The organism is Pseudomonas sp. PDM25, assembly GCF_019219045.1.
GTDB lineage: Bacteria > Pseudomonadota > Gammaproteobacteria > Pseudomonadales > Pseudomonadaceae > Aquipseudomonas.
In genome coordinates, this window is the sequence record NZ_JAHUWL010000013.1 from 56,989 (window position 1) to 172,331 (window position 115,343).

Sequence of the window (115,343 nt, forward strand, 5' to 3'; positions counted from 1 at the left end):
GGGCGATGGCCGCACCGATGTTGCCCATGCCGACGATGCCCAGGGTCTTGCCGTGTACATCGCAGCCGAACAACGGCGCACCCACGGTGGCTTGCCATTGGCCTGCCTTGGTCCAGGCGTCCAGTTCGGCGACGCGGCGGGCGCTGCTCATCAGCAGGGCGAAGGCCAGGTCGGCGGTGCTTTCGGTGAGGACGTCGGGGGTGTTGGTGAGCATGATCCCGCGTTCGTTGAAGTAGGCGACATCGTAGTTGTCGTAGCCGACCGAGACGCTGGAGACGACTTCCAGTTTGGCGGCGTTTTCCAACTGTGCACGACCGAGTTTGCGACCGACGCCGATCAGGCCGTGGGCGTGGGGCAGGGCTTCGTTGAATTGGGCGTTGATGTCGCCGTTTTTCGGGTTTGGCACGATAACGTCGAAGTCTTGCTTCAGGCGTTCGACCATTTCCGGGGTGATGCGGCTGAAGGCGAGGACGGTCTTTTTCATGGGAGGAGGGCTCTCGGGCGCAGGTGAATGCCAAGCACGCTAACATTCTTCTTTGGATTTGGGCGAGGCTGTTGGGCTCTTTTGTCCTTGGCGGCCTTTGGGCCGACCATGTTGCTGTTGGTGGTGTACATATCCGTTTCTGCGGTAACGGCGGCTTAGGGTTTCGCCCTTACGGCGAGTCCCTTTTGTCAAACGCCACAAAAGGAACCAAAAAGTCTCGCCCCAGCGTCCGGCCCCTCGCTTGGGCTCGGCGTTCCTTCGCTCCGGCGTCCATCTGGGGGCATCGCCTCCGGTCGGCTTCGCTTCGACCTCCTCTCGATGTGTTCGACTGCGTCGAACGGCGCTGCGCGCCTGCCCCCCAGATGAACACCTCCACTCAGCCTGCCGAAGGGGCGGGTGGATCAAGATCAAGAGCTGCAGACGAGCTAACGCTCGGCCTGATGAGTGGTGAGGGGCGAAAGGCGAAAGGCGTACGCCGATCTCCTGTGGGAGCGAGCCTGCTCGCGATGGCGGCCTGACAGCCGGCCGATCAATTCGCCACCCGAACCCCACCCATGCTCCCACTCAACTCATAAGCCACCAATTCCGCCTGATGCGCCGCCAATATCTCCGGCAAGGACCCGCGCAAATACTCGACCCACGTTTTAATCTTCGCGTCCAGATACTGCCGCGACGGGTAGATCGCATACAGATTCAATTCCTGCGACCGGTAGTTCGGCATCACCCGCACCAGCGTGCCGTTGCGCAACCCTTCAATCGCTGCATACACCGGCAAAACCCCAACCCCCATGCCACTGGTGATCGCCGTCTTCATCGCATCGGCGGAGTTCACCAGAAACGGTGAGCTATTAATCGTCACCATTTCCTGGCCTTCGGGACCGTCGAAGGTCCATTTCTCCAGCGGAATCACCGGGCTTACCAGACGCAGGCACGCGTGGTTCAGCAGGTCGCTGGGCTTCTGCGCGCAGCCGTTGGCTTTCACATAGGCCGGCGAGGCGCAAACGATGCTGTAGGTGATGCCCAAACGCTGGGAGACGAAGCCCGAGTCCGGCAGTTCGCTGGCGAGCACGATGGACACGTCGTAGCCCTCGTCCAGCAAGTCCGGGACGCGGTTGGCCATGGTCAGGTCGAAGGTGACGTCGGGGTGGGTTTTGCGATAGCGGGCGATGGCGTCGATCACGAAATGCTGACCGATGCCGGTCATGGTGTGCACCTTGAGCTGCCCGGCCGGGCGGGCGTGGGCGTCGCTGGCTTCGGCTTCGGCTTCTTCGACGTAAGCCAGGATCTGCTCGCAGCGCAATAGATAGCGCTTGCCGGCCTCGGTCAGGGCGATGCGTCGGGTGGTGCGGTTGAGCAGGCGGGTTTGCAGGTGGGCTTCCAGGTTGGAGACCGCGCGCGAAACGTTAGCCGTCGTGGTGTCGAGTTGCACGGCGGCGGCGGTGAAGCTGCCAGCCTCGGCCACGTAACTGAAGGCGCGCATGTTTTGCAAAGTGTCCATGGGGTGCTCTCGGAGGCGATGGCAAATTGTGACACGAAGTTTCAGGGTCTGAGACCCCGACTAACGGATTATCGCGTTAACGGTAACAAAGATTCACAGGATTCCCAGCTTATCGCCAACAAAGCCGACCCCTAGAATTGCGCCACCGCTGGAACATCGAACCCTCTGGGAGCGAGCTTTTGTGGCGAGGGGGTTCATCGGAAGGCCGCATCGCCCCGTTCGGCTGCGAAGCAGTCGTAAAACCTGAGCATGCGGTCCGCCAGACACACCACGGTGGCAGGTTTTGGGGCCGCTTCGCGACCCAACGGGGGTAAACCCCCTCGCCACAAAAGCTCGTTCCCACAAAATTTTTTACCTCCCCTACTTCAGGAAATCGCAGCAGTGCCGCGTCGCATCAACAGAGCGCTTCAGACGCTCAGTGTTTTGGCTTTAACCCTGGCAATCAGCGGCTGCATCGGTACCGGAGGTATTGCCCCGCAGGGCAAGGCGCTGGAGGCCGATTCATTGGCCACCGACGAAGCCATCCAGAACGCTGCACAGGACGCTCACTGGCCCACCGCGCAATGGTGGCAGGCCTATGGCGACCCGCAACTGAACCGCTGGATCGACCTCGCCCTGCAAGGCAGCCCGACCATGGCCATGGCGGCGGCGCGAGTGCGTCAGGCCAAATCCATGGCCGGGATCGCCGAGTCCGCCGAGTCGCTGCAGATCAATGGCCAATCCACCCTCAAACGCCATAACTGGCCCACCGATCAGTTCTACGGGCCGGGCGAATTGGCCAACACGACGACCTGGGACAACAACGCCGCATTGGGCTTCAGCTACGCCCTCGACCTTTGGGGGCGCGAAAGCAACGCCACCGAGCGCGCCGTCGACATGGCTCACATGAGCGCCGCCGAAGCGCGTCTGGCCCAGCTCGAATTGCAGAACAACATCGTGCGCGCCTACATCGAGCTGTCGTTGCATTACGCGCAACGGGACATCGTCGAGGCGACCTTAAAACAGCAGCAGCAAATTCTCGACCTCGCGCAGAAGCGTCTGAACGGTGGCATCGGCACCCATTTCGAAGTCAGTCAGGCTGAAACGCCGCTGCCGGAAACTCACCGTCAGATCGATGCACTGGACGAAGAAATCGCCCTTAGCCGCAACCAGCTCGCGGCCCTTGCCGGCAAAGGGCCGGGGGAGGGTGCGCAATTGCAGCGGCCAACGTTGTCGTTAGGCGCCGCGCTGAAACTGCCGTCGTCGTTGCCCGCGCAGTTGCTCGGTCAACGCCCGGACGTGGTCGCCAGTCGCTGGCAAGTGGCGGCCCAGGCACGGGGTATCGATGTCGCTCACGCTGGTTTCTACCCCAACGTCGACCTGGTCGGCAGCCTCGGCTACATGGCCACCGGCGGTGGAGCGCTGGAGTTTTTGACCGGCAAGAAGCTCAACTACAGCGTCGGCCCGGCGATCTCGTTGCCGATCTTCGACGGCGGCCGGTTGCGCTCGGAGCTGGGCGAAGCCTCGGCGGGTTACGACATCGCCGTGGCCAAGTACAACCAGACGCTGGTCAACGCGCTGAAAAATATCTCCGACCAGTTGATCCGCCGCGAATCCATGGACAAGCAGCAAACCTTCGCCGCCGAGTCGGTGGCTACGGCCCAGAAGACTTACGACATCGCGATGATCGCCTACCAGCGCGGGCTCACCGACTACCTCAACGTGCTCAACGCCCAGACGCTGTTGTTCAAACAGCAGCAGGTTCAGCAGCAGGTGCAGGCGGCGCGACTGAGTGCTCATGCGGAATTGGTGACGGCACTCGGCGGCGGATTGGGCGCGGGTGACGACGTGCCGAAAGACAGCCAGACCCAGGCGCCGAAAACCCCGGCCATCCTTAAGGGCATCTCAAATTGAACACGGACCCTGTGGGAGCGGGCTTGCTCGCGAATGCGGTGTATCAGACGACATTAATGCTGAATGCCAGTTCGCATTCGCGAGCAAGCCCGCTCCCACAGGGACCAAGTTCTCGCCGCACAACTTCCGATCAATGAGCAGGATTTCATGACTCCCTTGCCCGCACCTTTGCGCTGGCTGTATTCCCTTGAATGGCGCCGGGGTTTCTTCGACTGGGCGCGCAGCGATGGCGTGACCTGGGTCTACATTTTCAAGGTGCTGTTCGCCGCGTTTCTGACGCTGTGGCTGGCCATGCGCCTGGAGTTGCCGCAGCCGCGCACGGCGATGATCACCGTATTCATCGTCATGCAGCCGCAAAGCGGTCACGTGTTGGCCAAGAGTTTCTATCGCTTCCTTGGGACATTGGCCGGCTCGGCGGTGATGGTCGCGTTGATTGCCTTGTTTGCGCAGAACACCGAGCTGTTCCTCGGCTCGCTGGCGATCTGGGTCGGCATCTGTTCGGCGGGCGCGGCGCGCTATCGCAACTTCCGCGCCTATGGTTTCGTGCTCGCCGGGTACACCGCCGCGATGGTTGGTTTGCCCGCACTGGCGCACCCGGATGGCGCGTTCATGGCCGCCGTGTGGCGGGTGCTGGAAATCTCCCTGGGGATTATTTGCTCCACGCTGGTCAGCGCCGCAATCCTGCCGCAATCCGCCAGTGCCGCGATGCGCAACGCCTTGTATCAGCGCTTCGGCGTGTTCGCGCTATTCGTCACGGATGGCTTGCGCGGTCGCAGCAAACGGGAGGCTTTCGAGGCAAGCAACGTGCGCTTCATCGCCGAGGCTGTCGGATTGGAAGGACTGCGCAGCGTCACTGTGTTTGAAGACCCGCACATGCGTCGGCGCAGCGGTCGGCTCAGCCGCTTGAACAGCGAATTCATGGGCATCACCACCCGTTTCAACGCCTTGCACCAGTTGCTCGAACGCTTGCGCAGCAGCGGCACCGATCAGGTGGTCGCGGCGATCAAACCGGGTTTGCAGGACCTGGCCGAACTGCTCGACGGCTTCAGCGGCCGTGCCCTGACCAACGCCGATGCGGGCCGTCTGGTCATCGCGCTGACCGCCTATAAAGAAGGTCTGCCGGCGCGGGTTCGCAGCTTGCGAGCGGTTTTTCAGGAGAGCAATCCGAGCGACGCCGAGCAGCTGGATTTTCATACCGCGTACGAGCTGCTTTATCGCTTCGTCGACGATTTGCACAGTTATGCACAGACCCACGCGTCTCTGGCCGATCACAGCCATGCGCGCGAGCAATGGGATGAGCCATTCACCCCGCAAACCAACTGGATGGCGTCGGCCGCCTCGGGGATTCGCGCGGCGTTCATTCTGGTGGTTCTGGGCAGCTATTGGGTCGCCACCGCGTGGCCGAGCGGGGCGACGATGACGCTGATTGCCGCTGCTACCGTGGGCCTCTCGGCGGCGACACCGAATCCCAAACGCATGGCCTTTCAGATGGCTTGCGGGACGTTCCTCGGGGCGCTGATCGGCTTCGTCGAGATGTTTTTCATCTTCCCCTGGATCGACGGCTTTCCGTTGCTCTGCGTGATGCTCGCGCCGGTGATCGTGCTCGGTTCGTTCCTCACATCAAGGCCGCAATACGCCGGTGTCGGTCTCGGTTTGCTGATCTTCTTCAGCACGGGTTCGGTGCCGGACAACCTCACCGTTTACAACCCTTACGCCTTTATCAACGACTACATCGCCATGGTGCTCGGCATGCTGGTGTGCGCGGCGGCCGGGGCGATCATTCTGCCGCCCAACAGCCGCTGGTTGTGGCGTCGGCTGGAACAGGATTTGCGCGGGCAAGTGGTATACGCCATCAGCGGCAAACTCAAGGGTTTGGCGTCGAGTTTCGAAAGCCGCACGCGGGACTTGCTGCATCAGGCCTACGGTCTCGCGGCAGGGCAGCCGCAGGTGCAACGGGACTTGCTGCGCTGGATGTTCGTGGTGCTGGAAGTCGGCCACGCGATCATCGAGTTGCGCAAGGAACAGGCGATCCTGCCGGTGCATCCGGCCTATGCCGAATCGCAGCCGTGGCGTCAGGCGATCCGGGTGATGGGGCGCTCGCTGGTGCGGCTGTTTCTGCAACCGAGCCAGAGCAATCTGGAGCGTGGATTGATCGCCGTCGATCACGCGATCAGCCGCGTGCAAGCCACCGACGAACCTTTCGCGCCGCACTTCGACACCTCGGCCCTGCGTCGGGTGAAGAGCTATTTGCACTTCATCCGCACCTCATTACTGGACCCGCAATCACCGCTCGCCGCTTATGCCAAAGGACTCGAACATGCCTCGTGAAATCGCCTTCCACGGCGTGTACATGCCGACCATGACCCTGATGTTTTTCATCGCGGCGGCGCTGGCCTGGGCACTTGACCGGTGCCTGTCCGGATTCGATCTGTACCGCTTCTTCTGGCACCCGGCGCTGCTGCGCCTGAGTCTGTTTACCTGTCTGTTCGGCGCCCTGGCGCTGACTGTTTACCGTTGAGGCCCTGATGAAAAAGCTTTTCAGCCTGCTCGCCACGCTATTGGTGCTGGCCCTTGCGATGTGGATCGGCCGGACCCTGTGGGTGCATTACATGGACACGCCGTGGACCCGCGACGGGCGGGTGCGCGCCGACATCATCAACGTCGCCGCTGACGTCACCGGGGAAGTGGTGGACGTGCCGGTGCGCGACAATCAACAGGTGAAGAAGGGTGATTTGCTGATGCGGATCGACCCCGAGCACTACCGCATTGCGGTCAAACAGGCACAGTCGCTGGTGGCCTCACGCAAGGCCACATGGGAGATGCGCAAGGTCAACGCCCACCGCCGCGCCGATATGGACAACCTGGTGATCTCCAGGGAAAACCGCGACGACGCCAGCAACATCGCCGACTCGGCCCTGGCCGATTACCAGCATGCTCAGGCACAGCTCGAAGCCGCCGAGCTGAACCTGAAACGCACCGAGGTCCGCGCAGCGGTGGACGGTTATGTGACCAACCTCAATGTGCATCGCGGCGATTACGCGCGTATTGGCGAAGCGAAAATGGCCGTGGTCGACATGAACTCGTTCTGGGTCTACGGCTTCTTTGAAGAAACCAAATTGCCCCACGTGCGGGTCGGCGATAAAGCCGACATGCAACTCATGAGCGGGGAAGTGTTGAAGGGGCATGTGGAAAGCATTTCTCGCGGTATCTACGACCGTGATAATCCGGAAAGTCGCGAGCTGATTGCCGATGTGAACCCGACCTTTAACTGGGTGCGTCTGGCGCAACGGGTGCCGGTGCGGATTCACATTGATGAAGTGCCGGAGGGTGTGCTGTTGGCGGCGGGGATTACGTGCACCGTTGTGGTTAATTAGCCATTAGACCGAGTCGCGGCCTTCGCGAGCAAGCCCGCTCCCACATAGGGCCGAGTTCGAATGCAGATTTTGTGAACGACGCAGATCAAGTGTGGGAGCGGGCTTGCTCGCGAAGGCCGCGACTCGGTCTGTCAGACATAAGACAAAGGTTCAGCCCTTGCAAAACGTCTCATGCAAATGCCGCCAAATGAGCTTGCCATCGGCCCGCTTCTCAAACACCACGGTCGAACGACGATCAGAGTGCAGCCCTGTCGCATCGGTCTGCTGCTCGCGATAACTCACCGTTGCTCCACCATCGTACAGAGCAATGCCACGCAACTCGCTGAGCTCAATTCTGAATCCGAGCTTCTTCCCGCCCGCCATCAAAAACAATTCGCTCAACGCGACAAAATCCAGCACCCGGCCCAACGGCGAGACCATGGAAAACTGCGGCGAAAAACGCGTCAGCAACTGTTCAAGCGCCGGCTCGTCCTGTTCCTCGGCCAACCATTGCTCGATGGCGACGTGGGCCTGGATCACTTCGTCAAAGTATTCGGTGTAGTCGGTCATGGAAGTGTTTCCTGAAATTTTCTGCGTTAGTTCTGACGCCATCGCGAGCAGGCTCGCTCCCACAGGGTTCTGCTGCGTGGCATAAATTGCATTCACACCAAAGATCCCTGTGGGAGCGAGCCTGCTCGCGATGGCGTCGACTCGGTCTCAGAGTTGCCCGCGCAGCCCGAACCGCTTCATCAACCCCGCCTCCAGCAGCCCTTTAGGCAATATCCCCGCCAGCAACGGTAACGCCCGACTGCCATTGCCCAAACGAATCAGGCGCGGTGGCTTGCTCTGCTGCACGGCCTTGAGCAAACCGGCGGCAAATTCACTGGCCGGGGTCGGGTTGTCCTGGGAGGCCTTGGCCCGTGTGCGAATGCCTTCACGCAGCGGAAACCACGGCGATTGTTCGGTAATCAGCTGTTCCGCCTCATGGCCGGCATTCTTGGCAAAACTCGAGGCGATGGCGCCTGGCTGGACTTCCATGACCCGCACGCCAAACGGCGCCAGTTCCATGCGCAAGGCATCGGTCAAAGCATGCACTGCCGCTTTCGAGGCGCAATAGGCGCCAGCGAATGGCGTGACCAAAACCCCGGAAACGCTGCCGATGTTCACCACCAGACCCTTGGCACGACGCAGCACCGGGAACAGGGCGCGGGTGACGCCGACGATGGCGAACACATTGGTTTCGAATTGCCGCTGCATGGCCGGCACCCCGCCATCGAGCAACGGCCCCATGGCGCCGTAACCTGCGTTATTGATCAGCACGTCGAGGCCGCCGTGTTGCTGGTTGATGCGCTCGCTCAAGTGTTCGAGTGCCGCGCCGTCGTTGACGTCCAGTTGCACGGCGGTGAAACCGGCAGCGGCCAGCGCCGCCACGTCTTCAGCCTTGCGAGCGCTGGCCCAGACGTCGTATCCGGCATTTTTGAAAACATCTGCGAGGGCGCGGCCAATGCCGCTGGAACAACCGGTAATCAACGCAACGGGCATGGCGCGGTCCTTGTGCAAAAAGAGGAAGGGGATTAATCGGAGAAACTACCCTGCAAATGCTCGGCGCGAAACTCCAGTGTTTGCGGGCGATAACCGGGGCGCAACGGCGGCAGCGGCAAACAGTCTTCCCAGTTCGCGCCGGCCTGCAATTCGCCGGGGCCGCGATAGCGCGGGGCGGCGTATTGATTGTCGGCCAGGTTGACCGTATCGCCCGGCGCATACGCGGCGACGCGCCAGCGTAGCTCGGTCAGCGGAACGTCGTTGCCGTTGTTCATTGTCAGATGCAACGGCCGGTCCACCGGGCACTGTTCGGGTGCGTAAGTGATGCGCAACTCAAGGCGCGCCAGTTGCTTGACCTCGCGGCTGTCCATCCAGATCACCCACGTTGCCACCACACCCAATCCGATGGCCGCCGCCACAGAGACCGGCAACGCCTTGGTCGGGTAGCGTAGCAACAAAATCAGCCAGGTGATGACCAGCAGGACGCCGATGAACATGTTTGAACGCTCCTTGAACTCATGACCACCATCCTACCGAAGGGCTGAAGGAATGGACATTCGTCGATCAAGGTCTGTTGCCGTTGGTCGGCACTGTAATTTCTGACAGTAGCCTGGCCTGCCCACGAGCGGTTAGATGACTGCTGGCAAACAGGGACGCGACCGGCATGCAGGCCTCGACGATGGGAATGCACCACAAAACACCCGGATTGTCCGTTGTCGACCCGCGTGGCCTGCCGATCCGTTCGGTTGATTATTGGCGTGAGGTCGAAGGTTTTCCCACTCAGGCACGCATCAATCGCACCTTTCACGATGCCGCAGGCCGTGCCGTTGAACAGTGGGATCCTCGGCTTTGGGCGCTGCCAGAAGAAGATCCATTGCGGCGCGCCAACCTCACGACGGTGTTTTCGCTGGCGGGTAACGCGCTGTTCACTGACGGCGTCGATGCCGGTTGGCAGCTCGACCTGCCAGGTCTGGGCAATGAAGTGTTGCAGGGGTGGGACAGCCGAGGTGCCGGACGTGAGGTCGAATACGATGACTTGCTTCGTCCGTTGGTGGTGTTCGAACAGGGCACGACCGAGCCGCGAAAGGCGGTTGAACGCATGGCCTATGGTGGTCCCGATCGTGGCGTCCGGAATCAATGCGGGCAGTTGATCCGTCATGACGACCCCGCAGGGACGGTGCTGTTCGAGGCGTTTTCAATCACCGGTCACCGCGTGAAGCAAGTCCGTCACTTCACCCTGGACCCTGTTGCACCTGATTGGCCGGAGCTGGAAGGCGATCGCCAGCGGCTGCTTGAGCCGGGGGAGGGTGCCACTTCGACGTGGAGCTTCGGCCCGCTGAATGATGTGCTGGAACAGGTTGATGCCAAGGGCAACCGCCAGGTCTTCCGCCTGACCCTTGACGGTCGCTTGCGCGAGACGCGTCTGCAACTTCAGGGGATGAGCATCTGGCAAACGCTGGTCAGCGATATCCAGTACAGCGCCGAGGGGCAGGTGACGCACGAAACCGCCGGCAACCATGTACAAACAACCCTTCTTTATAGCGCGGAAGATGGCCTGTTGAGGGCGCGTCGGGCACAGGACGCGAGTGCCCGGTGGTTGCAGCACTTGATCTACGACTATGACCGGACAGGCAATGTCCTGAGCATCGAGGACAAGGCACTGCCGGTGCGTTACTTCGCCAACCAGCGTATCGAGCCCATCAGTCGCTTTCGCTACGACAGCCTTTACCAATTGATCGAGGCTTCTGGCTGGGAGGCGGGCGGCCCCAACCAGGGACCGGAATCCGAGGGGCGGGCTGATCCGGCGGCGGTCAGCAACTACCGCCAGACCTACAGTTATGACGAAAGCGGCAACCTGCTGAAGCTGACGCACGTCGGAGCGCAAAGTATGGGGCGAGAACTGAAGGCGGCGCGCTACAGCAACCGCTGCCTGCCCTGGCGCAACGGCGAACCGCCCACCGAAGAAACAATCGCTGCTGCGTTCGATGCCAAGGGCAATTTGCTGGAGCTGGATCAGGGAAGGTTCCTGAGGTGGGATCTGCGGAACCAGTTGCAATCGATCAGCCCGGTGGAACGAGAGTCGGGGCGCAATGATCAAGAGTCCTATGTCTACGATGGCGGTGGCCAGCGCGTGCGCAAAATCCGCTCGCTGAACACCAATGCCCGAACCGTGGTGGCTGAAGTGCGGTATCTGCCGGGACTTGAATTGCGCACCGACAGCGGCACTGGGAAGGCGCTACAGGTCATCACCGCGCAGGCCGGGCTCAACAGTGTTCGGGTATTGCATTGGGAAACCGATCTGCCGCCTGGCGTGACCAACGATCAGTACCGTTACAGCCTGGTGGATCATCTGAACTCCTGCACGCTAGAACTCGCCGATGATGCGCGCATCATCAGCCGGGAAACTTATCATCCGTTTGGTACAACCGCCTGGTCTGCTGCCCCGAACGACACCGATGGGGATTACAAAACCGTTCGCTATTCGGGCAAGGAACGGGATGCGACGGGGCTTTATTACTACGGGTTTCGGTACTACCTACCGTGGTTGCAGCGTTGGTTGAATCCCGATCCTGCGGGGGATATTGATGGATTGAATCTGTTCTCGATGGTGCTGAACAACCCGATGACGTTCATTGATCCATCCGGCTTGCAACATGATGAAGTAGGGGACTACGAAATCAATATCGGGACGCTTCAGCGGATGGGATTGAAGGCCAAGTCAATGGTCGCAAAAGTCGCGGTGTTTGACGATAAAACCAAGGCGTTTAAAACCAGCTCCGAATTCAAAGCGGTGGAAGTGGGCGTGGACATTAAGTACTCCGTTGGCAAAGATGAGCTGAAACGTAGCTTGCAGGAGTACAAACGCGTGTTCAAACATGTATCGAGGATGTTTCCGGGCAAATCGGGAGAGGCCCAGATGAATCTTGAGCTTGGAGAGTCGATCTCATCTACGATGCTGAACTTGGCGCAGTCGGATTTTCAGAAGCCTCGGATTATCGAGCCGGACTCAAGAAGTGACGGGCCAAAAAAAATACTCGAGTACAGGTTCTTTGCGATTCTGAAAAAAGAGGACAAGCTGAAATCTGCCGGAGCCAGGCAAACCTACGCAATCGCCGCGATTTCCACCACGATGAATAAGGGGGCGGCCAGTAATGATACTGAGGCAAAGGTGGAGTTTTTGGTGGCAAACCCCGCCTCTCAGCTGAAGCCAGACGAACTGAAAATGGCTGTGGACGCCGGGGTGATATCGAAAAACATCTCAAATGTGCGAGGCGTGGGCAACTTTCTGACACTCAAGTCTTTGAACAGGATAAACAAGACCAGCAAGGTGGTAAAAATATCTACTCTAGCGATCAACCCACGATCAGCGGCCATTGCCTCGAGATCGGGCGCCAAATGGACGGGATAAAAAAGCCCCCACCCAACCCGCTGCGGATAGGGAAAACGCAGCGGGCTGGATGAGGGCTTCTTGTTTTGCTGAACGCTTACTGCGCGATGGTTTTCACCGACACGCCGCGTTCGATCGGGTTGGAGCGACCGTAGATATCTTCAAACCGCTCGATATCGTCTTCACCCAGGTAGCTGCCCGATTGCACTTCGATGATTTCCAGCGAGATCTTGCCCGGATTGCGCAAGCGGTGGACCGAGGCGATCGGGATGTAGGTCGACTGGTTTTCAGTGAGCAGGAACACGTTTTCGTCGCAGGTCACTTCAGCAGTGCCGCTAACCACGATCCAGTGTTCGGCGCGGTGGTGGTGCATTTGCAGCGACAGGCACGCGCCCGGTTTGACCGAGATGCGCTTGACCTGGAAGCGGCCGCCCATGTCCACCGAGTCGTAGGAACCCCACGGACGATAGACTTCGCAGTGCGTCTGGGTTTCACTGCGGCCCAGCTCGTTGAGGGTGTTGACCATCTGTTTCACGCCTTGGACCTTGTCCTTGTGGGCGATCATCATGGCGTCCTTGGTTTCGACGACCACGATGTTTTCCAGGCCGATCACCGACACCAGTTTACCGTTGCCGTGGATCATGCAGTTTTTGCTGTCCTGGATGACCACATCGCCTTTGGTGACGTTGCCGTTGGCGTCTTTTTCATTCACTTCCCACAACGACGCCCAGCAACCGACATCGCTCCAGCCCGCGGTCAGCGGCACTACGCAGGCGCGCTGGGTTTTTTCCATCACCGAGTAGTCGATGGAATTGTCCGGGCAGCAAGCGAAGGTGGCGGAGTCGATGTCGACGGTGTCGGCATCCTGCTCGCTACGTTCCAGGGTCAGCAGGCAGGTGTCGTAGATGTCCGGATCGTGCTTTTTCAGCTCTTCGAGGAAACGGCTGGCACGGAACAGGAACATGCCGCTGTTCCAGAAGTAACCGCCGGACTCGACGAACTCGGTGGCGCGCTTCACGTCCGGTTTTTCAACGAAGTGCGAAACGCGGCTGACGCCTTCCGGCAGCAGCGAATCATTGGCCGACTTGATGTAGCCGTAGCCGGTTTCCGGTTTGGTGGCCGGTACACCGAACAGCACCATTTCGCCGTTTTCTGCAGCGACCGTGGCCAGGGCCAGCGCACGTTGCAGGGCTTTCTGGTCTTCCAGCACGTGGTCGGCTGGCAGCACCAGCATCAACTCGTCGCGACCTTCGTTGACCAGCATCATCGCGGTCAAGGCCACGGCTGGCGCGGTGTTGCGGCCGAACGGTTCCATCAGGACGCGCTGCACGTCCAGTTTACGGGCGGCCAGTTGCTCGTTGACGATGAAACGGTGTTCCTTGTTGCAGACCACGATGGGGGTGTCCATGCCTTCGAACACCAGGCGTTCCAGGGTTTGCTGGAACAGTGTTTGTTCGCCGGTCAGGGCGAGGAATTGCTTAGGGAATTGCTTGCGCGAAAGCGGCCAAAGACGTGAGCCACTACCACCTGACAAGATCACCGGAATCATGTTGTTACTCCTTGAAAATCGTATGGGTCAGAGCTACTGCGTTCTGTCGTTTCACTCTTGTTCTTATTCCGTGTCCCAATTGACGCCTCGGTTCCTTGTGGGAGCGGGCTTGCTCGCGAAAGCGGTGGGTCAGCCAACTTTATCGTTGAATGTGAAACCGTCTTCGCGAGCAAGCCCGGCTCCCACAGGGATGTGGGTCAACCGGGCAAATGTGTTAGCGCGTCGAAACCGGGCGTTTTACCCAGACTGGCGCCAGGCTGCTGCCGCTGCCGGTCACATACAGCACGGCGGCTTCACCGCGTTCCAGGGCAACCGGTTTCACGTCGCCGACTTTCTTGTCGCCATCGTATAGCGCCAGGCTGACCTTGACCGGGTTGATTTCACGTTCGCCACGGCCCTTGGCGGCCACGGTTGGGATCACTTCGGTCTTGCCGTCAGCGGTTTTCAGGGTCAGGGCCTTGTCGCTGAGGTTCTGCACGCGAACCAGGGATTTCTGCTTGTTCTTGAACGGCGGTTCTTCGATCAGTTGCGGTGCGCCGCTGGCGTTGTTGACCAGGGTGTAATAGTGGTCCCCAGCCAGTTTCACCGGCAGGGACTGGCTACCGATCTTGGCGCTGTAGTCGCCGCCCGGCATGAAGCTGAAGTCAGTGCTGGACAGCGGCGCGACTTCGGCCAGGTTGGTGGTGCCAACGGTGGCGCTGACTTCAGCGTTACTGGCGTTGTAGACACGTACGAAGCTCGAACCTTTCGGTGCAGTCGGGCCGTAGAGTGCGGCGTCGCCAGCGAAGGCGGACATCGACAGAACGCTCATGCCTGCAACGAGTGCGAAGGTCTTGGCGAGACGGCGAGGAGTAGTAGTGAAAGTCATGGTGTACCTCTCTTTCAGTTTTGCGCCCGGTCGGGCGTCTCGGATTTAGTGTTTGCGGCTACGTTTTGTTGGCGAGCGCCGGCTTCTTTGAGCTCTGCGACCCACTGCGGGTCGGCGTCACCGATTTCGTTGTTCACAGGCAGATAACGTTCAGGAAACTCCCAGATCAGCACTTGTGGCGGGCTGTTCTTGAAAGCATCGCTTTTCAGGTAGCTGAGCATCGGCAGAATCGGGCCGTGGCCGTCTTCGGCGTAATTGACCACGTCGCTGTTCAGCGCTTGTTTCAGCGCACCGACGAAGTTCCAGTTGGGGTTGGCGCTGTAGCTGGTGCCGATCAGGGCCACCGGCACTTCAGTGTTGGCGAACAAGGCGTCATCACCGCCAGCCTGGTCTTGCGCCGCAACGGTGTTGCGCTTCTGCAACGGCTCAGTCTTGGGCATCAGGTTTTCGAACAGCGGGTCCAGCGGCAGGAACAACCGCAGGTCGCCCTTGTGAGTCACCTTCTCCGCAGGTTCAGTGACGAAGTGTTGCGGCTCGCCGCTCAGCGGGGCTTTTTCGGCGATGGTTTTGGCCAGGGCCTCGGCAGCAATTTGCGCGCCTTCCGGGGTCCAGTGAGTGTCGGTGCGCAGGAACACTTGCTGACCGTCCAGCTTGGCCTTCAGCATCGGGCCGAACAGGTCGGGAGCGAGGATCTTGTTGGCCGCCACATGAGCGTGGAAGTCGTCATAGAGGTTGGCGTGGATGCTCGAAGGCTTCACTTCACCCAGGTGTTCCGGGTACAGGCGAGTCTTGGCCGGCACGATCGCCATGACCAGTTTCACGCCTTTGGCTTTCAGCTCCTGGCGCACGCCTTCAACCAGCGCGTAGTTGCCTTGCAGGTTCAGCTCTTCGTTGACGATCGGGTTGAATTCCTCATCGCTGTACAACCATTGATCGCGGCCGAGCACGACGCCCGGACGACCTTCGTTGAACAGTTTGAAATCCAGCGCAGCCCAAAGGTTGGTACCCAGGCGCTTGATCGGGAACTCGTCGTCGTAGTGCGTCTCCACGGCTTTGGTCCAGCGGCCGTTGAGCACCGTCGTTTCGGCCGAGGTGCTGAAACCGAAGAAACTGCGCGTGGACCACAGGCCCAGGACTAACAGCGTCACCATGAACAGGCCGATGTAGAGGATGCGTAATGAGCGGGTCATAGTCAGATCCCTCAGAACTGGAAGTAAAGGAACGGCGAGAAGCTTTGCGCCGAGAGTTTGAAAATCGAGGCGATGAACAGCACCAGTACCAGCGTGCGCATCACGTAACGAGGCCAGTCCGCCGTCCAGTAGGCCGGTTGCACAGTCGCTTCAACGCCGACGGTGTAGCCAGGCTGGTGGATGCTGCCCGGGTTGTCGCCCGGTACGGCTTTGATCATTCCAGGGGTCGCGGCAGCCGGGCCATCGGCCTCGACGTTCACAACAGGCTTGGTCTTCTCAGGCGGCAGGTTGGTGTAGAAGTCACGAATGCCGAAGAACGCCAGGGTCATGTAAGCCACCACCAGAGTCGCTACTTGCAGGCCGGTGAGGCTGGCCGCGTTGAGTTCCGACAGTGACCATTCGCCGAAGCTGAACATCGCGCCGTACATACGAGCGGCGACGTGCAGGTTTTCCGAGCGGAAGATCACCCAGCCCATGACCACGAGCAGGAAGGTCAGCGCCCAGCGGATCGGGTTGATGCTGCGCGGCGAGGTGTTCAGGCCCAGGGCTTTTTCGATCGCCAGCCACATGCCGTGCCAGGCGCCCCAGACGATGTAGGTGATGTTCGCGCCGTGCCACAGACCACCGAGCAGCATGGTCAGGAACAGGTTGCGATAGGTCATCAGCGTACCTTTACGGTTACCGCCCAGCGTGATGTACAGGTAGTCACGCAACCAGGTCGACAGGCTGATGTGCCAGCGACGCCAGAACTCGGTGATCGACTGGCTGATGTACGGCTGTTTGAAGTTTTCCATGAAGCGGAAACCCATCATCAAGCCCAGACCGATGGCCATGTCGCTGTAACCGGAGAAGTCGAAATACAGCTGCGCGGTGTAGGCCAGCGCGCCGAGCCAGGCATCGCCGGTGGTCGGGTTCTGCAAGGCGAAGCAATGGTCGGCCACGACCGCCAGGGTGTCGGCGATGAAGACCTTCTTGATGAAGCCCTGCATGAACCGCGTGCAGCCTTCGGAGAATTTGTCGAGGGTGTGGGTGCGGTTGTTGAACTGGTCGGCGAGATCGCGGAAGCGCAACACCGGACCGGCGATCAGGTGCGGGAAGATCGCCACGAAAGCGGCAAAGTCGATCAGGTTGCGGGTCGCCGGCGTGTCACCACGGTAGACGTCGATGATGTAGCTGATGGACTCGAAGATGTAGAACGAGATCCCGATCGGCAACAGTACGTGGGTCAGGATGAACGGCGACAGACCGACGGAGGTCATCATCGCGTTGATGCTGTCGACGCCGAAGTTGGCGTACTTGAAGTAGCCGAGAATGCACAGGTCGACGGCCACGCCCAGGAGCAACCAGCGTTGTGCCGGTTTGGTCCGAACGCCTGCGGCACCGACTTTGAGGCCGATCCAGTAGTTCCACAGCGTGACGGCTGCGAACAGCGCAAGGAAGTCCACACGCCACCAGGCATAGAACACGTAGCTGGCGATCAGCAGCAGCAGGTTGCGATAGCGTATTCCGCTTAAGTAGTACATGCCGAGAAAGATCGGCAAGAACAAAAACAGGAACACGTTGGATGAAAATACCATCCCGGTCTCTCCATGTTTAACCAACAGTCAAGGGCCGCAGCCCCCCCAAACCCCCCATCGAAAAACCGGGGGACACATCACATAAAAACTCATGTCTTGCACTGACCCTGTGGGAGCGGGCTTGCTCGCGAAAGCGGAGTGTCAGTCGACATCAATGGTGAATGTCAGACCGCATTCGCGAGCAAGCCCGCTCCCACAGGGGGGTTGCGTTTGGCTCTAGGAACCTTTTTTGCCCTTCTCATTCGCCGGGTCGTAGACCTTGGTCAGGTCACCCCCGAGGCGGAAAGTCTTGAATGGCTGCATTTCGTGCTTTTTCTCGAGCACATCCGGCGAGCAGGTGTAGAGCGAGCAGAACGGTTCGAGCCAGGCGAATTTCGAGTCGACCTTCAGGTCGGTCATGTCCTGTTCCTTACCGTTCTTCTGCTCGAATTCGTCCGGGTCTTTGACGCCCGCGAGCACTCGATCACCCAGGCGTTTCAATGCGCCGTTGTTTTCCTGACGCAAGTCCACACCGTTGACCTGAGCGAAACTGGCGATCATCGCGAGCGGCGGCAGGGCGTAGTTGTGGTAGGCGAGGGCGCGTTGCTGGCGCTTGAGTTCGTTGGGCAGATAACCCTGGGCGTCGATTTGATTGGCGCCGACCTTGAATTCCTTCACCGACCAGTCGAACAGGTCGCGACGGTTGGTGGCGATGGACGTTGCCATCACCGACCAGGCGGCCCAGTACGAATGGTTGTTGGTTTGTTCCAGCGGCAAGTTGTCCCAGTCGCTGACTACCTGATCGGCCAACTTGTTGAACCAGGCTTCAATCAACTGCGATTCTTGCGGATGATTCGCCAACGGATGGGAGTCGGAAAACTTCAGGCGAATGTACGACGACGCCATGCTGCCCAAGGCCCATTTGCGCATCGACTTGCCGGTGTGGTTGAAGTCCTTGGACATTAACGCATCGGCCTTGGCCCAGGCGGTCAACCAGTTCAGCGTGCATTCGAGTTGTTCCGGACGACCGTCACGCATGAACTGCATCACGCGCTTGCTGGTGCCGCGTTCCAGTTTGGTGATGTCGGCGGTGCTGTCGCGAAAGGCTTTTTCCGAGACCTCGTTCAGGGTCGAACGGGCCTTGTCGGAACCTTCGTATTTGCTGCGAAATTGCAGCGAGCCGGTGTACGGCGTCGGCATCGCATCACAGCCTTCGCTCTTGTCGCCGGTTTTGACTTTTTCAATCGGCGCGAAGTACCCCTGTGGCGGGCGCAGTGGCGCGGCGGCCTGAGTCGCACCGGCAAACATGGCTAGGCTCAACAGGGACGGTGCGATCAATCTTTTCAAAGTTCGGGTTTGCATGCATGTCATAAGAGATTGCCTCACTGCCCGGCCTGAGCGGTACGCTGCCCAGTGCCAGGGAACACGTTGCGTTTGCAGATTTTCGCTTCGACTTTCTGTCCCGCGGCACCTGCTTCAGGGCCCTGGACTTCGACGGCCAGCAGATTCTGCGAGGCCCAGTCTTCGTCCGTGCGCAACTCAAAGGCGAAACGCCCGTCAGTGTCGGAGGTTTCCGGTTTTTCGATCTTGATGTCCTCGTGGCGGCCGTTCATGTACCAGAGGGTGGCTTGCAGAGTTTTCACCGACGGATCGGCGAAGCGGATATCAACCTGGTGACCGCTGTTCTGCAGGTTCAGGTTCTTGCTGTTGACCATCAATTCGTTCTTGCCCGGTTTCAACGTGGTGCTGCCGGTCATCTGTGCATCCTTTCCTTCGCAACCGTTGTCCAGCAGCGCCATCATCTGGCGGTAGATGGTTTCCTGGTCGAGGCGATAGAGCGGCGAGAATTCCCAGATCAGAATCTTCGGTGGCTTCTTCTGGAACTCTTCGCTGCCCAGGTACTGCAGCATCGAACCTTCCAGGCCACCGCCGGGGAACGCTACGTTGAGGATGTCGGCGCCGATGGCCTCTTCGAGGAAACCGGCGAAGTTGTAGTTCTTGCCACTGTGGCTGGTGCCGACCAGGGTGATCTCCGGATTACCGGAATCACTGAACAGATCGCCATCGCCCGCTTCACCCTTGGGCTCGGTGGTGAACTGATCCATGTACTGGATCGCGTAGCTGGTGCCACAGAGTTGACCGGCCATCTTGTGCAACGTTCCGTTCTTGCCCATGCGACCCGACTTATGGCTCTCGAATTCGCGTTTTGGCACGTCGGCAAAGGCCGGCATTTTCTTGATTTGCTCACCGACGATTTTCGCCGTGCGCTGGGCGCCATACGGCGTCCAGTGTTGGTCGCCCTGGAAGTAGAAATCGTGGGCCGGCAGAGTTTCAGGCAGCGACTCGTTGGTCAGCGGCGACAGGTCCGGCACGGTGTAGCCCATGGCGGCGAAACGCCCGAGCATGGCCTTGTAGTTCCTCAAGGCCTTGTCGAAATCGTACTTGGCCTTCTCTTCCGGGTTGAGCTTGTTGCGGTTCACCAGACCACGGGTCGGCTGGTAAACGATGACCAGTTCAATGCCTTTGCTCTTGAACGCATCGTGCAGTTCTTTCATGCGCTTGTAGCCGGCGGGCGTGGTGTCGAATTCGGTGCGCAAGTCTTCTTGCGTACGGAACAGCCAATCGCCCTGAGCCTGCACCAGCGTGGTGAAGTTCTGCTGGTAACGCGTGGTGTAGTTCTTCGCGTCGTGGGCTTCCGGACACAGGTTGCAGCACGGTTCGGCGTTGAAGGTTGGTGCTTTGGCTTCATCGGCACGAGCGCCAGCGCTGGCCGCGAGAATGCCGGCGGTCAGGGCCGACAGGCTGAGTAATTTGATCAAGTGTGGGTGCATAAAATTATCCTCAGTCCCGTACTTTGGTCTGGCGTTCGACAGGGTCGATCAGCACGGCTTTCTGCTGGCGCACCAGTAGGTCGAGAATTTCATCCTGGCGTTCGCCGAGAATCCCCGAGAAGCTGATGCCGCTGGATTTGGTCGGCGCGAGCATGGACACGCGATACAACTCCACGCTCAACGGCGAGTCGATGGACAGCGGGCCGCTGCCGTTGCCGGCCAGTTCGCCGCCGACCACGATCAGGGACACCTCGGCATCGAACGGGTCGAGCTTGATGTCCCGGTCGGTGTCGCTCAGGTCCTTGATGTGCCCGTAGATGCCGGTCAGGCCGTTGGCCATGGACAGGTTTTCGTAGAGGCGGATGTTCACGCTGTTACGAATCCGGATGCCGTGGCGTTGGTTGCTGATCACCTTGTTGCCGTAGATCAGGTTGTCGGCACTCTCGTAGAGGGTGATGCCGTCAGTGTGGTTCTTGTAGATCTCGTTGTAGGCGATCAGGTTGTTGACGCTGTTACGGTCGATCACCAGGCCCGACAACTTGTTGTCGTAGCTGCGGTTGTTGAAGATGAAGCTGTCGTTCACTTCACGGGAAATAATGATCCCGTGCTTCTTCTTGGTACCGAACACCGTGTTGTCGGCAATGATCAGACCGTGGGAACGGTCATGCGGGTCAATGCCGTAGACGATGTTGTCTTTGTAGGTGTTGCCCTTGACCACGAAGTCGCGGGTTTCGTAGCAGTAGAAGCCGTACCACATGTCCGAGAACTCGGAACCGACGATCCAGCCGCTCGGTTCAGGGCGCTTGAGCACCTTGGCCATGTTCGGCGTGTACTGGGAAATACTCACGCCGTAGGACTTACTGTTGGCGTAGCCGAAACTGGCGATCTTGCTGTTGGCGATGTAGGTCTGGGTGCCGCCCCAGGACAGCAGGAACGGACGGAATTCCTTCGGCGACTTGAAGGCCGACGGGCCGTTTTCCTTCTCGCTCCAGCCAGTGATTTTGGTATCGCGCACGAACAGCTGGCCGTCGTTGATCAGGAACGAACCGCTCTCTTGGGACAGGCGCAGTTCCTGGGTCTGCTTGTCGATTTCCAGGATGCCTTTCTCACCCACCACGATCGGCAGCTTCGCCAGGAATACACCCGGCGAGGTTTCGCTGAAGTACTGCTTGGGTACTTTCTTGGCCAGATCCTTGAGGTTCATGTAGCCGTCGTCGATGAAAATCGCCTGCGGGATACCGTGCTGGCGCACGACCCATTCGGCCATCTTGTTATCGCCGCCAATGAAGTCCTTCAGGGCGTTTTCCTGCATCATCCGGCGCATGCTGATTTTGCCGGGCTTGGTGCGCACGACTTTCGCGGCGATGGCTTCGGCGGTATAGCCGGAGGTGTCCGGCAGTTTCGGCTTGGCCAGCTCCAGCGGCGCGGTCGGGGCGCTGCTGACGGTGTAGGTCTTGGCTTGTTGCAACCCTTTTGCAATGGTCGCCGGTTGCCCTTTTTGAACGGGCGAGGCCGGCTCCACTGTGGCGAAGGCTGCCGTGCTGGCCAGCAACATCGCGCCGGCCAGCAAGGTTATCGAGCCTCTCTTCGGACTGTTCATGTCAGGAACTCCCTTAGCGGTTTGCATCAGAAGCGCCAGATCACGTCGATAAACGCGCGGTGCATGTACGAGTCGACGCCTTTGCCATACGCATCGCCGGGCTTGAACACACCGCCACGCAACCGCACCAGGGCCGAAGGCTCATCGATCGACTGGCTCAAGGAGGCGGGCAGCAGGCCTTGCTTGAAGTACTTGGTGACGACCACGTCCATTTCCTGACCGAGGTCTTTGTTGCCATCTTCCAGCGGCAGGGACGTGCTGGACAGAATTGCACCGGTTGCGTCGTCGGTGTTGTTCTCGACGGCGTTGATGCCGTTGCTGCCGACAGGCTTGTTGCCGTCTACGCGCCAGAATTTGTGGTAGATCACGCTGGCGTCGTATTCGTCGTTGAGCATCCACGAACCGAACAGGGTGGCGGACTGCATGTTTTGCATTTCGCCACGGAAGGCTTCGCCGAAACGGTGAACCCGCGAGCGAGTACCGGTGTAGTTCGAGCGGTTGCTTTCCAGGCCGTTCTGTTCGTATTCGGCGCTGGCACGGGCATAGGCTGCACCGACTTGCCATTGCGGATCGAGGCGCAGACGCACGCCCAGGTCGGTGGCCCAGCCATCTACATTGCCACTGGTTTTGGCTTGTGCTGGAGCGGTGCCATCGGCGTTGAGCGGGTTGACCTTGTCGCGGTCGCCGCTCATACCGGTCACGCTTCCCCAGTAGTTGACGGTGTTGGTGTTGCGCCAGTTGTAGGCATCGCTGTCGGCGGTAAGGCCGAGCCAGCTGATGTCGCCATTCTGTTTCTTGTCCAGGGAATCGGCGGGAACACCCGGCTGCGCGTAGTCGAGCTTGCCATCATCGTGGGTGTGATGACCGCGAATGCCGACCCAGTTGCCCGGGGTCCACTGGTACGCCGCATCGGCGAAAGCGTGCAGGCGATCCTTGTCCTTGGGCGCGAGTTCTGTGAGGTCGGTGCGGTACTCGCTGAAGCGTTCGGCAACGCCGGCGTTGGCGCGCAACAGGGTGGTGTCGAAGGTCCAGTTCAGGGCTTCGATGTTGGTGTCGCGCCATTGGCCATCGTCATTGTGCAGGCGCTGGCGACCGAGCTTGAGCATCTCGCCGGGGTAGGGTGTAAGGCCTCTGTAGCCGACCCAGAACTCACGCATCGCCAGGTAGTTTTTCTTGCTTTTGCGATCACCGTTGTCGGTGGCCTGTGTGCCGTCGCTGTCGGACTGTTGCAAGGTGTCCGTCTCGATGATGTCGGTGGACGTCACCGCCTGACCCATGGCGTAGGCGCTCCACGCGCCGCTCTCGCCGTAGACCCATGGACGCAGGTCGAGGCCGACGCCGTTGACGTCGCCGCCGCTCGCCGTACCGAGGTCAGTGTCGTCTTCGGACTGGGCGGTGACTTTCACATCAAGGCCGTAGTTCTTGCTTTCAGTCAGGGCCGCCAGGGTCGGGCACGACCACAGCAGGGCAAATGACAGGCCAATACCGGCCTTAACGAATGGATTCAACTTCATAGGGATTCCTCGCCGTCTTCTTCTTCCAGGGCATGCAGTTCCAGCGTGTTCTGACTCAAGGCACCACGAACGGCCTGTTCTTGTTTCAACAGGCGTTGGGCCTCGGCGAGCTGGGCAGGCGGCAGTTGGGTTTCGAGTGTTTGCGCAAGCTCGGTGGCTTGCGGGGTGTTCTGGACCTTGGCCAATTGGCTGAAGACATAAGCGTTAAGGGGGTCGGGCCGGGTGCCTTTGCCTTGGGAGAACAGTTGGGCAATGGCGAAGTCGGCGCTGTTCTGGCCGTTACGCGCAGCCTTGAGCAGGTGATCCAGCGCTTTCTGCGGATAGACCTTGCCCAGGTAACCGCGACGGTAGATCTGGCCAAGGTAGTAATCGGCGGCCACTTCTCTGTCGACGGCTTTCTTGAAGTGTTCTTCGGCGACCTTCGCGTCGGCCGGCACCATTTTGCCTTCGTAGTAGAGCTTGCCCAGCAACAGTTCCGCGCGCGGCTGGTCGGCGGCGCGGCCGTTGTCCAGGTACTTCATCATCGTGTCGACGTCACCCAGTTCCGGGAAGTCGTAGAGCAGTTGCGCCAGGCTGACCCAGGAAGCGGGGTAGCCGGGTGCGATGCCTTCGAGCAGCGACTGGGCGGTTTTCTCGTCGGTCGTGCCCAGGGATGCATCGCCCAGTACGCGAGCCACGCTGTCCACCCGCTGGGCGGAAACCGCGCCGCGAGCCTGAGCGGCTTGCATTTGCTTGATCAGCTCGGCCTGTTTCTCTGGCTGGGCTTTTTTCTGATAGACCGTGGCCAGTTCGACGTAGCAGATGTCGGTGGTGTTCAACGCGGCTTTGCAGATCGATTCCACTTCGTCCAGGTGCTGGTCGTAAGTGCCCTGGGTGCGATAGAGCAGCACTTGGGCCAGGCCCGCTTCCGGCTTGCCTTCGGCGCGCCATTGGCTGATCTGCTGTTGTGCATTGACGTTCGGGAAACTGTGCGGGTATTGCAGGTACAGCATCGCCAGCGGGATCAGGGTGTTGCCTTCACCATTGGCCGAGGCTTTTTTCAACAGGCCTTCGGCTTCGTGCTGTTCGGCTTCGGTGGAGCCGGGTTTGGCCACCAGCAGACGACCCAGGCGAGCCTGAGCTCGCGGCGAGACGCTGGCCGCGGCGCGATAAGTCGCCTCGGCTTTCTTGATCTGCGCCGGGTCATGGCTGTCGACCTGGATATCGGCGAGGCCAACCTGTGCTTCGCTGTAGCCCAGGTCTGCCAGTTGCTGGTAATTCTGCGCCGCCAGCGTGGTATCACCGCGCTTGAGGGCTTCGTTGGCCAGACGCTGGTCGGGCAGGCCGGCGCATCCGGCCAGGGCAATTGCCATGGCCAGAGTCAGCGGAACTGGCAGGATTCTGAGTGGGCTAGTCACGGGCATGTCCTCTTGTTTTTAACGACCGGCGGCTATGGCTTTGTCGATCAGCCAGTTCAGGTTCGGACCACGGGTGGCGTTGACTTCAACCGGGCGACCGGCGAATTTGCTGTCCAGCGGCTCGTCAGGCTTGATCATCACGCGGATGTCGGACGACAGGTCGGCGCTTTTCAGGCTGGTGCTGCTGACGATCGTGCCGGAGCGGGTTTTGTCTTCGCCGGCGATCTGGAAGCTGACCGAGCTGCCTGGCAACACGTCGGCGAACTGGCGATAGGAGAAGCGCGCTTCAACGTTGGCTTCGCTGTTACGCGGCACCAGTTGGAAGATCACGTCACCTTTGCTGGCGTACTGACCGTTGGCGACCATTTGCTGCGCTACAGTGCAATCGCACGGCGACGTCAGGGTGCCGGTCATTTGCTTGCCGAACAGTTCTTCAACCTTGGCTGGTTGCAATTGATTGTCGTCAAGATGGCCCTTGAGCACATCGAGCATGCTGGTGCTGAAGGTCGCGAGCGGCGCGCCCTTGGCGGCAACGCCGTCGGGCTTGATCAGGCTCTGCACCGTGCCATCGCGCGGCATGGTGATGTTCATGCCCGCCACGCTGACCAGACCGGCCTGGGCGTGGCTGATGAAGTACATGCCGTACACCGACTTGAAGATGAAGCCGAATGCCGTCAGACCGACGAGGAAGATCGCCAAGCTGAAGGTCACTGCACGCAGACGACCGAACGGGGTCATGCCGTGGCCGCCATCCTTGGTCTTGCGCGCCTTGGTGAAGTTGTCGCGTTGCAGGGTGGCCAGCACTTCACCCATGGTGACGATGTCGCCGGCCAGGTGAGAAGTGATCAGGTGGCGCAGGGTGGAAATGTCCTGGGATTCGAGGTTCTGGAACTGGCAACCGGTACGGCCGGTTTCGCGGTCGTGGGAGCGCACCAGTAACTCGACGTCCATGGCCAGGCCGAGGTTATCGATGACGAACTGCAGGCGAGCCTTGTACACGTCGCCGATCTTCAGTGGCAGCTGACCGGCGTTGAAAGCCAGGCCGCCAGCGGAGAGGTCGATGACCCGAGCTTCGACCGGGGTCCGGTCAGGACCGAAGAAACGCAGCTTGGCCGGAATTTTTACTCGGGCGTGTTGGCGCTGGGCTTCTGATTCATGCACTACGTTGGCGTTGACGGCGGTATTCATATGGGCGATTTCCTAGTTAATTCAGGCGAGTTCGGTCAGACCATCATCAGCAGCACAGCAACAAAAATGCTGCCGGCTGAGAAGGTCATGGTCCGAGACGACCAAGTGTTGAACCAACCTTGAAAGCTGGCGAGATCACGGGTCAGGGAAGTGGGCTGGCGACTCCAGGACTGTCGGTCGAGGCGGAAGAACACGTAGATCTTCACCAGCGCGCCGATGATCTGGTTGTAATAGAGAATCACCGGGTAGGCCGGGCCGATCGTGTGACCGGACAAAGACAGCAGCACGGTCAGGATCAGGCGGGTAATGCCGATCCACAGCAGGTAAACCAGGATGAACGCGATGCCGTACTTGAAGCTGGCGATGAGCGCGACGGTCAGGCCCAGCAGCGACGTCCACATCGACACACGCTGGTCAAACAGCACCACCGAGGTGAACAGGCCGAGACGTTTCATCCCCAGGCCCAAGGCGCGGGAGTTCTGCCGCAGGTTGTTGCCGTACCAGCGGAACATCAGTTTGCGGCTGGCCTTGATGAAGCTTTTTTCCGGCGGGTGTTCCACGGTATGAATGGCGGCGTCCGGCACATAAAACGTGTCGTAGCCCATGCGCATCAAGCTGAACCAGCTCGACTTGTCATCACCGGTGAGGAACTTGAAGCGACCCAGGCGCCAGTGTTGCAGCGAGTCGCTTTCCACGTCGGCGATGAATTCCGGGTTGGTCACCACAGTGGCGCGGAATACCGACATCCGCCCGGTCATGGTCAGCACGCGCTTGGACAGGGCCATCGAGCACATGTTGATGTGGCGCTGGGCGAAGCGCAGTTTGTGCCATTCGCTCATGATGTAGCCGCCGCGCACTTCGCAGAACTCGTTGGTGGTCAGGCCGCCGACATTGCCGAACAGCTGGAACCACGGCACGGTCTTGAGCACGACGCCTTCGGCGAGCACGGTGTCGCCATCGATCACTGCAACCACTGCGCGGTCGTCCGGCAGGTGGCGGGAGATGGCGCGGAAACCGTAGGCCAGGCCGTCACGCTTGCCAGTGCCGGGAATGCGCACGAAGTCGAGCTTGACGCGAGCCGGTGGGTTCATTTTGACCCAAAGGCTTTTCACCAGCTTCTCATCGGACATTTCCACGATGGAGCAGACCATGGTGGTCGGCAGTCCGCAGTCGATCGCTTCGCGAATTACCGAGGCGTAGACCTGGGCGGTGGTCAGCGCGTCGATACGAAAACTGGTGACCATCAGAAACACATGGGACGGGTCTGCCGCTTTACCCAGCTTGCGCACTTTGCGCCGCAGGTGCGGGTAGACCACGTACAGAAACAGCATGCCGCGCAAAAAGTGCGTGGCACCCATCGAGTAGCGCCAGATACCGACGATACCGATCAGGAAGATGAAGTCCTTCGACTCGGAGTCGAACGTGGACGCAGGCAACGCCATGGCGATGCCCATCAAAATACTTAAGTAAAACAGCCAACCGGCGGCCTGAAGTAGGCCGTGCTTTAGCCTGTGCATAATCTGCATCCGTCTCTATCTCGGGCGAGCCTGTGGGGTGGCCCGATGGGGTTAAGGCAGGCTTACGAAAACTGGCGACATCCGGTCTGGATGACGCCAGAAATCCTGTAGGAGCTGGCGAAGCCTGCGATCTTTTGATCTTTCGCTTGAAACTCAAGTGGACCTGGAAAGATCGCAGCCTCGTTTCACTCGACAGCTCCTACGACCGCATTACCAGCAGATGCCTTCGGTCCGGCCACTTACGCTGGTGGCCTGGGACATGAAGCCGACCAGGTCGATCACTTGCTTGCCGTGTGGAGCGTTCTGCGCCAGGGCGCGGAATTTCTCGTCACGGTTGCCAAGGATGATCACGTCGGAGTTGTTGATCACGTCGTCGAAATCGGAGTTGAGCAAGGACGAGACGTGAGGGATCTTCGACTCGATGTAATCCTTGTTCGCACCGTGGACACGGGCGTATTCGACGTTGGTGTCGTAGATGCTCAGGTCGTAACCCTTGCCGATCAGCATTTCCGCCAGATCAACCAGCGGGCTTTCGCGCAGGTCGTCGGTACCGGCCTTGAAGCTCAGACCCAGCAGGGCGACTTTGCGTTTGCCGTGGCTGGAGACGATGTCGAAAGCGTTCTGCACCTGGGACTCGTTACTGCGCATCAGCGAGTTGAGCAGTGGTGCTTCCACGTCCAGGGAACCGGCGCGGTAGGTCAGGGCGCGAACGTCCTTCGGCAGGCAGGAACCGCCGAATGCGAAACCAGGGCGCATGTAGTACTGGGACAGGTTCAGCGTCTTGTCCTGGCAAACCACTTCCATCACTTCGCGACCATCGACGCCGACAGCCTTGGCGATGTTGCCGATCTCGTTGGCGAAGGTCACCTTGGTGGCGTGCCACACGTTGCAGGTGTACTTGATCATCTCGGCCACTGCGATGTCCTTGCGGATGATCGGAGCGTCGAGTTCTTCGTACAGCGATTGCAGAACGTCACCCGAAGCCTTGTCGAACTCGCCGATGACGGTCATTGGCGGCAGATCGTAGTCGGCGATCGCGGTGCTTTCACGCAGGAACTCAGGGTTCACTGCAACGCCGAAGTCGACGCCGGCTTTCTTGCCGGAGCAGTCTTCGAGGATCGGGATCACTACGTTTGCCACAGTGCCTGGCAGTACGGTGCTGCGAACCACGATGGTGTGACGGGTGGTCTTGTCACGCAGGACAAAACCGATCTCGCGGCACACAGCTTCGATGTAGTTCAGTTCCAGGTCGCCGTTCTTCTTGCTCGGCGTGCCGACGCAGATCATCGACAGGTCGGTGTCGCGAATCGCCTCGGCGAAGTTGGTCGTGCCGCGCAATTTGCCCGTCTCGATACCCTTCTGCAGAAGCTCGCCCAGACCCGGTTCAACGATCGGCGATTTACCGGCGTTGATCATATCGATTTTGTCTTTGGCAACATCGACGCCAACGACGTCATGGCCCCGTGCAGACAGGCAACCGGCACATACTGCGCCGACGTAACCCAAACCAAATATGCTGATGCGCATCGCAATTACCTCTGTGTTTATCAAGCCATTACATGGCCGGAGTTAATGGTGTTCAGCGGTCGAAGTGCACTCGGAAGTGCGCCTTAAAGGCGTCACAATGCCGCGTGCAGGCATATAAGTTCCGAGTGTCTAAATAAGTGCACTCAAGATGTGCGCAACTAGGCTTTTATTGTTATGGCATGCCCTGTTATGCAGCAGGTCTTCTAATCAGAAGACATTCGTGCAAAGGTCTTGCGCGCTCAATGCCAGGCCAGAAGCCCGTAAATCAAGCGGTTGGGTGCTCAGGTGAGCACGTTTATAGGGGCGCAGCCTTGGCCTTGTAGGGGATATTTCTGATGTTTATCTCCTGTCCTTCATGTGTTGCCCAAATCAGGGATCAGTAAGCAGAAGTTAATGTGACAACTTTGCTATGTGAATCTCTTCTCTGCGTAAGTCATCTCGTACAAGCTCAGAGAGAATGGTTACCGGTGGTATGAGCGACGCATTTGGACATAGTTCCGGTCCGCCCATCGCGAATTCTGAAATTTCTTGAAATATAGAAAAAGATGGCACTGCTTCCATATTGATAGCAGCACCCGTTTCGCCCTTGATATATAGGCTTATTGTCGGGTTAGATAGTTATGTGCCACTACCGATAAAAAATTTCAGTGCCACTACTGAAAAATTTCAACAAAGTCGAGTGAAACTAAAGTTAGAAAATCGGGTGATGGATTTTTGACGTCAGTAAGGTGACGAATGGGGCGGGGAATTGTTGGACGATGGACGTGGCGCACGACCCGTTGATGAGGCGTGCGCCAACCGGGTGCTTACTCGGGGGCGTGATCGCGCAGGAACACCAGATTGTCCGGTTTCGACTGCTCGGCGCTGTAGCGATAACCTTGGGCATCGAACTGCTTGAGGGCTTGCGGGTCGTTGATGCGCTCTTCAATGACGAAACGACTCATCATGCCGCGGGCTTTTTTCGCGTAGAAGCTGATGATCTTGTACTGGCCGTTCTTCAGGTCCTTGAATTCGGTATTGATGATGCGCGCGTTCAGAGCGTTGCGTTTGACCGCCGAGAAGTACTCGTTGGAGGCCAGGTTCAGCAGCACGTCATCGCCTTGATCGGCCAGGGCTTCGTTCAACCATTCGCTGATCCGTGTGCCCCAGAAGGCATACAAGTCCTTGCCACGGGCATTCGCCAGTTTGGTGCCCATCTCCAGTCGATACGGCTGCATCAGGTCCAGTGGGCGCAGCAGGCCGTACAGGCCGGACAACATGCGCAAGTGCTGCTGGGCGTAATCGAAATCGGCCTCGCTGAAGGTTTGAGCATTTAACCCGGTGTAGACGTCGCCCTTGAAGGCAAGCAGCGCCTGCTTGGCGTTTTGCGCAGTGAACGCGGGCGTCCAGCTGCCGAAACGCGCGGCGTTGAGCCCGCCGATCTTGTCGGAGACGTGCATCAACTCGCTGATCTGAGCAGGGGCCAGCTCGCGCAATTGCAGGATCAGCTCCTGGGAATGGTCGAGGTATTGTGGCTGGGTGAAGCGCTGGGTCGCCGGCGGTGTTTCGTAATCGAGGGTTTTGGCGGGGGAAATCACCATCAGCATGAAGTCGTCTCCTTTAATCGTGGGGGCGATTCTAGGGGGTTGTCCTTGTTGACTCCAGCTATCAAGTCCATAGGTGATGATCGGCGGTAATCGGCAATCCCTGTGGGAGCGGGCTTGCTCGCGAAGGCGGCGGCACATTCAACATCGATGGCGCCTGACCCACCGCTTTCGTCGGAACGCCGCCCGGACCAAGCCTGCTCCCACAGTGGGTCGCGGTGCTGCGGGAATGTGGCTGCGATCAGCTATAGTGCCGCGCGGGTTTTGTTATGGAGACATCCCATTGCGTATCGTTTTTCTATTCTCGGCCTGGCTGTTGAGCTTTGGTGCCATGGCGGCGTCGGGCGATGTGGCGACGCTTGATCGCAGCACCTGGCCTGAACAGCTCAACAGCCCGACCCTGTTTGATGTGGCGTCACGGGCCGAGATCCTCATGTTTTCTCGCGTCCTGTTGGCCAGCGAATCCCTGGATGAAGTGAGCCTGGCCCAGCGCCTGGGGTTGCGTACGGTCAATCTGGAATCGATCAACAATCTGCGCCAGCGCATGTGGCAGAGGCTGCTGACCAACTACAACTACGCCCAGCAGAGCTGCGATCAGGATGCTTCCTTCTGTTTCCTGGTCGAGGACATGGACACCCTGCGCCAGCAAGCCGCCAAGTTTCAGGTCAGCGATGAGAGCTACTACATAAAGTGGGCCGAGCCGAGCCGACTGTTCCACGCCCAGTACCTGGACGAGCAATTGCGCAAGGCAGCGCTGTTTCCGCAAACCAGCAGCGAAGTCGATCGTTTTGGCGACTATGAGCGCAACGGCGATCAAATGCATGACCGGCTATTTTTGCTGACCTTCGACAGCGCCGCCAATACCGCGCCGGATAACACAGCCTGGGCCACGGAATACCTGCGCAAGTCGAACATGAGTGGCACGTTCTTCGTTCTCGGCAAGGACATCCAGGCCCGTCTGGCCGATCGTTCGGTAGCCAGCCTGCAAGCGACGTACTCCAAGCAGTGCATTGGCGTGCAAGGTTGGGAATTTCGCTCACACAGCCACTGGCAGGATTGGCAGGATTCGGTGCGACGCAGCGCCGAACTGGTCAAAAACAAACTGCCCGAGAACTACGTGCCGTTGTTTCGGCCGCCCGACGGTCAGCGTCGGTCCGATGCTGAAGGATTCTTCAAATCCCAGGGTTTGCAGGTGGCGCTGTGGGATATCGATGCCCAGGACGGCGCGGGCAAGCTGAAAGCCAATCAGAGCGCGCAACGGGTGTTGAGCCTGATGTTGTTGTGGCGCCACGGGGTGATCAACTTCAACGTGAAGCAGGATGCGCTGAAAACGGCGATGCCCTGGCTCATCACGCAAACGGCGCAAAGCGGAATCGGCTGGGAAGACTGTCAGGACGCGTTTCGCTGAAAACGACGAAAGGCCGTAAACATTGGGGGAGGGGTGGTTTTGGACGAGAATTCGGTGCAGGCGGACTTCCGACTTTAACGGGGTGATGGCAATCCGCCTAGTGCTATTGGTCACTCTGAAAAATAAACTTCAAAAAAACGTCAAAGTACTTTTTTCTGTCACAGGTTTTGGAGTATTACGAAGACAGACCGCCGAAACCTGCAGACAGGTGGCGTCTTCCAAGACCCAATTTGTGTGCAGTTCACTTGACTCCTCGCAGGTGAATTCGGTGGTCACTTCGAGGCGCAGCACTGTAATGGTATTGCGTCGACTGGCTCCCACAAAGGTGACCGAGTATGGATGATCACGGACGTAATTCTTCCTCCAACCAGCCAATCCTTTATGTACTCGATACCAACGTATTGATTCACGATCCAAACGCCCTGCTTAACTTCGAAGAACACCACGTCGCCATCCCGATGACCGTGCTTGAAGAGCTCGACAAGCTCAAGAGCGGGCATCACAGCGTGGCTGCGGAATGCCGTCAGGCGATTCGTCTGATCGACAAGACCCTGGGCGATGCCAGTCCTGAAGACGTCGAGCTCGGCGTCCCGATCCAGCGTGGCAAAAGCGGACCGAAGGGTTTGCTGTCAATTCTGATGAGCAAGCGTGCAGAACCGAACCTCATTCTGCCCGAGCACCTGAACGACAACATCATCATCAACCAGTTGATCGACCTGCACGCACGCGAACCAAAGCTGCCCGTGGTGCTGGTCACCAAAGACATCAACATGCGCCTCAAGGCCCGGGCTTGCGGGATCGCGGCCGAGGACTACAGCACCGACCAACTGGTCGACGACGTGTCGCTGCTGCCCAATGGTTATCACAACATGACCGGCTCCTTCTGGGACCGCGTGAGGAATGTCGATACCCGTCAGGACCATGGCCGCACCTGGCACCAGGTGCAGCTGATCGACAACCTGCCAGCAGTACACGTCAACGAGTTCATCATCGATGAACAGGGCTTTGTCGGCTGGATCAAGGAGATCGAGGAAGACAAGCTGCTGATTCTCGACCTGCATCAGGAACCCCTGTTGCACCAGGAAGCCTGGGGCCTGAAACCACGTGACATCTATCAAAGCCTGGCGCTGTACGCCTTGCTCGACCCGGATATCCACCTGGTCAACCTGACCGGAGCAGCAGGTTCCGGTAAAACCATCCTCGCACTGGCGGCGGCGATCGAGCAGACCATGGTCAGCAAACGTTATCGCCGGATCATCGCGACCCGTAGCGTGCAGGGCCTGGACCAGGAGATCGGCTTCCTGCCCGGTACTGAAGCGGAAAAAATGGAGCCTTGGCTGGGCGCCATCACCGATAACCTCGAAGCCTTGCACATGGATGACGAAAACACCCATGGCAGTGTCGATTACATCCTCAGCAAAGTGCCGTTGCAGTTCAAATCCCTCAACTACATTCGAGGCCGCAGCTTCCAGCAGAGTCTGATCCTGATCGATGAATGCCAGAACCTTACGCCGCACCAGATGAAAACCATCATCACCCGTGCCGGCGCCGGTTCCAAAGTGGTGTGCCTGGGTAACCTGGCGCAGATCGACACCCCTTACCTGTCCGCGACCAGTTCCGGGCTGACGTACCTGACAGAGCGCTTCAAGGATTTCCCCAACGGTGTGCACATCACCCTGCAAGGGGTGCCGCGTTCGATTCTGGCCGAATACGCCGAATCGCATTTGTAAACCCTTCACCCAAGAACCGGGCGGCCTAAAAGCCGCCCGGTTTTTTATGCCCACACAAATCCCTTGTGGGAGCGGGCTTGCTCGCGAAGGCGTCGTTTCAGTCAATATTGATGTGGCTGACACTCCGCTTTCGCGAGCAAGCCCGCTCCCACAAGGGGTTGTGTTGATCCGATAATCAAACGTGCGGAATTTTGACCCACAGGTTTACAATCGGGGCTTCTGATCAGGAGTATCCCTGTGCTGACTCATCTCGATTCCCAAGGTCGCGCCCATATGGTCGACGTCACTGAAAAAGCCGTGACGTTCCGTGAAGCAACGGCCCAAGCGCTTGTGCGCATGCTGCCCGAAACCCTGCAGATGATCGTCAGCGGCGGTCACCCCAAGGGTGATGTGTTCGCCGTGGCGCGTATCGCCGGCATTCAGGCGGCGAAGAAAACCAGCGATCTGATCCCTCTGTGCCATCCGTTGCTGCTCACCGGCGTCAAGGTCGAGCTCAGTGCCGAAGGCGATGACACCGTGCGCATTGTCGCGCGCTGCAAGTTGTCCGGGCAGACCGGTGTAGAGATGGAAGCCCTGACCGCCGCCAGCGTCGCGGCGCTGACTATCTACGACATGTGCAAAGCCGTGGATCGCGGCATGACCATTGAAAGCGTGCGCCTGCTTGAGAAGCTCGGCGGCAAGAGCGGCCATTTCCAGGCGGATCAACCATGAACGTCACCGTGAAGTTTTTTGCCCGTTACCGTGAGGCGCTCGGCGTGGACTCGGTGAAGGTTGAAGGTGATTTCGCTACGGTCGACGATGTGCGTGCGCTGCTGGCCCAGCGTGACGGTGCCGAAGTGTTGAGCGAGCAAAACTTGATGTGCGCCCGCAACGAAGACCTGTGTCAGCTCGATGAGCCGGTGAGAGAGGGCGATGAAGTGGCATTTTTCCCGACCGTGACCGGAGGCTGAGCCATGGCGATTCGCGTGCAATCCACGGCGTTCGATCCGGGGGCTGAAGTCAATGCCATGCACGCCGCCAATGTGGGCGTTGGTGCGGTGGTGAGTTTTGTCGGCTATGTTCGCGACTTCAATGACGGACTCGACGTCGCCGGGATGTTCCTTGAGCACTACCCGGGCATGACCGAAAAAGCTCTCGCCAAGATATCCACAGAGGCCGAGCAGCGCTGGCCGCTGCTCAAGCTTGAAGTGCTGCATCGCATCGGCGCCCTGGAACCGGGTGAGCCGATTGTGTTTGTCGGCGCCGCCAGCGCCCACCGACAGGCCGCGTTCGACGCCTGCGCCTTTGTCATGGACTATCTGAAAACCCGTGCTCCGTTCTGGAAGAAAGAAAACACCCCTGACGGGTCGCGTTGGGTTGAAGGGCGGGACAGCGATCATGCGGCGGCGGATCGCTGGAAGCAGTAAACAGCCAGTTGGTTCTTCATTGACTGTCAGTCCGCCTTCGCGAGCAGGCTCGCTCCCACATTTGATCTCCATGTACACAAATGCTGTGTACGACATAGATTCCCTGTGGGAGCGAGCCTGCTCGCGAAGAGGTCATCAGCAACACCAAAATCCTCATGACCCACCGCCCGACCACCGGCCCACACATCCTCGATCGCCCTGATTGACGGCTTGTACATAAAAGTCCAGTATGGATTTATAAGTACAAAAAAGCGCTTCCCCCGTTTCTGCTCTTTCTTCTGTCTTGCCAAACCAACAACAACCCGCGAGAGAACGAATATGAAGAAATTCCCCCTCATCACCGGTCTGGCTCTGAGCCTGTTGGCGTGCAGTTCCCTGTTCGCCGCCGATAAAACCCTGCGCATCGGCATCGAAGCGGCTTATCCACCGTTCGCGTCCAAAACCGATAAAGGTGAGATTGTCGGGTTCGACTACGACATCGGCAATGCCCTGTGCGCGCAGATGAAGGCCAAGTGCGTCTGGGTCGAAGGTGAGTTCGACGGTCTGATTCCTTCCCTTAAAGTGAAGAAAATCGACATGGCGCTGTCGTCCATGACCATCAACGAAGACCGTAAGAAGTCGGTGGATTTCACCCACAAGTACTATTTCACCTCATCGCGACTGGTGATGAAGGACGGCGCGGTCGTGGATGATCAGTACGCCAGCCTCAAGGGCAAGACGGTCGGCGTGCAGCGCGCAACCACCACTGACCGTTACGCCACTGAGGTTTTTGAACCGAAAGGTATCAACGTCAAGCGCTACGGCAACAACGAAGAGATCTATATGGATCTGGCGGCCGGTCGCCTCGACGCCATTTTTGCCGACACCATCCCACTGAATGACTTCCTGACGATGCCGCGAGGCAAGGGGTATGCCTTTGTCGGGCCGGAGCTCAAGGATCCGAAATACGTGGGCGAGGGCGCCGGGATTGCGGTGCGCAAGGGCAACACCGAGTTGGTCTCCGAGCTGAACACGGCCATCGACGGTATTCGCGCCAGCGGCGAGTACCAGAAGATTTCAGAGAAGTACTTCAAGTCTGATATCTACGGCGACTGATCAATCGCATCGCCAGCAGGCTGGCTCCCACAGTTGAATGCATTCCAATGGGCCAGCCTGTGAATGCATTCCAAAGTGGGAGCCAGCCTGCTGGCGATACGGTCGCGGAATCATGCAAATCTCTGGAAATAAGCCGAAGTTAATCCCTTCTTAACCGGCTCGTCGTCTATTCCCCGATACCCCGCTGCGCGCGCCGGACTCTCAAAGGTCAGGGCCAGCGTGTAGACTTCTGGGCAATCGATATTTAGAAGGGAAACGCAATGAGCGAGGAAACGATGCGGTTGGGCCGTGAGCGGCGCTATCTGGTGTTGCTGGGCATCATCTGCCTGGCGCTGATCGGTGGCGCGCTGTACATGCAAATTGTTCTGGGTGAAGCGCCATGCCCGCTGTGCATCCTGCAACGTTATGCGTTGCTGCTGATCGCGCTCTTCGCGTTCATCGGTGCGGCCATGCGCACCCGCCGCAGCATCACGGTATTTGAAACCCTGGTGGTGATCTGCGCCCTGGCAGGCGTCGGGGTGGCCGGGCATCACGTCTATACCCAGTTCTATCCGGCGGTCAGCTGCGGCATCGATGTACTGCAACCGATTGTCGACGGTTTGCCACTGGCGAAGATCTTCCCGCTGGGCTTCCAGGTCGACGGCTTTTGCTCCACTCCGTACCCGCCGATTCTCGGTCTGTCGCTTGCACAGTGGGCGCTGCTAGCCTTTGTGCTGGTCGTGGTGCTGGTGCCGCTGCTCACGTTGCGTAACCGTAAAGCGCTGCGCTGAAGTCATCCGACGCATCGCTGCCACACAAAAAAACGCCCCGGCCCTCGTTGAGGGGGCCGGGGCGTTTTGCATTTCAGGGCGCGGGTGAAATGACCTTGATGCGCGACAAGTATGGGTGCGGTACGTGTGCGACATGTTGTCACAGCAGGAGTGTCGCAAGGCATTTCAGGGCGCCGAATTGGTACATGACTACGCAACAAAATCAGCCTGGTTCAGTGTCCGGAAACTTCAGTCTCAAAAATCCCGAACAGGCAGTTTTAACAGGCCCTGGCGAATTGGCGAAGCCCTTGTCACATGGGGGCTTTGGCAGGGTCGAAGGAGGGCGCAAAGCCTTCGATACTGTCTGAACTGCCTAAGGTAGACCTACAGTTTTTGGTGTTTTTGTTGAGAATGAATTTCGATACCATGGCGGACTTTTGCAAATACCGTTAATGATTGTTGCTGGAATGGATAAAAATTATTTCGGGATGAGACATGGTTTATAAAACGTTACATATCTACAATCGCCCGCACTGAATTCCCGGCACTGCTCATCCCTGAGCAGGAATAGGGCGTCGAGAGGCTCTTTGGCTTCATGCGACTCCCAGGTGTCGGTGCCTTCCAACTATCCGCACCAAATGGAATTGGTCTGTAACAAGGCCTTTGACCACGAATTCGAATAAGAACTCAACGCTGGCCCAGGATTTGTCGAACAGCGTCTGACGCGCGACGGGCAGCCACTTATTCAATCCAAGAAAAATGCCAACCCTTGGCAGGGTGAAGTGTTGGCGATCAAAACCCAACTGCATTGCGCAAGCTGCTTTAGAGGTCGTGAGATGAGTAAAAACAGGTACCCCAGACTACTAGGCTTATTGCCGCTGATCGGCACGTTGCTGCTGTCAGGCTGCAACATGACCTTGCTCGATCCCAAGGGCCAGGTCGGCCTGGACGAGCGAAACCTGATCATCACCGCAACGCTGCTGATGCTGTTGGTCGTGGTTCCGGTCATCATCATGACCTTCCTGTTCGCCTGGAAATACCGCGCGTCCAACACCGACGCCGTCTACACGCCGAAATGGTCGCACTCCACCAAGATCGAAATCGCGGTGTGGGCTGTTCCAGTGCTGATCATCATTGCCCTGGGTTATGTCACCTACAAGTCGACCCACGCGCTGGATCCTTACAAGCCGCTGGAATCCGACGTCAAGCCGATCACCATTGAAGTCGTCGCGCTGGACTGGAAGTGGATGTTCATCTATCCGGAGCAAGGCATCGCCACCGTCAACAAGATCGTGTTCCCGGCGCACACGCCGATCAACTTCAAGATCACTTCCGACTCCGTGATGAACTCGTTCTTCATCCCGGCCCTGGGCGGCCAGATCTACGCGATGGCCGGCATGCAGACCAAACTGCACCTGATCGCCAACCAGAACGCTGAAATGGACGGTATCTCCGCCAACTACAGCGGCGCTGGTTTCACCGGCATGAAATTCAAAGCTATCGCCACCTCTCAGGAAGATTTCGACGCCTGGGTCAGCGAAGTCAAAAAGGCACCTAAACAGCTTGAAAAAGCTGAATACGAAGCCCTTTCCAAGCCAAGCCAGAACAACCCAGTCGAGCTCTACTCCTCGGTCACGCCGAACCTGTTCCAGATCATCGTCGACAAGTACGAAGGTATGAATCCGGGCAAGCCGATGCACCACGAGAAGAAAGAGCACGAAATGGCCGCCATGGAAGGGATGGACATGAGTTCGCATTCAGCTGCCGGGGCAGAGGAGTAAACGATGTTTGGTAAATTAAGTTGGGAAGCGGTCCCGTTCCACGAACCGATCGTGATGATAACCATCGCCATGATCGCGATCGGTGGTCTGGCGCTGTTCGCTGCAATCACCTATTTCAAGAAGTGGACCTACCTGTGGTCCGAGTGGCTGACCTCGGTCGACCACAAGAAAATCGGCGTGATGTACATCGTCGTTGCCATGGTCATGCTGCTGCGTGGCTTTGCCGACGCCATCATGATGCGTACCCAGTTGGCCATGGCCACCGAGGGTTCGCCTGGCTACCTGCCGCCTGAACACTATGACCAGATCTTCACCGCTCACGGTGTGATCATGATCATCTTCATGGCGATGCCATTCTTCACCGGCCTGATGAACCTTGCAGTGCCGCTGCAGATCGGCGCACGTGACGTTGCCTTCCCGTTCCTGAACTCCCTGAGCTTCTGGCTGCTGGTGTCGGGCGTGGTGCTGATCAACCTGTCCCTGGGCGTCGGCGAATTCGCCAAGACCGGTTGGGTTGCCTATCCGCCGCTGTCGGGCCTGCAATACAGCCCGGGCGTGGGGATGGATTACTACATCTGGGCGCTACAGCTATCCGGTCTGGGTACGACGCTGACGGGGGTCAACTTCCTGGCCACCGTGCTGAAAATGCGTACCCCGGGCATGAAGCTGATGGACATGCCGATCTTCACCTGGACCTGCACCTGGGCCAACGTCCTGATCGTGGCTTCGTTCCCGATCCTGACCGCTACCCTGGCACTGCTGACGCTTGACCGTTACATGGATTTCCACATTTTCACCAATGAACTTGGTGGCAATCCGATGATGTACGTCAACCTGTTCTGGGCCTGGGGTCACCCCGAGGTTTACATCCTGATTCTGCCGGCGTTCGGGATCTTCTCCGAAGTCATCTCGACCTTCACCGGCAAGCGTCTGTTCGGCCACCACTCGATGGTCTACGCATCGGGCGCGATCTCGATCCTGGGCTTCATGGTCTGGCTGCACCACTTCTTCACCATGGGGTCGGGTGCCAGCGTCAACGCCTTCTTCGGTCTGGCGACGATGCTGATTTCGATCCCGACGGGGGTGAAGCTATTCAACTGGCTGTTCACCATTTACCAAGGGCGTCTGCGCTTCACCAGCCAGGTTCTGTGGACCCTGGGCTTCATGGTGACTTTCGCCATCGGCGGCATGACCGGCGTACTGCTGGCCATCCCGGGTGCGGACTTCGTCCTGCACAACAGCCTGTTCGTGATCGCTCACTTCCACAACGTGATCATCGGCGGCGCGGTATTCGGCTACATCGCAGGCTTTGGCTTCTACTTCCCTAAAGCGTTCGGCTTCAAGCTGCACGAAGGTTGGGGCAAGGCAGCGTTCTGGTTCTGGATCTCGGGCTTCTTCGTCGCGTTCATGCCGCTCTATGCACTGGGCTTCATGGGCATGACCCGTCGTCTGAACGCCACCACCAACCCTGAGTGGGTACCGTACCTGTACGTTGCCATGTTCGGTGCGGTGATGATCGCTGCGGGTATCGCCTGCCAGCTGATCCAGCTCTACGTGAGTATCCGTGACCGCAAGCTGCCGCAGAACATGTGCGAGCACGGCGACCCGTGGAATGCCCACACCCTGGAATGGTCGACCTCCTCGCCACCACCGTTCTACAACTTTGCCGTACTGCCAAAAGCAGAAGGCATCGACCCGTTCACCGAAGCCAAGGAAAACGGCACCGCGTACAAGGCTCCGGCCAAGTACGAGCCGATCCACATGCCAAACAACACCGCGACCGGTGTGGTCATGGGTGCTCTGTTGACCGTGTTCGGTTTCGCGATGATCTGGCACATCTGGTGGTTGGCCATCGTTGGCCTGGTTGGCACCGTGGGCTACTTCGTGATCCACGCTGCCCGCGATGATCAGGGCTATATGGTGCCGGTCGACGTGATCGAGCGCATCGAAGCCGAGCAGCACAAGCGTCTGGTAGCGGCCGGGAAAGTTCCAGCCACCGCCACCCGTGTTGAAACCTCGTTGGAACAGGCTTAAACCATGTCGAACTTAGTGACCACTGCTGGACACGCCCATGGCACGGACCATGGGCACGACGACCATCACCACGACTCGGGCGAGATGACCGTATTCGGTTTCTGGCTCTACCTGATGACCGACTGCATTCTGTTTGCGTCGATCTTCGCGGCGTACGCGGTACTGGTTAACAACGTAGCGGGTGGCCCGTCGGGCCACGACATCTTCGAACTGCCGTACGTACTGGGCGAAACCGCTCTGCTGCTGTTCAGTTCGATCACCTACGGCTTCGCCATGCTGGCGTTGTTCAAGGGCAAGAAGAACCAGGTACTGGGCTGGCTGGGCATGACCTTCCTGTTCGGCGCGGGCTTCATCGGCATGGAGATCAACGAGTTCCACATGCTGATCTCCGAGGGCTTCGGTCCTAACCGCAGCGGCTTCCTATCCGGGTTCTTCACCCTGGTCGGCACCCACGGTCTGCACGTGACCAGCGGTCTGATCTGGATGGCGATCATGATGTACCAGGTGCAGAAAAACGGCCTGACGGCGACCAACAAGACCCGTCTGAGCTGCCTGAGCCTGTTCTGGCACTTCCTGGACGTGGTGTGGATCTGCGTATTCACCGTTGTTTATCTGATGGGGACTATGTAAATGGCTAACGCTCATTCCCACGATAGCCACGACGCCAGCCACGGCAGCGTCAAGTCTTACGCTATCGGTTTCATCCTGTCGGTGATCCTGACCGTCATTCCTTTCGGCCTGGTGATGTACCCATCGCTGCCAAAAGCCTTGACCCTGTGGATCGTACTGGCCTTCGCAGTGATCCAGGTGCTGGTGCACCTGGTGTACTTCCTCCACTTGGACCGCTCCGCTGCCCAGCGTAACAACGTGATCGCGTTTGTCTTCGCTGCACTGGTCATTGTCCTGTTGGTAGGCCTGTCGCTGTGGATCATGTTCAGCATCCACAACAACATGATGGCGCACTGAGGAAAGTCCGGATGTCCTTTAAGCACTTTATCCAAATCACCAAACCGGGGATCATTTTCGGTAACGTGCTTTCTGTGGCAGGCGGATTTTTCCTGGCCTCGAAAGGGCATGTCGATCTGGCCATTTTCCTGGCCGCCATGATCGGCACGTCGCTGGTGGTGGCTTCCGGTTGCGTGTTCAACAACTGCATCGACCGCGACATCGACCTTAAGATGGAACGCACCAAAAACCGGGCGCTGGTCCAGGGCCTGATCTCCCTGAAACTGGCCCTGGTGTTTGCGACCGTCCTGGGTGTTTTTGGCGTTGCACTGTTGTACAAAGTGGCCAACCCGTTGGCCGCGTTGTTCGCGGTGATCGGCTTTGTCATCTACGTCGGCTTCTACAGCCTGTACCTCAAGCGCAAGTCGGTTCACGGCACGCTGGTGGGCAGTCTGTCGGGCGCCATGCCGCCGGTGATTGGCTACGTCGCTGTGACGAACAGCTTCGACATGGCCGCACTGACGTTGCTGGTGATGTTCAGCCTGTGGCAGATGCCGCATTCCTACGCCATCGCAATCTTCCGCTTCAACGATTACCTGGCTGCATCGATTCCGGTGTTGCCGGTGAAGCGCGGGATTGAAGTGGCGAAGAAGCACATCCTGCTCTACATCCTGGCGTTCCTCGTGGCGACCTTGATGCTGACCTTCAGCGGCTACGCCGGCATGAGCTACCTCGCCGTCGCCGCGGCCATGGGCATGTACTGGTTGTACATGGCCTGGACCGGTTACAAGGCAGTGGACGACACGGTCTGGGCACGCAAGCTGTTCGTGTTCTCGATCTTCACCATTACCGCGTTGAGCGTGATGATGTCGCTGGACTTTAAAGTGCCGAGTGAGCTGTTGCTGACGTACGCGCCTTAAGGTTTAGAGCTGCAAAGAAAAGCCCCGCCTTCGAGAGAAGCGCGGGGCTTTTTATTGGGTGTGCTCTGGTGGACCGAGTTGCCCCATTCGCGAGCAAGCCCGCTCCCACAAGGGGGCAGTGTCGTGCTCGAAATTGGCGGCATCACTTATCCAGTGTGGGAGCGGGCTTGCTCGCGAATAGGGCAACTCGGTCTATCAGGAAAACTCAGCTATCAAGCAACCGGAAAAACCGCTCACGCACCTGGCTGTTATCGCTGTGCGCCACGTTGAAACGCAGGAAGTGGCTAGCGTCCGGCGCTTTGCTGAATCCAAGGGACATCAATTTGATCCAAACTGATTTTCATAGGCCAGCCCCGGAATCGCGATCTTTGGGCTAATCTGTCAAAAAAAATGGATCCAATTTTTGATCGAGGGGGGAGAGATGACTGAACACATGACCTGTGATGAACGATTCATCGCGCTGGCAAAAGAGGTCGGTTACGACATCTACGGTGAGAATACGGCCGGCGGGCATTACGCGCTGTTGGTGCGGCATCACGATCAGCTTTACATCAGCGGTCTGGTGCCGCGGATGAATGGTGAAATTCAGTATCCGGGCAGGGTAGGCCTGGATCTGACGCTGACAGATGCACAGAACGCTGCCCGCATCAGTGCGTTGCGCGGTCTGGCATTGATTGTTGATTCCATCGGTTCGCTGGACAAAATCAAGTCGCTATTGCGCGTCACGGTATACATAAAGTCCACCGCGGATTTTGTCGATTTGAGCGAAGTGGCCAACGGTGCGTCGGACGTTTTCAGTCATGTACTGGGCGATGCCGGTAAACATACACGAACTACGATCGGCGTTTATCAACTGCCCAAAGATGCAGCCATTGAAGTTGACATGATCGTGGCGATACGGCCATCAGCGCTCTAGCGATGAACCAGCAGGTAATAGAAAGGCCCGCGCTGAATCTCAGTGCGGACCTTTCAGTCATCGATGGCGTGTATTACTGCGCGGCGATGCTGTAGCCATCGAACGCGGTTTGCTGCTGAAGTGCGGTGATGATGTTCTTGCGATTAACCGCTTGTTCGGCCCCTGCATTGTCCAGGAAGGTCTCGCTTTCCAGCTCCGCTTCTTCGCCTTCGCCGACGAAGGTGAAGCCCAGGAACTCCAGCGCTTCACGGTCAACGTTCAGTCGCGAACGCGGGGTGCGCAGCGGCAACGTCACGCTGATGCCGTCTTTGCTGATGGTGAACACTTCGACATCTTTCTTGGCGCGAGCCGCTTTGCTTTTGCCACTGCTTGGGTTGCTGATGGCCTGGTGGGTCTGGTTCAGCACTTTGAGTGCGAGTCCATAGACCAATTCCTGAAATGCCGGGTCGTCCTTGAAGCTGGAGAGAATCCGGCTGATCGGGAATTTGCTGCTCAAGTCTTCCAAGGCTGCAATGTCGGCAGCCTCGGCGTCCTTGAGCTGCTTGAGTTCGCCCATCAATTCGTAGGCTTTATCGTCGTCGAAGCTGTCGTGAGCCTGGCGAATCGCGGCGCGCAGCTCGCGAATCTGGTCGCTTTCCCGGGTGGACTGGAAAGCGTCCAGGACCATCTCGCTGATGGTCTTGGCCTGGGGCACGTGCTGTGAAAGATTGATGGAGTTTTCGTATTCCGCTTTGGACGACAAGGTGACTACGGATTCAGCGGTATTGGAATCGGACATTGAAATTTCACTACTTCTTTTAACTTGGGTGGAGGCGAGAAAGCTCTGGGCCTTTTCAGGCCGCCTAATCTATTGGACCGAGGCGGCGTTGTCACGGATGAACAGGCGGCTGGTCATCATTTTTGGCACAGCGGCTTTTAACTGGCGGCTATTGGGGGGCGTTTTGCCTGAAGTGTCAGCAGCAGCCGATAAAGTTTCAATGCCCGGCCGCTGATCAGTCCACAGACAAAGCCGGAAGCCGACGCCTTGAGCAGCGACATCTCAAGGGTGGCGGCCATTTCCGGGTGAACGTCATCCTGGTAGCCGAAGTAATAGTTCACCGCAAAAAACAGCAGATACAGCACCAGTGTTTTTGCTGTGCCCGGCACGATCAGGCCGGTTTGCGGATCATCCAGCTCGATGCCCTTGCGTGGGAAAATCAGCAACGCCGCGAGGCTGCCCAGGATGACGGCGGCCAACCAGCAACTGACCGATAGCTGCGGATTCAGCGTCAGATTCAGCGAATACAGGGACCAGCCCAGCAAGATCGGCGCTGTGACGAGCAATGAAGTTTTGCTTTCACGGGTCGGGGACAGGGCTTTGATGCCGTAGTAGCACAGCAGCAGAAATATCGCGTAAACCCACAATGGGGTGTTTTGCAGGGTATTGAGCATCGCGCAGCATCCTTGCCGAAATGGGAACCGGGATATTAGCCGTTGTTGTGGCCCAGGCAGTCGACTATTTTCCCAGCGAATTCAGATTCATCGACCGAACCGCCAATTGCTCAGCCGTTTGCTGATCCACCGGCAACGAAAAGCGGAAGGTCGCGCCGCGTCCGGGAACGTCAATCAGCTGGATCTCGCGGCCGTGCAATTGCAGGATCCGGTGCACGATCCGCAACCCCAGTCCGCCATCACGCCGTGCGCCGCCAATGTTGAATGGGCGCAGGAACAGACCTTCGCGCAGTTCGGCGGCAATGCCGGGGCCGGTGTCGCTGACGGTGACTTCGATAAACGGTCCTTGAGGACGCAGGGCGAGCTCGATTTCTCCTCCTGGCGGGGTGTGGCGCAGGGCGTTGTCGAACAGGTTGGTGAGCACCCGCTCGATCAATCCAAGGTCGGCGCAGGCCGCCGAAACATTGGGGGCAAAGGTGGCTTTCAGTTCGACCTGGCGCGCCTCGGCCGTCAGTTCGAATTTCTGGAAAATATCCTGCACCAGATCGGTCAGCGAGAAACGCTCCAGCACCGGTTGCACAAAACCATGTTCCAGGCGCACCAGTTCCAGCAGCGATTGCGCCAGACCACCCACCTTGCGGCTTTGATCCAGCGCGATGCCCAGGTAACGGCGGCGGTCGGCGGGTGACAACGTGGTGTCCTTGAGCGACAAGGTTTCCAGGTAACCGTGCAGCGAGGCCAGAGGTGTGCGCAGGTCGTGGGAGATATTGGCCACCAGTTCGCGGCGTTCCTGATCCTGGCGGGTCAATGAACGCCATTGCTCACCGAGGCGCGCCTGCATCTGCCGGAAGGTCGCGTCGAGTATGGCAATTTCATCGTGGCTGGCGGCTTTTTCCACCGGGACGGATGCCGGCGGCGTTACCGGAGCACCATCAATGTCGAACCGGCTGACGGTTTCGGTCAAACGGCGCAAAGGTCGGGTGATGAGGGCGAATGCGGTGAGACCGGCAATCAGGCACAGCAACGCCACCAGCCCGATGGACAACAGCGCGGTATTCAGGGCGGCGCTGGTGGCGCCGCGTTCAGCGAAGCGGTCGTGCTCTTCGCTCAGCAGCACCACATAGAGATATCCCACCTGTTTGCCATTGACCTGCAGTGGCGCGGCGCTGAACACTTTGCGGCCATCGAGGCTGCGCGGATCGTCGCCAAGAACCGGCAGGGCATCGCCCTTGAGCAGACGCTGGATCGGCGCCAGATCGACCCGCTCCCGGCGTATCCGACCCTCGGGCGCAGCACTGCCGACAATCCGGCCCTCGGGGTCGAGCAGATAGACCTCGACACTGGGATTGACCAGCATCAGTTGGCTGAACAGGTCGCGCACGGCGTCGGGCATCAGGCCTTTGGCGTCCATCAGCACGGTGTCATGGGCGATGTGCCGGGCCAGGTCCCGCGACAACCCTTGCACCACTTCCAGCTCATGCATCTTGTTGGACCGCACCTGCATCCAGGCCGACGTGCCGCAGCACACCAGCAGCAACACGGCGAACACCAGCGACAGGCGCTGAGTCAGGGTCAGTCTCACGGTTGCACCTCCCTGGCCGCGAACTTGTAGCCGCGTCCCCACACCGTGAGGATGCGCGTCGGTTGCGCCGGATCGGCTTCGATCTTTGCCCGCAGGCGGTTGATGTGAGTGTTGACCGTGTGCTCGTAGCCTTCATGGCTGTAGCCCCAGACGGCGTTGAGCAGGTCCATGCGCGAGAACACTTTGCCGGGCTGACGGGCGAAGAAATACAACAGGTCGAACTCCCGTGGGGTGAGGTCGAGGCGGCGGCCGTCAAGGGACACATCACGCGTGATCGGGTCGATGGAGAGGCCGTCCATGATCAGGCTGCCAGCGTCCATTTTCAGGTTGCGGGCCATGGCGTCGACCCGTCGCAACAACGCTTTGACCCGGGCCACCAGTTCGAGCATCGAAAAGGGTTTGGCCAGGTAATCGTCGGCGCCGAGTTCGAGCCCGAGAATCCGGTGCACTTCGCTGGAGCGCGCACTGGTAATGATGATCGGTGTGTAGCGGGCCATGGCGCGGGCGCGGCGGCAGATTTCCAGGCCGTCGACGCCGGGCAACATCAGGTCGAGGATCAGTGCGTCCCAGCTTCCTTGCTGCAGCAGGCGCATGCCTTCATCGCCGTCGGCGCAGTGCACCACCTCGAACTGCTCATCGCGTAGATGCAGGCAGATAAGGTCGGCGATATGCAGGTCGTCCTCGACCACGAGGACGCGTTTGGTCTGTTCCATCAAGCTCAATCCTTCGGCGCAATGAGCGCATTGTGCGGGTTTTCCGGGGCCTGAGTTATCACGAATTGTTTAACTTCTCGTGAGGATTTGGCGATCAACCCAAGCCTAGGCTGTGTTCCATGACAGGCACCTGGAATTTTCGGAGACGACCATGTTTTCACGGCGACAGTTTCTCGTAGCAAGCGGCGGGCTAGGCGCTGCAGCTCTGGTCATCGGTGTATTGCCAAAATTTGCCGCCAGTTCTGCGCTGGTCAGTGACGCCAGCGCGGCGGAGGTGTTCGAGGTGACTCACAGCGATAGCGAATGGCGCGCCATGCTCAGCGCCGAGCAGTACGAAATCCTGCGCGAAGAGGGCACCGAACGGGCCTACAGCAGCCCGCTGAACAACGAGCACCGTGACGGTACGTTTGCCTGTGCCGGTTGCGACCTGCCGCTGTTTTCTTCCGCGACCAAGTTCGACAGCCGCACCGGTTGGCCGAGCTTCTGGGCACCGCTGGACAAGGCTGTGGCCACTCGTCAGGACCGCTCCTTCGGGGTGCTGCGTGAAGAAGTCCACTGCCGGCGTTGTGGCGGTCATTTGGGCCATGTTTTCGACGATGGGCCCAAACCCACCGGCTTGCGCTACTGCATGAACGGCCTGGCGATGACTTTTGTGCCGCAGGCGACTTGATCCGCGGGTACTCCCTTTTACTCACTTTTGCAGGTCGATGTTATGTGGCTTCTGGTCCTCGCTTATCTCGGTGGTGTGCTGACGATTGTCAGCCCGTGCATCCTGCCGGTGCTGCCCTTTGTCTTCGCTCGCACCGGGCAGCCGTTCATGAAGAGCGGGTTGCCGCTATTGGCGGGCATGGCGCTGACCTTTGCGCTTGTCGCTTCGCTGGCAGCGGTGGGCGGCGGTTGGGTGGTGCAAGTTAATCAGTACGGTCGCTGGCTCGCATTGCTGTTCGTTGCACTGTTCGGGCTGACGCTGTTGCTGCCTCAATTGGCGGAGCGTCTGACCCGGCCACTGGTGGCGGCCGGCAGCCGGTTATCGGAAGTCGCGGGCGCCGATGCACGGCCGCGTCCCGGCGCTTCGTTCCTGATCGGCGTCGCCACGGGCCTGCTCTGGGCTCCGTGCGCCGGGCCGATTCTGGGGCTGTTGCTGACTGGCGCCGCGTTGCAAGGGGCAAGCATCGCAACCACCTTGTTGTTGCTGGCCTACGCCGCGGGTGCCGCAACTTCCCTCGCGGTGGCGCTGCTGCTGGGCGGTAAAGTCTTCGCGGCGATGAAGCGTTCCATCGGCGCTGGCGAGTGGCTGCGTCGAGGTCTGGGCGCCGCAATGCTGGCCGGCGTCGCGGCGATCGCCCTGGGGCTCGACACCGGGATTCTGGCGCGGATTTCGACGGCGTCCACCGGTGGTATCGAGCAGGCTTTGGTGGGACGGCTGGCCGGCCAATCACCGAACGTTAGCGGGGCGATGATGGCGCAGATTCCAGCCTCTGGAAGTGCAATGAAAGCGGCTGACAAAGCGCCTGGCGCACTGCCGATTGAAGGCAACCTTCCACCGCTGGATGGCGCGGTGCAATGGCTCAACTCGCCACCCCTCACCGCGCAGGCCTTGAAAGGCAAAGTCGTGCTGGTGGATTTCTGGACTTACTCCTGCATCAACTGCCTGCGCTCGCTGCCTTATGTGAAGGCTTGGGCCGAGAAGTACCGCGATCAGGGATTGGTGGTGATTGGCGTCCATGCGCCCGAGTTTGCTTTCGAACGAGACGTAGGCAATGTCACCAAAGCGATGAAGGACCTGGGCATCAACTACCCGGTGGCCATCGATAATGACTTCAAGGTCTGGCGAGCTTTCAACAACCAATACTGGCCGGCCCACTATTTTGCCGATGCTCAAGGTCGCATTCGTTATCACCATTTTGGTGAGGGCGAGTACGCCGAATCGGAACGGGTGATCCAGCAACTGCTGCATGAAGCAGGTGCCGCGAAGGTCGCGGACGGTCTGATCAATGCCAGCGCCGAGGGTGTTCAACTGGCCCCGGACATGAACGAAGTGCAATCACCGGAAACCTATGTCGGCTACCAGCGTGCCGAGCATTTCGTGCCTGAAACCAGCCTGGTGCCGGACAAGGTGTCGGCCTATAGCGCTCCATCGAAATTAGCGCTCAACGACTGGAGCCTGGACGGTCAATGGAATGTCGGCCCGGAACGGGCGACTTCAGGCGCGCCGGCCAGTCGCATCGTCTACCGCTTCCATGCCCGCGATCTGCACCTGGTGCTGGGGCCTGGCGCTGACCATAAACCGGTGCGCTTCAAAGTGTTGGTTGACGGAAAAGCCCCTGGCGATGCCCACGGCACTGACGTGGCGCCCGACGGCAGCGGCAGTGTGACTGAACAACGCTTGTACCAATTGGTGCGCCAAACCGGCGGCGTAACGGATCGGACCTTCAGCATCGAGTTTCTCGATCCCGGAGTGTCGGCGTATGCGTTTACGTTCGGTTGATCGTCATTCCATTCATTCAGGAATCAGCCTCATGAAAACCCTATTCACCTGGCGTCGCACCCTGTTGAGCCTGGCCGCTGCCGGCGTCATCGGCCAATGCCTGGCATTCTCCTTCGGTGCGGCAGAAGACGCGGTCATCATTCCTCCCCCCACCCTCGACGAAACCACCCAGGCCGACAGCGAAAGGGCGGTCTTTGCCGGCGGTTGTTTCTGGGGCGTCCAGGGTGTGTTCCAGCATGTCAAAGGGGTGAAGAAAGCGGTCTCCGGTTACGCCGGCGGTGCAGCCAACACTGCTCAGTACGAGCGGGTCAGCAGTGGTGATACCGGTCATGCGGAATCCGTCGAAGTCACCTTCGACCCCCGTCAGGTCAGCTACGGCACCTTGCTGCAAATCTACTTCTCGGTGGCTCACAACCCTACCGAACTCAACCGTCAGGGACCTGACAGCGGCACTCAGTATCGCTCGGCGCTTTTCCCGGAAAACAGCGATCAGCAACGCATCGCCCAGGCCTACATCGCCCAGCTCGGCGCCGCCCATTCGTTCAATAAACCCATTGTCACCAAGCTGGAAACCTACAACGGTTTCTACCCGGCCGAGGAGGAACATCAGGACTTTCTGACCGAGCACCCGACCTATCCGTACATTGTGATCAACGATTTACCGAAGGTCGCGCAGCTGAAAAAGCTATATCCGGATCGGTATCAGGAGAAACCGGTGTTGGTGAAGGCGGGGATGTGAGAATGGAAGGGCATAGCCCTTACCCCGAAATCACATTCTTGCCCGCGATCTTCGACCGATACAGCGCCTGATCGGCCCTGGCCAGCAATCCGGTCTTTTGTTCTTCTTCAAAGCGCTGAACCACGCCAAAACTCATGGTCACTTGAAAGTCCCCCACTGGTAGCAGGCTTGCGAGGCCATGGCGGATACGTTCAGCGAGGGTCCGGGCGTCGGCGAGTGGTGTATTGGGCAGGATCAGGATGAACTCGTCGCCACCCCAACGAGCGAGCAGATCGCCCTCGCGTACGCAGTGCTTCACGCTCTCGACCACCTGCACCAATGCCGCATCGCCCAGCGCATGGCCATAGTGATCGTTGATGTTCTTGAAGTCGTCGATGTCCATGGCGATCAACGACAGCGGTTGTCGAAAGCGTTCGGCGCGGTCGCATTCCTGAGGCAGGGCTTTCTCCAGAAGATAGCGATTGGCGATTGAGGTCAGAGCGTCGGTTTCCGCCAGTTTGCGGTTTTCTTCGAGTTGGATTTGCAGTTGCTGATTGACGCGAGACAACTCTCGGGTGCGTTCTTCAACGATCGCTTCAAGGGATTGGTTGCGTCGCTCAAGCGCTTCGTACAGGCGCTTCTTGTCGTCGATGCTGCGGTGCGCGCCGACCATCCGCGCCACCGAGCCGTCGGCATTGCGTGCCAATACGTAGCCACGGTCTTCGATCCAGGTATAGCTGCCATCCTGCATGCGGCAGCGATACTCGGCCTGATAGCCAGGGGCGCGCTGATTCAGGTAGTCATCGAACAGCGCCATGACCTGCGGGTAATCGTCGGGATGGATCACGTTTTCCCAGGTCAACACGTTGTTATTCAGGGAATGAGGCGGGTAGCCGAGCATCTCGTACCACCGGGGGTTGCGATAGACGAACCCTGTGTTGGCGTTCCAGTCCCAGATGCCGTCGCTGACCAGTTCCAGAATGGTGTGCAGCATGTCTTCATTCAAATCCGACAGATTGAACTTCAACGGCTCGATATTCGACGCCTCACCCATCTTCGCACTCCCTGTCGCCCTGATAGCTACGTGACCCGCACGTCGAGGAGATTAGTCGATGGGGTATTCGGTCGGCTAGTGCTTGCCCCATCTCTGCAAGGCAAAGTCGACGAAACTACGCAGTTTTGGCAAACGGTAACGATCCTGGGCATACATCAGGTTCATCGGTCGGCTTGGCGGCAAGTAATTCTGCATCAATGCCACTAGTTTTCCGTCCTTGAGATCCTGCTCCATCAACGCATCAGGCAGCACCACGATGCCCATGCCGGTTCGCGCCGCTTGATGCAGTCCTGCCGAACTGTTGATCAACATCGGCCCATTGACCGCTACCGCCACTTCTCCCTCGGGACCGGTCAGGCGCCAGTGCTTTTCCACCGACTGCCAGTCATCCCCGGCCGGATAGGCAAAGGACAGGCAATCATGGTGTTGCAGATCATCAGGTTTTTCCGGTGTGCCTTTGCGCGCCAAATACTCCGGTGATGCACACATGGTCAGGCTGTAGTCGAGGAGTGGACGGGCGATCAGGTGGGTCTCCTCGGTATTGCCCAGGCGAAACGCCACGTCGAAACCGTTTTCGAGCAGGGCCGGACGGCGGTTGGTGAGGACCACATCCAATTTGACGCGTGGACACAGCAGGGCGAATTCACTCAGGGCCGGTGCCAGTTTTTCGCTGCCGAACGTCAGCGGCGCGGTGATGCGCAGGGTTCCACTCGGCTCGTCGAGGGCCTGCTCGGCCAACCGTTCGGAATCGGCCACCAGCCCCAGCACTTCGAGGCAACGCTGGTAATAAGCGGTGCCGAATTCCGTTAACCGCTGGCGTCGCGTTGTACGGTTGAGCAGGCGCACACCCAGGCGTTGCTCCAGGGCTCGCAGGTGATTGCCGACCATGGTGGTGGACATTTCGCACTGCAAAGCGGCAGCGGTCATGCTGCCGGTTTCCACCACCCTGACGTAAACGGTCATTGCCTGGAATAAATCCATTATCAAGCCCAGCTTTAAAATGATTGAAGTGTTGCAGCGTTTATCCAGCTCAGGTGGCTAACCATACTGCAAAAACACCGACTATTGATGGAGCTTGATGTCATGACCGCCGCCTGCCTGATGACCACTTACCAACCTTTGGCCTTGAGTTTCAGCAAGGGCCTGGGCACACGCCTGTGGGATCAGGCCGGTCGTGAATACCTGGACGCGGTGGCGGGCGTGGCAGTGACTAACGTCGGTCACTCCCATCCGAAAATAGTCTCGGCCATCAGTGAACAGGCCGGGCTGCTGTTGCACACTTCCAACCTCTACAGCATCGATTGGCAACAGCGACTGGCGCAGAAACTGACGCAATTGGCGGGCATGGAGCGAGCCTTCTTCAACAACTCCGGTGCCGAAGCCAACGAGACCGCGCTGAAACTTGCTCGGTTGTACGGTTGGCACAAAGGCATCGAACAACCGCTGGTGGTGGTCATGGAGAACGCCTTTCATGGCCGCACTCTGGGCACCTTGTCCGCCAGTGATGGCCCGGCCGTGCGCCTGGGCTTCAACGAGTTGCCGGGGGACTTTGTCAAGGTGCCATTCGGCGACCTCAAGGCGCTGGACAAGGTGCAGCAAGCCCACGGCCCGCGCATCGTGGCGATCCTGATGGAGCCGATTCAGGGTGAAAGCGGAGTCCAAATGGCCCCACCCGGTTACCTGAAAGCCATTCGCGAACGCTGCACGCGGCACGCGTGGCTGCTGATGCTCGACGAAATCCAGACCGGCATCGGCCGCACCGGCCAGTGGTTTGCCTTTCAGCACGAAGGCATCGTTCCAGACGTCATGACCTTGGCCAAAGGCCTGGGCAACGGTATTCCCATCGGCGCCTGTTTGGCCCGGGGCAAAGCCGCCGATCTCTTTACCCCCGGCAGTCACGGCAGCACCTTCGGCGGCAATCCACTGGCCTGCCGCGTGGGTTGCACGGTGCTGGAGATCATCGAAGAACAAGGGCTGCTGGAAAACGCCAAACTTCAGGGCGAGCGTTTGCTCGCCAGATTGCGCATCGAATTGGCGGACGACCCGAACATCCTGGAGATCCGCGGCCAGGGTTTAATGATTGGAATCGAACTCAAACAGCCGATTCGCGACCTGACCCTGATCGCTGCACGGGACCACGGCTTGCTGATCAACGTGACAAGGGGCAAAACCATTCGCTTGCTGCCGCCGCTGACGATTGATGAGCGGGAAGTGGAGATGATTGTCAGAGGGGTTTGCCGGGCGGTGAGCGCGGCCTAAGACTTATCTCAATAGTGGTTGATCGTTCCCACGCTCCGCGTGGGAATGCAGCCCGGGACGCTCCGCGTCCCAAAAAGCGTGACGCAGAGCGTCACAAGAGGCATTCCCACGCGGAGCGTGGGAACGATCGAAACACTGTGAGTTAGCTGGCTTGCAACACGGTGTTCGCGAAAGTTGTGATTTCGGTTCGATCCCTGAGCTTGAGTTTCGAACCGCCAAACCTTTCGAACAGTTGCTCATGCGCGGCAAATCCACTGGAATCTTCGCGCATACGATAGCTGCCGGCCCAGTCGAGCAACGCAATCAACAACTCGTCATTCTTGTCTCGCTGCGCCTCTCGCTGACGAACATTGGCAACACATTCCTCATCTTCAACGCACAGCCAGATCAGTGCTGTCGCCCGAGGCAAGAGTTCGCTGATGATCCAGCCGTAAACGCCTTCGATCACCCAGCGCTCTTCACTGGCCATCACTCGTGCCATGCCCAGCGCCTCGGCACGGGGGCGGGCGATGCTGTGTTCGTCGGACAACCAGTGAATCGAATCGAGATCGACCCACGGCACTTGCAGGTGCTTGGCCAGTCGTTCGGCCAGCCAGCTTTTGCCGGAACCGGAGTTGCCGATGATCAGGGTTCGGGTGAGGTTCATGAGCGACACCGATCACGTAAGGGGGCCGTTAACCGATCGTTCCCACCAGAGCGTGGGAACGATCAACGATCAGCCTTCAGCGTTCAGTCTTCGCTGTCAGGCGCAACCATCCGCGTCTTCGGCGAGCCGTTTGAGTTGTGCTGATAGATCTCCTGCGGCTGTCCTTTTTCATTAAAGAACACTTGCCCGATCCCCGCCGAATTCCACAGCCGTTCACCTGCTTCAGCATGTTCCGGGACATGGGGAACAATGCGCATACGTCGGCGTTTGGTCAGCCAGTTCAGCGGCGAGCGCGGCGAGTAGAGCCAGCGGTTGAGGCGGTCGAACCACTCCAGCAGCGCGGGCGGGAATTCGTTTTTGATGCCGCTGCTGGTGATCTGCCAGATGCGCGGGCCGGCCTTGCGGTGTCGGATCAGTACTTCGTAGACGAAGGAATAATGCACATCGCCCGACAGCACCACGTAGTTACCGGGCGTGCGCGAGTGTCGGAAAATGTTCAGGATCACCTGGGCCGCACCGCGATGGGCCATCCAGTTTTCGGCGTCCACCAGCAGGGGATAACCGCACCAGCTGAAGACGCGCTGCACGGTTTCGATCAGTTTGACGCCGAAGATCGGCGCCGGTGAAACGATGATGGCCGAGGGGTGATCGAGCAGTTCCTGTTGCAGTTCGCTGAGGGCTTCCCAGTCCAGCAAACCCGAAGGCTGCTTGAGGTTCATCTCGCTGCGCCAGCGCCGGGTGCGGGTGTCGAGCACCACGATGGCCGGGCTCGTGGGCAGCACGTAATGCCAGTTCTGAAATCTCAGCAGTTCGTCAATCAGCCCATCCTGAATGTCACTGTCGAGGTAGCGGTCATGCCCGGTGGCGCTCAATCCGACAGCCTTCTTCAGCACCGCGCCGAACGCATCCGGGTTGTTGCCCCAGCCCTGGCACAGCATGTAAGCAAGCAGTGCATTGCCGATGATGCGCCTGGAGAACGGATGGCCGTAGGCCGTTTCCTCCCATTGCGCGGAAAGATTCCAGTCATCGGTAATATCGTGATCGTCAAAAATCATCAGGCACGGCAGGTGCGCGAGTGCTCGGGCGACTCCTCCGAGACCGGCCTTGAAGCCATCGATGCGCGTCTGCTCAAGGGTATAACGCTCGCGTCTTGCAGGTGTCAGCGCCGGCGGTTGCGGGGCGATCAATGTCCAGGGTGTAGGCGACCAGACCAGCAGGTACATGGCCATGACTTCGGCGAATGTCACCAGATGGTTGTCGGCACTGCTGCTGGTGAAAATCGGCTTACGCGCCCCACCGAAAAATCGCTCGCGCAGGGTTTCGTTGCTCTCTAGCGCCGGTAACAAATCCGCACGATGGTAGTAGCTGGCGGGGTGCTCATAGAGTTTGGCGCTGTCGCTGACTACCGCGCCTTCGAGGTGCTCTTCGAACAGCCCCAAGCGTTTGATCAAGGCATGGATGGCTCGCAGCATCGGCCCTGCGACATCGTCGGCATACACCTGATCGCCGCTCATCATCAACAGCGCCGGGCGTTTGTGTGCATCCGGCTCGGCTTCCAGCAAACGATCGACGCACAGCAAACCGTCCGGGGCTGGGTGGTGAGGTTTGCGGCAAGAACCGTGCAGCAGATGATCGGCCTTTTTACGCAGGACGAAGTTGGGGCAACGGGCGTCTCCGTACAGCAAGTGCGGGGCCCAATCGGCGATGCCTGTGCCTGCGTCGTCAATCAGCAGGTCGTATTCGATTAACGTGTCGCAGGGCAGGGCGGCGTCCAGCGACACATCGATCAAATGAACAAAAGCCTGGGTGCCCACCGCAATGACTGTGCACTGAATCGCGTCGAGGTGGATCGCGTCGCGATCTTGCAGACGCAACGTCAGCGACAACGCCCGCGACCCCACCAGCCACATCACCAGCCGCGTGGGCTCCAGACGCCGCAACAGCGGCCCGACCAGGACAGGTGGCAGGGATTGGTGATCGTCAGGCAGCGGCAAAGACATGGACATCCGGGTTTCTGAAACAGAGAAGCGCGCGATGATAACGCAGCTGACGTCAATGAATGGCAACGGGCTCGAATCTGACAGTCAAGGCAACTGCTCGCTGCCTGCCTTCATTCCATCCGTCTCGCCATTGGCCACGAGCCAGCGAAACAAGTCTGTCACGGACACCGTGTGGCTACGCTCGATCCATCGCACCAGCGCCGGGCCATAGTGTTCGGTGTAGCGGCTGAGCACCAGATGGCGACAGTCCTCTGACAGGCGCAGGGTAATTTCCCGACAGTGCAGAGTGGCCGGGTCGTGCTGGATGACCCGTTGTTGCAGCGTCAGGCTATTGCCTTCAGAAACCATCGGCCGGTGCTCCTGTGCATTGATGTTTGGTTGTCTGCGCCGAGCCTTGTTTGCCATCGGCGACGTAAGCGGCACGATGCTCGGCGACCACGTTGCGTAACGCGCTGTAGTAGTCCGGCAGTTTTTGCAGGCTATCGGTCAGCGGTAAGGCTTCTGCGCGGCCATCGACGAAGCCGCCGACCGTGCTGATCGTGGCCAAGGTGTCCACGGTGTCGCTGTTGCTGCCAAACGGATCGACCACAAAACCGAGCACGCGGCCGACGGCGTCGCGGCTGTTGGAAGTGCCGAGCAAAGGCAGTTCGACGATCGGCCCGTTGCCGATGCCCCACACGCCGAACGTCTGGCCGAAGTCCGCGTCGTGACGCGGGATGCCGGCCATGCCGGAGACGTCGATCAAGCCCGCTACACCGACCGTGGTGTTCAGCACGAAACGCCCCAGCGTATTGGCCGAGCGCATCGGGTTGCCTTGCAGCAGGTCATTGATGAACACCTTGGGCTCGCCGAAGTTCGCCACAAAGTTATGCACACCGGTCTGGAAAAAGTCCGGCGAGTAGCGATAGCCGCGAGCGACCGGCGCCAGGGCATAGTCATCGACCACCCGATTGAACGCGAAGATTCCGCGATTGAACGGTTCGGCGGGGTCGTACGCCGAATAGGCGATGTCGGCGCAACTCACATTGGTGGACGGCGGCTGACTGCTGCAACCCGCCAACCCGGCGGCCAGCACGGCAATCGAGGTGTTGCGGGTCAGCCAGGGAGCACAATTGAAAGGCAACATGGACGCGATTCTCGGGAGGAATTCGCCGAGATGCTGGGCCCCAAGCCTTGCGCAAAGATGTCTGGTTTATTGCATTGCTGACGCTTTATTGCAGGATTGAAATAAATGACGCGCAGCCGTGAATGGTTTTAGATGGCGGTTCCATTCGCCCCTTAAGTGACCTTCGGTGAACAGCCTTTTAATTGTGGACGACGACCTTGAGGTTCTCGATCTACTGAAAAAATTCTTTGTGCAGCACGGCTACAGCGTCGAAGTCGCCACCGACGGCGCATCGCTGTGGGCGGCCATCGAGCGACAGCTGCCAGACCTAATCATTCTTGATGTGATGTTGCCGGGGGACAGCGGGCTGATCCTGTGCCAGCAACTGCGGATTCGATACGCAATACCGGTGATCATGCTCACCGCCATGGGTGAACTCAGTGATCGGGTGGTCGGCCTGGAACTGGGCGCCGACGATTACTTGACCAAACCCTTCGACGCCCGTGAGCTGCTGGCGCGAGTGCGCGCCGTGCTGCGCCGCGTGGACGAGCGCCGTCCGGTATTGCAGGAACGGCCACGACCGCTGATCGACTTCGCCGACTGGCACCTGGACGTCACGCGACGTGAACTGCGCTCGCCGGACAACGTGATGATTCCGCTGTCGGCCGGTGAGTTTGACTTGCTGCTGGTCTTCGTCGAACACCCCCAGCGCATCCTCACCCGCGAGCAATTGCTGGACCTGGCGCGTGGGCATTGTCATGAGGCATTCGATCGCAGCATCGACGTTCAAGTCAGCCGCCTGCGGCGCAAACTCGAGTCCGACACCAAACGGCCGGCGATGATTCGTACCGTGCGCAATGGCGGTTACCTGTTCACGCCCAGCGTGACGCGGCGATGATCGGGTTGAAGCGGATACGCGCCCGAGACTGGCCGCAAGATACGGTGGCGCGCTGGATCGCGTTGACGATCATCCTGGCCATGCTCATTTCACTGGCGCTCAATGGGCTGTTTATCCAACTGGCCGGCGTGTGGGCGCGTCCGCCGCTGACCGAAACCGGCTTGCTGGAAAAAGCCGCTGCCATCACCCGTGTCGTCGAGGCCGCCCCGGCGCCCCTGCGCAACTCATTGGCGCAAGCCGCCAGCGAGAACGGCTTCACCGTCAGTTGGCATCCTGATAGGCACGATCTCAATTTGCCAGCCGTGGAAGATCCGAAGTCCGGCATCGGCTCGACCATTCTGCAGCCCATGCTCAAAACCCCTGACCGGCGCATCGAAGCCTATGAACCGGCCGACTGGACGGAACACACGGCGGACGCGCATTACGCGCTGCTGATCGAGCTATCGGATTCGACATGGCTGATGTTCTCCGCGCCCTCGCGCAGTTGGGGGCTCGACGAAACGCCACGCTACCTGATCGTGATCCTGCTGGTGCTGATCTCCACCGCACTGGTCGCGCTGATCGCCACCCGGCGCCTCGCCACGCCTTTGCAGCACTTCGCCGAAGGCGCTCGGCGCTTCGGCGTGGACTTCCGCGCACCGCCGATCGAACCGCTCGGCCCCCACGAAATCCGCCAGGCGATTCTCGCGTTCAATGCCATGCAGGCCCAGTTGCAGCACTTCATCCGCGACCGCACGCAAATGCTCGCCGCCATCTCCCACGACCTGCGCGCGCCCCTGACGCGGATGCGCTTGCGGGGGGAATTCATTGAAGACAGCGAGCAACAGCAGCGCTTGTTTCGTGACGTGGATGAAATGCAGGCGATGATCAACTCGGCGCTGGAGTTCTTCCGCGATGATGCGCGGCTTGAGCCGGCGACCCAGTTTGATCTGGCGGAACTGCTGCAAACGTTGCTGGATGATTATCGGGATCAGGGCGTCGAGATTGCTTTCAGTGGGCCGCTGCGGTGGGTGTATTTCGGGCGACCGTTGGGGCTTAAGCGGGTGATGACCAATCTGCTGGATAACGCGATCAAGTACGGCAGTGAGCCGGCGATTGAACTGATCCCCGGAGCTGGCGAGGTGAGGATCAACGTGCTGGATCGTGGGCCGGGGATTGCGGATGCCAGCCTTGAACAAGTGTTCGTGCCGTTCTTCCGGTTGGAAGGCTCGCGGAACAAAAGCACCGGGGGTGTTGGTTTGGGGTTGTCGGCGGCGCGGGCGATTGTGCTGGAACACGGAGGTGAACTGACACTGCGCAATCGGTCAACGGGTGGGTTGGAGGCGTTGGTGGTGTTGCCGGTGCATCCGGGTTCATAGCTGATCGCTCAGCATTTGCTCCCACAGGTTTTTCGGTCAGGCTCAGGATCGTGTGAACCTAAGCCTCCCAACCCGCCCCACTGACCGCCGCTTGCGCCAGTGGATGCAAGTCTGCCCCTTGATGCTCCGTCTGCCAGGCCAGCAACTCCTTGCGCATGCCGGGCGTCCAGTACAGCTGCAGGTGATTACGCACACCGAGCACGGCCTGTTTCTGGTCCGGTTCGCTGGCGAAGTACTGGGCGATCTGGTTGACCATTTTGATCAGGTTTTCAGTGCTCATCGGCGTACCTCGGCTTTTGCTCCGGCGGCGCGTGCCTGGCGGCGTTCGTCGAGCAGGCGTTGTTGGTTATCACTGAATTCCTGATAGCGTTTTTGCCACTCGGAAGGGTGGTAGACGCGGCTGACTTCCACGGCCGTGACCTTGTACTCCGGACAGTTGGTGGCCCAGTCAGAGTTGTCGGTGGTGATCACGTTGGCCCCCGATTCAGGGAAGTGGAACGTGGTGTACACCACGCCCGGGGCGACCCGTTCGGTGACCCGCGCACGCAGCACGGTCTGGCCGGCGCGGCTGCCGATACCGACCCAGTCGCCTTCGTTGATGCCACGGCTCTCGGCGTCGGTCGGGTGGATTTCCAGACGGTCTTCGTCGTGCCAGGCGACGTTGTCGGTACGCCGTGTCTGGGCGCCGACGTTGTACTGGCTGAGGATGCGCCCGGTGGTCAGCAGCAGCGGATAGCGATTGTTGACCTTCTCCTCGGTGGGCACGTAGCCGGTGAGCATGAAGCGCCCCTTGCCGCGCACGAATTCCTCGATGTGCATGGTCGGCGTGCCGTCCGGTGCCGCGGCGTTGCATGGCCATTGCAGGCTGCCGTGGCGGTCCAGTTCGGCGTAGCTGACGTTGGTGAAGGTCGGCGTCAGGCTGGCGATTTCATCCATGATTTCTGACGGGTGCGCGTAGTTCATCGGGTAGCCCAGAGCGTTGGCCAGGGCCACGGTGCCTTCCCAGTCGGCCTTGCCGCCCAGAGGGTCCATGACCTTGCGCACCCGGGAGATGCGTCGCTCGGCGTTGGTGAAGGTGCCGTCTTTTTCCAGGAACGAGCTGCCCGGCAGGAACACGTGGGCGAACTTGGCGGTTTCGTTGAGGAAAATGTCCTGCACCACGATGCATTCCATGGCGGACAGGGCTGCGGTGACGTGCTGGGTATTCGGGTCGCTCTGGGCGATGTCTTCACCCTGGCAATACAAGCCCTTGAAGCTACCGCTCAACGCCGCCTCGAACATGTTGGGAATGCGCAGGCCCGGGTCGGGTTGCAGGGTGACATTCCAGGCTTGTTCGAATTCTGCGCGAACGACTTCGTTGGAGATGTGGCGGTAACCGGGCAGTTCGTGGGGGAAGGAGCCCATGTCGCAGGAGCCCTGAACATTGTTCTGCCCACGCAACGGGTTCACGCCCACGCCTTCGCGGCCGATGTTGCCGGTGGCCATGGCCAGGTTGGCGATGCCCATGACCGCGGTGCTGCCTTGGCTGTGCTCGGTGACGCCCAGGCCGTAGTAGATCGCCGCATTGCCGCCGGTGGCATACAGGCGAGCGGCGGCGCGGATGTCGGCAGGGGCTACGCCGCAGATGGGGCCGAGGGCTTCCGGCGAGTTGTCCGCGCGGCTGACGAATTCGCGCCAGTGGGCGAATTCGTTGTCCTCGCAACGGGCGTCGATAAAGGCTTGGTTCAACAGGCCTTCGGTGACGATGACGTGGGCCAGGGCGTTGAGCATGGCGACGTTGGTGCCCGGGCGCAGGGCCAGGTGCAGTTCGGCGCGGGCATGCACCGAGTCCACCAGATCAATGCGTCGTGGGTCGATGACGATCAGCCGCGCACCTTCACGCAAGCGGCGTTTGAGCTGGGAGGCGAACACCGGGTGGGCATCGCTGGGGTTGGCGCCCATCACCAGGATCACGTCGGCTTGCATCACCGAGTCGAAACTCTGGGTGCCGGCGGACTCGCCAAGGGTTTGTTTCAGGCCATAGCCGGTCGGCGAGTGGCAGACCCGCGCACAGGTGTCGACGTTGTTGTTGCCGAACGCGGCGCGCACCAGCTTCTGCACCAGGTAGGTTTCTTCGTTGGTGCAACGGCTGGAGGTGATGCCGCCAATGGAATCGCGACCATATTTTTGCTGCAACCGGCGGAATTCGCTGGCGGCGTAGGTCACCGCTTCATCCCAGCTGACTTCCTGCCAAGGGTCGTTGATGTTTTTGCGGATCATCGGTTTGGTGATGCGATCCGGGTGGGTGGCGTAGCCCCAGGCAAAGCGTCCTTTGACGCAGGAATGGCCGTGGTTGGCCTGGCCATTTTTGTCTGGAACCATGCGCACCAACTGGTCGCCTTTCATCTCGGCGCGGAACGAGCAGCCCACGCCGCAATAGGCGCAAGTGGTGATCACGCTGCGTTCTGGCTGGCCCAACTCGACCACGCTTTTTTCCATCAGGGTCGCGGTGGGGCAGGCTTGCACACACGCGCCGCAAGACACGCATTCCGAGTCGAGGAAGTTCTCGCCACCGGCGGCCTCGACCCGGGATTCGAAACCGCGCCCGGTAATGGTCAGGGCAAAAGTGCCCTGAGTTTCTTCGCAGGCACGCACGCAACGGTTGCAGACGATGCACTTGCTCGGGTCGTAATCGAAATACGGGTTGGAGGTGTCCTTCACGTCGGCCAGATGGTTGTCACCTTCGTAGCCGTAACGCACTTCTCGCAGGCCGACCTGGCCGGCGACGGTTTGCAGCTCGCAGTTGCCGTTGGCCGAGCAGGTCAGGCAATCCAGCGGGTGATCGGAGATGTACAGCTCCATGACGTTGCGGCGCAGAGTCGCGAGTTTCGGCGTCTGGGTGTGCACGGTCATACCTTCGGTGACCGGCGTGGTGCAGGACGCGGGGTAGCCGCGCATGCCGTCGATCTCCACCAGGCACATGCGGCAGGAGCCGAAGGCTTCCAGGCTGTCGGTAGCACACAGTTTCGGAATCGTGGTGCCCAGCAGCGCGGCGGCGCGCATCACTGAGGTGCCTTCGGGCACGCTGATGCTGCGGCCGTCGATGTTCAGCGTAACTTGCACGTCGCTGTCGCGGGCAGGAGTGCCCAGGTCGATATCGGTTTTCGGGTCGAAGAGAGTAATCATTGGTCGGCCTCCGGGGATTGCAGACCGAAGTCGGCGGGGAAGTACTTGAGGGCGCTGGCCACCGGAAACGGGGCCATGCCGCCCAACGCACACAGCGAACCGTATTGCATCGTGTCGCACAGGTCCTTGAGGATGATCACCTGCTCTTCGCGACCGCTCTGGTCTGGCGCGGCGAGCAGGCGGTCGATCACCTCCACGCCCCGGGTCGAGCCGATGCGGCACGGCGTGCATTTGCCGCAGGATTCCTCGGCGCAAAACTGCATGGCGAAACGCGCCATTTGGGCCATGTCCACCGTGTCATCCGCCACCACCACACCACCGTGGCCGAGCATCGCGCCAATGGCGGCGAACGCTTCGTAATCCAGCGGCGTATCGAATTGCGACGGCGGCACCCACGTGCCGAGCGGGCCGCCTACCTGCGCGGCCTTCAGCGGCCGGCCACTGGCGGTGCCACCACCGTAGTCTTCCACCAGTTCGCGCAGAGTCAGGCCAAAGGCCCGTTCCACCAAACCACCCTGACGAATATTGCCCGCCAGCTGGAAAGGCATCGTGCCGAGGGAGCGGCCCATGCCGTAATCGCGATAGAACTGCGCACCCTTGGCCAGAATCAGCGGCACCGAGGCCAGCGTCAGCACGTTGTGCACCAGCGTCGGCAAACCGAACAAGCCTTTCAAGGCCGGGATTGGCGGCTTGGCACGGACAATCCCGCGCTTGCCTTCGAGCGAGTCCAGCAGCGCGGTTTCCTCACCGCAGATATACGCGCCAGCACCGACCCGCACTTCCATATCGAAGGCCAGGCCGCTGCCGCCGACATTGGCGCCGAGGTAACCGGCGGACCGGGCGATGTCCAACGCTTCGCGCAATGTGGCCACGGATTGTGGGTATTCCGAGCGCACATAAATGTAGCCGTAAGTGGCGCCGACGGTGATGCCGGCAATGGCCATGCCTTCGATCAGCAGGAAGGGGTCGCCTTCCATCAACATGCGGTCGGCGAAAGTGCCGGAGTCGCCTTCATCGGCGTTGCACACAATGTACTTCTGCGCAGCCTGGGTGGCGCGCACCGTGCGCCATTTGATCCCGGCCGGGAAAGCCGCGCCGCCACGGCCACGCAGGCCTGAATCGAACACTTCCGTTGCGGTCTGCTCGCCGCCCACTGCGATGGCCCGGGTCAAGCCCTCGAAGCCACCGTGGGCCCGGTAATCATCCAGGGACAACGGCCGGGTAATGCCGGCGCGGGCGAACAGCAGGCGTTGTTGAGACTTGAGATAAGGCAGTTCTTCCACCAGGCCCAAGGCCAGTGGATGGGTGAACGGCTCGCTTTGCAGGGCTTCGAGCACGGACGGCACGTCGGCAGCGGTCAGCGGGCCGAAGCCGATCCGGCCTTGCGGGCTGTCCACTTCCAGCAGCGGTTCCAGCCAATACAGGCCGCGCGAGCTGGTGCGTTGCAGGTCCAGCAGCAGGTTGTGTTCCTGGGCCTTCGCGGCAAGGGCGACCGCCACTTCATCGGCGCCCACGGCGCGGGCCAGAGAATCACAGGGCAGATAGAGGCGCGGCATCATGCGTCCTCCCGGCAAGCGTCGAGCAAGGCATCCAGACGCTCAGCGCTGAGCCGCGCATGCACTTGGCCATCCAGTTCCAGAGCGGGCGAGCAGGCGCAAGCACCGAGGCAATACACCGGACGCAAACTGATGCTGCCGTCGGCGCTACTGCCGTGATCGTCCAGTTGCAGACGTTCGCGCAACTGCGCCGCAAGCTGCTCGGCGCCGCGACTCTTGCACGACTCGGCGCGGCACAGCCGCAGGATATGCCGGGCTGGCGGCGCGGTACGGAAATCATGGTAAAAGCTGATCACCCCGCGAACCTCGGCCTGACTCAGGTTCAGCGCGTGGGCAATCTCGGGGACGGCAGCATCGGGGATGTAACCGATGCCCTCCTGAATCTCATGAAGAATCGGCAACAGTGCGCCCGCAGAGCCCTTGTGGCGCTCCAGCACGCTGTTGACCATCGGCAATTGCAACATCTCATCAGGCATTCAGCATTCCTCACGGTCACGGACAAACCAGAGGGTTGTCGGTCGTCCGAAAGTGTCGGCTGCGGCACTCACACCACGTCACGGAATCGTGGCAATTTCAGGCCGTCGGCCAGGGCACCCTGAGCGGGCATCTTGTTGTGCCCGGCACGGTCTTCGCCGCACCTTTTATAGGGCATTAAGGCAGCTTGCCACGCTGCCTTTGATTCATCAGCACCAAAGCGACGTGTTCAGTTCTGCCTACGACTATCCATTAAGTCTAGATGAGTGTGCGGCCAGAGGCGGCGTCCCGGAATGGTCGGGGACTATGGGCAGCGCTATCGCGAATCATGCTGAACCACCTCAACCCACTGCTGATGCACCACGCCGTTTGGATGACGTCATGGGCGGGTTGGAAATCAACGATGTGATCAAGGCGGGAGTGAAGTGGATCAGTTGGCCACCAGTTTCCAGCGCTTGTGCCAAGCTGATGGGGTGTTAACACCCCTGCCGCTCAGGCAACCCTCAGGAAGCCCATGACATGAAGCCCACTCATGCATCGCACGTCCGTCGAGAATTCTTCAAAGCAATCGGGTTCTACCTGCGCGTTGTCTGGCCGATCTTTTCCGTACTGATTGTTCTGATCGTGCTGTTCGGCCTCATCATCAGCTACCTGGAGGGCTGGGATCTTCTTGACGGCATCTATTTCGGCTTCGTGACCGGTTTGACCATCGGCTATGGAGAGCTCGTGCCGAAACTGGGCGTCTCGCGGATTCTGGCGATTTTGCTGGGGTTCAACGGGGTGCTGATGACGGCGATATTTGCGGCGATCAGCGTTCGGGCGATTGAGGTTGCAGTGCGGGCGACGGGGCGGGAAGAGTCGGGTAAGCCGACGGCGTGAAGGCATGCTTGGTTGCTACTGGAAGGGGAGGAAGTCATCGACTCCTGAAAATCCATGCGCGAAGGTGTGGTGTTTACCTCGGTCAACGTGGGAAAAAAACGGGAACAGTTCATGATTTCTCCTCCCCTTAGTGGGTGTCCCCTTTGTTGTTGTCAGACTTTTTCACCAGCACACTTTCTTTCCCCTGCGTGGACGGTTGGCGTGGTGACGGCAAAACAGTGGCCTTTTTCGCAGTCCTCCCCTAATGTTTTTACAGCACGTATCAGGTCTCGACTTTTTATGTCCGTTAAAAAAGACGTGATGAATCCGGCCTGCTCAGACCCGTTCACCTCACTTCCGATCCTGTCAGCCACATTTCAAGGATGATCCATGGTCAGTAAGTCCACGCACTCTAACCAGCAAAAACACCTCGCGGTGCTTATCGACGCTGACAACGCTCAGGCCTCGATCGTCGAAGGGTTGTTTGAGGAGATTGCCAAATACGGCATTGCCAGCGTGAAACGAATGTACGGCGACTGGACCGGACCTCAATTGGGTAGTTGGAAAAAGCTCATGCTTGAGCACTCGATTCAGCCCATCCAACAATTCGCCTACACCAAGGGCAAGAACGCCACCGACAGTTCGTTGATCATCGATGCGATGGATTTACTCTACACCCGCCGTTTTGAAGGCTTTTGTCTGGTTTCCAGTGACAGCGACTTCACCCGGCTGGCGGCGCGCCTGCGGGAGGAGGGTATGACGGTCTATGGATTTGGTGAACAAAAGACACCCAAGCCTTTTGTCTCTGCTTGTGACAAGTTCATTTACACCGAGATTCTTCGTGCCGAAGAAGTCGTCGAGCCAGCCAGCCAAGGCGAAAAAGCTCCCAAAACAACTGATTCAGTTACGGAGATGGATAAACAGTCGACGCCGCCACAATCGGCTAAACACGCGAAAGTACCTGTGGAGTTCATCGCCAAGATTCTCGACGACATCGCAGAAGAGGATGGTTGGGCGCTGCTGGCCACATTGGGGACAAACATCAGCAAGCTACGTCCTGCCTTCGACTCACGTCTGTATGGCCACACCAAACTCAGCGGCCTGATTCGCAGCCAATCCAAATGGTTTGAACTGGAAACTCGAGGGAATTTGCCGACGGGCGGGGCCGTGTTGTACGCACGCAATAAAAACAGAACCCTCGATAATAAAGCCCGCTGATGCGGCGACCAACACAGGTCGGCCAAGCGCAGTCCATGGATGAGATGTCCCACTCTTTGGGCAAAGCCTGATTACTCACTGAATATCTTTCAAGTAATCCCTAAGCGCAATGAGCGGCGCATCAAGCTGTTCCATCGTCCGCGCATTGCTGAAATCAGCTGACAACCTATGCAGTTCACGCCCTAGCGGCGTATCAGCCCCACCTATAGCGTCCAGCGCCAAACCTACACAATGCGCCACCCTAAACTGAATCCCCTCAACATCCCCCCGCCGCACCAGCAAGCCAAACACCTCCCGCTCATAATCACTCATGATCGGATCATCCCGCAGAATCGGACTTTCCCCCTCCCTCTCATAAGCCAGCTTGAGGGCGAAAAGGGCAACGGTTTCCAGTGGCAATTCCATTGTGTGAATCCTTGATTCGTTGGCTGAGCGGTTTCGGTTGGTGGCATTGAAAAGCAAGATCAAAAGATCGCAGCCTTCGGCAGCTCCTACGGGGTGGCGGGGTAGGGCTCACTTTTCTGTAGGCGAAAAAAAAGGCCTTGCAAAGCAAGACCTTTCTTAATTTTGGTGCCCGAGGGAGACTAGTTTATGTCATATATTCCGTGCCCTACAGCCTTTTTTTGCGATAAGGGATACAGATAGGGATACAAGTTTTCGATTGGTACCTATAGACGCGAAGGAATGATGTCCATACAGCATGGTTGGCCGGCTATGTTGAGCGAGTCGATCACTGCAGCGTAAATTCTTGCTAATTCTGCACACATTCGTGCGCTGTCACTATGATCAAGCTTGTAGGAGGGCAGTCCAGAAGGCAGCGTGATATGGAAGTCTTCGCCTTTGAGCTCATAGTCTATCGGTGCTTTGCTCACGCCCATGTTATGCACGGTATTGCGCAAAGCCGCATAGCTCCTTATGAACTGTCGGTCGCGTTCCATCGACGGCCGCGTGTAAGATTTTATCTTTGAGAAAACAAAATCTATTTCCCCTGCACCAGATTGGCCCCCGCCAACCTTCCCCATTTTTTCTAGAAGCTGCTCTTGCAGCGCTTCATCCATGGTGTCGTTGTACTCTTTGATAAATTCCTTCAGCTTGGTCTTCCTCTTGCTTGGGAGCTCGGGTTCATTCGCGCGTAGAGCGACGTAAATTTTCGACATCCAGAACTCAAAGGTCGAGTAGGTACCGATGGTGAAATCGAGATAACACCGGCCCACATATCGATCTCGATAGTTGTAAGTCGCGCTCTGGTAGTCCTCGTTGGCCCTCCAAAGGGTAGGAAAGTCTTCGCGTTTACGGTTGCGTTCGAGGATCACGTCAAAAATCCTCTCCGTTGGCCCCCGTTCGACAAAACATGACGTGGCTTCGTCATTGACGAAGTTGTAGATCAAGGCATCCGTTTCATCTGATATGCCGAGAAAGAACGATGTGTATTGCATGTCGTTTTCGAGCGAGTAGTTTTTTTGCAGCTGTGTCTGATGCTCCAGGCAGAAGCCTTTCAATAGCAAAAGATGAGCAATGCGGTCCAATTGATGGTCGTCGAACTCGAAGTGTTGTCGGTATGCCAAGCTCTTCATCCCTGTCAGCGCAAATGCGCTGTCTCCTTCAGTGTGTGGTGTGTTCGCAGGCTAGCATCGGAAGACACCCGATAGAGCCAACCATAGGTTGTGTCGACCACTTTACGGGGTGATGCTCGAACGCTCTATCTTGGCTTTCTGTTCTGCGTACGTTGGTGGCAACGGATTCAGTGCTGTGGAAAACATGTCCGTCTTTATTCTTGGGTACTACCAAAATTCCGAAATTGCCTGGGGCCCCTGAGGATTTTCCTATAGCACGGGGTCGGAAACCCGCGACATCGTGTTAGCGACAGGCTACGCAGCTTACTGAAATTTCAAACGTTGAAATTGAAAGGATCTTGAAGAAAAAGGGGCATCGTTACCGTCTCGGTAATGATGCCCCTTTGTGTTGCTGATAACGCACGCTTGGCATTGGTCAACCGAGTCAACTCCGTCAACCTGTCAACTAACTTAAAAAATTCAGCCGCTAACACGAACGCGCGGGTTCTCTGCCCCGTACCAATCGCAATTGTCCAGGGTCCCCGACCATCTCCACAGCCATAGGGCAAATGCACAGGTGAACCGCAGTTCACCAAGTTCACCTGTTCACTAAGCTGGGCACCTTTCCGCTAACAAGATCGGGCGGGTTACTCGCCCCGTGTCGAGGGTAATTCCTCAGGGGCCCCGGCACAATTTGGGTGCCTGTTAACCTGAGTTCACTGTTAACCGAATTTTTTCTTTGGCCAGCCCCCTGAGCTCGCGGGTTTCCGACCCCGTACCCACCAAATGTCCTCAGGGTCCCAGGCGATGTCGGTGCCTTGCGATGCATTTCCTCCGTTCGTCGTTAGCAGATGGGACCTCAAACTTTCTGGTGTTCGGCGATTCAGCGCTCGAATTATCCATTAGTCGATACCAGGCCCAGTGTTGCTTTCGCTGGCGGTGCTCTTACTGATGGGGTGTGGGGCTCGAAAAGGCGTGTTACAGGTGTTGCGGGTGTTACAGATCGTGCTAAATAATTGAATTTATTGGACTTTATTGTCGTCACACACCATTTATCTTTCGCATGAGTTTGGTGTTACAAACCAAATAGGTGTTACAGCAGCGTTTACAAGGGTAAACCGTAGGCCGCAATCGGCCTGACCATTCCCCAAGTGGTCCCCACAACAAGGATGGTTGTGAACCGCGACCTCCGGTGGCTTTGCAACTCAGAGCGTCGTTCGGCGCGGGCGGGATGCATTATCCGTTTCAAACTTGCCTGATTTCGTAGCGAAACCGGACTTATGCGTTACACTAACGCAGAAATATGAAACGAATCTCTTGATTGGTAGCTCACTTGGAACATCTCTCCGAAATACTGAAAATCCTTGATGGCGCACTGAAGGCCAATGCCAGCATGGCCTCTAACTATGCAGGACTTCTTGCTGAGAAGCTGGAACAGGCCGGAGATGGTAAGCAAGCCCGCATGATTCGCGAGCGACTTGCCCGAGCACCTGTCGCGCTAGCAAATGCCCAGGATGCTTCGAACGGATTCAGCTTTGGCAACCTGCCTGTTGACGGTGAAAGCCACTTGCATACAGTGGACGTAAGCCATCCATTGGAAGATGAAACTTCTCTTCTGCTGCCGAGTGCGATCGCCTCACGAATCAGTGAGTTCATAGCCAACGTCCAACGTTACGACGAGCTCGCGCGGGTTAATGCAGCGATGCCGAGTAGGCTGTTAGCTTACGGACTACCTGGGACCGGAAAAACCAAATTGGCGCGCTATATCGCTGCTAAGCTCAGCCTGCCGCTGCTTACAGTGCGCTGCGATACTCTAGTGAGTAGTCTTTTAGGGCAGACCAGTAGAAACCTGAGAAGAGTTTTTGAGTTCGCGCAACAAAGACCTTGTGTACTTCTTCTCGACGAGTTTGATGCCCTCGCGAGCGCTAGGGGGAACGATCGAGATGTTGGAGAGCTTCAACGTGTCGTTATCGCGCTGCTGCAGAACATCGACGCGATGACTGAAAGCACCGTCGTCATTGCTGCCACGAATCATGATCGCTTGCTGGATCCAGCAGTGTGGCGACGTTTCGGTTTCCGCGTACCCATGCCTATTCCAGACACTGCTTTACGTAGGCAGCTATGGGCTCAGTTTTTGTTGCCGTATACGAATGAGGGAATTGACCTGGACCATCTCGCGGGTATCTCCGCGGGTATTACCGGTGCGAACATCGAGCAGGTTTGCCTGGATGCGAAGCGAACGACTGTTTTGGCAGGTGCTAAAGAAATTAGTGAGTTAGAGCTGGTACGACGGCTAGGTTTAAATCTTGCAATAACCAGTGGCATACTGCTATCAACCGTCGAGGCTGAGATTTATTGGCTGCGAGAGTGGTCTCCTAAGCATTTTTCCTTGAGAGCACTCGCAAAGCTGTACGGCTTGTCGACAAGGCATATAGGCAAAGTAATCAAGGAAGGCAGCGACCATGGCACGCAAGAAAGGTCCAGAATCACTCCAGGATCGGCCCAGTCCACGGACTGAAAACCCCTTTATTCATGTCCCATTTTCCCCGATAGACCTCAGTTCGGTTGAGCGTCCACCGGGTGGGGGCAAGAAGCTTCTGGTGCCGGTGGATGACGAATACCGAAAAACTCTTTCGCAGAGCTTGCTGCAAGCCTCGTCAGCTTTGTCTGGTGAGCAGGAAAGGTATCCATCGCAGCTGTCGACGTTTGTCTTCCGCCTTAGGGAAAAAGGGATAGCGAAGTCCCATCGGCCAATCGAGCTTACTCAAGAGACGGGACTGCAACCTGCAGGTCACGCCAACATTGACGAGATGTTAGTTTCTGCAGATGGAAGAGCTATCTCTGCTCTTAACAGCGCCATTTTGACGCGCAGAACGAAGGTGATTACCGCTAATCTCAGCGCTATTGAAGGGATCGAGCCTTGGGGCCGTGCTCGTCGTAACCCTGGTGGTTCCGCTGAACTGCAGCAGAAGGGAAGCGGCCTGCTGAGGCTTTTCCAATATCAGCGGTCAGATTTCAACAGCATCAATCAGGAAGCCATCCTCCGGTTGTTGAAATCGCTGAGTATTGATTACTCCGAAATCCCCATTGGGAGAGGCCTGCCTCTCATTGCGATACGGCGCATAGATCGACTCGATGACTCAGCCCTTTCGAGCTTGTTGGACTACCCCGGCGCACGCCAGATATACGCCGAACCAACCTTCTACAGTCGTAACTCAGTAAGTGTGCCGGTAACTGCTGCGTCAGGTAGTGCGGCCGCCCCTGCTAACACTGTTTATCCTACAGTGGCAGTCTTCGACACGGGAGTGAGCAGAGACGCGTTGGCGATAACCGATTGGGTAAAAAGTCGAGACACTTACGTTCTTCCGCCTGACACGAATTTCGAGCACGGCACGGCAGTCGCCTCCCTCGTGGCAGGTGCGGCTCATTTTAATGATGGGCACGCTTGGATACCTCCGACACAGGCCTATGTACATGACGTATGCGCGCTAGAAGCTGCAGGATCTTCCTTCGGTGAGTTGGAGCTGAGGTTGCGAGAGGCGGTTCAGCGCCGACCGGATATCAAAGTATGGAATCTTTCGCTTGGCGGCGCGGCGTGTGATGAGCACAGCTTCAGCGAAATGTCCATGGCACTGGATGACCTTAGCGACAAATATGGAGTTCTCTTCGTTGTCGCTGCTGGGAACTATCTCGATCAGCCGCGCCGGACATGGCCAAACCCTGCGCAACTCGCCGACCGCGTTTCATGTCCTGGTGAATCTGTTCGAGCTCTAACCGTGGGATCGATCTCTCACGTTGACGCTGCCGGGGCGCTCTCTGCAGCCGGGCACCCTACGCCATATTCTCGCTGCGGCCCAGGCCCGGTCTTTACACCTAAACCAGATATAAGCCATGTTGGGGGAGGCGTTCATGCGCCTTGGGCAGCAGGTCCGTGCAGCCTTAAAGTACTCACGCCGAAAAATCAGTTGGGCTATGGCTTTGGGACGAGTTACGCAGCCCCCATCGCATCTGCAATGGCCGCCAACGCCTGGTTGGCCGTGACTGGGCATGGAGCTTTGACACCGACGCCTGCATTGGTAAAAGCCCTGATGATCCATTCTGCGCAGCTGTCGTCACCTGATTACGAGGCGTTCGAGCGCCGATATCATGGGGCAGGTAGGCCAGAGGCGATTCTGAAATGTCTGTATGACAGCAACGACAGCTTCACAATGGTTTTCCAGGCGGACCTGGTACCGGGAATGCGGTGGCGTAAAGCTTCATATCCAATCCCGGATGCTCTGATTCACAACGGAAAATTTCGAGGTGAGATCATCATTACCGCTGCCTACGCACCACCGGTTGATCCTGGTGCCGGCAGTGAATACGTTCGTGCCAATGTTGAACTTAGCTTTGGCGAAATCGACGGCAATAACATTAAAGGTAAGGTTCCCATGGATGGCGAGGAGGGACAAAGTGGCTATGAAGCCGCCCAAGTGGAGCATGGAAGCAAATGGTCGCCGGTGAAGGTTCATCGCAAGAGCTTTCCTCAAGGCACAGCCGTTGAGACTTGGGGGCTTCAAGCCACGGCAATGCTTCGAGCTTTCGAACCAGCTCTGACGCATGCGCTTCCGGTTACCATCATCGTCACGCTTCGTGCTCTTGATGGAAACCCAGATGTTAGAAGTGATGGAATTCGGGCGCTGACGCAGGCTAACTGGATTCATGCCGCACTTCCCGTACACACGCCTATCCGCACGTGACATAGACTCAGCACTGAGTGCCCGCTTTTGGCCCAGAGTGCGTAAAAAACGCAGACACCGTTTGGAAGTCTGCGTTGCTACGTAAAATCTGCCAGCGCTGGCTAGTCGGCAGACCTGAAATTTGCGTAGGAACACGATTTTCGTTCTAGTTGTGACCGTCAAATGTGCTCTAAAACGTTTTTACACAGCCTCGGCCGATTGCTGCCTGTCACGAAGGGCTGCAACCGACCCCAAGCTGTCTGTCAAAAGCGGCAGATATTGGGAAGTTGGCCGCCAGAGGACTCAGCCCAAGAGGCCCAGTCATAGCTGTGACGAGGTCTGAACCTGACGTTGTTTGCCTTGAAGACCCCCAGCAAAATGCTTGCAAGCCATAGCATGCGTAGATGACACTGCGAGGCAACATTACTAAGGCGTTTACGGTGAGTCATTGGCTCACCGGCGCTCTCCGCCGGCACGTCCAGTCACAAGATAAGGGGCTAGGGTGCAAGGACCAAAAGAAGATACCAGCATGACTCAAGCTACAAACCAATTGGATGTTGTATATGGTGAGTACTCTGACCTAACTCAGGTACGTGAGTTCGTTAGTGGGGTAAAAGAGGCCAAATGCACTGGCACTCTTTATATCGGCTATCCAGTATTATCTATTGACGATGGAAAGATTGAGTTTGATGCGCTGTTAGTTTCTCCAAATCGAGGAATAATAGTTTTTGATCTGTACTCGGCAGGCGAGGTAACAGATCACAAACCTGGCAGCATTCCAACTTCGTCGACTGCTCGGCAGGAACAGTTGTATGCAGCCCTATTCAATAGGCTTAACTCTTTCAAAGAGCTACGGAAGGGTCGATCACTAGTCGTTGACATCTCGACGGTCACATTAAATCCAGTAGCTGGCGGCCTTAAATCTCAAGACGAATTCCACGAGTCTTCGATTGAATTTCTATCTGATTTTTATGAGTCACTATCGGATGCTAATCTAACTTCAGACCAAGAACAGCATCTGAATGCAGCCATTCAGCGAATCTCAAATCTTAAACCGCAGAAAAAGCGTCTAAACATCACCCGGGACGACTCCCGAGGTGCCGTAATCAAGCGTATTGAAGAGCAGATCGCGAATCTAGACCTATGGCAAAAGCGCGGCTCTATTGAATATGTTAACGGGCCCCAACGCATCAGAGGCCTAGCGGGATCGGGTAAAACTGTCGTTTTGGCTTTGAAAGCCGCTTATCTGCATGTTAAAAGACCGGATTGGGACATTGCAATTACTTTCAACTCTAGAGCTTTGTATCAACAGTTCGAAAGCCTTTTGACTAGATTCGTATATTCACAAATTAATGATGAGCCCGACTGGACGAAGCTCCATATACTTCATTCATGGGGTGATTCATCCAAGCCAGGAATATATTCAAAAATTGTGCATCAAATTGGTTCGGTTTATCGGGATTTTTCGTCCGCCTCTCGAAAATGGACCTATAACACTGCATTTTCAGGTGCTTGCCAAGAAGCTTTGGATGCCATGGGAGAAAAAGAACTCGACCTATTTGATATGGTTCTAATCGATGAGGCTCAAGATCTTCCTACGCCATTTTTTAGGCTCGTTTATAAAACAGTTAAAGATCCAAAGCGTATTATCTGGGCTTATGACGATCTGCAAAGCTTAGGCGATACGCAACTGCCATCACCTAAAGATTTATTTGGTGTGGACTTAAATGGCACTCCGCTTGTCGCACTTAAAAATAAAGTAGATTATCCTCAAGAGGATATCGTCTTGCCTAGATGCTACAGGACGCCTCCAGAATCATTGGTCATCGCCCACGGACTTGGCTTTGGAATTTACAGAGAACCGGTTGTGCAGATGTTTCCACAGCCGAAGATATGGGAACGCCTAGGATATCAAATTAAGTCTGGGTCGCTTCAATTTGGTAAGGATGTAGAGCTTATTCGCGATCCAGAAAGCGTGCCTGAATTTTTTGGACGATTACTAAAGCCAGATGAAGTGATTCAGTTCAAAAAATTTGCGGACGTGCTTAGTCAGTACCAATGGGTCGCTAATGAAATAAAAAGATTAATTGCAGAGGAGGACCTCCAATGCTCTGACTTCTTGATTGTCATACCCGACACATATAAAAGCAAATCAATTTCTGCTCGGATGTTGATAGCCCTGCAGCGTGAAGGTTTGATGGGGCGAATTCCGGGAGTCAACTCTTCCAGAGACTCGTTATTTGCAGAAGATATGATTTCTATAACTCATATCTATCGTGCGAAAGGCAACGAAGCACCAGTCGTCTTCGTGATTGATGCCGATTATTGCAACCAAGGAAAGGAATTAAAGCAGAAACGGAACATTTTATTCACTGCAATTACCAGGTCTCGCGCCTGGGCTTACGTTTGCGGTGTTACTTCTGCTTTCGACGGAATCATAGCCGAATACGCAAATATCGTTGATAACGGCTACTCACTTAATTTTGAATACCCGGCGGAAGAGCAAATCCCACAACTTTCTTCAGCTGCAGATGCTCTAAGCCTTGTCCCAGATGAGAGTGATGGTTTCACAAGTGTCAGGGACGTTCTTGAAAAAGTGAAAGACGTTCCTTGGGAGCAAATCCCTATCGATATCCAAGAGGTTTTGAAGAATTTGGGGCCGCAATGAACCCTGTTTCTGCCGTCAAAGTGCTAAATACCTTTTTATATGAAGGTTACGCACAAGGAATTTTTAGGCATGTAAACACGCACCTCGCTACACAAGGAGCTGCGCGCCTATTCAGCGTCGCTCCTGCTATTGAGGTGGGAATGATTGACACAAAGAATTTGAGTTTCGATGAGTATATTAGATTGATATCGGAAGAGCGATACTCGGCCATTCTTTTTGATTACTCATTACTTTCTGTTGAGTGGGAGATTAAGAATTCAGAGATAGTAAGGCATCGTTATTTATATATTCCATGCCCTATAAGAAATGATGTGCTTTTAGAGCGGCCAGCTGAAATTGAGATTGCTGATTTTTTTTCTCAACTAGATCGTGGCTCACTTGGCAATCACCTGATTAGTCAAGGTTATTTACGTTTTGACTATACGACAGATATTGTCTTAAAAGATATGCATCATCCGGTAGCTCATATGACCACCATTTCGTCTGATTGTCGGGTGGCAATGAGGTCGCCGTTATCTGCAGGCGATTTTTTAAACTTTATATTCGATAATTTTTACCCGCAACACGCTAACTTTTGGTTGGACTATCAACCCCACCTACGAACATTGTGTGAGGATACTATTCGCGAGACAGAAATTAATAGAATGCACATTTACTGGGCGGATGAGTATTAATTAGCAGAGGACTAGATAGTCCAGCGCCTAGTAAGCATGCGCCAATCAATGGCGGCCGCTGGAAATGCTCCATCGAATTAGAATGCAACGGAAGCATTCGCGAGCTTCCGTCTATCCTTATCACCGTTTTTTCAGCTTGTGTTCGATTAGCCCCATTTCTGCCTTGATCGCTGTGATGGTGAGCTTCTGTATCGCTGTGCTTTTTCCGAATTTGGTATCCACGATCTTGAGTAAGCCGGTTAGGTGAGCTTTTCTCGCTTTAAGCGTTTCGGATATGGAAGAGCTGTTTTGTGTCGCTGTATTCATGGTTTCATTCCTTGGCGTGATTCAAACAGCCCGCGAAAGCAGGCTGCTTCAGGGAGTCGGCATTACATCGAGAGCAGATCGCGCGTGCGATGCTGGATGCCACGATCTGCCAGATCGCTCCATCCCCAACTACCGAAGTTTTCGCCTTGCTCAGGGATGTCGAGCTTGAATAAGGACACTGGGTCGCGGCCAATCAGCCGAGCTGCGGCGTAAAGCTTGCCTCCCACATCTAGCAGCGTTTGGGCGGCTTCATTCCACGCTTCCTCCAGGGCGTTGTGGGCTAGCCACATGGCGGTGTCCTCAATTTTTTGGTGTTCTACTTGAGCCTCGCTGATATGTCGCTCTACGATGGCCAACTCTTGCTCCAAGGCGGTGATGATCAGGAGCTGGCGGCGATGTTGTTCTGTGGCGGTAGTGAGGTTTTTCGCGGCTTTCTGAGCGTCGATGCTGGCTGCTTTTTCGCCGTCGACGTCGCCCCAGGCCACGGCCTGTGCGTAAGCGGTAGCGGCATGGGTCTCAGCCTGCCTTGCGCCGGCCATCTCTTCCTGCGTTTGCTGGCGAATTTCCTCTAGGCGAGTGCTGAGGCTATGCCGTTTAGCGTTGAGCTCCAGTTCATCCGCCATCCAGTTCGCCATGTCTGCAATGTAGCCCTCCATTAAGCTTTCTCGGTTGGCCAGCATCTCCAGGCGGTCCAGCTTCTGATCTAGTCGGAATATCTGATGATCGAGCGAGTCGATCTTGATTTTTCGACTGCTGATTTCATGTCTGACGTCGCTCTCGCGGCCTTGGTTGATGACCTCCTCACTTTGAAGTGCTACTTCAAAAGGCGGCAGTTCCCTTTTGATAGCTTCCATTTCACTGGTCAATTTGGCGCGTGCGTCTTTCAGTTGTTCAATTTGGTTCATGGTTTTTTCCTATGTCATTGGGTTGGGTTCGCAGTGGCTGGCGAGGCCGATTGAGCCGGCTCTACCTCAGTCAGCAGGCTCACCGTCAGGCGGCCTGTGCCTCGCTTTCATCCGTTCCCGGTATGGTTTTCACCACGTAGCACCGCTGAGTCCCCATGCCGGGCAAACGGACGGCGCAGGAGGCTTTGCCATCTGGCCCCGGCTCAAGGACGCCCCGACGTATCAGCTCCTTGTTCACGGCATTGATGTTCATGCCCTTAAACACTTCGGAGCGCCAAGCCTCCGGCAACACGTAGTAGGTATTGGTGGTATGCAACGCATCACCCAGGCCGTGCTCCAGCGTTTTACGAAAGCCCAATCGGTCAATGGTGCGTGGACCGTGCTCATCGATCTTTGCGGCAGCCGACTCCCAGCGGGTGAAACGGCTTTCGCCGAAGCGTTCGATGACCTGGCGCAACCGCGCCAAGATCGCGTCCCCTTCAAGGTTCCCGGCGCCGCCGCGCTCATTCATCCAAGCACTCAGGCACACCCGGGCCGCAGTGGTAGCGGTGCCATCTGGCCAGCCGGTAATTCCCATCGCGGTGGCCAGTTCGCCGGCAGCAGCGGCCAGTCCAAAGCGAGCGGCTGCTCGATGCGCCTGACCGCTGGCCGAGGCAGGAAGTGCCTTGGCAATAAAGCCCTCCAAGGTATGGCGCAGGATCGTTGACCAACCATGCCGCTTGCCGGGCTCACAGAGGGCCGCCAGGAAGGCGGTGAGCGGTGTACCGTAGTACTTGGCAACCCGCGCCTTAAGTGCATCGGAGAGGGCCGCCGCGTCATCGAAACCGTTTAGTACATCGAACATGCCGAGGCCTTTGCTGGCGTCGGCTGGCACGGCGAGCATCCGTACTTCCATGCCGGCTTTCAGTTCCTTGTTGGCTTCGGCCATGTGCTGCGCCAACGTCTTCTCGCCGGTCGAGAGAAACAGCAAGCGCCACTCCTGCACCTGGCGGCCTGCTTGTCCTCGATCATTAGCCCGAGCCTTGCCGGTGCCGTTGCCGAGCATGTACACCGTCTCGCCAATGATGCGCGGGTCGCACATGCCGATTTCATCGAGCACCAGGAGCCCGTCTGAATGCGCGGCGGCGATGGATTCCAGGGCGTTATCCGTCGAGCGCCAAGAGCGCACCAGACGCGGCCCGCCGTAGATCGAGGCGGCCACCTGCAGGTGGGTGGTCTTGCCGCCCGAGCTGTCACCGTAGAGGTGAAAGCCGCCCGACTCATGGCCAAGCATATGCAGCAGCGGACCGGCAAACGCCACGCTGGCCACAAACGCCAAGCGGTGATTGCCGATGCACAAGGCGCCGATCTGCTCTTGCCACTGTTCAAGAGTGCCGGCTTCGCTGATCGGCGGAAGCTGCGCGCCGGCCTCATAGAAGTGCAGGTGTTCAGTGTGCAAGCCGACCTGCTGTTCGGGCAGCAAGAACGCGCTGTCATGCCAGCCCAAACGGGTGACCAAGCGTGCGCGCTGGGCGCTGTCGAAGCCGCCGAGGTAACTCTGCAGGTCGTTGCGGGCATTGCGCCCGGAGCGACTGCCAGCCAGGCGCAAACCCATGTCCACCAGCGGGCCGAGCACGTCCTTGCCGAAGTCGCCGGTCATGGTCCGCGCCGGGATGTTCCAGCGTTTTTTCGCCCCGTCGGGATCATCGAACTCGACCAGCAAACCCCAGTTGTGGCCCTGCGCATCTCGGGTGCGCGCCAGGATCTCCAGCGGCGAACACACCGGGCGTGCCTCGCCATCGTCACCGGAATAAAACACGCCTTCGGCTGTCAGGCGAAAGCCGCCGGGCAGCAGGTCATTTTTTGGCTTCGAGGGACGCTTGGCTGCTGCTTTTGCCTTCGGTTCCGGATTGGCCTCGGCCTGCTCAGGCTCCGACTTCTCGACAACCAAACCGAACAGTTCACCGCTACTTTCCAGCTCGGCGAAGTGGGTCGCTGTCCAGCCTTTGGCGAGTGCATCGGCTGCATCGTCGCCGTCGTCCCATTGACCACCTTTGGCATAGGCTGCGGCGCCGTTCTTCAGCGTAGGCTTGCGTTTGAACGCCTCCAGCGCGATGACCCGAACCGACGCGGCGCCGATTTCACGCAGGTTATCGGCAATGGCTTCCATGCAGGCTTTGCCGCTGACATCGTTGTCCGGCCACAACAGCACTTCGCGACCCTTGAGCGGTGTCAGGTCGGCTTTGTGCCAGGAGTTGGAGCCGTTCGGCCAGCAGGTGGCCGCGTAGCCGGGCAACAGTTCGGCGGCGGCGTCGGCAGCTTTCTCGCCTTCGCAGAGAATGACCGGAGCCTCTGCGCGTTGCGCCAGTTCATCAAGGCGCAGCAGAGGACGCGGCTCCGGCAGACCTTGCCAACGCCATTGCTGCGTTTGACCGTCGGTACGCTGGCACCAGGTCAAGGGGGCAAATACCTTGCGCGTTTTGCCGTCCTCATCCGGCCCCAAATCGAAGCGATAAAGCGCCATGACCGGCTGGCCCTGAATGTTGCGGTAAATCCAGACTTTGGACGGTGCGCCGTGTTGCCGGTGTTTGGCCGGGCATTTGTTCATGGCCTCGGCCGGGATCGGCTGAATGGCAATCCACTCAGGTGCTTTTGTCTTGGCAGGCGCTGGCTTGGCCTGGGCGGCGCCGGGCGATACGTTGAGCAGATCTGCCAGTTTATTACAGGCCTCGACGTCGGTGCCCCCGTCCAGATAGCGCACCAGATCGATCAGGTCACCGCCCTTGTCACCGGTAGCGAAGTCGGCCCACGTGCCCTTGCTCAAATTGATCTTTAGCGAACCGGCGCGTTTGTCGCTGCGGGTCGGATTCGGTGCGGTGTATTCCTTGCCACCGTCTACGCGCTTGCCATTGGGCAACCAGTGCGACAGGACACGATCAATGTCTTTCAGTGCGGCGGTTTTCACGTCGACGAAGCTGGGACGTTTCGCGGAGTTGCTCGGGCGTTGGCTCATGCGTCAGCCCTCACCAAAAACAGCGCGTCATTGATGTCGGCGATCAATGCTTTGGCCATCTCGCCAAGGTACAGAGCAGGCCAACTGAAACGCTCGCCGTGGTCGCTCATGGCGGCGTCGAAGTTCAGCTGGTTGGCGTGATGTTGCAGCAGGGAAACCATCTCCAGTGCATCCTCGACCGGTACTCCGGCATTGACCCGGAACAACTTCAAATCGGTGGCATTCACGCGAGTAAATGTGACGTGCCCGCGGGTGGTGGATGTGGTCATAGCGCACCGCCTTTCTGTGCAGCAGGCGTAGAGGTGGTGTCGCCGTGCAAGGCGAGGGTTTTGATCAGGCCGAGGGTGCCGCGCACGTCCCAAAGAACAGCGGCAATGATGTGATTGGCGAGGCGCGAGGATTCGCTTTCGAAGTGATCCTCCAGCAGCGTCAGCACCGAGTCGGCGCGATCAATGGCGCAGGTGATGGCGTCGATAGGCACACCGGCTTCCGCTTTCGGATTAACGCAGAGCAGGTCTTCAGGCAGGGCACAACTCAGGGCGTTGTTCATTGGGCACCGCCTGCGGCTTCGAGCACGCGGGCTTTGGCCATATGGGCGTTGTATCGGGTGAGACGTGTAGCGAGGCTGGAGTTGGCGTGTAGAGCGGCGAGAGCCATTGCACGATGGGCAGCGGCGCGATTTTTGGACGGATTGAGGGCATGATTCATGCGGTGAGGCTCCTAACGTTGAGGAACCGCCACTACTTGCTGCAAAACAAGATTGGGTGGCGGCTGTACGCAGGTTTGCAGACCGGGACGTTAGGCACCCGGCGCGCTCGAAAGCGCCCCACGCACAGCCACCATAAAACGAAGTTGCAGGCATGAAAAAAGCGCCAGCTTTCGGAACGGTGGCGCTCATGCGCCTAACGATGTTCGGGCTGCAAAACCCGGTCGCTGAATTTGCAGCGACGGCCGAAGAGTAGCGTCCCGGTTTCAAAAGTGCAACCGTGTGGAGATGTTGCGCATTTTTCCGATGCGGCATAAATTGTTCGTGCATATAGATTTACCTCAACGCCTCCGGATCGCTCCCGGGGGCGTTTTCATTTCAAGCATCGCGCTCGTGACGCAAGGTGAGCACGGGGGAATAGCCATCGCGAATCATCTGGCGGGCATCGTGATAGGCATCTGTTGCCTGGGCTTCATCCAAGACAACAACACCCAACTGATCTGCATGCATGATCAACAGGCACCAAACTCCATCCGTCCAGCTCAATACGCCTAGAGTCCGTCCGCGCCGCTCGTGTTTTCTGCACAATCGCTCGAAACGTTGGATTCGTGTTTTGGAAAATCCAACTTCGTGCAATGCCTGAAATGACCTGAGTTTTGAGAGCGAAGGAGGTGGTCTTCTCATGCCGCCACCTTGTTTCTTGCCGAAATGCGAGCCCGCACCCAACTTTGGACTTCATCAAGAACCCAGGCGACAGGAGCTCCGCGAGCTTTACTACCGCTTAGTTTTACTGGAAGTGGGAATTCGCTATCCGCTTGCTGCATCAGTTTGTAAATCGTTGGGCGTGCAAGTCCAACGATGGCCATTACTTCTGGCATACGAATCAGAATTGCTGAAGGGTCAGCGGCAGGGTGACTGGCTCGCCTAGCGTTTATGTCGGTCGCTTGGAGCGAGTGGGTTTCGAAAGAATTTGCTGATTTGAAGGACTGGTGTGTCATAGAAAACCCCTGGGTATGGATACAGGGGTATCTATCTATACATTTATCTAGACGAAGAAAACTACTTTGTCTCTAGACCGGTGAATGTGTAGTCAATACAGGTACAACACAGGGTGAACGCGGCAGTACAGTAATTGCTTCTGCTCAGTTTTTGACTGTGATCGAGATGGCGTTCAGGTTGGTGCGTTATTCATCCAGAGAGAGTTTGGACACTCACTCATCGGCGATCCCACGCCCTAGATTTTAGCGCTCAACCAGCGACGTATGTCAGTTAAGCATTCGCAAACGAGGTCTGGCCCGCAGGCGTGAGGGCGCTCATCGAGCAAGGCGGTTGCGATGGTGAGATGCGTACGGTTGTTACACGTAATAGCCGAGTTACACTTCGTGTACGTTGACTCATGATCAGGTGTTACGATTAAAATATTCAATAATATCAATAGTTTATACTTTATCGTTACACCTGTAACACGCGTTACACTGATTTTTTAGGGGGGGGCGATCATGGTTGTCAGACTGCCTTTCCGAACTTCCTTTTCACCACATTTCCAGCAGCTAGCGCATCAAGGTGATCTGCATACCACTGCATCATTTTAATGCGTTGCTCAAGGTATTGAGCTTTGTTGTATATCCCCGAAATACCTTCCTCTTTGTGAGCAAGTTGCGCTTCAACATGTTCTTTCGGCCAGCCATGTTCTCGAAGCAGCGTACTCGCAGTGTGCCGAGTACCGTGTCCAACTAAGCGGCCTTTATAGCCAATAGTGGCGAAGACCTTATTGATCGTATTTTCGCTGATGGTTGGATTTTTGGCTCCAACACCAGGGCAGAGCCAGCGACTCCTCCCGGTTAAGCAATGCAGTTCTTTCAGCGCTGCAACTGCTTGGTGGGGAAGTGGGCAGACAAAATCTCGACGCATCTTCATCTTGGCGGCAGGTGTGGTCCAAATGGCTTTCTCAAGGTCAAACTCCTTCCATTCAGCCAAACGGACCATGCCGGGTCGCGATGCCGTCCATACACAAAGCCAAGCGGCTGTGCGAGCAGTCAATCTGGCCGGTGTGTTTTTGAGTGCCTGGAGAAACTCGCCCAGTTCAGGCTCCAACAAATGTGGATGCTGCTGAGTCTTAGGTGCTTGGGCCGCAATATCCCGAAGGCGGCTGCCCGGATCGTTTTCAGTCAGGCCTAAGCCGATGGCTCGCCCGAAGATCTGATTTATCCAGGTGCGACACTTTTCAGCCACGTTGTGTGCGTCCCGGGCTTCGATGGATGCTTGGAGTTCCGCGCAGTCGGTACGGGTGATTTCGTCTAGAGGCTTATCTCCCAGGGCCGGGAGTATGTCTTTGTCGAGGTAGGTGCGGATTTTGTTGAGAGTGGAGGGTGCGAGACCCTTTTCCTCTTTTGCCTTCAGCCAGGCATCAGCGGCAGCTCGAAAGGTTCGGGTCTTAGCCGCATCGATAGCAGCTTTCGCGGATCGCTTTTGTTCAAGGGGATCGGCACCGCTACTCACTACTTTGCGTAGATCGGCAGCTTTGTCCCGTGCCAATGCACCGCTTACTTCCGGGTATCCCCCGAGCCCCATCCAGGCCCAATTACCCGCCGGACGTTTGTAGCGGAGCTGCCAAGATTTACCACCATCAGGTTTGACCCTGAAGTAGAGGCCGTTTCCGTCCAGCTCCCGGTATTCCTTTGATTCCGGCTCCAGCCCCGCAAGTGTCGTGTCAGCGAGAGGGCGGCGCTTGATATCTGCGCGCTTCATCCTTGTATCCCAAAGTTCGGTATTTTTCTCAGGATACAAGCAGGGATACAGGGATACAACGTATAGGGAGAGACAGGGGTAGATAGACAGGCACAAAAAAACCGGCCAAGTGGCCGGTTTCTCTGGGTCTGAAAGCCTGGTAGAGACTTTCAGATACTGCTATATGGTGCCCCGAGGGAGACTCGAACTCCCACTTCTTGCGAAAACGGATTTTGAATCCGCCGCGTCTACCAATTCCGCCATCAGGGCTCAATGGCGGCGAAGTATAGAGATGAGATAACCGTCGGTCAATCAGGTACATGGAGAATTTTTGATATTTCCGCTAGACTTCCCGGCCCTGCTAGACGAACCCCATCATGCGCGTTGCTGACTTTACCTTCGAGCTCCCTGATTCGCTGATCGCCCGCCATCCTTTGGCCGAGCGTCGCAACAGTCGCCTGTTGACCCTTGATGGGGTCAGCGGCGCCCTGGCACACCGTCAATTCACTGATTTGCTTGAGCATTTGCGCCCGGGCGATTTGATGGTGTTCAACAATACCCGGGTGATTCCGGCACGGCTGTTTGGCCAGAAGGCTTCCGGCGGCAAGCTGGAAATCCTGGTGGAGCGGGTGCTGGACAGTCATCGCGTGCTGGCCCATGTGCGGTCCAGCAAGTCGCCGAAGCCGGGTTCTAAGATCCTGATTGATGGCGGTGGCGAAGCCGAGATGCTGGCGCGCCATGATGCGTTGTTCGAGTTGGGGTTCGCCGAAGAGGTGTTGCCGCTGCTCGACCGCGTCGGGCACATGCCGTTGCCTCCTTATATAGACCGCCCGGATGAAGGCTCGGACCGCGAGCGTTATCAGACGGTCTACGCCGAGCGTTTGGGCGCGGTAGCGGCGCCGACGGCGGGGCTGCATTTCGATCAGCCTCTGATGGAGGCGATTGCCGCCAAGGGCGTCGAGACGGCATTCGTGACCTTGCACGTCGGCGCTGGCACGTTCCAGCCGGTGCGCGTCGAGAAGATCGAAGACCACCACATGCACAGCGAATGGCTGGAAGTCGGTCAGGACGTGGTCGATGCCGTCGAAGCCTGTCGCGCTCGCGGTGGTCGCGTGGTGGCCGTGGGGACCACCAGCGTGCGTTCTCTGGAAAGTGCCGCGCGCGATGGCGTGCTCAAGCCGTTCAGTGGCGACACCGACATCTTTATCTACCCGGGCCGGCCGTTTCATGTGGTCGATGCCCTGGTCACCAATTTCCATTTGCCCGAATCCACGCTGTTGATGCTGGTTTCGGCGTTTGCCGGTTATCCCGAAGCCATGGCCGCTTATAAAGCCGCCGTGGAGCATGAATACCGCTTTTTCAGCTACGGTGATGCGATGTTTATCACCCGTAACCCAGCACCACGTGGCCCTGAGGAAACAGAATGAGTCGCCAAAGTCGTATGTCGTTTGAGTTACTTGCTACCGACGGCAAGGCTCGTCGCGGTCGTTTGACCTTTCCACGCGGTACCGTAGAAACCCCGGCCTTCATGCCGGTGGGCACCTACGGCACGGTCAAGGGCATGTTGCCGCGGGATATCACCGCCACAGGCGCGGAAATCATTCTGGGCAACACCTTCCACTTGTGGCTGCGTCCTGGCACCGAAGTGATCAAGAAGCACGGCGACCTGCACGATTTCATGCAGTGGAAAGGCCCGATTCTGACTGACTCAGGCGGTTTCCAGGTGTTCAGCCTGGGCGCCATGCGCAAGATCAAGGAGGAGGGCGTAACCTTCGCTTCTCCTGTCGACGGCGCCAAAGTGTTCATGGGCCCGGAAGAGTCGATGCAGGTCCAGCGCGATCTGGGCTCGGACATCGTGATGATCTTTGACGAATGCACCCCGTACCCGGCTGACGAAGACGTCGCGCGGGTGTCGATGGAGCTGTCGTTGCGTTGGGCCAAGCGTTCGAAAGAAGCCCATGGCGACAACACGGCGGCACTGTTCGGCATCGTTCAGGGCGGGATGCACCAGGATTTGCGCATGCGCTCCCTGGAAGGCCTCGACAATATCGGCTTCGATGGCCTGGCCATTGGCGGTCTGTCGGTGGGCGAGCCGAAACACGAGATGATCAAGGTGCTGGATTACCTGCCGGGTCAGATGCCGGCTGACAAACCTCGTTACCTTATGGGCGTTGGCAAACCGGAAGATCTGGTTGAGGGTGTGCGCCGCGGTGTGGACATGTTCGATTGCGTGATGCCAACCCGTAATGCCCGCAATGGGCATCTGTTCATTGATACAGGCGTGCTGAAGATCCGTAACGCGTTCCATCGCCATGATGATTCGCCGCTGGATCCGACCTGCGATTGCTACACCTGCCAGAACTTCTCCCGTGCTTATCTGCACCATCTGGACAAGTGCGGCGAAATGCTGGGTAGCATGTTGAATACCATCCACAATTTGCGCCATTACCAGGTGCTTATGGCTGGTTTGCGCGAGGCTATTCAACAGGGTACATTGGCCGCCTTTGTCGATGCCTTCTACGCCAAACGCGGGTTACCTGTTCCGCCTTTGGACTGAGTTTTCTGACCCCAAGATTCAACATTTGCAACTGGAGTGCTAAATGAGCTTTTTTATCTCTAATGCCATGGCTGACGCTGCTGCACCGGCAGCTGCCGGCCCTATGGGTGGCGGTTTTGAGTGGATTTTCCTGGTCGGTTTCCTGGTCATCTTCTACCTGATGATCTGGCGTCCACAGGCCAAGCGCGCCAAAGAGCAGAAGAACCTGCTGAGCAGCTTGCAGAAAGGCGACGAAGTTGTGACCACCGGTGGTATCGCCGGCAAGATCACTAAAGTGGCCGACGACTTCGTTGTTCTGGAAGTTTCCGACACCATCGAAATGAAGTTCCAGAAAGGCGCCATCGCCGCCACGCTGCCAAAAGGCACGCTAAAAGCGATCTAAGTTTCAACTTCTACTCAATCGACGGGGCGCGCAAGGCGCCCCGCGTCATAAGCGGGCGGCGTGATGCTGAACAAATACCCTCTGTGGAAATACATTCTGATCCTGGCGGTGCTGGCGGTCGGTCTGATTTATTCCGCTCCCAATCTATATCCTGATGACCCGGCCATTCAGGTCAGCGGTGCAAGCACTGCGCTGTTGGTCAATCAGGCTGATCTGGATCGTGTGAGCGCAGCGCTCAAGGAATCCGGGATCAACGTCAAGGCTGCCACCCTGGCAGCAAACGGCAAGGGCGGTCTGATTCGTCTGACCAAGGCTGAAGATCAGCTACCTGCCAAGGACGTCGTGCGCAAGGCATTGGGTGATGACTACGTCGTTGCACTGAACCTGGCACAAACCACCCCGCAATGGCTGCGCAGCCTGGCCGCGCACCCGATGAAGCTGGGTCTGGACTTGTCCGGTGGTGTGCACTTCCTGCTGGAAGTGGACATGGACAAAGCCCTCGACGCTCGCTTGAAAGTGTACGAAGGCGATGTGAAGAGCCTGTTGCGTAAAGAGAAACTGCGCTATCGCAGCCTGCCGCAACTCAACGGTGCCATTCAGTTGGGCTTCACTGATGAATCAGCCCGCGAACAAGCCCGTGCGCTGATCCGCAAGAGCTTCAATGATTTCGACATTGTTCCGGCCGACCTCAATGGCCAGCCGGTACTGCGTCTGGCGATGACCCCGGCCAAGCTGGCGGAAATCCGTGAATACTCCATCAAGCAGAACTTGACCACGGTACGTAACCGCGTCAATGAGCTGGGTGTTGCCGAGCCAATCGTTCAGCGTCAGGGCGCCAACCGCATCGTGGTTGAGCTGCCGGGCGTGCAGGACACCGCCGAAGCCAAGCGTATCCTCGGCAAGACGGCCAACCTTGAGTTCCGTCTGGCCGCTGAGCCAGGTGCTTCGAAAGCCACTTCCGAAACGTTCGAGTTCCGTGAAGGCAAGCGTCCGCCAGCACAGATCGAGCGTGGCTTGATCATCACGGGCGACCAGGTGACTGACGCCAAGGCTGGCTTCGGCGAGCACGGCACGCCAGAAGTGAACATCCGTCTGGATGGCCACGGCGGCGAGCTGATGAGTCGTGCGACTCGCAGCAACGTCGGTCGCAGCATGGCAGTGATCTTTATCGAGCAACGTCCGGTTACCACTTACGTCAAGCAAATGGTTAACGGCGTCGAGAAAGACGTGCCGGTCCAGACGTTCAAGGAAGAGAAAAAGATCATCAGCCTGGCGACCATTCAGTCGCCGCTGGGTGCTCAGTTCCGCATCACTGGCCTGAACGGTCAGGGCGAGTCGTCCGAACTGGCGCTGCTGCTGCGTGCCGGTGGTCTGGCTGCACCGATGTACTTCGCTGAAGAGCGCACCATTGGCCCGAGCCTGGGTGCCGACAACATCGTCAAAGGTATCGATGCATCGCTGTGGGGCATGCTGTTTGTCTCGCTGTTTATCATGGCCATCTACCGCTTCTTCGGCATCATCGCCACCGTTGCTCTGGCAGTGAACATGGTGCTGCTGCTGGCCCTGATGTCGCTGCTGGGTGCAACGCTGACCCTGCCGGGTATCGCCGGTATCGTGTTGACCATGGGTATGGCGGTCGACGCCAACGTTCTGATCTTCTCGCGGATACGTGAAGAGATCGCGGCGGGCATGACCGTACAACGGGCAATCAACGAAGGCTTCGGCCGGGCATTCACCGCGATTCTCGACGCCAACCTGACAACTTTGTTGGTCGGCGGGATTCTCTTTGCGATGGGCACCGGCCCGGTCAAAGGCTTCGCAGTGACCATGTCCCTCGGGATCTTTACCTCGATGTTCACGGCCATCATGGTGACCCGCGCGATGGTCAACCTGATCTTCGGCGGTCGTGACTTCAAGAAGTTGTGGATTTAAGGGGCTGCCATGTTACGTACAATCAACTTCATGGGCGTTCGCAACTTTGCGTTCGGCGTCACATTGTTCCTTACGGCGCTGGCCATTTTCAGCGTCTTCCATAAGGGCATGAACTGGGGCCTGGACTTCACCGGCGGTACGCTCATTGAGCTGACCTACGAGCGTCCGGCCGACGTCACCAAAGTGCGTGAGCAACTGGTGACATCGGGTTATCACGAAGCCATCGTGCAGAGCTTCGGTGCAACTACCGATTTGCTGGTGCGTATGCCGGGTGAAGACCCGCAGCTGGGTCATCAAGTGGCAGAAGCGCTGCTGAAAGTCGGCGGCGACAACCCGGCGACGGTCAAGCGTGTCGAATTCGTCGGCCCTCAGGTCGGCGAAGAGCTGCGCGACCAGGGCGGCCTCGGCATGCTGATGGCGTTGGGCGGCATCCTGATCTACCTGGCTTTCCGCTTTCAGTGGAAGTTTGCGGTCGGTGCCATCGTTTCGTTGATTCACGACGTGATCGTGACCGTCGGTATCCTGTCGTTCTTCCAGATCACCTTCGACCTGACGGTGCTGGCGGCGGTGCTGGCGATTATCGGTTACTCGCTCAACGACACCATCGTGGTATTCGACCGGGTTCGTGAGAACTTCCGTGTACTGCGCAAGGCGTCCTTGATCGAGAACATCAACATCTCGACTACCCAGACCCTGCTGCGGACCATGGCGACTTCGATCTCCACCTTGCTGGCGATCGCGGCCCTGCTGTTCTTTGGTGGCGACAACCTGTTCGGCTTCTCCATTGCGCTGTTTGTCGGTGTATTGGCGGGTACCTACTCGTCGATCTACATCGCCAACGTCGTGCTGATCTGGCTGAACCTGAGCACCGAGGATCTGATTCCTGCGGTGGCTACCGATAAGGAAGTTGACGACCGCCCATAACGGCTATCGTTTTCCAGCTGTTGGCCGAAAAGGCGCGAGTGTTGAACTCGCGCCTTTTTTTATGCTCCAAGGCTAGGAGAAGCGCGGGCATGTCCCGCATGTGATGGTCAGGAGGTTCATGTGAACAAGTCGATGCTGGTTGGTGCAGTATTGGGTGCTGTTGGTGTGACGGCCGGGGGTGCTGTTGCCACCTACAGCCTTGTTAAAAAAAGCAGCCCTGAGTATGCGCAAGTTCTAGCCGTTGAACCGGTCAAGACACAAATCAAGACGCCACGTGAAGTATGCAAGGACGTTGCAGTAACCCGGCAAGCGCCGGTGAAAGATCAGCACCAGATCGCCGGTACGGTGGTTGGTGCGCTGGCGGGTGGTCTGTTGGGTAATCAGATCGGCGGCGGTACTGGCAAGAAGATCGCCACGGTGGCCGGTGCGGTCGGCGGTGGTTATGCGGGTAACAAGGTGCAAGAAGGCATGCAGGAGCGCGACACCTACACCACGACCCAAACTCGCTGCAATACGGTGAATGACATCAGTGACAAGGTCGTAGGTTACGACGTGCGTTATTCGCTGGATGGCAAGGAAGGCAAGGTGCGGATGGATCGCGATCCGGGTAATCAGATTCCGGTCGACAAGGAAGGCAAGCTGATCCTGGGGCAGAACGAAGAGAACCGCTAAATATTCAGGTTTGAGAGTCAAAAAGAAGCACCCTGCGGGGTGCTTTTTTTGTGTCCACGATTTATGCATCACCACCAATCCACTGTGGGAGCGGGCTTGCTCGCGAAGGCGGCTTCACATTCAATATTGACTGTGGCTGATGCACCGCTTTCGCGAGCAAGCCCGCTCCCACATTGGATCTGTAGTGTTTTCGGGAATTGGATTTTCAGGCATAAAAAAAGCACCCCGAAGGGTGCTTTTTTGTGGCTGCTCGCTTAGCGCTTCAGCGAGGCCGGCAGGTGCGGCTGAATGGCCGTCAGTACTGCTTTGAAGCATTTGGTGTTACCGGCAACGACGTGGCCTTTCTCAAGGAAGTCGTGACCGCCGGTGAAGTCGCTCACCAAACCGCCGGCTTCCTGGATCAGCAGGGCGCCTGCAGCCATGTCCCATTCGGACAGGCCCGACTCCCAGAAGGCGTCGAAACGGCCGGCCGCTACGTAAGCCAGGTCCAGGCTCGCCGAGCCAGCGCGGCGGATGCCGGCAGTCTGGCCAACCAGGGCGCGGAACATGCCCAGGTAGTTGTCGAGGTTGTCCATCTGGTCATCGCGGAACGGGAAGCCGGTACCCAGCAGGGCGCCGTCCAGGCTGGTGCGGCCGCTGACGCGCAGACGACGACCGTTCAGTTGAGCGCCGCGACCACGGCTGGCGGTGAATTCTTCCTGGCGAACCGGGTCCAGAACAACAGCGTGTTCCAGACGACCGCGGTATTTGCAGGCGATGCTGACAGCGAAGTGAGGAATGCCGCGCAGGAAGTTGGTGGTGCCGTCCAGCGGATCGATGATCCACAGGTATTCTTCGCCTTCGCCGCTGCCCGGGTGCATGCCGGTTTCTTCACCGAGAATGCCGTGGGTAGGGTAGGCCTTGCGCAGCGCGTCGATGATTTTTTGCTCAGCGGCGCGATCCACCTCGGATACGTAATCCTTGGCGTCTTTTTCGTCGACCTTGATGGTATCCAGGCGCTCGATGGAGCGGAAGATCAATTCACTGGCGCTGCGGGCGGCGCGCAGCGCGATATTCAGCATGGGCTGCATGGATGTGTCACCTAAGGTTGTTAAAGAAAGCCGGGCATTCTATCAGAAAGTTTCTACAGGAGAAGGTCGGTGTTCGCTTTCATAGCTTAACGGTAGGTTGAGCTGTAAGATTCTGCTCCCCATTAAAGTGTTCGAGAGCGCCTCCCTTGCTGCAAAACATTCGTGTCGTCCTGGTCAATACCAGCCACCCCGGGAATATCGGCGGTGCTGCGCGTGCCATGAAGAACATGGGCCTGTCGCGGCTGGTGCTGGTCGAACCGCGGTTATTCCCGCATCACGAAGCCGATGCTCGTGCTTCCGGTGCCGGTGACATCCTTGAAAACGCGCAAGTCGTCGCCACCTTGGAAGATGCCTTGGTTGGCTGCAATCTGGTGCTCGGCACCAGTGCCCGTGACCGTCGCATTCCCTGGCCATTGCTCGATCCCCGCGAATGCGGCGTGAAAGTGGTCGAGGAGGCGGCGCAGGGTGCCGAGATTGCCTTGATCTTTGGTCGTGAAGATTCCGGCCTGACCAATGAAGAGCTGCAGCGATGTCATTATCACGTGCACATCCCCTCAGACCCTGAGTTCAGCTCGCTGAACCTTGGGGCAGCGGTGCAGGTGTTGAGTTATGAAGTGCGCATGTCCTGGCTGGCGGCCCAAGGCCAGCCGAGCAAGGTCGAGAAGGAAGAAGTGGCCTCCGTCAAAAGCGCTGAGCTGGCGACCATGGATGAGCTGGAGCGATTCTATGAGCACCTGGAGCAAACCCTGGTGGCCATTGAATTCCTCGATCCGGAAAAGCCACGGCACTTGATGGCGCGCCTGCGCCGGTTGTACGGACGTAGCTCGGTCAGCCGGGCGGAAATGAATATATTGCGTGGCATCCTCACGGAAACCCAGAAAGCGGCCCGTGGTGAGCTTCTTAAGCGGAAGGATTAAAAATGTTCGAGCGTTTGCGTGAAGATATCCAGAGTGTTTTCCATCGTGATCCGGCAGCGCGCAACGCCTTTGAAGTTCTGACGTGCTACCCGGGCATGCACGCCATCTGGATCCACCGCTTGTCGTCGGTCCTGTGGGGCATGGGCTGGAAGTGGCTGGCGCGGCTGGTGTCGAACTTCGGTCGCTGGTTGACCGGGATCGAGATCCATCCGGGCGCCAAGGTCGGTCGTCGCTTCTTTATCGACCATGGCATGGGCATCGTCATCGGTGAAACCGCTGAGATCGGTAATGACGTCACCCTTTATCAGGGTGTGACTCTGGGTGGCACCAGTTGGAACAAGGGCAAGCGCCACCCGACGCTTGAGGATGGCGTTGTGGTCGGGGCGGGGGCCAAGGTGCTTGGCCCGTTCACGGTCGGCGCTGGTGCCAAGGTCGGCTCCAACGCCGTGGTCACCAAGGCGGTTCCGCCCGGGGCGACGGTGGTGGGGATTCCGGGGCGGATCATCGTCAAGTCCGATGAAGAGCAGGACGCCAAGCGCAAGGCAATGGCCGAGAAGATCGGTTTCGATGCCTACGGTGTCGGTGAAGACATGCCGGACCCAGTGGCTCGAGCCATTAACCAGTTGCTCGATCATTTGCAGGCTGTAGATGGTCGACTTGAGGGGATGTGCGGGGCGCTGAAGGATCTGGGTAGCAATTACTGTGCGAAAGATCTGCCTGAGCTGCGCGAAGAAGACTTTGCCTGTGTGAAGGACAAGGGTCAGAGCCAGGCCAGCTAAACCGAGTCAACTTCATCGCGAGCAGGCTCGCTCCCACATTGGGCTTGTGGTGTGTATGGGTTCCTTGTGGGAGTGAGCCTGCTCGCGAAGAGCGACAACGCGCAATTGCTGGCTGTACGCCGCCAGCCTTTGCTATGATGCGCCCGCTCTTTTGCGGGTAATCCCGAGTAAAGCACTAGGTCTTATAGTTGACTTAAATACTCGGGAATTGCATACTCGCCCCATTCCGAACTCCGTGGTAATTGTCCATGCGACTGACTACAAAAGGCCGATACGCCGTAACCGCCATGCTTGACCTGGCGTTGCACGCGCAGCACGGGCCGGTGTCCCTGGCCGATATCTCCGAGCGCCAAGGCATCTCCTTGTCCTACCTCGAACAGCTCTTCGCCAAATTGCGCCGCAGCAATCTGGTGTCCAGCGTCCGTGGTCCAGGCGGCGGCTATCAGCTGTCGCGCGACATGCAGGGCATTCAGGTCGCCCAGGTGATCGATGCGGTAAACGAATCGGTCGATGCAACCAAATGCCAGGGCCAGGGTGATTGCCATCAAGGCGACACCTGTCTGACCCACCACTTGTGGTGCGATCTGAGCCTGCAGATTCACGAATTTCTCAGCGGTATCAGCTTGGCTGACCTTGTCACTCGCCGTGAGGTACAAGAAGTAGCCCAGCGTCAGGATCAACGCCGTTGCAACAGCAAGGCGCCACGCCTGGACAAGATTGAAGCGTCCGCCGTCGAATGACAGCCAAAGAGCTAGCGGCACGCCAGCCAGCCTGATTTAGGAGATAGTCCATGAAATTGCCGATTTACCTTGATTACTCTGCGACCACCCCGGTTGATCCGCGTGTAGCGCAAAAAATGAGTGAATGCCTGCTGGTTGACGGAAACTTCGGTAACCCGGCGTCCCGTTCCCACGTGTTCGGCTGGAAAGCTGAAGAGTCCGTCGAAAACGCTCGTCGTCAGGTCGCTGATCTGGTCAACGCCGATCCGCGTGAAATCGTCTGGACCTCCGGTGCCACCGAGTCCGACAACCTGGCAATCAAGGGTGCGGCGCATTTCTATGCCACTAAAGGCAAGCACCTGATCACCACCAAGATTGAGCACAAGGCTGTCCTCGACACCATGCGCCAACTGGAGCGTGAAGGCTTCGAAGTCACCTACATCGAGCCTCGCACTGATGGTCTGGTCACCCCAGAGATGATCGAGGCGGCGCTGCGCGACGACACCATCCTGGTTTCGGTCATGCACGTGAACAACGAAATCGGCACCATCAACGACATCGCAGCCATCGGCGAACTGACCCGTTCCAAGGGCATCCTGTTCCACGTCGATGCTGCTCAGTCCACCGGCAAGGTCGAAATCGACCTGTCGAAGCTGAAAGTCGACCTGATGTCGTTCTCGGCTCACAAAACCTACGGCCCTAAAGGCATCGGCGCGCTGTACGTCAGCCGCAAGCCGCGTGTTCGCATCGAAGCGACCATGCACGGCGGCGGTCACGAACGTGGCATGCGTTCCGGCACCCTGGCGACCCACCAGATCGTCGGCATGGGCGAAGCCTTTCGTGTAGCCAAGGAAGACATGGTTGCCGAGAACATCCGCATCAAGGCCCTGAGTGACCGCTTCTTCAAGCAGGTCGAAGGCCTGGAAGAGCTGTACATCAACGGCAGCATGACCGCTCGTGTTCCGCACAACCTGAACCTGAGCTTCAACTACGTTGAAGGCGAGTCGCTGATCATGGCACTCAAGGATCTGGCGGTTTCGTCCGGTTCGGCCTGCACCTCGGCATCCCTTGAGCCTTCGTACGTACTGCGCGCCCTGGGCCGCAACGACGAACTGGCACACAGCTCGATTCGCTTCACCTTCGGCCGTTTCACCACCGAAGAAGAAATCGACTACGCCGCGCAGAAAGTCTGCGAGGCCGTTACCAAGCTGCGCACCCTGTCGCCGCTGTGGGACATGTACAAAGACGGTGTCGACATTTCGAAAATCGAGTGGGCGGCACACTGATTTCAAGTCGCCGCAAACCGGCCCTGTGAACCTTCGGGCGCAGGGCTTCAAGAGCGACTCTCTGATGAGTGAGGATTAAGAATCATGGCTTACAGCGAAAAGGTCATCGACCACTACGAGAACCCGCGCAACGTCGGCAAGATGGACGCGGAAGACCCTGATGTCGGCACCGGCATGGTCGGCGCTCCGGCGTGCGGCGACGTGATGCGTCTGCAGATCAAGGTCAACGAGCAAGGCATCATCGAAGACGCCAAGTTCAAGACCTATGGTTGCGGTTCGGCTATCGCCTCCAGCTCCCTGGCGACCGAGTGGATGAAAGGCAAGACTCTGGATGAAGCAGAGACCATCAAAAACACTCAGCTGGCTGAAGAACTGGCTCTGCCGCCAGTAAAAATTCACTGCTCCGTACTTGCTGAAGACGCTATCAAAGCGGCCGTTCGCGACTACAAGCAGAAGAAAGGCTTGATCTGACTTTCAGGTTTTGGCGACGAGTAAGGAGTCACCGATGGCTATCAGCATGACAGAAGCGGCTGCTCAACACGTGCGACGCTCCCTCAACGGGCGCGGCAAAGGTGAAGGGATTCGTCTGGGTGTTCGCACCACAGGCTGTTCCGGCCTTGCCTACGTGCTGGAGTTTGTCGACGAGGTGGTTGCAGAGGATCAGGTGTTCGAAAGTCACGGCGAGAAAGTGATCATCGACCCGAAAAGCCTGGCCTACCTGGACGGCACCGAACTCGATTTCGTCAAGGAAGGGTTGAACGAAGGCTTCAAGTTCAACAACCCCAACGTGCGCGGTGAATGTGGCTGCGGCGAAAGCTTCAACATCTGAGGCTGCTCGTGGGTACTCCTTGTCATTTCGCTTTATTTGAGCTGAAACCGAGCTTCCGTCTGGATCTCGATCAGTTGGCCACGCGCTACCGTGAGTTGGCGCGCGGTGTTCATCCGGACCGCTTTGCAGACGCTTCCGAGCGCGAGCAGCGGCTGGCGCTAGAGCAATCCGCGAGCCTCAACGAGGCCTACCAGACGCTCAAAAGTCCCCCAAAGCGCGCGCGTTACTTGCTCGCCATGGGCGGTCGCGAGCTGCCGCTGGAGGTCACGGTGCATGATCCGGAGTTTCTTCTGCAGCAGATGGAGCTGCGTGAAGAGCTCGAAGACCTGCAAGACAGCGCCGACCTGGCGGGTGTTGCAGTGTTCAAGCGTCGCCTGAAGACTGCGCAGGATGAACTGAACGAAAGCTTCGCGGCCTGTTGGGATGATGCAGCGCAACGTGAACAGGCCGAACGCCTGATGCGGCGCATGCAGTTCCTCGACAAGCTCACCTACGAAGTGCGCCAGTTAGAAGAGCGCCTAGACGATTAACCCAGTGCCGCTCCGGTCGCACGCCTGATATACAGATAAGTCCTGATAACGATGGCCCTACTGCAGATCGCCGAACCCGGCCAAAGTCCTCAACCGCACCAGCGTCGTCTGGCTGTGGGGATCGACTTGGGCACTACTAATTCGCTGGTCGCTGCGTTGCGCAGTGGTCTTTCCGAACCTCTGGCTGACGCAGATGGGCAGGTCATTCTGCCGTCTGCCGTGCGCTATCACGCTGATCGCGTTGAAGTCGGCGAGTCGGCCAAGCTGGCTGCCGCCACCGACCCTTTGAACACTGTGCTGTCGGTCAAGCGCTTGATGGGGCGTGGTCTGTCCGACGTCAAGCAGTTGGGCGATCAACTGCCGTACCGCTTTGTCGGCGGCGAGTCGCACATGCCGTTCATCGACACGATTCAGGGCCCGAAAAGCCCGGTCGAAGTCTCCGCCGATATCCTTAAGGTGCTGCGTCAGCGCGCCGAAGCGACGTTGGGTGGCGAACTTGTGGGCGCGGTAATCACCGTTCCGGCCTATTTCGACGATGCTCAGCGTCAAGCCACCAAGGATGCGGCAAAACTGGCCGGTCTGAATGTGCTGCGTCTGCTCAATGAGCCGACCGCTGCCGCTGTGGCTTACGGTCTGGATCAGCACGCTGAAGGCCTGGTCGCGATTTATGACCTGGGTGGTGGCACCTTCGATATTTCGATTCTGCGCCTGACCGGCGGTGTGTTTGAGGTTTTGGCCACCGGCGGCGACAGCGCGCTGGGCGGCGATGACTTCGACCATGCAATCGCCGGCTGGATTATCGAGAGTGCCGGTTTGTCCGCCGACCTCGATCCGGGTGAGCAACGTAATCTGCTGCAAACCGCTTGTGCGGCCAAAGAAGCGCTGACCAATGCCTCGTCCATTGAAGTCGCTTATGGCGACTGGAAAGCCGAGCTGACCCGTGAAGCCTTCAATACGCTGATCGAACCAATGGTTGCCCGCAGCCTGAAAGCCTGTCGCCGCGCTGTGCGTGATTCCGGCATCGAGCTGGACGAGGTGCACGCGGTGGTCATGGTCGGCGGCTCGACTCGCGTGCCTCGCGTCCGCGAAGCCGTCGCTGAAGCCTTCGGCCGCGAACCGCTGACCGAAATCGATCCGGATCAAGTGGTCGCCATCGGTGCCGCGATCCAGGCCGATACCCTGGCTGGCAACAAGCGCGATGGCGATGAGTTGCTGTTGCTTGACGTGATTCCGTTGTCCCTGGGGCTGGAAACCATGGGCGGCCTGATGGAGAAGGTGATTCCGCGCAACACCACCATCCCTGTCGCCCGCGCTCAGGACTTCACGACTTATAAAGATGGCCAGTCGGCCATGGCAATCCACGTATTGCAGGGCGAGCGCGAGCTGATCAGCGACTGCCGCTCCCTGGCGCGCTTCGAATTGCGCGGCATTCCGGCGATGGTGGCCGGTGCGGCGAAGATTCGCGTGACCTTCCAGGTCGATGCCGACGGTCTGCTCAGCGTTTCTGCCCGCGAGCTGGGCTCGGGCATTGAGGCCAGCATCCAGGTCAAGCCGTCCTACGGTCTGACGGATGGCGAAATTGCCAAGATGCTCAAGGATTCGTTCCAGCACGCCAACGACGACAAGGTCGCTCGTGTCTTGCGTGAACAGCAGGTCGATGCCCAGCGCCTGATCGAAGCGGTGCAGGGCGCCCTCGATGTCGATGGCGAGCGCTTGCTCGATGCCGAAGAGCGCATGGTCATCGAATTGCAGATGCAGGAACTGACCGAACTGATGAAAGGTACTGATGGTTACGCCATCGAGCAGCAGACCAAGCGTCTGTCGCAAGTGACCGACGCCTTTGCCGCCCGCCGCCTGGACTCGACGGTGAAAGCCGCGCTGGCGGGGCGCAACCTGAATGAGATTGAGGAATAACGATGCCGCAGGTCATTTTTCTGCCACACGAGAAGTTCTGCCCGGAAGGTATGGTTGTGGAGGCTGAGCCCGGCATATCCATTCTCGAGCTGGCCCACGAACACCATATCGAGATGGAAAGCGCCTGTGGCGGCGTCTGCGCCTGCACCACCTGTCATTGCATCATTCGTGAAGGCTTTGACTCGCTGGAAGAGGCGGACGAGCTGGAAGAAGACTTTCTGGATCGTGCCTGGGGTCTGGAGGCGCAATCGCGTCTAGGCTGTCAGGCGATCGTCGGGACTGAAGACCTGACTGTCGAAATTCCGAAATACTCGGTCAACCATGCGGCTGAAGCGCCGCACTGATTCAAGGAACTGAAATGAGTCTGAAATGGGTTGATGTGCTGGAAATCGCGATCCAGCTGGCTGAATCCAAGCCGGATGTGGATCCGCGTTACGTGAACTTCGTCGATCTGCACAAATGGGTGCTGGCATTGCCGGAGTTCAGTGATGATCCGACCCGCGGTGGCGAGAAGGTGCTTGAAGCCATTCAGGCCGCCTGGATCGAAGAAGCAGACTGAGTCTGCGCCGTATGCCGTTAGGCAATACCCAAGAACCCGCGTATAATTCGCGGGTTTAATTTTTCGCAAATTACCGTTTCTGGAGTTACACCATGGCTGTTCAACGTACTTTCTCCATCATCAAGCCTGACGCTGTTGCAAAAAACGTTATCGGCGAGATCACCACTCGTTTCGAAAAAGCTGGCCTGCGCGTTGTAGCTTCGAAACTGAAGCAACTGTCCAAAGCTGAAGCTGAAGGCTTCTACGCTGAGCACAGCGCTCGTGGTTTCTTCAACGACCTGGTTGCTTTCATGATCTCCGGTCCGGTTGTCGTTCAGGTTCTGGAAGGCGAAAACGCTATCGCTCTGAACCGTGAGCTGATGGGCGCTACCAACCCTAAAGAAGCTGCTGCCGGTACCATCCGCGCTGACTTCGCTGATTCGATCGACGCCAACGCTGTACACGGTTCGGACTCCGAAGCCGCTGCTGCTCGCGAAATCTCGTACTTCTTCGCAGCTACTGAAGTAACCACTCGCTAAGCATTGGCTTAAGAGTGAAGGTGAATCCATGACTACATCGACTGTAAAAACCAACCTGCTGGGTCTGACTCAGCTGGAAATGGAAAAATTCTTCGACTCAATCGGGGAGAAGCGTTTCCGTGCCGGTCAGGTAATGAAATGGATTCACCACCTTGGCGTCGATGATTTCGACGCCATGACGAACGTCAGCAAGGCCTTGCGCGACAAGCTCAAGGTTATTGCCGAAGTTCGCGGTCCTGAAGTGGTCAGCGAGGACATTTCCACCGACGGCACCCGTAAGTGGGTGGTGCGCGTGGCGTCCGGCAGCTGCGTCGAGACCGTGTACATTCCCCAGGGCAAACGCGGCACTTTGTGCGTTTCGTCCCAGGCAGGCTGTGCCCTGGATTGCAGTTTCTGCTCCACCGGCAAGCAAGGATTCAACAGCAACCTCACCGCCGCCGAAGTCATCGGCCAGGTGTGGATTGCCAATAAATCGTTCGGCAGCATCCCGGCGACCGCCGACCGTGCCATCACCAACGTGGTGATGATGGGCATGGGTGAGCCGCTGCTGAACTTCGACAACGTCGTGGCCGCCATGCATCTGATGATGGATGACCTGGGCTACGGGATCTCCAAGCGCCGCGTAACCCTGTCTACATCGGGTGTGGTGCCGATGATCGATGAGCTGTCCAAGCACATCGACGTCTCCCTGGCGTTGTCCCTGCACGCACCGAACGACGCATTGCGTAACCAATTGGTGCCGATCAACAAGAAATATCCGCTTAAGATGCTGCTCGAGTCGTGCCAGCGCTACATGTCGTCCCTGGGCGAGAAGCGCGTGCTGACCATTGAGTACACGTTGCTCAAGGACATCAACGACAAGGTTGAACACGCGGTCGAAATGATCGAGTTGCTCAAGAACATCCCGTGCAAGATCAACCTGATTCCGTTCAACCCGTTCCCGCATTCCGGTTACGAGCGCCCGAGCAACAACGCGATTCGTCGTTTCCAGGATCAGCTTCACCATGCCGGTTTCAATGTCACCGTACGCACCACCCGCGGTGAAGACATCGATGCCGCGTGTGGCCAATTGGTAGGACAGGTGCTGGATCGCACCCGTCGCAGCGAACGTTATATCGCCGTGCGCGAGTTAAGCGCCGAAAACGATATCGCAACAAACGCTGCGAACAATAATTAAGAGAGGATCTCTATGTCCCTGCGCTTCGCGCTGCTTTTGCTGTTGGCCAGCCTGTGTGCTGGCTGTGTCCTGTCGGGCGATTTCAACCCGATGAAGACCAGCAAGGGTCGCGATGAAGCGCGCGTTGCCTATGTGCAGCTGGGCTTGGGGTACTTGCAGCAGGGCATGACCGAACGGGCGAAAGTACCGTTAAAGAAAGCGCTGGATCTGGATGACTCGGATCCGGATGCCAACGCTGCGCTGGGGCTGGTATTCCAGGCCGAGATGGAGCCGGAGCTGGCGGATCAGCATTTTCGCAAGGCGCTGTCTTCCCGCCCCAACGATGCGCGAATCCTGAACAACTACGGCAGTTTTCTTTTCGAAGAGAAACGCTACAAAGAAGCTTACGAACGCTTTGAACAGGCCGCCGCCGATACCTTGTACCCCGAGCGTTCGCGGGTGTTCGAGAACCTCGGAATGACCGCTTCGAGGCTGGGGCAGCGTGATCTGGCCCAGCAGCAGCTGGAAAAAGCCCTGCGTTTGAATCGCCAACAGCCGCGTGCATTGCTGGAAATGGCTGAGTTGTCCTTCGAAGACAGGCATTATGTGCCCGCGCGTGACTATTACGATCGTTTTAGCCTGCTCACCGAGCAAAATGCACGTAGTCTATTGCTCGGCGTTCGGCTGGCAAAAGTGTTTGAAGATCGCGACAAGGCCGCCAGTTTTGGCCTGCAACTAAAACGACTCTATCCCGGTACGCCGGAATATCAGCAATACCTGTCGGAGCAATGATGAAAGCGGCGCATCCCGAAGTTGTAGCAGCGAATCGCGTTAATCCCGGTGAGACTTTACGCCAGGCCCGCGAAAGCAATGGCTGGTCGCTGGCCGAAGTGGCCCTCAAGCTCAACCTCACCGTCAATTCCCTGAGCAATCTGGAAGCCGGCGCTTTCGACAAGCTGCCTGGGCATACCTTTGCTCGCGGTTATATTCGCGCCTACGCGAAATTGCTCGGCATGGATCAAACCGTACTGGTCCAACAGTTCGACCAATCCACCGGCACCGACTCCCAGGGCAGCAACGTTCATAGCCTGGGGCGTATCGAAGAGCCGGTTCGGGTTTCCCACACCATTTTGCGAATTGTCAGCCTGCTGTTGCTGATCGCAGTGATTGGTGGTGGTTTTGTCTGGTGGCAGGATCAGACCTCACTGCGTACCAAAGACCTGATCAGTCTGAGCCCGGAACACGTTGAAGTCGAAGGCGCTGACGGCACCACCCAGATCCATCCGCTGGACGAGCCGGAAGACCAGGCCGTCGCGCAAGGTCAGGCTGAAGGCACAACCGCTCTTGCGTTGCCGCAAGCCGAGACGTCGGCTGAAGCGCCGGCCGAAGCTGAAGCGACTGCGCCTGCTGCACCCGCGCCAACGCCTGTTGCACCGGCTCACAGCACCGCTCCGGTTGTCGCGACTCCAGTCGCGCCAGCCCCGACGGCTCCTGTTGTCTCAACCCCGCCTGCGAGCGCTTCGGTTACTCCGACCATTCCCGCTCCAGCAGCGGCGGCTCCGGTTGCTGGCCAGGGGCAGGTTCAACTGCAGTTCACTTCTGATTGCTGGACGCAAGTGACCGATGGCACCGGCAAGGTGTTGTTGAGCGGTCTCAAGCGTAAAGGCGAAAACGTTTCCGTCAGCGGCAAACCACCGTTTTCCGTGCGTCTGGGCTTCGCCCGTGGCGCGCAGGTCAGCTACAACGGGCAGGTGGTTGATGTCGCTCCGTTCACCAGTGGCGAGACTGCTCGCCTGAAGTTGGGTCAATAAGTCATGCACGGCGAATCTCCAATCAAACGTCGCGAATCCCGCAAGATCTGGGTCGGTAACGTGCCCGTTGGCGGCGATGCGCCTATCGCTGTGCAGAGCATGACCAACAGCGACACCAACGACGTCGCCGCCACCGTGGCCCAGATCAATCGTCTGGAAGCCGCTGGCGTCGATATCGTGCGTATTTCCGTGCCCGACATGGATGCCGCTGAAGCCTTCGGCAAGATCAAGCAACTGGTCAAGGTGCCGTTGGTTGCCGACATCCACTTCGACTACAAGATCGCTCTGCGCGTAGCCGAACTGGGCGTTGACTGCCTGCGCATCAACCCGGGCAACATCGGTCGCGAAGACCGCGTGCGTGCGGTAGTCGATGCCGCCCGTGATCGCGGGATTCCGATCCGCATCGGCGTGAACGCCGGTTCCCTGGAAAAAGACCTGCAAAAGAAATACGGCGAGCCGACTCCGGCTGCGCTGGTTGAATCTGCCCTGCGTCACGTCGAGCACCTTGAACGCCTGAACTTCCAGGACTTCAAGGTCAGTGTGAAAGCTTCTGACGTGTTCATGGCCGTCGCCGCTTACCGCTTGCTGGCCAAGGAAATCGTTCAGCCGCTGCACTTAGGGATCACCGAAGCCGGTGGTTTGCGTTCAGGCACGGTGAAATCCGCCGTGGGCCTCGGTATGCTGCTCGCCGAAGGGATTGGCGATACTATTCGCATCTCGTTGGCGGCCGACCCGGTCGAGGAAGTGAAAGTCGGCTACGACATTCTCAAATCCCTGCATCTGCGTTCCCGTGGCATCAACTTCATCGCCTGCCCGAGCTGCTCGCGGCAGAACTTCGATGTGGTCAAAACCATGAACGAGCTGGAAGGGCGCCTCGAAGACCTGCTGGTGCCGCTGGATGTCGCGGTCATCGGTTGCGTGGTCAACGGACCGGGCGAAGCCAAGGAAGCCCATATCGGCTTGACCGGCGGCACGCCAAACCTGATTTACATCGACGGCAAGCCGTCGCAGAAACTGACGAATGACAATCTGGTGGATGAGCTTGAACGCTTGATCCGCCAGAAAGCGGCCGAAAAGGTCGAAGCTGACGCTGCCGTTATCGCGCGTGGCTGAGCCCGACTAAAGAGCCGAACGAATTTAAGGATTTATAGTGAGCAAGTCTCTGCAAGCCATACGTGGCATGAACGACATCCTGCCCGAGCAGACTCCCCTGTGGCGTCATTTCGAAGGCACTGTCTCGCGTTTGCTGGATAACTACGGTTACAAGCAGATCCGCATGCCGATCGTCGAGTTCACCGAGCTGTTCAAGCGCTCCATCGGTGAAGTGACCGACATCGTCGAAAAAGAGATGTACACCTTCGACGACCGCAACGGCGACTCCCTGACCCTGCGCCCCGAAGGCACAGCGGCCTGCGTGCGTGCGGTGCTCGAGCATGGCATCACCGGCGGTGGCCAGGTGCAGAAACTCTGGTACATCGGCCCGATGTTCCGCCACGAACGTCCGCAGAAAGGCCGTTATCGCCAGTTCCACCAGATCGGTTGCGAAGTCTTCAACCTCGACGGTCCGGACATCGATGCCGAGCTGATCGTACTGACCTGGCGCCTGTGGGGCGAGCTGGGCATCCGTGATGCGGTCAAGCTCGAACTCAACAGCCTGGGCACTGCCGAATCCCGCGGTCGTTATCGCGAAGCGCTGGTCGAGTTCCTTTCGGCCCGCCTGGACAAGCTGGACGAAGACAGCCAGCGCCGTCTGAAAACCAACCCGCTGCGGGTTCTTGATACCAAGAACGCCGACACTCAAGCGGTCCTGGTCGACGCGCCGAAAATGGCCGACTACCTCGACGAAGAATCCCGCGTGCACTTCGAGGGCCTCAAGGCTCGCCTGGACGCCGCCGGCATTCCTTACGTGATCAACCCGAAGCTGGTTCGCGGGCTCGATTACTACAGCAAGACCGTTTTCGAATGGGTCACCGACAAGCTGGGCGCCCAAGGCACCGTGTGTGCCGGTGGTCGTTACGACGGTCTGGTGGAGCAAATGGGCGGCAAGCCGACCCCGGGCGTTGGTTTCGCCATGGGCATCGAGCGCTTGGTACTGCTGCTTGAAACCCTGGAGCAGATCCCGGAAGAGATTTCCCGTCAGGTCGACGTCTACCTCTGCGCCTTCGGTGAAGCCGCCGAGCTGGCCGGTCTGGCCCTGAGTGAACGTGTTCGTGATCAATTGCCCAACCTGCGCCTGCAAGTGAATGCCGGCGCCGGCAGCTTCAAAAGCCAGTTCAAGAAAGCCGACAAGAGTGGTGCGTTGTACGCGCTGATCCTCGGTGACGACGAAATGGCCCAGCAAGTGGTAGGTTTCAAACCCCTGCGTGGCCAGGGCGAACAACAAAGCATTGCCTGGGATGCGCTTGCTGCACACCTGGCCACCTGCGTCGTGCAGGGTTGAAGCTGTCAAACAGCCGATTTAGCGATTAAGGAGTATTGGGGTGTCGAGTACCGAAGACGAACATCTGGCGGAGTTTAAGGACTGGTGGACACGCAACGGCAAGCCCCTGGTCACTGGCGGCCTGTTGGCGCTGGTCATCGTGTTCGGCTGGCAGGCCTTTCATAAGTATCAGAGCAATCAGTCGCAAGGCGCCTCAATGCTCTATCAGCAACTGCTGGAAACCACGCTGACGCCAGACGGCAAGCCTGATGCCGCCCGTGTTGCGGACCTGGCCGGCAAGCTCAACAGCGAGTTCGGCGGTAGCGCTTACGCGCAGTACGGCAGCCTGTTCGTGGCAAAAGTTGCGGTCGACAGCGGCAAGCTGGATGACGCAGCCAGCGAGCTGAAAGCCATTGTTGCCAAACCGGCCAACCCGGCGCTGGGCGAAATTGCTCGTCAGCGTCTGGCTCAGGTGCTGGCCGCGCAGAACAAGGCCGATGAAGCCCTGAAGCTGCTCGAAGGCGATGCCGATAAAGCATTCCTGGCCACTCGCGAAGAACTCAAAGGCGATCTGCTGGTGCAGTTGGGTCGTACCGACGAAGCGAACACGGCGTATCAAAAAGCCAAGGCGGCACTGTCGGATGAAGCGGCAGTGGGTGGCCTACAAATCAAGCTGGACGACCTGGCCAAAGGGGATGCGTGACGTGATTCGTTGGAAACATGCAGCATTGCTGGCTCTGGCCATATTGGCCGCGGGTTGCAGCAGCAACAGCAAAAAAGAACTGCCACCGGCCGAGTTGACCGACTTCAAAGAAGAAGTGGTTCTGCAAAAGCAGTGGAGTCGTTCGATCGGTGACGGTCAGGGCGAGTCGTACAACATGCTGGTTCCGGCGATCGATGGCGATACCATCTATGCCGCCGACGTCACCGGTGTGGTGATGGCGATGGATCGCAGCAATGGCGACGTCAAATGGAAGAAAGATCTCGAATTGCCCGTTTCCGGCGCTGTCGGCGTCAGTTACGGTCTGCTCCTGATCGGTACGATCAAGGGTGAAATCGTTGCCCTGGACGCCATCAACGGTGAAGAGAAATGGCGCGCTCGCGTGTCCAGTGAAGTCCTCGCACCGCCGGCCAACAACGGTGATGTCGTTGTCGTTCAGACTCAGGATGACCGTCTGATCGGTCTGGATGCCACTACCGGCAACCAGCGCTGGTTGTATGACAGTACTCCGGCGGTATTGACCCTGCGCGGCACCAGTGCGCCGATCGTCACCAACCGCCTCGCGGTGGCTGGCCTGTCGACCGGTAAAGTGGTCGCTCTCGATATTTCCAACGGCGTGCCGGTTTGGGAGCAACGTGTAGCCATTCCACAGGGTCGTTCGGAACTGGAGCGCGTTGTCGATATCGACGGCGGCCTGCTGCTTTCCGGCGAAACGCTGTACGTCGCCAGCTACCAGGGTCGCGTTGCGGCACTGGACCTGCAAAGCGGTCGTCAGCTTTGGCAGCGTGATGCTTCCAGCTATGCCGGTGTCGCCCAGGGTTTTGGCAACGTCTACGTGAGCCTGTCTTCGGGCACCGTTGAAGGCGTCGACGAACGTTCCACCACAGCCTTGTGGAGCAACGATTCGCTGGCTCGCCGTCAACTGTCGGCTCCGGAAGTGTTCTCCAGCTACGTTGCAGTCGGCGACATGGAAGGCTACCTGCACCTGCTGAGCCAGGTGGACGGTCGTTTCGTCGGCCGCGAACGCATCGACAGCGCCGGCCTGCGTGCCCGTCCGCTGGTGGTGGGTGACACGATTTATCTGTATGGCAACAGCGGCAAACTGGAAGCCCTGACCATTAAGTAAAGGTTTGACTATGCTTGGGGTTTAACCCCCAAGCGGCTTCACCTGTGGGAGCGGGCTTGCTCGCGAAGGGTGTCAACGATGACGCGTACAGCCTGAATAAACGCGGTGCTGCTACGTTTTTTCGCGAGCAAGCCCGCTCCCACAGTGCTGCCCCGAGCACCAGCCGCTGCCTCGCAGCGGCTTTTGTATTTTCTGAAATAACGAAGTGGAGAGCCGCATGGTTCCCGTAATCGCCCTGGTGGGCCGACCGAACGTCGGCAAGTCCACCTTGTTCAACCGCCTGACCAGGACTCGCGACGCCATCGTTGGCGACTTGTCCGGTCTGACCCGTGATCGCCAATACGGTGAGGCCAAGTGGCAAGGGCGTTCCTACATTCTGGTCGACACCGGCGGTATCTCCGGTGACGAGCACGGTATGGACGAAAAAATGGCCGAGCAGTCGCTGCTGGCCATTGAAGAAGCGGATGTCGTTCTGTTCCTGGTAGATGCCAAGGCCGGTTTCACCGCCGCCGACCAGATGATCGCCGAGCATTTGCGCAAACGTAACAAGCGTTCTTACGTGGTTGCCAACAAGGTCGACAACATCGACCCTGAAATGGCCCGCGCCGAATTCGCCCCGTTGGGCATGGGCCACGCGATCCCGATCGCCGGTGCTCATGGTCGTGGCATCACCCAGATGCTGGAAATCGCCCTGAGCGACTTCCCGAAAGACGATGACGAGCTGGAAGAAGGCGAAGAAGAGATCGTTGCCGAAGGCGAGGAAGCCAAGCGCATTCCTGGCCCAAGCGAAAAAGACGGTATCAAGATCGCGATCATCGGCCGTCCGAACGTCGGCAAGTCGACCCTGGTCAACCGTATGCTCGGTGAAGACCGGGTAATCGTCTATGACGAGCCCGGCACCACCCGCGACAGTATCTACATCCCGTTCGAGCGTAACGACGAGAAGTACACGCTGATCGACACCGCTGGTGTGCGCAAGCGCGGCAAGATCCATGAAGAAGTTGAAAAGTTCTCCGTGGTCAAAACCCTTCAAGCGATCAAAGATGCCAACGTGGTGATCTTTGTGATGGACGCCCGCGAAGGCGTGGTCGACCACGACCTCAACCTGCTGGGCTTCGCCATTGAGTCGGGTCGTGCGCTGGTGATCGCGATCAACAAGTGGGACGGCATGACGCCGAGCGAGCGCGACTTCGTGAAGGTCGAGCTGCAACGTCGACTGTTCTTCGTTGACTACGCCGACATTCACTTCATCTCGGCCCTGCACGGCACGGGCGTGGGCAACCTCTACGCCTCCGTACAGAACTCGTTCAAGTCTGCGGTCACCCGCTGGCCAACCAACCGCCTGACCACGATTCTGGAAGATGCGGTCGGTGAGCACGCGCCGCCGATGGTCAACAACCGCCGGATCAAGCTGCGTTATGCCCACTTGGGTGGCGCGAACCCGCCGATCATCGTGATTCACGGTAACCAGATCGAGAAGGTGCCGAAGTCTTACGTGCGCTATCTGGAAAACACTTATCGCCGTGTCTTGAAACTGGTCGGTACGCCGATCCGCATCGAGTTCAAGGGCGGCGAGAACCCGTACGAAGGCAACAAGAACTCGCTCACCGACCGTCAGGTCAACAAGAAGCGTCGGATGATGTCGCACCACAAGAAAGCCGACAAGAAGCGCCGCGACAAGCGCTGATTCAGGTGGATATTGATCGTTCCCACGCTCCGCGTGGGAATGCCGCCATGGACGCTCTGCGTCCACCGCGAATGTGACGCAGAGCGTCACGGGATGCATTCCCACGCGGGAGCGTGGGAACGATCAGATTAGAGAAGGGCGCCAATTGGCGCTCTTTTTTTATGGGCGTCGTTTGGGCTATTCTCGGGCTCTCCCGCGCCGCCGTAGAGCCGGGTGTAGAGCAGGGAAACACCGATGATCACCAGTAAGCTGCCGAATGTCGGCATCACTATCTTCACTCAGATGTCTCAGCTCGCGGCGCAAACCGGGGCGCTGAACCTGTCCCAGGGTTTTCCCGACTTCGACGCCCCGCAGGCCCTGTGCGATGCGGTCGGACGGCATATCGCGAATGGCCATAACCAGTATTCGCCGATGACCGGCCTTCCGGCATTGCGTCAGCAGATTGCGGCGAAGATCGCCCGCAGCTACGGCGTCAATGTGGATGTCGACCATGAAGTGACCGTCACGCCCGGCGCAACCCAGGCGATTTTCTGCGCCATTCAAGCAGTTATCCGCAGCGGTGACGAAGTGATCGTGTTCGATCCGGCCTACGACAGTTATGAACCCTCGGTTGAGCTGGCCGGTGGTCGTTGCGTCCATGTGCAGTTGGGCCTGAATGACTTCGCTATCGACTTTCAGAAGCTGGGTGAAGCCATTACATCGCGCACGCGGATGATCATCCTCAACTCTCCACATAACCCAAGTGGCGCACTGATCAGTCGTGCCGAGCTGGATCAGCTGGCGGCGTTGATCCGGGATCGCGACATCTACATCGTCAGCGACGAAGTCTACGAACACCTGGTGTTCGATGGTGTGCCTCATGCCAGCGTGCTGAATCACGAAGAGCTGTATCAGCGCGCTTTCGTGATCAGCTCCTTTGGCAAGACCTATCACGTCACTGGTTGGAAAACCGGCTACGTGGTCGCACCGCCGGCCCTCACAGCGGAGCTGCGCAAGGTTCACCAATACGTCAGTTTCTGCGGTGTAACGCCGCTGCAATATGCTTTGGCCGACTTCATGGCCGAGCACCCGGAACACGTTGAAGAACTGCCGGCTTTCTATCAGGCTAAGCGCGATCTGTTCTGCGACCTGCTAACACCGTCGCGCTTCAGTTTCACCCGAGTGGCCGGCACGTATTTCCAACTGGTCGATTACTCGCAGATTCGCCCGGACCTCAACGATGTCGAGATGGCGTTGTGGATGACCCGCGAACATGGCGTGGCGAGCATCCCGATCTCGGTGTTCTACCAGACCCCACCCGAAGGCCAGCGCCTGGTGCGCCTGTGCTTCGCCAAACGCGAGGAGACCCTGCGTGAAGCAGCGGCAAAACTATGCGTGATTTGAGTGCGCTCCCCAATCTGAACATCGCGCTGATCCAGACCACCCTGGCCTGGCACGATCGTCAGGCCAATCTGGAGCATTTCGAACCGTTGCTGGAACAGGCTCGCGGCGCTGACCTGATCATCCTGCCGGAGATGTTCACCACCGGTTTTTCCATGGAGTCGGAAACGCTCGCCGAATCGGAAAACGGTCCCACCAGCAAATGGCTGCGGGTTCAGGCGGCGAAACTGGATGCGGTGATCACCGGCAGCATCATCGTCCAGGTGGCTGACGGCAGTCATCGCAATCGCCTGTTGTGGGCGCGACCGGACGGGGAGGTGTGGCACTACGACAAGCGCCACCTGTTCCGCATGGCCGGCGAGCACAACCACTTCACCCCCGGTGAGCGTCAGGTGCAGTTCGAACTCAAGGGTTGGCGCGTGCGGCCGCTGATTTGCTACGACCTGCGCTTCCCGGTCTGGAGCCGCGATGCTCAAGACACTGATTTGCTGCTGTACACCGCCAACTGGCCGGGGGCACGGCGTCAGCACTGGAACCGTTTACTGCCGGCGCGGGCGATCGAGAATCTCTGCTACGTGGCGGCGGTGAATCGCGTTGGTACTGACGGCAAAGGTTTTGCCTACACCGGTGATAGCCAGGTGCTGGATTTCCAGGGGGAGACATTGCTCAGTGCAGGCGAGGCGGATGGGGTGTTTCAGGTTGTTCTGAATGCTGCTGACCTTCAAGCTTATCGCACGCGGTTTCCGGCGAATCTGGATGCCGATACTTTCCAGTTCACCTGATATCTGCGCTGCCTGACCCGGCGTCTTCGCGGGCAAGCCCGCTCCCACAGTGTGCTTTGGTGTACACAAAATCGGTGTTCACAACTGTCTACTGTGGGAGCGGGCTTGCCCGCGAAGAGGCCGGTACAGTCAACAAAAAAACACAGCCAAAAAAAGGCCCCAAGGTTCGCACCTCGGGGCCTTTTGCATTGCAGCGAAGGCTTACGCCGCTTTCGCTTCCGGCTGGCTCAGCGAGCGGTTAAGCGCGCTGAACAAAGCCTTGAAGCTGGCGGTGGTGATGTTTTCATCGATACCGACGCCGTGCACCGCACGCTCGCCGTTCACACGCAGCTCGATGTAGGCGGCCGCCTTGGCATTGGTGCCCGAACCGATGGCGTGTTCGTTGTAGTCCATGATTTCAACCGGAATCGGCAGACCGGCCACCAGCGCTTCCAGGGCGCCGTTGCCCTTGCCGCGCCAGTGCAGGTTGGTTTCACCCTGGCCTTTGCCCGAGACTTCCACTTCGACGGCGCTATGACCGTTTTCTTCCTGCAAGCGATGGCTGACCAGCGCATACGGGGTGTTGGCCTGCAAGTACTCGCTGTGCAGCAGGGCATGGATCTGCTGAGCCGTCATCTCAAGGCCCAGGCGATCGGTTTCACGCTGCACCACCTGGCTGAACTCGATCTGCATGCGACGCGGCAAGCTGATGCCGTATTCCTGTTCCAGCAGATAGGCGATACCGCCCTTGCCCGACTGGCTGTTGACGCGGATCACCGCCTCGTAGCTGCGGCCGATGTCGGCCGGGTCGATCGGCAAGTACGGTACTTCCCACAGGGCGTCCGGTTTCTGCTGGGCGAAGCCCTTGCGGATGGCGTCCTGGTGGGAGCCGGAGAACGCGGTGTGAACCAGGTCGCCGACGTACGGGTGACGTGGGTGCACCTGGATCTGGTTGCATTCTTCGACGACTTTGCGCACGCCGTCGATGTCGGAGAAGTCCAGCTCAGGGTGAATGCCCTGGGTGTAGAGGTTCAGCGCCACGGTCACGAGGTCGACGTTACCGGTACGTTCGCCGTTGCCGAACAGGCAGCCTTCGACACGGTCGGCGCCGGCCATCAGGCCCAGTTCGGTAGCCGCAACGCCAGTGCCACGGTCATTGTGGGTGTGCAGGCTGATGATCACGCTGTCACGACGGTTGATGTGACGGCCGAACCATTCGATCTGGTCGGCATAGATGTTCGGGGTCGCGCATTCGACGGTGGCTGGCAGGTTGAGAATCACCTTGTGCTCAGGCGTCGGGTTCCAGACTTCGATGACGGCGTCGCAGACTTCCTTGGCGAACTCGAGTTCTGTGGCGCTGAAGGTTTCTGGCGAGTATTCGAAGGTCCACTCGGTGTTTGGCTGCTGGGCGGCATATTTGACGAACAGCTTGGCCGCGTTCACGGCGATGGCCTTGACCCCTTCCTTGTCCTGGTTGAAGACAATGCGACGGAAGGAAGGGGAGGTGGCGTTGTACAGGTGAACGATGGCTTTCTTCGCTCCGCGCAGGGATTCGAAGGTGCGCTCGATCAAATCTTCACGGCCCTGGGTCAGCACCTGAATGGTGGTGTCGTCCGGGATGTGGTTGCCTTCGATCAGGGTGCGCACGAAGTCGAAGTCGGTTTGCGAAGCCGCCGGGAACGACGCTTCGATTTCTTTCACGCCGACCGACACCAGGGTTTTCCAGAAACGCAGTTTCTTGACCGCGTCCATTGGCTCGATCAGCGACTGGTTACCGTCACGAAGGTCGGAGCTGCACCAGATCGGCGCGGCGGTAATGGTCTTCGACGGCCAGGTGCGGTCCGGAATGTCGATGGTCGGGAACGCGCGGTATTTCGAAGACGGGTCTTTGAGCATGCTCATCGGGAAATCCTTATTGTGTGGGCCGAAAAAAGGCGGCCTGCCGGTGGATCAAATGTTCTGGGGATAAAGCGTAGGACGAGGCACCGCGATTCAGCCTGGCAGTCGTGCACTGACAAGGCACAGGCTGCGGTGCTGGCGAAGCTGAATGAGGGTGTGAGAGGTTTTCATGCCTTCAACCCTAACCGCGAGGGTGAAGGATGGCAAGCGGTCGAAAAAAATTGAGAGGAATCCTCGAAAAGTCGTGGTTATCGAGATTTTATTGCGGTGAACGGCGGTGATTGTTTTTATGTTTGCGCGAGGTTTGAGCGATGCGCAATTGAAGGCTTTCGGTGATGGGACGTTTCAGCGCGGCTATTCTTAAAGCCTCACCAAGGACTACTGTCAGGCAGGAGTCGGCAATGAACGAGTCGGATTGGAAACTTTATAGCGCACTGCGTCCGCTGGCCCATGAGCGGCTGTGCATCCGGATCATGGAAGAAGTCGAGCGCATCGTGCTGGATAAAAGCATTGCGCCTTACGAGCGGATTGAAGCCAGTGAGGAAAGGCTGAAGGCGGGTCAACAGGAGCTGTATTGGGCGTTTGGCGTGTTCAGTCATTCACGCAATGAGGCGCCTGCTCACTTGCTGGGGCTGTGTACGCATGAGTTGATCAGCGCTGAAGAGTTGGCGGGCTTCTCGGAGGAAACCCAGGCGTGGATCAAAGAGTGCCTGGCGCACAGGGAGATTCATGGGATTGAGGACTTGGAGGCGGAATAGATGGTGTCTGTTATTCCGCCATCGCGAGCAGGCTCACTCCTACAGTTGATCTATGTTGAACACAAATCCAATGTGGGAGTGAGCCTGCTCGCGATGAGGCCAGCCGCGTCACCGCCTATTCAGGGCTGAAATGCACCTATAAAGATGGCCGGATCAACCCGCGCATCATTCAGGCTGACGTTCCAGTGCATATGGGGCCCGGTCGCCCGCCCGGTGGCCCCCACTTTCCCGACCACCCCACCACGGGCCAATTGCTGGCCGACCTTCACGTCGATTTTCGACATGTGGCAGAACATGCTGATAAACCCCTGCCCATGGTCGACAAACACCGTGTTGCCGTTGAAAAAGTAGTTGCCGATCAGGATCACCTTGCCGGCAGCCGGGGTCTTGATCGGCGTACCGGCAGGCACGGCGAAGTCCAGGCCGGCGTGTGGGTTACGCTCTTCACCATTGAAGAAGCGGCGCACGCCGAACTTGCTCGACAGCGGGCCGTTGACTGGTTTGTCCAGCAACAGATTGCTTGGGGTGTTGGGGCTGAAGCTGCGGTAAGCCTGGATCTGTTCGGCCAACTCACCTTCGATGCGCTTGAGATTCTCCGGGTTCGGATTGACCTGCTGGGTGTTCTTCAATGTGATGTGCTGTTCCGGGTATTTCTTGTTGCCGACCGTGAAATTCAGATTCCGCCCGTCACTGCTGACCTGCTGCGTGCCCGGTTTAACCGTCAGCGGCACACCGACAATCGCCAGCCAGTTGTTCTGTTCCTTGACCACCAGCACAGGCTTGCCTTGATAGCTGGCCTTCGGCGCCTGCGCAGAGGCACCCAGATCCACCACGGCCACGCCGCCCGGCACCGGTTTGTTCAACAGGCGGGTGATGTAACTGTCGGCGTGGGCATTGAAGGTCAGGCACAGCAACAGCAGCGGAGCTAAAAAACGCGGCATGGATCAATCCAGTAAAGAAAGGGTGACAGGCGTCAGGTGATTGTCTTCGACCCGCACTTGCAGTTCGCCTTCGCCAAGTCTGGCTTTCAGGCGCTGACCGTTGTGGGTTTGCGCGGCGTTGCGGATCGCGTTGCCGCGTTCGTCCAGCAAGATGCTGTAGCCACGGCCAAGGGTCGCCAACGGGCTGACCACATGCAGGGTCTGCATCTGGCTTTGCAGCTGCAGGCGACGGGATTTGAGCCCTTCGCGCATGGCACGGGGCAAGCGTTCGGCAAGGCTGTCGAGGCGCTGACGGAGCATCGCCAGTTGCCGTCCCGGATGTTGCCCGGCGAGGCGGGTTTCCAGGCGGATCAACCGTTCGCGACGGGTATTGAGGCTGCGTTCGAACGCGCGGCGCATGCGCATGTCCAGATCGTCCAGGCGCTGCGCTTGCTGGCGCAGACGTTCGCCGGGATGACGCAAGCGGCGAGACATGCCTTCCAGGCGCAGTCGATCACGCATCAAGCGGTCGCGAATACGCATCACCAGCCGTCGATGCAGGCTTTCGAGCCGACGGACCAGGTCACTGGAGTCCGGCGCGAGCAGTTCGGCAGCGGCGGAAGGCGTCGGGGCGCGGACGTCGGCTACGAAGTCGCTGATCGACACGTCGGTTTCATGGCCAACGGCGCTGACAATCGGCGTCACACAGGCATCCACGGCGCGCGCTACGGCTTCTTCGTTGAAGCACCAAAGGTCTTCCAGCGAGCCGCCGCCACGGGCCAGGATCAACGCATCGAAACCGCGGGCGTCCGCCAGTTTCAATGCGCGGACAATCTGCGCAGTGGCTTCGCGGCCCTGCACGGCAGTGGGGATCAACGTCAGT

Annotated in this window: 104 protein-coding genes and 1 tRNA gene (2 of these 105 only partly in view); 58 read left to right on the forward strand and 47 right to left on the reverse strand. The window is 58.3% G+C overall.

Translation table 11 applies throughout. The features are described 5' to 3' along the window. Both KW848_RS22940 and KW848_RS22945 read right to left on the reverse strand, forming a co-directional pair. A protein-coding gene (locus KW848_RS22940; RefSeq protein ID WP_218538131.1) for a D-glycerate dehydrogenase crosses the window boundary here: on the reverse strand, nt 1-484 show its beginning. Its footprint begins 491 nt before the window's first position; only the first 484 of its 975 coding nucleotides appear in the window; the start codon lies at nt 482-484; its stop codon lies off the left edge, out of view. 529 nt (nt 485-1,013) lie between these two features. Further along, complete coding sequence (locus tag KW848_RS22945; RefSeq protein ID WP_008150590.1) at nt 1,014-1,982, reverse strand: LysR family transcriptional regulator; 969 nt, start codon at nt 1,980-1,982, stop codon at nt 1,014-1,016. A 381-nt stretch (nt 1,983-2,363) separates the two neighbouring features. Here KW848_RS22945 and KW848_RS22950 point away from each other — a divergent pair, with 381 nt between their 5' ends. The 4 genes from KW848_RS22950 to KW848_RS22965 all read left to right on the forward strand — a co-directional run bounded on the left by KW848_RS22950 (nt 2,364) and on the right by KW848_RS22965 (nt 7,249). Further along, on the forward strand, nt 2,364-3,875 hold the full coding sequence (locus tag KW848_RS22950; protein ID WP_218538132.1) for an efflux transporter outer membrane subunit: 1,512 nt from the start codon (nt 2,364-2,366) through the stop codon (nt 3,873-3,875). Between the two features lie 147 nt (nt 3,876-4,022). Next, complete coding sequence (locus KW848_RS22955) at nt 4,023-6,203, forward strand: FUSC family protein (RefSeq protein ID WP_218538133.1); 2,181 nt, start codon at nt 4,023-4,025, stop codon at nt 6,201-6,203. After that, on the forward strand, nt 6,193-6,393 hold the full coding sequence (locus KW848_RS22960) for a DUF1656 domain-containing protein (RefSeq protein WP_008010624.1): 201 nt from the start codon (nt 6,193-6,195) through the stop codon (nt 6,391-6,393). The genes KW848_RS22955 and KW848_RS22960 overlap by 11 nt, the downstream gene beginning before the upstream one ends. 7 nt (nt 6,394-6,400) lie before the next feature. Then, nucleotides 6,401-7,249 (forward strand): HlyD family secretion protein, encoded by an 849-nt coding sequence (locus tag KW848_RS22965; RefSeq protein ID WP_218538134.1) that lies wholly within the window; start codon nt 6,401-6,403, stop codon nt 7,247-7,249. 150 nt (nt 7,250-7,399) lie between these two features. On the opposite strand, the gene KW848_RS22970 is transcribed toward KW848_RS22965, so the two are convergent. The 3 genes from KW848_RS22970 to KW848_RS22980 form a co-directional block, all read right to left on the reverse strand. Further along, nucleotides 7,400-7,798 carry a DUF4440 domain-containing protein gene (locus tag KW848_RS22970; RefSeq protein ID WP_218538135.1) on the reverse strand — a complete coding sequence of 133 codons (399 nt, stop codon included), beginning with the start codon at nt 7,796-7,798 and terminating at the stop codon, nt 7,400-7,402. Nucleotides 7,799-7,945: 147 nt separating this feature from the next. Then, complete coding sequence (locus tag KW848_RS22975) at nt 7,946-8,770, reverse strand: SDR family oxidoreductase (RefSeq protein WP_218538136.1); 825 nt, start codon at nt 8,768-8,770, stop codon at nt 7,946-7,948. A 32-nt stretch (nt 8,771-8,802) separates the two neighbouring features. Further along, the gene (locus KW848_RS22980) at nt 8,803-9,267 is read right to left on the reverse strand and encodes a multidrug transporter (RefSeq protein WP_192410201.1); all 465 of its coding nucleotides are present in this window, start codon (nt 9,265-9,267) and stop codon (nt 8,803-8,805) included. A 182-nt stretch (nt 9,268-9,449) separates the two neighbouring features. On the opposite strand from KW848_RS22980, the gene KW848_RS22985 reads away from it, so the two are divergent. After that, nucleotides 9,450-12,179, forward strand: a complete 2,730-nt coding sequence (locus tag KW848_RS22985) for an RHS repeat domain-containing protein (RefSeq protein WP_218538188.1) — start codon at nt 9,450-9,452, stop codon at nt 12,177-12,179. A gap of 76 nt (nt 12,180-12,255) precedes the next feature. Here KW848_RS22985 and KW848_RS22990 read toward each other — a convergent pair whose 3' ends face one another. The 13 genes from KW848_RS22990 to yaaA all read right to left on the reverse strand — a co-directional run bounded on the left by KW848_RS22990 (nt 12,256) and on the right by yaaA (nt 30,481). After that, entirely contained in the window at nt 12,256-13,707 is a 1,452-nt protein-coding gene (locus KW848_RS22990; RefSeq protein WP_218538137.1) for a mannose-1-phosphate guanylyltransferase/mannose-6-phosphate isomerase, read from the reverse strand. A 214-nt stretch (nt 13,708-13,921) separates the two neighbouring features. Further along, the gene (locus KW848_RS22995) at nt 13,922-14,575 is read right to left on the reverse strand and encodes an alginate O-acetyltransferase AlgF (protein WP_218538138.1); all 654 of its coding nucleotides are present in this window, start codon (nt 14,573-14,575) and stop codon (nt 13,922-13,924) included. Between the two features lie 14 nt (nt 14,576-14,589). Next, a complete protein-coding gene (locus KW848_RS23000) occupies nt 14,590-15,765 on the reverse strand; it encodes an alginate O-acetyltransferase (RefSeq protein ID WP_218538139.1) in 1,176 nt (391 codons plus the stop codon). 11 nt (nt 15,766-15,776) lie between these two features. Continuing rightward, nucleotides 15,777-17,342 (reverse strand): MBOAT family protein, encoded by a 1,566-nt coding sequence (locus KW848_RS23005; RefSeq protein WP_218538140.1) that lies wholly within the window; start codon nt 17,340-17,342, stop codon nt 15,777-15,779. A 216-nt stretch (nt 17,343-17,558) separates the two neighbouring features. Then, a complete protein-coding gene (locus tag KW848_RS23010; RefSeq protein ID WP_305729603.1) occupies nt 17,559-18,692 on the reverse strand; it encodes a mannuronate-specific alginate lyase in 1,134 nt (377 codons plus the stop codon). Nucleotides 18,693-18,703: 11 nt separating this feature from the next. Continuing rightward, nucleotides 18,704-20,152: an alginate O-acetyltransferase gene (locus KW848_RS23015; protein WP_218538142.1), complete on the reverse strand. Its 1,449-nt coding sequence runs from the start codon at nt 20,150-20,152 to the stop codon at nt 18,704-18,706. A 10-nt stretch (nt 20,153-20,162) separates the two neighbouring features. Further along, nucleotides 20,163-21,752 (reverse strand): mannuronan 5-epimerase AlgG, encoded by a 1,590-nt coding sequence (algG, locus tag KW848_RS23020; protein ID WP_218538143.1) that lies wholly within the window; start codon nt 21,750-21,752, stop codon nt 20,163-20,165. Nucleotides 21,753-21,778: 26 nt separating this feature from the next. Next, nucleotides 21,779-23,266, reverse strand: coding sequence for an alginate export family protein (locus KW848_RS23025; RefSeq protein WP_111450330.1), 1,488 nt, complete (start codon nt 23,264-23,266; stop codon nt 21,779-21,781). Then, nucleotides 23,263-24,669, reverse strand: coding sequence for an alginate biosynthesis TPR repeat lipoprotein AlgK (gene algK / locus KW848_RS23030; protein WP_111450329.1), 1,407 nt, complete (start codon nt 24,667-24,669; stop codon nt 23,263-23,265). Before algK ends, KW848_RS23025 begins: the two co-directional genes overlap by 4 nt. Before the next feature lie 12 nt (nt 24,670-24,681). Further along, the gene (locus tag KW848_RS23035; protein WP_218538144.1) at nt 24,682-25,851 is read right to left on the reverse strand and encodes an alginate biosynthesis protein Alg44; all 1,170 of its coding nucleotides are present in this window, start codon (nt 25,849-25,851) and stop codon (nt 24,682-24,684) included. 35 nt (nt 25,852-25,886) lie between these two features. Further along, on the reverse strand, nt 25,887-27,368 hold the full coding sequence (alg8, locus tag KW848_RS23040; protein ID WP_375154729.1) for a mannuronan synthase: 1,482 nt from the start codon (nt 27,366-27,368) through the stop codon (nt 25,887-25,889). 210 nt (nt 27,369-27,578) lie between these two features. Then, nucleotides 27,579-28,895: a nucleotide sugar dehydrogenase gene (locus tag KW848_RS23045; protein ID WP_008153478.1), complete on the reverse strand. Its 1,317-nt coding sequence runs from the start codon at nt 28,893-28,895 to the stop codon at nt 27,579-27,581. Nucleotides 28,896-29,701: 806 nt separating this feature from the next. Further along, nucleotides 29,702-30,481, reverse strand: a complete 780-nt coding sequence (yaaA, locus tag KW848_RS23050; protein ID WP_218538145.1) for a peroxide stress protein YaaA — start codon at nt 30,479-30,481, stop codon at nt 29,702-29,704. Between the two features lie 280 nt (nt 30,482-30,761). On the opposite strand from yaaA, the gene KW848_RS23055 reads away from it, so the two are divergent. From KW848_RS23055 to KW848_RS23115, 13 genes are all read left to right on the forward strand, one after another. Beyond that, the gene (locus KW848_RS23055; protein WP_218538146.1) at nt 30,762-31,886 is read left to right on the forward strand and encodes a polysaccharide deacetylase family protein; all 1,125 of its coding nucleotides are present in this window, start codon (nt 30,762-30,764) and stop codon (nt 31,884-31,886) included. A 335-nt stretch (nt 31,887-32,221) separates the two neighbouring features. Continuing rightward, nucleotides 32,222-33,616: a PhoH family protein gene (locus KW848_RS23060; RefSeq protein ID WP_111450322.1), complete on the forward strand. Its 1,395-nt coding sequence runs from the start codon at nt 32,222-32,224 to the stop codon at nt 33,614-33,616. Nucleotides 33,617-33,853: 237 nt separating this feature from the next. After that, on the forward strand, nt 33,854-34,327 hold the full coding sequence (gene moaC / locus KW848_RS23065; protein ID WP_095132959.1) for a cyclic pyranopterin monophosphate synthase MoaC: 474 nt from the start codon (nt 33,854-33,856) through the stop codon (nt 34,325-34,327). Then, a complete protein-coding gene (gene moaD, locus KW848_RS23070; protein ID WP_218538147.1) occupies nt 34,324-34,566 on the forward strand; it encodes a molybdopterin converting factor subunit 1 in 243 nt (80 codons plus the stop codon). The genes moaC and moaD overlap by 4 nt, the downstream gene beginning before the upstream one ends. 3 nt (nt 34,567-34,569) lie before the next feature. Beyond that, nucleotides 34,570-35,022 (forward strand): molybdopterin synthase catalytic subunit MoaE, encoded by a 453-nt coding sequence (moaE, locus tag KW848_RS23075; RefSeq protein ID WP_111450321.1) that lies wholly within the window; start codon nt 34,570-34,572, stop codon nt 35,020-35,022. Between the two features lie 318 nt (nt 35,023-35,340). Beyond that, nucleotides 35,341-36,117: an ABC transporter substrate-binding protein gene (locus KW848_RS23080; protein ID WP_111450320.1), complete on the forward strand. Its 777-nt coding sequence runs from the start codon at nt 35,341-35,343 to the stop codon at nt 36,115-36,117. Nucleotides 36,118-36,377: 260 nt separating this feature from the next. Further along, a complete protein-coding gene (locus KW848_RS23085; protein WP_111450319.1) occupies nt 36,378-36,887 on the forward strand; it encodes a disulfide bond formation protein B in 510 nt (169 codons plus the stop codon). Between the two features lie 815 nt (nt 36,888-37,702). Next, on the forward strand, nt 37,703-38,647 hold the full coding sequence (cyoA, locus tag KW848_RS23090; protein ID WP_111450318.1) for a ubiquinol oxidase subunit II: 945 nt from the start codon (nt 37,703-37,705) through the stop codon (nt 38,645-38,647). A gap of 3 nt (nt 38,648-38,650) precedes the next feature. Next, nucleotides 38,651-40,681, forward strand: a complete 2,031-nt coding sequence (gene cyoB, locus KW848_RS23095; RefSeq protein WP_111450317.1) for a cytochrome o ubiquinol oxidase subunit I — start codon at nt 38,651-38,653, stop codon at nt 40,679-40,681. 3 nt (nt 40,682-40,684) lie between these two features. Continuing rightward, entirely contained in the window at nt 40,685-41,311 is a 627-nt protein-coding gene (locus KW848_RS23100; protein ID WP_218538148.1) for a cytochrome o ubiquinol oxidase subunit III, read from the forward strand. Beyond that, complete coding sequence (gene cyoD, locus KW848_RS23105) at nt 41,312-41,647, forward strand: cytochrome o ubiquinol oxidase subunit IV (protein WP_046045955.1); 336 nt, start codon at nt 41,312-41,314, stop codon at nt 41,645-41,647. A gap of 11 nt (nt 41,648-41,658) precedes the next feature. Further along, nucleotides 41,659-42,546: a heme o synthase gene (gene cyoE, locus KW848_RS23110; RefSeq protein WP_192410210.1), complete on the forward strand. Its 888-nt coding sequence runs from the start codon at nt 41,659-41,661 to the stop codon at nt 42,544-42,546. A gap of 421 nt (nt 42,547-42,967) precedes the next feature. Beyond that, a complete protein-coding gene (locus KW848_RS23115) occupies nt 42,968-43,462 on the forward strand; it encodes a RidA family protein (protein ID WP_218538149.1) in 495 nt (164 codons plus the stop codon). 73 nt (nt 43,463-43,535) lie between these two features. Here the strand turns inward: KW848_RS23115 and KW848_RS23120 are convergent, their stop codons facing one another. The 4 genes from KW848_RS23120 to KW848_RS23135 form a co-directional block, all read right to left on the reverse strand. Further along, nucleotides 43,536-44,240 carry a hypothetical protein gene (locus tag KW848_RS23120; RefSeq protein ID WP_076028557.1) on the reverse strand — a complete coding sequence of 235 codons (705 nt, stop codon included), beginning with the start codon at nt 44,238-44,240 and terminating at the stop codon, nt 43,536-43,538. Nucleotides 44,241-44,377: 137 nt separating this feature from the next. Further along, nucleotides 44,378-44,893, reverse strand: coding sequence for a hypothetical protein (locus KW848_RS23125; protein ID WP_192410212.1), 516 nt, complete (start codon nt 44,891-44,893; stop codon nt 44,378-44,380). Between the two features lie 64 nt (nt 44,894-44,957). Continuing rightward, entirely contained in the window at nt 44,958-46,475 is a 1,518-nt protein-coding gene (locus tag KW848_RS23130; RefSeq protein ID WP_218538150.1) for a HAMP domain-containing sensor histidine kinase, read from the reverse strand. Continuing rightward, nucleotides 46,472-47,188, reverse strand: coding sequence for a response regulator transcription factor (locus tag KW848_RS23135; RefSeq protein ID WP_218538151.1), 717 nt, complete (start codon nt 47,186-47,188; stop codon nt 46,472-46,474). The genes KW848_RS23130 and KW848_RS23135 overlap by 4 nt, the downstream gene beginning before the upstream one ends. A gap of 151 nt (nt 47,189-47,339) precedes the next feature. On the opposite strand from KW848_RS23135, the gene msrB reads away from it, so the two are divergent. From msrB to msrA, 3 genes are read left to right on the forward strand one after another with little or no spacing between them, the layout of a single operon-like run. Beyond that, complete coding sequence (gene msrB, locus KW848_RS23140) at nt 47,340-47,858, forward strand: peptide-methionine (R)-S-oxide reductase MsrB (protein WP_192410214.1); 519 nt, start codon at nt 47,340-47,342, stop codon at nt 47,856-47,858. 42 nt (nt 47,859-47,900) lie between these two features. After that, on the forward strand, nt 47,901-49,676 hold the full coding sequence (locus KW848_RS23145; RefSeq protein WP_218538152.1) for a cytochrome c biogenesis protein DipZ: 1,776 nt from the start codon (nt 47,901-47,903) through the stop codon (nt 49,674-49,676). Nucleotides 49,677-49,707: 31 nt separating this feature from the next. Further along, nucleotides 49,708-50,415: a peptide-methionine (S)-S-oxide reductase MsrA gene (gene msrA, locus KW848_RS23150; RefSeq protein ID WP_218538153.1), complete on the forward strand. Its 708-nt coding sequence runs from the start codon at nt 49,708-49,710 to the stop codon at nt 50,413-50,415. 19 nt (nt 50,416-50,434) lie between these two features. On the opposite strand, the gene KW848_RS23155 is transcribed toward msrA, so the two are convergent. Further along, the gene (locus KW848_RS23155) at nt 50,435-51,448 is read right to left on the reverse strand and encodes a sensor domain-containing diguanylate cyclase (RefSeq protein WP_111450308.1); all 1,014 of its coding nucleotides are present in this window, start codon (nt 51,446-51,448) and stop codon (nt 50,435-50,437) included. 75 nt (nt 51,449-51,523) lie between these two features. Beyond that, a complete protein-coding gene (locus KW848_RS23160; RefSeq protein ID WP_111450307.1) occupies nt 51,524-52,429 on the reverse strand; it encodes a LysR family transcriptional regulator in 906 nt (301 codons plus the stop codon). 102 nt (nt 52,430-52,531) lie between these two features. On the opposite strand from KW848_RS23160, the gene KW848_RS23165 reads away from it, so the two are divergent. Further along, the gene (locus KW848_RS23165) at nt 52,532-53,707 is read left to right on the forward strand and encodes an aspartate aminotransferase family protein (protein ID WP_218538154.1); all 1,176 of its coding nucleotides are present in this window, start codon (nt 52,532-52,534) and stop codon (nt 53,705-53,707) included. Between the two features lie 142 nt (nt 53,708-53,849). Here KW848_RS23165 and KW848_RS23170 read toward each other — a convergent pair whose 3' ends face one another. From KW848_RS23170 to KW848_RS23185, 4 genes are all read right to left on the reverse strand, one after another. Beyond that, nucleotides 53,850-54,353: an adenylate kinase gene (locus KW848_RS23170; RefSeq protein ID WP_218538155.1), complete on the reverse strand. Its 504-nt coding sequence runs from the start codon at nt 54,351-54,353 to the stop codon at nt 53,850-53,852. Between the two features lie 83 nt (nt 54,354-54,436). Further along, a complete protein-coding gene (locus KW848_RS23175; protein ID WP_218538156.1) occupies nt 54,437-56,359 on the reverse strand; it encodes an alkaline phosphatase D family protein in 1,923 nt (640 codons plus the stop codon). Between the two features lie 78 nt (nt 56,360-56,437). Beyond that, nucleotides 56,438-56,701 (reverse strand): hypothetical protein, encoded by a 264-nt coding sequence (locus KW848_RS23180; protein WP_218538157.1) that lies wholly within the window; start codon nt 56,699-56,701, stop codon nt 56,438-56,440. Continuing rightward, nucleotides 56,691-57,479, reverse strand: a complete 789-nt coding sequence (locus tag KW848_RS23185; protein WP_218538158.1) for a VacJ family lipoprotein — start codon at nt 57,477-57,479, stop codon at nt 56,691-56,693. Before KW848_RS23185 ends, KW848_RS23180 begins: the two co-directional genes overlap by 11 nt. 166 nt (nt 57,480-57,645) lie before the next feature. Between KW848_RS23185 and KW848_RS23190 the strand changes: the two genes are divergently transcribed. Both KW848_RS23190 and KW848_RS23195 read left to right on the forward strand, forming a co-directional pair. Beyond that, nucleotides 57,646-58,356 (forward strand): response regulator, encoded by a 711-nt coding sequence (locus tag KW848_RS23190; RefSeq protein ID WP_218538159.1) that lies wholly within the window; start codon nt 57,646-57,648, stop codon nt 58,354-58,356. Next, complete coding sequence (locus KW848_RS23195; RefSeq protein ID WP_218538160.1) at nt 58,353-59,714, forward strand: ATP-binding protein; 1,362 nt, start codon at nt 58,353-58,355, stop codon at nt 59,712-59,714. The genes KW848_RS23190 and KW848_RS23195 overlap by 4 nt, the downstream gene beginning before the upstream one ends. A 58-nt stretch (nt 59,715-59,772) precedes the next feature. Here the strand turns inward: KW848_RS23195 and KW848_RS23200 are convergent, their stop codons facing one another. From KW848_RS23200 to KW848_RS23215, 4 genes are read right to left on the reverse strand one after another with little or no spacing between them, the layout of a single operon-like run. After that, nucleotides 59,773-59,994, reverse strand: a complete 222-nt coding sequence (locus KW848_RS23200; RefSeq protein WP_218538161.1) for a formate dehydrogenase subunit delta — start codon at nt 59,992-59,994, stop codon at nt 59,773-59,775. After that, nucleotides 59,991-62,879, reverse strand: a complete 2,889-nt coding sequence (gene fdhF, locus KW848_RS23205) for a formate dehydrogenase subunit alpha (RefSeq protein WP_218538162.1) — start codon at nt 62,877-62,879, stop codon at nt 59,991-59,993. The genes KW848_RS23200 and fdhF overlap by 4 nt, the downstream gene beginning before the upstream one ends. Continuing rightward, the gene (locus tag KW848_RS23210) at nt 62,876-64,438 is read right to left on the reverse strand and encodes an NADH-quinone oxidoreductase subunit NuoF (protein WP_218538163.1); all 1,563 of its coding nucleotides are present in this window, start codon (nt 64,436-64,438) and stop codon (nt 62,876-62,878) included. The genes fdhF and KW848_RS23210 overlap by 4 nt, the downstream gene beginning before the upstream one ends. Next, entirely contained in the window at nt 64,435-64,911 is a 477-nt protein-coding gene (locus KW848_RS23215) for a formate dehydrogenase subunit gamma (protein WP_074873929.1), read from the reverse strand. The genes KW848_RS23210 and KW848_RS23215 overlap by 4 nt, the downstream gene beginning before the upstream one ends. Nucleotides 64,912-65,428: 517 nt before the next feature. Between KW848_RS23215 and KW848_RS23220 the strand changes: the two genes are divergently transcribed. Together KW848_RS23220 and KW848_RS23225 are read left to right on the forward strand one after the other, a co-directional pair. Beyond that, on the forward strand, nt 65,429-65,788 hold the full coding sequence (locus tag KW848_RS23220) for a potassium channel family protein (protein ID WP_218538164.1): 360 nt from the start codon (nt 65,429-65,431) through the stop codon (nt 65,786-65,788). Nucleotides 65,789-66,157: 369 nt separating this feature from the next. Continuing rightward, nucleotides 66,158-66,985 carry an NYN domain-containing protein gene (locus KW848_RS23225; RefSeq protein ID WP_218538165.1) on the forward strand — a complete coding sequence of 276 codons (828 nt, stop codon included), beginning with the start codon at nt 66,158-66,160 and terminating at the stop codon, nt 66,983-66,985. Between the two features lie 75 nt (nt 66,986-67,060). Here the strand turns inward: KW848_RS23225 and KW848_RS23230 are convergent, their stop codons facing one another. Together KW848_RS23230 and KW848_RS23235 are read right to left on the reverse strand one after the other, a co-directional pair. Further along, on the reverse strand, nt 67,061-67,390 hold the full coding sequence (locus KW848_RS23230) for a hypothetical protein (RefSeq protein ID WP_218538166.1): 330 nt from the start codon (nt 67,388-67,390) through the stop codon (nt 67,061-67,063). A gap of 263 nt (nt 67,391-67,653) precedes the next feature. Continuing rightward, nucleotides 67,654-68,550, reverse strand: a complete 897-nt coding sequence (locus tag KW848_RS23235; RefSeq protein WP_218538167.1) for a hypothetical protein — start codon at nt 68,548-68,550, stop codon at nt 67,654-67,656. Between the two features lie 1,321 nt (nt 68,551-69,871). Here KW848_RS23235 and iteA point away from each other — a divergent pair. From iteA to KW848_RS23255, 4 genes are all read left to right on the forward strand, one after another. Further along, on the forward strand, nt 69,872-71,056 hold the full coding sequence (gene iteA / locus KW848_RS23240; protein WP_218538168.1) for an anti-phage ATPase IteA: 1,185 nt from the start codon (nt 69,872-69,874) through the stop codon (nt 71,054-71,056). Then, nucleotides 71,001-73,277, forward strand: coding sequence for a S8 family anti-phage peptidase IteS (gene iteS / locus KW848_RS23245; protein ID WP_218538169.1), 2,277 nt, complete (start codon nt 71,001-71,003; stop codon nt 73,275-73,277). Before iteA ends, iteS begins: the two co-directional genes overlap by 56 nt. A gap of 508 nt (nt 73,278-73,785) precedes the next feature. Further along, nucleotides 73,786-75,924 carry a DEAD/DEAH box helicase gene (locus KW848_RS23250; protein WP_218538170.1) on the forward strand — a complete coding sequence of 713 codons (2,139 nt, stop codon included), beginning with the start codon at nt 73,786-73,788 and terminating at the stop codon, nt 75,922-75,924. Further along, on the forward strand, nt 75,921-76,598 hold the full coding sequence (locus tag KW848_RS23255; protein ID WP_218538171.1) for a DUF2290 domain-containing protein: 678 nt from the start codon (nt 75,921-75,923) through the stop codon (nt 76,596-76,598). The genes KW848_RS23250 and KW848_RS23255 overlap by 4 nt, the downstream gene beginning before the upstream one ends. A 120-nt stretch (nt 76,599-76,718) precedes the next feature. On the opposite strand, the gene KW848_RS23260 is transcribed toward KW848_RS23255, so the two are convergent. The 9 genes from KW848_RS23260 to KW848_RS23295 form a co-directional block, all read right to left on the reverse strand. Then, complete coding sequence (locus KW848_RS23260) at nt 76,719-76,904, reverse strand: hypothetical protein (protein ID WP_218538172.1); 186 nt, start codon at nt 76,902-76,904, stop codon at nt 76,719-76,721. Between the two features lie 62 nt (nt 76,905-76,966). After that, nucleotides 76,967-77,809, reverse strand: coding sequence for a chromosome segregation protein SMC (locus KW848_RS23265; protein ID WP_218538173.1), 843 nt, complete (start codon nt 77,807-77,809; stop codon nt 76,967-76,969). 85 nt (nt 77,810-77,894) lie between these two features. After that, complete coding sequence (locus KW848_RS23270) at nt 77,895-80,801, reverse strand: DUF927 domain-containing protein (RefSeq protein ID WP_218538174.1); 2,907 nt, start codon at nt 80,799-80,801, stop codon at nt 77,895-77,897. Beyond that, nucleotides 80,798-81,070, reverse strand: coding sequence for a DUF3077 domain-containing protein (locus KW848_RS23275; RefSeq protein ID WP_218538175.1), 273 nt, complete (start codon nt 81,068-81,070; stop codon nt 80,798-80,800). The genes KW848_RS23270 and KW848_RS23275 overlap by 4 nt, the downstream gene beginning before the upstream one ends. Beyond that, nucleotides 81,067-81,351: a hypothetical protein gene (locus KW848_RS23280; RefSeq protein WP_218538176.1), complete on the reverse strand. Its 285-nt coding sequence runs from the start codon at nt 81,349-81,351 to the stop codon at nt 81,067-81,069. Before KW848_RS23280 ends, KW848_RS23275 begins: the two co-directional genes overlap by 4 nt. A 534-nt stretch (nt 81,352-81,885) precedes the next feature. Further along, complete coding sequence (locus KW848_RS31900) at nt 81,886-82,017, reverse strand: hypothetical protein (RefSeq protein ID WP_256365249.1); 132 nt, start codon at nt 82,015-82,017, stop codon at nt 81,886-81,888. Nucleotides 82,018-82,187: 170 nt separating this feature from the next. Then, nucleotides 82,188-82,385, reverse strand: a complete 198-nt coding sequence (locus KW848_RS31905) for an AlpA family transcriptional regulator (RefSeq protein ID WP_256365256.1) — start codon at nt 82,383-82,385, stop codon at nt 82,188-82,190. Nucleotides 82,386-83,013: 628 nt separating this feature from the next. Beyond that, nucleotides 83,014-84,255 carry a tyrosine-type recombinase/integrase gene (locus tag KW848_RS23290; protein WP_218538178.1) on the reverse strand — a complete coding sequence of 414 codons (1,242 nt, stop codon included), beginning with the start codon at nt 84,253-84,255 and terminating at the stop codon, nt 83,014-83,016. A 164-nt stretch (nt 84,256-84,419) separates the two neighbouring features. Continuing rightward, a tRNA-Leu gene (locus KW848_RS23295) sits at nt 84,420-84,504 on the reverse strand. Between the two features lie 107 nt (nt 84,505-84,611). Here KW848_RS23295 and queA point away from each other — a divergent pair. The 6 genes from queA to KW848_RS23325 all read left to right on the forward strand — a co-directional run bounded on the left by queA (nt 84,612) and on the right by KW848_RS23325 (nt 90,701). After that, complete coding sequence (gene queA, locus KW848_RS23300; RefSeq protein WP_008147713.1) at nt 84,612-85,661, forward strand: tRNA preQ1(34) S-adenosylmethionine ribosyltransferase-isomerase QueA; 1,050 nt, start codon at nt 84,612-84,614, stop codon at nt 85,659-85,661. A gap of 14 nt (nt 85,662-85,675) precedes the next feature. Continuing rightward, on the forward strand, nt 85,676-86,791 hold the full coding sequence (tgt, locus tag KW848_RS23305; protein WP_161990833.1) for a tRNA guanosine(34) transglycosylase Tgt: 1,116 nt from the start codon (nt 85,676-85,678) through the stop codon (nt 86,789-86,791). Between the two features lie 43 nt (nt 86,792-86,834). After that, nucleotides 86,835-87,173 carry a preprotein translocase subunit YajC gene (gene yajC / locus KW848_RS23310; protein ID WP_111450288.1) on the forward strand — a complete coding sequence of 113 codons (339 nt, stop codon included), beginning with the start codon at nt 86,835-86,837 and terminating at the stop codon, nt 87,171-87,173. Nucleotides 87,174-87,236: 63 nt separating this feature from the next. Continuing rightward, the gene (secD, locus tag KW848_RS23315; RefSeq protein ID WP_218538179.1) at nt 87,237-89,105 is read left to right on the forward strand and encodes a protein translocase subunit SecD; all 1,869 of its coding nucleotides are present in this window, start codon (nt 87,237-87,239) and stop codon (nt 89,103-89,105) included. 9 nt (nt 89,106-89,114) lie between these two features. Then, the gene (gene secF, locus KW848_RS23320; RefSeq protein WP_218538180.1) at nt 89,115-90,029 is read left to right on the forward strand and encodes a protein translocase subunit SecF; all 915 of its coding nucleotides are present in this window, start codon (nt 89,115-89,117) and stop codon (nt 90,027-90,029) included. 120 nt (nt 90,030-90,149) lie between these two features. Beyond that, on the forward strand, nt 90,150-90,701 hold the full coding sequence (locus KW848_RS23325) for a glycine zipper 2TM domain-containing protein (protein WP_111450285.1): 552 nt from the start codon (nt 90,150-90,152) through the stop codon (nt 90,699-90,701). A 254-nt stretch (nt 90,702-90,955) separates the two neighbouring features. Here the strand turns inward: KW848_RS23325 and suhB are convergent, their stop codons facing one another. Further along, nucleotides 90,956-91,771, reverse strand: coding sequence for an inositol-phosphate phosphatase (gene suhB, locus KW848_RS23330; protein ID WP_008147729.1), 816 nt, complete (start codon nt 91,769-91,771; stop codon nt 90,956-90,958). Between the two features lie 146 nt (nt 91,772-91,917). On the opposite strand from suhB, the gene trmJ reads away from it, so the two are divergent. The 21 genes from trmJ to KW848_RS23435 all read left to right on the forward strand — a co-directional run bounded on the left by trmJ (nt 91,918) and on the right by KW848_RS23435 (nt 110,904). Beyond that, nucleotides 91,918-92,688: a tRNA (cytosine(32)/uridine(32)-2'-O)-methyltransferase TrmJ gene (gene trmJ / locus KW848_RS23335; RefSeq protein WP_192410236.1), complete on the forward strand. Its 771-nt coding sequence runs from the start codon at nt 91,918-91,920 to the stop codon at nt 92,686-92,688. A 2-nt stretch (nt 92,689-92,690) separates the two neighbouring features. After that, on the forward strand, nt 92,691-93,467 hold the full coding sequence (cysE, locus tag KW848_RS23340) for a serine O-acetyltransferase (RefSeq protein ID WP_218538181.1): 777 nt from the start codon (nt 92,691-92,693) through the stop codon (nt 93,465-93,467). Between the two features lie 248 nt (nt 93,468-93,715). Further along, the gene (iscR, locus tag KW848_RS23345) at nt 93,716-94,207 is read left to right on the forward strand and encodes a Fe-S cluster assembly transcriptional regulator IscR (RefSeq protein ID WP_007903581.1); all 492 of its coding nucleotides are present in this window, start codon (nt 93,716-93,718) and stop codon (nt 94,205-94,207) included. Nucleotides 94,208-94,257: 50 nt separating this feature from the next. After that, nucleotides 94,258-95,472: an IscS subfamily cysteine desulfurase gene (locus KW848_RS23350; RefSeq protein ID WP_192410237.1), complete on the forward strand. Its 1,215-nt coding sequence runs from the start codon at nt 94,258-94,260 to the stop codon at nt 95,470-95,472. An 84-nt stretch (nt 95,473-95,556) separates the two neighbouring features. Next, the gene (gene iscU, locus KW848_RS23355; RefSeq protein ID WP_003443374.1) at nt 95,557-95,943 is read left to right on the forward strand and encodes a Fe-S cluster assembly scaffold IscU; all 387 of its coding nucleotides are present in this window, start codon (nt 95,557-95,559) and stop codon (nt 95,941-95,943) included. 34 nt (nt 95,944-95,977) lie between these two features. After that, the gene (gene iscA, locus KW848_RS23360; RefSeq protein WP_007903589.1) at nt 95,978-96,301 is read left to right on the forward strand and encodes an iron-sulfur cluster assembly protein IscA; all 324 of its coding nucleotides are present in this window, start codon (nt 95,978-95,980) and stop codon (nt 96,299-96,301) included. Nucleotides 96,302-96,309: 8 nt separating this feature from the next. Next, the gene (hscB, locus tag KW848_RS23365) at nt 96,310-96,831 is read left to right on the forward strand and encodes a co-chaperone HscB (RefSeq protein ID WP_008070981.1); all 522 of its coding nucleotides are present in this window, start codon (nt 96,310-96,312) and stop codon (nt 96,829-96,831) included. Between the two features lie 51 nt (nt 96,832-96,882). Continuing rightward, complete coding sequence (gene hscA, locus KW848_RS23370) at nt 96,883-98,745, forward strand: Fe-S protein assembly chaperone HscA (protein ID WP_218538182.1); 1,863 nt, start codon at nt 96,883-96,885, stop codon at nt 98,743-98,745. A 2-nt stretch (nt 98,746-98,747) separates the two neighbouring features. Beyond that, nucleotides 98,748-99,089, forward strand: a complete 342-nt coding sequence (fdx, locus tag KW848_RS23375; protein WP_111450280.1) for an ISC system 2Fe-2S type ferredoxin — start codon at nt 98,748-98,750, stop codon at nt 99,087-99,089. A 14-nt stretch (nt 99,090-99,103) separates the two neighbouring features. Then, nucleotides 99,104-99,304 (forward strand): Fe-S cluster assembly protein IscX, encoded by a 201-nt coding sequence (gene iscX, locus KW848_RS23380; RefSeq protein ID WP_008147746.1) that lies wholly within the window; start codon nt 99,104-99,106, stop codon nt 99,302-99,304. Nucleotides 99,305-99,396: 92 nt separating this feature from the next. Continuing rightward, the gene (gene ndk, locus KW848_RS23385) at nt 99,397-99,822 is read left to right on the forward strand and encodes a nucleoside-diphosphate kinase (RefSeq protein ID WP_007903599.1); all 426 of its coding nucleotides are present in this window, start codon (nt 99,397-99,399) and stop codon (nt 99,820-99,822) included. Between the two features lie 28 nt (nt 99,823-99,850). After that, on the forward strand, nt 99,851-100,999 hold the full coding sequence (rlmN, locus tag KW848_RS23390; RefSeq protein ID WP_008147747.1) for a 23S rRNA (adenine(2503)-C(2))-methyltransferase RlmN: 1,149 nt from the start codon (nt 99,851-99,853) through the stop codon (nt 100,997-100,999). 12 nt (nt 101,000-101,011) lie between these two features. Beyond that, the gene (gene pilW, locus KW848_RS23395) at nt 101,012-101,770 is read left to right on the forward strand and encodes a type IV pilus biogenesis/stability protein PilW (RefSeq protein WP_218538183.1); all 759 of its coding nucleotides are present in this window, start codon (nt 101,012-101,014) and stop codon (nt 101,768-101,770) included. Beyond that, nucleotides 101,770-102,789 (forward strand): RodZ family helix-turn-helix domain-containing protein, encoded by a 1,020-nt coding sequence (locus KW848_RS23400; RefSeq protein WP_218538184.1) that lies wholly within the window; start codon nt 101,770-101,772, stop codon nt 102,787-102,789. The genes pilW and KW848_RS23400 overlap by 1 nt, the downstream gene beginning before the upstream one ends. A 3-nt stretch (nt 102,790-102,792) precedes the next feature. Then, nucleotides 102,793-103,902: a flavodoxin-dependent (E)-4-hydroxy-3-methylbut-2-enyl-diphosphate synthase gene (gene ispG, locus KW848_RS23405; RefSeq protein WP_010457850.1), complete on the forward strand. Its 1,110-nt coding sequence runs from the start codon at nt 102,793-102,795 to the stop codon at nt 103,900-103,902. Between the two features lie 37 nt (nt 103,903-103,939). Continuing rightward, the gene (gene hisS, locus KW848_RS23410) at nt 103,940-105,229 is read left to right on the forward strand and encodes a histidine--tRNA ligase (protein ID WP_095131570.1); all 1,290 of its coding nucleotides are present in this window, start codon (nt 103,940-103,942) and stop codon (nt 105,227-105,229) included. Between the two features lie 40 nt (nt 105,230-105,269). Continuing rightward, a complete protein-coding gene (locus tag KW848_RS23415; RefSeq protein ID WP_111450276.1) occupies nt 105,270-105,911 on the forward strand; it encodes a tetratricopeptide repeat protein in 642 nt (213 codons plus the stop codon). Next, entirely contained in the window at nt 105,904-107,055 is a 1,152-nt protein-coding gene (bamB, locus tag KW848_RS23420) for an outer membrane protein assembly factor BamB (RefSeq protein ID WP_192410240.1), read from the forward strand. The genes KW848_RS23415 and bamB overlap by 8 nt, the downstream gene beginning before the upstream one ends. A 217-nt stretch (nt 107,056-107,272) precedes the next feature. Further along, the gene (gene der, locus KW848_RS23425; RefSeq protein WP_046046039.1) at nt 107,273-108,742 is read left to right on the forward strand and encodes a ribosome biogenesis GTPase Der; all 1,470 of its coding nucleotides are present in this window, start codon (nt 107,273-107,275) and stop codon (nt 108,740-108,742) included. 234 nt (nt 108,743-108,976) lie between these two features. After that, entirely contained in the window at nt 108,977-110,125 is a 1,149-nt protein-coding gene (locus tag KW848_RS23430; protein ID WP_218538185.1) for a pyridoxal phosphate-dependent aminotransferase, read from the forward strand. Beyond that, entirely contained in the window at nt 110,113-110,904 is a 792-nt protein-coding gene (locus KW848_RS23435) for an amidohydrolase (RefSeq protein ID WP_192410242.1), read from the forward strand. Before KW848_RS23430 ends, KW848_RS23435 begins: the two co-directional genes overlap by 13 nt. A 201-nt stretch (nt 110,905-111,105) precedes the next feature. On the opposite strand, the gene leuA is transcribed toward KW848_RS23435, so the two are convergent. Then, nucleotides 111,106-112,785, reverse strand: coding sequence for a 2-isopropylmalate synthase (leuA, locus tag KW848_RS23440; protein WP_008147766.1), 1,680 nt, complete (start codon nt 112,783-112,785; stop codon nt 111,106-111,108). 398 nt (nt 112,786-113,183) lie between these two features. Here leuA and KW848_RS23445 point away from each other — a divergent pair, with 398 nt between their 5' ends. Beyond that, complete coding sequence (locus KW848_RS23445) at nt 113,184-113,540, forward strand: hypothetical protein (RefSeq protein ID WP_134096579.1); 357 nt, start codon at nt 113,184-113,186, stop codon at nt 113,538-113,540. A 119-nt stretch (nt 113,541-113,659) separates the two neighbouring features. On the opposite strand, the gene KW848_RS23450 is transcribed toward KW848_RS23445, so the two are convergent. Next, nucleotides 113,660-114,481 (reverse strand): peptidoglycan DD-metalloendopeptidase family protein, encoded by an 822-nt coding sequence (locus KW848_RS23450; RefSeq protein ID WP_111450272.1) that lies wholly within the window; start codon nt 114,479-114,481, stop codon nt 113,660-113,662. Nucleotides 114,482-114,484: 3 nt separating this feature from the next. After that, nucleotides 114,485-115,343 carry the 3' portion of an exodeoxyribonuclease VII large subunit gene (gene xseA / locus KW848_RS23455; protein WP_111450271.1) on the reverse strand. The gene runs 521 nt beyond the window's last position, so 859 of the gene's 1,380 nt are visible here — the last part of the coding sequence; its start codon lies beyond the right edge, outside the window; its stop codon occupies nt 114,485-114,487.

What these genes read in the sequence shown, in the direction of transcription:
- cyoD (WP_046045955.1), top strand. Translation starts at nt 41,312, where the DNA reads ATGGCTAACGCTCATTCCCACGATAGCCACGACGCCAGCCACGGCAGC.
- KW848_RS22980 (WP_192410201.1), bottom strand. Translation starts at nt 9,267, where the DNA reads ATGTTCATCGGCGTCCTGCTGGTCATCACCTGGCTGATTTTGTTGCTA.
- suhB (WP_008147729.1), bottom strand. Translation starts at nt 91,771, where the DNA reads ATGCAGCCCATGCTGAATATCGCGCTGCGCGCCGCCCGCAGCGCCAGT.
- leuA (WP_008147766.1), bottom strand. Translation starts at nt 112,785, where the DNA reads ATGAGCATGCTCAAAGACCCGTCTTCGAAATACCGCGCGTTCCCGACC.
- KW848_RS23275 (WP_218538175.1), bottom strand. Translation starts at nt 81,070, where the DNA reads ATGACCACATCCACCACCCGCGGGCACGTCACATTTACTCGCGTGAAT.
- KW848_RS23035 (WP_218538144.1), bottom strand. Translation starts at nt 25,851, where the DNA reads ATGAATACCGCCGTCAACGCCAACGTAGTGCATGAATCAGAAGCCCAG.
- cyoE (WP_192410210.1), top strand. Translation starts at nt 41,659, where the DNA reads ATGTCCTTTAAGCACTTTATCCAAATCACCAAACCGGGGATCATTTTC.
- KW848_RS23165 (WP_218538154.1), top strand. Translation starts at nt 52,532, where the DNA reads ATGACCGCCGCCTGCCTGATGACCACTTACCAACCTTTGGCCTTGAGT.
- KW848_RS23060 (WP_111450322.1), top strand. Translation starts at nt 32,222, where the DNA reads ATGGATGATCACGGACGTAATTCTTCCTCCAACCAGCCAATCCTTTAT.
- KW848_RS23045 (WP_008153478.1), bottom strand. Translation starts at nt 28,895, where the DNA reads ATGCGCATCAGCATATTTGGTTTGGGTTACGTCGGCGCAGTATGTGCC.
- KW848_RS23170 (WP_218538155.1), bottom strand. Translation starts at nt 54,353, where the DNA reads ATGAACCTCACCCGAACCCTGATCATCGGCAACTCCGGTTCCGGCAAA.
- KW848_RS23210 (WP_218538163.1), bottom strand. Translation starts at nt 64,438, where the DNA reads ATGATGCCGCGCCTCTATCTGCCCTGTGATTCTCTGGCCCGCGCCGTG.
- moaE (WP_111450321.1), top strand. Translation starts at nt 34,570, where the DNA reads ATGGCGATTCGCGTGCAATCCACGGCGTTCGATCCGGGGGCTGAAGTC.
- fdhF (WP_218538162.1), bottom strand. Translation starts at nt 62,879, where the DNA reads ATGATTACTCTCTTCGACCCGAAAACCGATATCGACCTGGGCACTCCT.
- KW848_RS22975 (WP_218538136.1), bottom strand. Translation starts at nt 8,770, where the DNA reads ATGCCCGTTGCGTTGATTACCGGTTGTTCCAGCGGCATTGGCCGCGCC.
- KW848_RS23230 (WP_218538166.1), bottom strand. Translation starts at nt 67,390, where the DNA reads ATGGAATTGCCACTGGAAACCGTTGCCCTTTTCGCCCTCAAGCTGGCT.
- iscR (WP_007903581.1), top strand. Translation starts at nt 93,716, where the DNA reads ATGCGACTGACTACAAAAGGCCGATACGCCGTAACCGCCATGCTTGAC.
- KW848_RS23025 (WP_111450330.1), bottom strand. Translation starts at nt 23,266, where the DNA reads ATGAAGTTGAATCCATTCGTTAAGGCCGGTATTGGCCTGTCATTTGCC.
- KW848_RS23265 (WP_218538173.1), bottom strand. Translation starts at nt 77,809, where the DNA reads ATGAACCAAATTGAACAACTGAAAGACGCACGCGCCAAATTGACCAGT.
- KW848_RS23120 (WP_076028557.1), bottom strand. Translation starts at nt 44,240, where the DNA reads ATGTCCGATTCCAATACCGCTGAATCCGTAGTCACCTTGTCGTCCAAA.
- KW848_RS23260 (WP_218538172.1), bottom strand. Translation starts at nt 76,904, where the DNA reads ATGAATACAGCGACACAAAACAGCTCTTCCATATCCGAAACGCTTAAA.
- KW848_RS23350 (WP_192410237.1), top strand. Translation starts at nt 94,258, where the DNA reads ATGAAATTGCCGATTTACCTTGATTACTCTGCGACCACCCCGGTTGAT.
- KW848_RS23255 (WP_218538171.1), top strand. Translation starts at nt 75,921, where the DNA reads ATGAACCCTGTTTCTGCCGTCAAAGTGCTAAATACCTTTTTATATGAA.
- moaD (WP_218538147.1), top strand. Translation starts at nt 34,324, where the DNA reads ATGAACGTCACCGTGAAGTTTTTTGCCCGTTACCGTGAGGCGCTCGGC.
- pilW (WP_218538183.1), top strand. Translation starts at nt 101,012, where the DNA reads ATGTCCCTGCGCTTCGCGCTGCTTTTGCTGTTGGCCAGCCTGTGTGCT.
- iscX (WP_008147746.1), top strand. Translation starts at nt 99,104, where the DNA reads ATGAGTCTGAAATGGGTTGATGTGCTGGAAATCGCGATCCAGCTGGCT.
- fdx (WP_111450280.1), top strand. Translation starts at nt 98,748, where the DNA reads ATGCCGCAGGTCATTTTTCTGCCACACGAGAAGTTCTGCCCGGAAGGT.
- KW848_RS22955 (WP_218538133.1), top strand. Translation starts at nt 4,023, where the DNA reads ATGACTCCCTTGCCCGCACCTTTGCGCTGGCTGTATTCCCTTGAATGG.
- cyoA (WP_111450318.1), top strand. Translation starts at nt 37,703, where the DNA reads ATGAGTAAAAACAGGTACCCCAGACTACTAGGCTTATTGCCGCTGATC.
- msrB (WP_192410214.1), top strand. Translation starts at nt 47,340, where the DNA reads ATGTTTTCACGGCGACAGTTTCTCGTAGCAAGCGGCGGGCTAGGCGCT.
- iteS (WP_218538169.1), top strand. Translation starts at nt 71,001, where the DNA reads ATGGCACGCAAGAAAGGTCCAGAATCACTCCAGGATCGGCCCAGTCCA.
- iscU (WP_003443374.1), top strand. Translation starts at nt 95,557, where the DNA reads ATGGCTTACAGCGAAAAGGTCATCGACCACTACGAGAACCCGCGCAAC.
- KW848_RS23280 (WP_218538176.1), bottom strand. Translation starts at nt 81,351, where the DNA reads ATGAACAACGCCCTGAGTTGTGCCCTGCCTGAAGACCTGCTCTGCGTT.
- KW848_RS22965 (WP_218538134.1), top strand. Translation starts at nt 6,401, where the DNA reads ATGAAAAAGCTTTTCAGCCTGCTCGCCACGCTATTGGTGCTGGCCCTT.
- alg8 (WP_375154729.1), bottom strand. Translation starts at nt 27,368, where the DNA reads ATGCACAGGCTAAAGCACGGCCTACTTCAGGCCGCCGGTTGGCTGTTT.
- KW848_RS23015 (WP_218538142.1), bottom strand. Translation starts at nt 20,152, where the DNA reads ATGCACCCACACTTGATCAAATTACTCAGCCTGTCGGCCCTGACCGCC.
- algK (WP_111450329.1), bottom strand. Translation starts at nt 24,669, where the DNA reads ATGCCCGTGACTAGCCCACTCAGAATCCTGCCAGTTCCGCTGACTCTG.
- KW848_RS22945 (WP_008150590.1), bottom strand. Translation starts at nt 1,982, where the DNA reads ATGGACACTTTGCAAAACATGCGCGCCTTCAGTTACGTGGCCGAGGCT.
- der (WP_046046039.1), top strand. Translation starts at nt 107,273, where the DNA reads ATGGTTCCCGTAATCGCCCTGGTGGGCCGACCGAACGTCGGCAAGTCC.
- KW848_RS23100 (WP_218538148.1), top strand. Translation starts at nt 40,685, where the DNA reads ATGTCGAACTTAGTGACCACTGCTGGACACGCCCATGGCACGGACCAT.
- hscA (WP_218538182.1), top strand. Translation starts at nt 96,883, where the DNA reads ATGGCCCTACTGCAGATCGCCGAACCCGGCCAAAGTCCTCAACCGCAC.
- cyoB (WP_111450317.1), top strand. Translation starts at nt 38,651, where the DNA reads ATGTTTGGTAAATTAAGTTGGGAAGCGGTCCCGTTCCACGAACCGATC.
- KW848_RS23290 (WP_218538178.1), bottom strand. Translation starts at nt 84,255, where the DNA reads ATGAAGCGCGCAGATATCAAGCGCCGCCCTCTCGCTGACACGACACTT.
- algG (WP_218538143.1), bottom strand. Translation starts at nt 21,752, where the DNA reads ATGAACAGTCCGAAGAGAGGCTCGATAACCTTGCTGGCCGGCGCGATG.
- KW848_RS31900 (WP_256365249.1), bottom strand. Translation starts at nt 82,017, where the DNA reads ATGCATGCAGATCAGTTGGGTGTTGTTGTCTTGGATGAAGCCCAGGCA.
- KW848_RS23145 (WP_218538152.1), top strand. Translation starts at nt 47,901, where the DNA reads ATGTGGCTTCTGGTCCTCGCTTATCTCGGTGGTGTGCTGACGATTGTC.
- KW848_RS23085 (WP_111450319.1), top strand. Translation starts at nt 36,378, where the DNA reads ATGAGCGAGGAAACGATGCGGTTGGGCCGTGAGCGGCGCTATCTGGTG.
- yaaA (WP_218538145.1), bottom strand. Translation starts at nt 30,481, where the DNA reads ATGCTGATGGTGATTTCCCCCGCCAAAACCCTCGATTACGAAACACCG.
- queA (WP_008147713.1), top strand. Translation starts at nt 84,612, where the DNA reads ATGCGCGTTGCTGACTTTACCTTCGAGCTCCCTGATTCGCTGATCGCC.
- KW848_RS23430 (WP_218538185.1), top strand. Translation starts at nt 108,977, where the DNA reads ATGATCACCAGTAAGCTGCCGAATGTCGGCATCACTATCTTCACTCAG.
- KW848_RS23435 (WP_192410242.1), top strand. Translation starts at nt 110,113, where the DNA reads ATGCGTGATTTGAGTGCGCTCCCCAATCTGAACATCGCGCTGATCCAG.
- KW848_RS23220 (WP_218538164.1), top strand. Translation starts at nt 65,429, where the DNA reads ATGAAGCCCACTCATGCATCGCACGTCCGTCGAGAATTCTTCAAAGCA.
- KW848_RS23215 (WP_074873929.1), bottom strand. Translation starts at nt 64,911, where the DNA reads ATGCCTGATGAGATGTTGCAATTGCCGATGGTCAACAGCGTGCTGGAG.
- KW848_RS23125 (WP_192410212.1), bottom strand. Translation starts at nt 44,893, where the DNA reads ATGCTCAATACCCTGCAAAACACCCCATTGTGGGTTTACGCGATATTT.
- iscA (WP_007903589.1), top strand. Translation starts at nt 95,978, where the DNA reads ATGGCTATCAGCATGACAGAAGCGGCTGCTCAACACGTGCGACGCTCC.
- KW848_RS23115 (WP_218538149.1), top strand. Translation starts at nt 42,968, where the DNA reads ATGACTGAACACATGACCTGTGATGAACGATTCATCGCGCTGGCAAAA.
- KW848_RS31905 (WP_256365256.1), bottom strand. Translation starts at nt 82,385, where the DNA reads ATGCCAGAAGTAATGGCCATCGTTGGACTTGCACGCCCAACGATTTAC.
- KW848_RS23080 (WP_111450320.1), top strand. Translation starts at nt 35,341, where the DNA reads ATGAAGAAATTCCCCCTCATCACCGGTCTGGCTCTGAGCCTGTTGGCG.
- KW848_RS23450 (WP_111450272.1), bottom strand. Translation starts at nt 114,481, where the DNA reads ATGCCGCGTTTTTTAGCTCCGCTGCTGTTGCTGTGCCTGACCTTCAAT.
- KW848_RS23185 (WP_218538158.1), bottom strand. Translation starts at nt 57,479, where the DNA reads ATGTTGCCTTTCAATTGTGCTCCCTGGCTGACCCGCAACACCTCGATT.
- KW848_RS23180 (WP_218538157.1), bottom strand. Translation starts at nt 56,701, where the DNA reads ATGGTTTCTGAAGGCAATAGCCTGACGCTGCAACAACGGGTCATCCAG.
- KW848_RS23250 (WP_218538170.1), top strand. Translation starts at nt 73,786, where the DNA reads ATGACTCAAGCTACAAACCAATTGGATGTTGTATATGGTGAGTACTCT.
- KW848_RS23135 (WP_218538151.1), bottom strand. Translation starts at nt 47,188, where the DNA reads ATGGAACAGACCAAACGCGTCCTCGTGGTCGAGGACGACCTGCATATC.
- ndk (WP_007903599.1), top strand. Translation starts at nt 99,397, where the DNA reads ATGGCTGTTCAACGTACTTTCTCCATCATCAAGCCTGACGCTGTTGCA.
- KW848_RS22960 (WP_008010624.1), top strand. Translation starts at nt 6,193, where the DNA reads ATGCCTCGTGAAATCGCCTTCCACGGCGTGTACATGCCGACCATGACC.
- KW848_RS23270 (WP_218538174.1), bottom strand. Translation starts at nt 80,801, where the DNA reads ATGAGCCAACGCCCGAGCAACTCCGCGAAACGTCCCAGCTTCGTCGAC.
- KW848_RS23155 (WP_111450308.1), bottom strand. Translation starts at nt 51,448, where the DNA reads ATGGGTGAGGCGTCGAATATCGAGCCGTTGAAGTTCAATCTGTCGGAT.
- secF (WP_218538180.1), top strand. Translation starts at nt 89,115, where the DNA reads ATGTTACGTACAATCAACTTCATGGGCGTTCGCAACTTTGCGTTCGGC.
- yajC (WP_111450288.1), top strand. Translation starts at nt 86,835, where the DNA reads ATGAGCTTTTTTATCTCTAATGCCATGGCTGACGCTGCTGCACCGGCA.
- KW848_RS23195 (WP_218538160.1), top strand. Translation starts at nt 58,353, where the DNA reads ATGATCGGGTTGAAGCGGATACGCGCCCGAGACTGGCCGCAAGATACG.
- KW848_RS23200 (WP_218538161.1), bottom strand. Translation starts at nt 59,994, where the DNA reads ATGAGCACTGAAAACCTGATCAAAATGGTCAACCAGATCGCCCAGTAC.
- msrA (WP_218538153.1), top strand. Translation starts at nt 49,708, where the DNA reads ATGAAAACCCTATTCACCTGGCGTCGCACCCTGTTGAGCCTGGCCGCT.
- KW848_RS22985 (WP_218538188.1), top strand. Translation starts at nt 9,450, where the DNA reads ATGGGAATGCACCACAAAACACCCGGATTGTCCGTTGTCGACCCGCGT.
- ispG (WP_010457850.1), top strand. Translation starts at nt 102,793, where the DNA reads ATGCACGGCGAATCTCCAATCAAACGTCGCGAATCCCGCAAGATCTGG.
- KW848_RS23225 (WP_218538165.1), top strand. Translation starts at nt 66,158, where the DNA reads ATGGTCAGTAAGTCCACGCACTCTAACCAGCAAAAACACCTCGCGGTG.
- KW848_RS22995 (WP_218538138.1), bottom strand. Translation starts at nt 14,575, where the DNA reads ATGACTTTCACTACTACTCCTCGCCGTCTCGCCAAGACCTTCGCACTC.
- cysE (WP_218538181.1), top strand. Translation starts at nt 92,691, where the DNA reads ATGTTCGAGCGTTTGCGTGAAGATATCCAGAGTGTTTTCCATCGTGAT.
- KW848_RS23445 (WP_134096579.1), top strand. Translation starts at nt 113,184, where the DNA reads ATGAACGAGTCGGATTGGAAACTTTATAGCGCACTGCGTCCGCTGGCC.
- KW848_RS22970 (WP_218538135.1), bottom strand. Translation starts at nt 7,798, where the DNA reads ATGACCGACTACACCGAATACTTTGACGAAGTGATCCAGGCCCACGTC.
- KW848_RS22990 (WP_218538137.1), bottom strand. Translation starts at nt 13,707, where the DNA reads ATGATTCCGGTGATCTTGTCAGGTGGTAGTGGCTCACGTCTTTGGCCG.
- KW848_RS23000 (WP_218538139.1), bottom strand. Translation starts at nt 15,765, where the DNA reads ATGACCCGCTCATTACGCATCCTCTACATCGGCCTGTTCATGGTGACG.
- rlmN (WP_008147747.1), top strand. Translation starts at nt 99,851, where the DNA reads ATGACTACATCGACTGTAAAAACCAACCTGCTGGGTCTGACTCAGCTG.
- KW848_RS23005 (WP_218538140.1), bottom strand. Translation starts at nt 17,342, where the DNA reads ATGGTATTTTCATCCAACGTGTTCCTGTTTTTGTTCTTGCCGATCTTT.
- KW848_RS23400 (WP_218538184.1), top strand. Translation starts at nt 101,770, where the DNA reads ATGAAAGCGGCGCATCCCGAAGTTGTAGCAGCGAATCGCGTTAATCCC.
- secD (WP_218538179.1), top strand. Translation starts at nt 87,237, where the DNA reads ATGCTGAACAAATACCCTCTGTGGAAATACATTCTGATCCTGGCGGTG.
- KW848_RS23010 (WP_305729603.1), bottom strand. Translation starts at nt 18,692, where the DNA reads ATGACATGCATGCAAACCCGAACTTTGAAAAGATTGATCGCACCGTCC.
- bamB (WP_192410240.1), top strand. Translation starts at nt 105,904, where the DNA reads ATGCGTGACGTGATTCGTTGGAAACATGCAGCATTGCTGGCTCTGGCC.
- KW848_RS23160 (WP_111450307.1), bottom strand. Translation starts at nt 52,429, where the DNA reads ATGGATTTATTCCAGGCAATGACCGTTTACGTCAGGGTGGTGGAAACC.
- tgt (WP_161990833.1), top strand. Translation starts at nt 85,676, where the DNA reads ATGTCGTTTGAGTTACTTGCTACCGACGGCAAGGCTCGTCGCGGTCGT.
- KW848_RS23175 (WP_218538156.1), bottom strand. Translation starts at nt 56,359, where the DNA reads ATGTCCATGTCTTTGCCGCTGCCTGACGATCACCAATCCCTGCCACCT.